This window comes from Micromonospora endolithica (genome assembly GCF_003626595.1).
Lineage (GTDB): Bacteria > Actinomycetota > Actinomycetes > Mycobacteriales > Micromonosporaceae > Micromonospora > Micromonospora endolithica.
On the sequence record NZ_RBAK01000021.1, the window covers coordinates 1 to 81,381 of the forward strand.

The following is an 81,381-nucleotide window of genomic DNA, read 5'->3' on the forward strand; positions in this document are numbered from 1 at the left end:
CCGCCGGGCCGCGCCGCGCACCGCCGGGCCGCGCCGCGCACCGCCGGGCCGCGCCGCGCACCGCCGCGCCACGGCGCGCGGCGCCGCGCCGGTCAGCGTTCCCGGACCACCGCCACCGGGCAGTGCGCGTGGTGCAGCAGTTGCTGGCTGACCGAGCCGAGCACCATGCCCCGCAGCCCGCCCCGGCCCCGGGTGCCGACCACCACCAGGGCGGCGTTGCGGCTCGCCTCGACCAGCAGCGACGACGCGCTGCCGGCGGCCACCTCGACGGTCACCGGCACGTCGGGGAAGCTGGCCCGCCAGCGGCCCAGGGACTCCTCCACGTCGGCCCGCTCCGCCGCGGCGGCGCTGTCCACGTCGACGTCCGGCGGACCCCACCGTCCGGACGGTGGCTGCCAGGCGCGGACCACGTGCAGCGGCACCCCCCGGGCGGCGGCCTGTTCGTAGGCGAAACCCAGGGCGAGCAGCGAGCACTCCGAGCCGTCGACGCCGACCGCGACGTGTCCGGTACGCGCCTGGTCGGTGGTCCCGTCCCGGACCACCACCACCGGGCAGTGGGCGTGCGCGGTGACCGTGACGGCCGTCGACCCGGCCAGCAGCTCGCCGAACCCGCCGTGGCCGCGGGTGCCGAGCACCAGCAGGCCGGCGTCGGCCGACCGTTCCTGGAGCACCAGGGCCGGCGGCCCGTCGTACACCTCGCCGGTGACCGTCCGGTCCGGGTGCGCGGCGGCGGCGTCCGCGGCCGCCTTGTGCACCAGCGTCTCGACCTGCTGGCGGGCCTGCTCGTCCGGCCAGACCCCGGGCGCCACGCCCGGACCGATCCAACCGGCCACCGTCAGCCACTCGAAGACGTACGCCAGCCGCACCGGCCGGCCGCTGCGGCCCGCCTCGTCGAGCGCCCAGTCCAGCGCCCGCGCGGCGTCCGGCGAGCCGTCGTAGCCGACCAGGATCTCCTCGCCGCCCATCAGATCTCCCGTACCTCGGGGTCGCTCTCCCGGACCCAGCGCCACTCCGCCACCCGCGGGTCGTCCTCGCCGTACCGGCGGGTGTAGTCCCGGCACGCCTGGCGGGCGTCGACCATCTCCTGGCGCAGGTGCGCGGCCCGGCCGGCCAGGCCCGGCACCCGGTCGATCACGTCGATGACCAGGTGGAAGCGGTCCAGGTCGTTGAGCATCACCATGTCGAAGGGCGTGGTGGTGGTGCCCTCCTCCTTGTAGCCCCGCACGTGCAGGTTGTCGTGGTTGGTCCGCCGGTAGGTGAGCCGGTGGATCAGCCACGGGTAACCGTGGTAGGCGAAGATGATCGGCCGGTCCCGGGTGAAGATGGTGTCGAACTCGGAGTCGCTCAGCCCGTGCGGGTGCTCCGCGGACTGCTGGAGCCGCATCAGGTCCACCACGTTGACCACCCGGACCTTCAGGTCGGGCAGGTGCTGGTGCAGCAGGCCCGCCGCGGCCAGGGTCTCCAGCGTCGGCACGTCACCCGCGCAGGCGAGCACCACGTCCGGGTCGCTGCCGGCGTCGGTGCTGGCCCAGTCCCAGATGCCCAGGCCGCGCCGGCAGTGCTGGATCGCCTCGTCCATGGTCAGCCAGTTCGGCGCGGGCTGCTTCCCGGACACCACCACGTTGATGTACTGCCGGCTGCGCAGGCAGTGGTCCATGGTGGAGAGCAGGGTGTTCGCGTCCGGCGGCAGGTAGACCCGGACCACCTCGGCCTTCTTGTTCACCACGTGGTCGATGAACCCCGGGTCCTGGTGCGAGAACCCGTTGTGGTCCTGCCGCCACACGTGGCTGGACAGCAGGTAGTTCAGCGAGGCGATCGGCTGCCGCCAGGCGATGCCCCGGATCACCTTCAGCCACTTCGCGTGCTGGTTGAGCATCGAGTCGACGATGTGGATGAACGCCTCGTAGCTGGTGAACACGCCGTGCCGGCCGGTCAGCAGGTAGCCCTCCAGCCAGCCCTGGCAGAGGTGCTCGGAGAGGACCTCCAGCACCCGCCCGTCCGGCGACAGGTGATCGTCGCCGGGCTCGGTACGGGCCATCCAGGCCCGGTCGGTGACCTCGAACGCCGCGCCGAGCCGGTTCGAGGCGACCTCGTCCGGACCGAAGAGCCGGAACGTCTCCGGGTTGGCGGCGATCACGTCCCGGATCCACTTGCCCAGCTCCCCGGTCGCGCTGGACACCGAGGCGCCCGGCCGGGGCACGTCGACGGCGTAGTCGCGGAAGTCCGGCAGCGCCAGGTCCCGCAGGACCAGGCCGCCGTTGGTGACCGGGTTGGCGCTCATCCGCAGGTCCCCCCGGGGCGGCAGGTCGACCAGCTCGGTGACCGGGGCGCCGGTGGCGTCGAACAGCTCCTCCGGCCGGTAGCTGCGCAGCCACCGCTCCAGCTCGGCCAGGTGCTCCGGATTCTTGCGTACCTCGGAGAGCGGGACCTGGTGCGCGCGGTAGGTCCCCTCGACCTGCTTGCCGTCGACGTCGTGCGGACCGGTCCAGCCCTTCGGCGTACGCAGGATGATCATCGGCCAGCGGGGGCGCTCGGCCGGCCCACCGGAGCGGGCCCGCCGCTGGATCGCGCCGATCTCGTCGAGTACCCGGTCCAGGGTGGCCGCGAGGGCCTGGTGCACGCGGACCGGGTCGTCGCCCTCCACCACGTACGGCTGGTAGCCGAAGCCGCGCATCATGGCGTGCAGGTCGTCGGCGGGAATCCGTTCCAGCACCGTCGGGTTGGCGATCTTGTAGCCGTTGAGGTGCAGGATCGGCAGCACCGCGCCGTCGCGGGCCGGGTTCAGGAAGACGTTGGACAGCCAACTGCCGGCCAGCGGGCCGGTCTCCGCCTCCCCGTCGCCGATGACGCAGGCGACCAGCAGGTCGGGGTTGTCGAACGCGGCACCGTAGGCGTGGCTCAGGGCGTACCCCAGCTCGCCGCCCTCGTGGATCGAACCCGGCACCTCCGCCGCCACGTGGCTGGGGATGCCGCCGGGGAAGGAGAACTGGCGGAACAGCTTGGCCATGCCCGCCTCGTCCCGGCCGAGACCGTGGTAGCGCTCGCTCCAGGTCCCCTCCAGCCAGGTGTTCGCCACGATCGCCGGGCCGCCGTGGCCCGGGCCGGTGACGAAGATGGCCGACTGGTCCCGGGCGACGATGACCCGGTTCAGGTGGGCGTAGAGCAGGTTCAGGCCGGGGCTGGTGCCCCAGTGGCCGAGCAGGCGCGGCTTCACGTGCTCCGGCCGGAGCGGCTCCCGCAGCAGCGGGTTGTCCAGCAGGTAGATCTGCCCGACGGTGAGATAGTTCGCCGCCCGCCAGTACGCGTCCAGCCGGCGCAGCTCGTCGTCGGTCAGGGGGCTGTGCAGGTCGAGAGCGGTATCCATGCTGTCGAGCCTCTCGCGGGTAGGGGAGTCGCGCACCCGCTGGCCGCGGATCCGCCCTCCGAGCTTCGCCGAATCGGCGGCGGTGGATCAGGGCCGTTGGTCCCGCACCGACCGGGCCGTTCCGCGTACCACGACGACCGGGGAGGGCGCGTGGTACAGCAGGGTCTGGCTGACCGCACCCAGCATCCCCCGCGCCGGTTCGTCGCCCCGCGCGGCGATCAGCACGAGCTGGGCCGAGGCGGACTGCTCGACCAGGACGGTCCCGGGAGCGCCCTGGATGGTGTGGCACTCGGTGGACACGCTGGGAAAACGGGTCCGGTACTCGGCCACGATGTCCTCCAGCAGGTCCGGGTCGTCGGCGCCGCCCGGCGCGCCAGGGCCGTGCCGACCGTCCGGACCGCCCGGTTCGACGACCCGGACGGCGAGCAGGCGGGCCCCGCGGCGGCGGGCGCAGTCGAACGCCCAGCCGAGGGCCTGCCGGGAGCTGTCGGTGCCGTCGACGCCGACCAGTACCGGCCCCTGCGGCGGCGGGTCGCGGCGGACGACGAGCACCGGGCTGCCGGCACGCGCGGCCAGTTGCACGGCGGGGGCGTCGGCCGGTACGCAGGTCGCGCAGTTGGCCATCCCACCGTCGCCGACGGCGACCAGGAACGCCGCCTCGGAACGCCGGATCAGGACGACGACCGGCGCTCCCTCGACGATCTCCCCGCTGACCGGCAGCGCCGGCTCCACCTCGTTGGCGACCGCCGCCGCCCGGGAGATCAACCCCTCGGCGTCGGTGCGGGATCCCGCCACCGACGGGCCGCCGAACGCGGCCGTCCAGTCGAACGCGTGCAGCAGCCGCAGTGGGCGCTCGTGTCCGGCCGCCTCCTGCGCGGCCAGGCGGACCACCGGCAGGTCGCGCTCCGAGCCGATCCCGACCAGCACCGCCGCGTCGTCGGCTGCGGCCATCGCACATCACCTCCGCGGCCGGCCCTCACCCGAGGCTAGTCGCGGCGGTGCCGTGCCGGGGCGGGATCGTCGGGTTCACCCGCCCCGGGGGGCCGGTCAGCGGAACTGGAGGCGGTTGACCGCGTCGAACATCCGCGCGCCGAAGAGGCGTCGACCGTGCACCATCGCCCACGCCGCCGCGGTGACCAGGTAGCGGGTCCGCGGCCGGCGGGCGGTGACCGCGCGTTCGATCACCCGCGCCACGGTGTCCGGGGTGGCGGCGAGCATCCGGTTGCCGTACGACTTGGCCATCGCCGTGTCGACCGCGGTGACCATCGGCCGGTACGGGCTGGACGGGTCGGCAACCGTCCCCAGCGACTCGGCGGCCACCGCACCGAAGCCGGTGCGGATCAGGCCGGGCTCGATGATCGTCACGTCGATGCCGAAGGGCCGGACCTCCTGGCGCAGGGCGTCGGAGATGGCCTCCACCGCGTACTTGCTGGCGTGGTAGTAGCCGCCGCCGGGGAAGACGAGCCGTCCACCCATCGAACTGACGTTGACGATCCGGCCCTTCCCGGCCCGGCGCATCCCCGGCAGCACCAGCTGGGTGAGCCGGCTGAGCCCGAACACGTTCGCCTCGAACTGCGCCCGGACCCGCTGCACCGAGGTCTCCTCGATCGGGCCGTACTCGCCGTACCCGGCATTGTTGATCAGCACGTCGACCTGGCCGTGCGCGGCCTCGATGGCGGCCACGGCGGCAGTCATCGACCTTTCGTCGGTCACGTCGAGGGGGAGCAGCCGGGCGCCGGCCTCGGCCAGGTCGGCTATCGCCTCCACCTTGCGGGCGGTCGCGTAGACGGTCAGGTCGGTCCGCCGGGCCAGCCGCCGCGCGGTGGCCCGGCCGATGCCGGAGGAGGTGCCGGTGATCAGGACGGTGGTCATTCGGGGGCTCCAGGCTTCTCCAGCCCGGCGACGACCAGCGCGACGCCGTCGCGCAGCCGCTGACCGGGCAGGTCGGGGTCGGTGAGGTCGGCCTCCAGGCCGCGGGTGAGGGCCACCAGCACGTCGGCCACCGCGCGGGCCCGGGAGCCCGCGACGTCGGCGAGGGCGCCGGCCACCACGTCGGTCAGCTCCCGGGTGTACGCCTCGACGAGGTCCCCGGTCAGCTTGGTGCTGGTGTCGAGAAGTTCGGCGGCGTGCCGGCTGTCCCGGTGCAGCTTGAGCGTCAGCTCCAACTTCGCCGCCAGGACGGCGGTGACGCGTACGGCCGGCGGAGTGGCCGGATCCGCGGCGGCGGCCCGCGCCGCCGCCAGCGACTCGGCGAAGAGTCGCTCCGCGAGGCGCCGGTACGCGTCGTCCTTGTTGCGTACGTACTGGTAGACGGCGGGACGGGACATTCCGGCGGTCGCGGCGATGTCGTCCATCGTGGTCCGGCGCACCCCGTGCCGGGTGAAGCACTCGTACGCCGCGGCGAGGATGGCGTCCAGGCGATCGTTCGACATGCTGACAAGTCTTGCACAGATTGTCAGCCTGTCAAACCACGCACCCCGCGCCCCGCCGTCTGGGGGACGACCCGCTGCGTCATCGGGTGGGTGGTGTGGGGCTGTTTGTCGGGTTCGGGGGGTGTGGTCGGGGGCACCCCGGTGGCGGAATGCCGGCCGGGCGCGGGTGGTTACACCATGCGGACGATCGAGTAGCACCCCCGACCTGCTGTTCTCCGCAGGGTCGCAAGGGGGTCCGGGCCCCTCCGGGAATGGGGGTGGCCGGCCGGTCGTTGGATCCCCCCGACGCCACGCACCGGGCATCCCCCTGCTCGTGACACGCGTGTGCCGAATCTTCCTCTGAACGCCCACGCCCTTTCCCCCTGTGGTGTGGGTTGTCGACCCCCGAATGGAGCTTCTGTGATGAACACGATCATGCGTAAGAGCGTTCTGGGTATCGCTGGTCTGGCCTTCGCCGGTGGCATGTTCGCCGGCCCCGCCACCGCCCACGCCGCCCCGTCGGTGCAGTCCACGCCCGTGGCCGTGGCGGTGCAGGCCGACAAGCCCGACACGGGCAAGTTGATCCCGCACGGTGTGCAGGGCGCGCAGTCGCGGATCGACCTGTCCGACGAGCAGACGGCCAATGTCAAGGCGATCATCGCCGCGACGAAGAAGGCCGGCATGGACGAACGCGCCGCGGTCGTGTCGATCGCGACGGCGTTGCAGGAGTCGAAGCTGGAGAACCTGGGTCACCTGGGTGACCGCAACGACCACGACTCGCAGGGCCTGTTCCAGCAGCGCCCGTCCTCCGGCTGGGGCACGGTGGAGCAGATCACCGACCCCGAGTACTCCACCCTGGCGTTCCTCAAGGGCCTCAAGCAGGTCGACGGCTGGCAGGACATGCCGCTGACCGAGGCCGCGCAGACCGTGCAGGTGTCGGCCTACCCGGATCACTACGCCCAGTGGGAGCAGCAGGCCGCCGACCTCGTCGCCCAGCACTGGAACAACTGACACTTTCCTCGTAAGGGGGAACGAAAGGCCGCTGGCCGGCACCCGAACCCGGGTCGCCGGCCAGCGGCGTCTGTGCGTGCAGATCTTGGACAGTTACCGTCCCGCCGGAACAGAAACTGTCCAAGATTCACATCGACGCCCCCACCCGGGGCGGCGATCGTGCGGTTTCGGCCGCCGCCGGAAGGCGCGGATCGGACAAGACGACGACACCAAGTGCAAGATCCCGGGGGACCGGGCGGCGCGGGACGGCGCGGCCGCGCGGGCCGCCCGCGCCGCTTCCGGGCCGCCCGCGCCGCTTCCGGGCCGCCCACACCGCTTCCGGGCCGCCCACACCGCTTCCGCGCCGCGGGCGAGGGAGTGGCTGCGCGGGCGCGGTGCGGCGGTGTTCGTTCGTCAACGATGGTTGACAGAACCGGCTGCGTCAACGTAAGTTGACATCATGAGTCAGGCGACGGAACTCGCGGCGGCAGCCGGCAGCACCGACCCCCGGGTCGGGCTCCGGGCCGTTCGCGCCCTCCGCCGGCTGCTCGAGCGGCTGGAGGTGGTCCAGGTGGACAACGCCCGACGGCAGGGCTGGTCCTGGCAGGAGATCGCCGACGCGCTCGAGGTCAGTCGGCAGGCGGTGCACAAGAAGCACGCCGGGCGGCCGGCGGTCGGACAATCCTGGGAGGCGTGATGTTCGAACGGTTCACCGACCGGGCCCGGACCGTGGTCCGGGTGGCACGGGACGAGGCACGGAGCGAGGGTCAGCGACCGGTGGGCACCGAGCACCTGCTGCTCGCCGTCCTGGCCGACGGCGACAGTCTCGCGGTGCGGGTGTTGCGCGAGGCGGGGGTGACCGCCGACGACCTGCGGACCCGGATCCGGCGGCACGCCGAGCGCGCGGGCACCGGCCTCGGCGACGCCGACGCCGCCGCGCTGCGCGAGATCGGCATCGACCTGGCGGCCATCGTCGCAAGGATCGAGGAGAGCTTCGGCCCGGACGCGCTCCGCGAGGCCGTGCCGGCGCCGCGCCGACGCTGGGGTCGCCGCCGATACGCGGGCGGCCCGTTCGCTCCGCGTTCGAAGAAGGTGCTGGAGTTGTCCCTGCGCGAGGCGATCCGGCTGCGTCACTCGCACATCGGCACCGAGCACATCCTGCTCGGGCTGCTCCGCGAGGGGAACGGCCTGGCCGCGCTGGTCCTGCACGAGGCCGGCGTCGACCTCGACGACCTGCGCCGCCGCGTCGAGGTGGCACTGCGCACGGCCGCCTGACGCCGTGACGGCCCGCGGGCGCCCGCGGCGGTGGCCGGACCGGCGTGGCCGGACCGGCGTGGCCGGACCGGCGTGGCCGGACCGGACGGGTGGCTGCCGGAGCAGGCAGCGAGCGGGCGGTGGCCGGACCGGCGGTGGTCGGACCGGACAGGGCGGCTGCCGGGGCGGCCGGCGACCGGGCGGTGGCGCGGACCGGACAGGGCGGCTGCCGGGCAGGCGGCGACCGGGCGGCGGCCGGACCGGACAGGGTGGTGGCCGGGCGGGCGGCGCGCGGCGAGCGGGCCAAACCGGCGGTGGATCGCTGAAACCTGTCTGTGGCACTGTCGACGCCACCGCTCGCCGGGCTCGCTGAACCCGCCGCCGTGCTGCACACTTGCGCCGTGGATTCTGGACAGGACGACCGGCCCGCGGCGGCCGACGGTGGACTGCGGTCGGCGGTGGTGGTCAACCCGGTGAAGGTCGCCGACCTGGACGAGCTGCGCCGGACGGTGGACGACGCGCTCGCCGCCGCCGGGTGGCCCGAGCCGATGTGGTTCGAGACCACCGTCGAGGACCCGGGTCGTGGTCAGGCCGAGAAGGCCGTGCGGGCCGGGGTGGACGTGGTCTTCGCCTGCGGTGGTGACGGCACCGTCATGTCCTGTGTCAGCGCGTTGGTGGGTACCGAGGTGGCCCTGGCCATCCTGCCGCAGGGCACCGGCAACCTCCTCGCCGCCAACCTCGGTCTCTCCAACGACCTCGCCGCCGGGCTGGAGGTCGCCGTCGAGCGCGGGCGGCGGCTGCTCGACGTCGGCCAGGTCGAGGAGCACCACTTCGCGGTGATGGCCGGGATGGGTTTCGACGCCCAGATGCTCGATTCCACCTCGGAGACCACCAAGAAGCGGATCGGCTGGCCGGCGTACGTGGTGGGAGCCGCCCGTCACCTGCGGGACCGGCCGATGCGGGTCTCCATCCGGATCGACGACCAGCAGCCCATGCGGCGGCGCGCCCGGTCGGTGCTGGTCGCCAACGTGGGCCGGCTCCAGGGCGGCGTCACGCTGCTCACCGAGGCCGAGCCGGACGACGGGTTCCTGGACGTCGCGGTGCTCACCCCGCGCACCCTGCGGCACTGGCTGGCGCTGGGCTGGGCGGTGGCGCGCCGGCAGGGCCGCATCCCGCGGATGGAGGTGCACCGGGCCCGTCGGGTGGAGATCACCAGCAACCGCCCGCAGCCCCGCGAGCTTGACGGTGACCTGATCGAGCCGGGCCGGGTCCTCAAGGCGGAGATCCGTCGGCGGGCGCTGTGGCTGTGCGTACCGCAGCCGGAGGAGGCACCGGACCTCGCCGAGGACGCCCGGGCGGCGGCCGAGCGGGGCGAGGAGTTGATCGAGGAGTCCCGCCGTGAGTAGCACCCGGATCGTGCCGGAGACCCGGCTGATGGCCAACGAGGAGCTGTCCGCCGACGACGCCTGGCACACACTGCGCCGGCAGGGCGGCTGGCACCTGCTGCGGGACGCGTTCATCCGGTTCCGCTACGGCGACGGGTTCAGCCACTCCCGCGCCTTCGCGTTGCAACTGTGCCTCGCCGTCGTGCCGTTCATGATCGCGCTGACCGGCCTGATCTCGGAGCTGGGCGTGGAGGAGGGCGGGCAGGTCGTCGCCGACACCGTGCTGGCGCTCTCCCCGGGCGCCAGCGACCAGGTGGTGGGGGAACTGCTCGGCGAGGGCGAGCGCACCGAGGAGGCCGGTGAGCTGGCGTTGACCCTCGGTCTGCTGACCGGCCTGTTCGCGCTGACCACCACGATGGCGCAGATCGAGCGGGGCGCCAACCGGATCTACGGCGTCGAGCGGGACCGCCCGGCGCTGGGCAAGTACCTGCGCGCCGCGATCCTCGCCGTCACCGCCGGCCTGCCGGCGTTGCTCGGATTCCTGATCCTGGTGGCCGGCGGGGCGATCGGCGACTCGGTGCAGCGGCACTACGCCTGGGGTGAGGTGGCCGACGGCATCTGGGACGTGGTCCGCTGGCCGTTGAGCCTCGGGCTGACCGTGCTCGCCGTGGCGGTGCTCTTCCGGCACGCGCCCCGACGCAACCAGCCGGGCCTGTCCTGGCTCTTCTTCGGCGCCGGCATCGCCACCGCGCTGTGGTGGCTGGCCAGCCTGCTGCTCGCCGCGTACGTGGTGTTGAGCGACGGCTTCAACCAGACGTACGGCGCGTTGACCGGGATGATGGCGCTGCTGCTGTGGGCGAACCTCACCGGGATGGCGCTCTTCGGCGGGCTGGCCTTCGCCGCCCAACTGGAGGCGCTGCGGATCGGGGTGGACGAGCCGGCCCAGCCGGACCTGTGGGAGCCGGACACCGGCCGGGTGGAACTGCACGAGACCGGGGAGATGACCTCGCTCTAGGCCCGCCCGGAACCGCCCCCGGTGTACGCGGCGCGGCAATCGGGTAAAGCGGCACGCCAGAGGAGAGGGAGGCTGTCGTGGGCGCGGTCAAGGATGTGGTGCGGCGACCCCTGGGTCACTTCACCGAGCGGACGCTCGCCGGTCTGGCGATCGTGCTCGGTGCCGGGGTCGGTTTCGGGTTGCTGCTCGTGCTGGTCCGGGTGCGGTGGACCCCGCTCTACGACGTCGACCACGGGGTGGCGCAGTGGTTGAACGACCAGGTGTCCCCGCACGGCCCGCTGGTGACGGTGCTCAACGCGCTGACCGACCTCGGCGGCCGGGCGGTCATCATCTGGCTGGTGTCGGTGGCCGTCATCGGCCTGCTGATCCGCAAGCAGGGCCGGCTGGCGGTGTTCCTCATCGTCACCGGGCTCGGCGCGCTGATCCTCGACCCGTCGCTGAAGACCCTGGTCGACCGGCTGCGCCCCGAGGTGGAGGTGCCGATCGGCAGCTACGCCGGGCAGAGCTTCCCCAGCGGGCACGCGCTCGGGTCGTTCGTCGCGTACGGGGCGCTGCTGCTGGTCTTCCTCCCGGCCCTGCGGCCCCGCTGGCGCAAGCCGGCGATCGCCCTGGTCGGTGTGATCGTCTTCCTGATCGGGCTGACCCGCGTCGCGCTGGGCGTGCACTTCGTCTCCGACGTGCTGGGCGCCTGGCTGCTCGGCGCCGCGTGGCTCGGCGTCACCGCGTACGCCTTCCGGCTGTGGCGGTTGGAGCGCGGCCGGCCGGTGCCGGCGCTGACCGAGGGGCTGGAGCCGGAGGCCGCCCACGACGTGGCGCCGGCACCCGACGAGGAGCACCTGGTGCCGCACCCGCGGGCCGCCGTGTTCGAGCTGCTCGCCGGTTGGGTGGTGGTCTTCGGTGCGCTGTACGGCTTCGGCATGTTCGTCAGCTACCACGCCGGCGGCACGTTCTTCGAAACGCTGGACACCGACGTGCCGCGCTGGTTCGCCGACCGCCGCACCCCGGGTTGGGACGACGTCAGCTACTGGTGGAGCAAGGTCGGCGACACGCACGCCATCCTGCTGATCTCGCTGGTCTTCTGTCCGCTGGTGCTGGCGGTGTGGCGGCGGTGGCGGCCGGTGCTGTTCGTGGCGCTGACCATGTTCGGCGAGCTGAGCCTCTTCCTCGCCTCGGCCGCCGCGGTGGACCGGCCCCGCCCGCCGGTGGGCAACCTGGACGGGCCGATGCCGACCTCGTCCTTCCCGTCCGGGCACATCGCCGCGACGCTGTGCGTGTGGACGGCGATCGCGGTGATCGTCTTCCCGCGTACCGACCGCTGGTGGCGGTGGGTCTTCGTGGCGCTCGCGGTGGTCATGCCGACCGGCGTGGCGATCTCCCGGATGTACCGGGGCATGCACCACCCGACCGACTTCATGGGCGCGATCATCCTCACCGCGCTCTGGGTGGGGGTGCTCTACTGGGTGCTGCGTCCCAACGAGGACGTGGCCGAGGGCAACCGGCCGAGCATCGAGTCCGAGGACGTGGACACCCTCGACGACGAACTGGTCAAGGCCGGCCGGACGGACTGACCCGGCGATGCTGCGGGTGATGACCTGGAACATCCGCACCGGCGGTCGGGACGCGGACGGCGCCGACCGTTCCGAGCGGATCGTCCGGGTCGTCGCCGCGCAGCGGCCGGACCTGCTGGCGGTGCAGGAGTTGCGGGGCTTCGACCGGGGCGACCGGCTGGCGGAGTTCGCGGGCCGGGTGGGGATGCGTCCCCACCTGGCCCGTTCCTGGTTCGGGCAGCCGGTCGCGGTGCTGGTCCGCGCGCCGTTGCGGGTCCTGGCCGCCGGTCGGGTGCGCCGGCCGTTCCACCACGCCGCCGTCCGGGTACGGGTGGCCACGTCGGCGGGTCCGCTGACCGTCCTCGGCACGCACCTGAACCCGTACTCCGGGGGGTTGCGGCGGACCGAGGCCGACTGGCTGGCGGCGGCGGTGCGGCGCGGCCGGGACCGGCTGACCCTGGTCGGCGGCGACCTGAACACCCTGGAGCCGGCGGTCGACCACACCGACCGGCTGGCCGCCGTGCCGATGCTCTACCGCCGCCGGCACCTGCGCCGCGACGGCCGTACGGTGGACACCCGGGCGGTGGCCCGGCTGCTCGACGCCGGCCTGGTCGACCTCTGGACGGCCCGCGGCGAAACGGCGGCGCGCGAACACCCGGCGGCCCGCGGCGGCGATTCGTCGGTCGCGTCCGCCGGCGGCGGCCCGCCCGCCGAGGGGCTGACCGTGCCGACCCGGCACGGCGGCGCGGAGTTCGCCGGCATGCGACTGGACTACCTGCTCGGCACGCCCGACCTGGCCGTCCGGCTGCGTGACTGCCGGGTGGTGCGGGGTGGGGACGCCGACCACGCCTCCGACCACTATCCGGTCGTCGCCGACCTGGACCTGGACCCGGCCTGACCCCGGACGCTTGTGGCTGACGGCTACCGTGTGCGCGTGATCGACTCGCCGGGCCCGGTACGCCGGGAGACACCTCCCGCGCCACCGGCGGTGGTCGCGGTCGTGCGGGCCGTCGCCCTGGTGGTGGTGCTGCCGGTCCGCGTGCTGTGGGAACTGCTGGTGGCCGGCGCGCGGTGGACGCGGCGCCGGCTGATCGATCCGGTCGGGCGCTTCCTGGCCCGCTGGCTTCTGCGTCCGCTGGCGTGGCTGCTGCGGTGGCTGGTCGGAATCCCCCTGGTGTGGCTCGGCCGCGCGCTCGGCTGGTCGGCCCGGACACTGGTGTGGATCCCGCTGGCGTGGTTGGCGTACCACCTGCTCCGGCGGCCGGTGGGCTGGCTGGCCGGGGTGCTCGCGCCGGTCGGCCGCCTGCTCGTGGCCGGCCTGGGTGCGCTGGCCCGGTGGCTGGGTGGTGCCGCCCTCGCCGTCGGGCGGGTGCTGTGGGCCGGGGCCCGCTGGGCGTGGTGGGCGGCCGGGCGGGTGCTGTGGTGGGCGTACGTGGTCACGTTGCGGCCGGTCGTCCGCGGCGCGTGCTGGGTGTGGCGGCACGGCGTGGCGCCGGTGGGCCGGGCGCTCGCCGCCGCCTGGCGGGCCACCGTCTCCCCGGTGACCCGCTGGGTCGGTCGTACGGTCGTGGACCCGGTCCGCGCCACCGTCGGTGAGGTGCTGGCCGCCCTCGGCGTACGTCGCCCCTGACCGAGAGCCGGCTGCTATAGGACCAGGTTGAGCAGGACGGTCAGCACGATCGAGGCGACGATCGAGAAGAGGATCATCAGGAGGCAGCCGAGGCCGCCACCGGCGGCGCGGATCTCCGTGTTGCCGATACGCATGCGATCACCTGTTCGTCAGAGTGGGAGCGAGGAGTCGTCGGATCGCGTCGGCCACCGGGCCGGGCGCCGTGGTGAGGACGTTGTGCGCGGCACGGGGCACGACCAGGGACCGGGCGTCGGGCACCAGCCGGGCCACCTGCGTGCGCCAGCCGGTCGGCACGATGGTGTCCCGCGCGCCGGTGACCACCAGCGCGGGCGCGGCGACGCGTACCAGGTCCGCCTCGATCGTGTTGCGCACCGAGTGGGTCAGCGTCGCGTACACCCGCCAGGGTCGCGCGTCCCACACGTCACGCAGCAGGATCGGTGCCTGCGCCGGCGCCTCGACCACCGTGTCGACCAGCCAGCGGCCGAACTGGGCCCGCCGGGTCCGGGCCGCCGGGTCGCTGGTCGGCCCGGCCAGGACCACCGCGCGGACCGCGTCCGGGTACCGGGCGGCCACCGCCGCCACCACCTCCGCGCCGAAGGAGTGGCCCACCAGGCAGGCCGGCGGCAGCCGGTACGCGGACAGCCAGGCCGCCAGGTGCGCGGCGTGCCGCCCGACGTCGTACGCGGTGTCCGGCCGCTCGGTCAGCCCGAAGCCGGGCAGGTCGGGCACGTACACCGGGTGGGTGTCGGCGAGCGCCACGGCCAGCGGGGTGAGGTACCGGTGGGAGACGGCGAGCCCGTGCACCAGCACGACGGGCGGTGCGCCGGCACCCGGGTCGGCGGTGCGCCGGGTGTGCGTGCGCAGTCCGGCGACCAGCCGCCACTCGCTGGTCAGGCCGGCGGCGGGCCGGGGCGCGGCCAGCGCGAGCCGCAGCTCTGCCAGCCCGAACCGGCCGGCCGCCGTCGGCCGTGGCCGCCGCAGCGGGGACGGTCTCACAGTTGCCGCAGCCGGGGCAGCAGTTGCTCCTGCGCCCAGTCCAGGAACATCGGCTGGCTCTCGCCGCCGACCTGCACGACCGCGACATGGGTGAAGCCCGCGTCGACGAACTTCCTGAACGCCTCGACGTGCCGCTCGACGTCCGGACCGCAGGAGATGCCCTGCGCGACGTCCTCCTCGCGGACGAACTGGGTCGCGGCGGCGAAGGCGTCCGGGCCGGGCAGGTCGGCGTTGACCTTCCAGCCCATGCCGAACCAGCGGAACTGGTCGTGCACGATCTTGCGGCACTCCGCCTCGTCCGGGCCGTAGCAGATGGCCACCTGCCCGTACCGGGGACGTCCGGCGCCGCCCGCCTCCTCGTACATCTCGATCAGGTGGGGCAGCGGGTCGGTGGCGACGATGCCGTCGGCGTACTCGGCGGCGAGGGTGGCCGACTGCCGGCCGGACGCGGCGATCGCCATCGGCACCGGCCGCTCCGGGCGGTCCCAGACGTACGCGTCGGGCACGTCGTAGTGGTTGCCGGAGAAGGTCAACGTCTCGCCGTTGAGCAGCGGGCGGATGATCTGGAGCGCCTCCTCGAACATCTCGTGCCGCTGCTCGACGTGCGGCCAGCCGCCGACCACGTGCTCGTTGAGGTTCTCCCCGGCGCCCAGGCCGAGGGTGAACCGGCCGTCGGACAGTACGCCGATGGTGCTCGCCTTCTGCGCCACCACGGCCGGGTGGTACCGCCGGATCGGGCAGGTCACGAAGGACATCAGCTCGGCCCGGCTGGTCGCGTGGGCGACCGCGCCGAGCACCGACCAGGCGTACGGGGAGTGGCCCTGGGAGTCCAGCCACGGGTAGTAGTGGTCGGACATCACGAGCTGGTCGAAGCCGGCCGCCTCGGCGCGCACCGCGTAGTCGACCAGCTCCTTCGGGCCGGCCTGCTCGCACATCAGGGTGTAGCCGACTTTGACCATGGTGTCTCCCTTTCCGGGCCGCGCGGATCATCCCCGGATACCCCGGGGCACCGGCGTCAACCCTGGCGTCCGGATTCGGCGCGGCGCCGCCGGCCGCAGCGGCGGTGTGGTTCCTTAACCGGTTCATTGCGCCGGCGGACCCCGCGGCCTACGCTGATCGTGCGTCGCCGGGAGCCAGGCGGCGGCTGTCGGGCTGCAGCCGCCTTTTGGATGTGACGTCCCCACCCCGCCCGGGCAGCGGGGGACCCTCGGTGAGGAAGACCATGAAGACACGACTGACCGCCGTCGCGGCGGCGCTCCTCGCGCTGCTCGTCGGTGTGCTCGCGTTCGGGCAGCCCGCCCGGGCGGCGACCGGATTCTCGGTGGCCGACGGCAAGCTCTACGACGCCAACGGCAACGAGTTCATCATGCGTGGGGTCAACCACGCCCATACCTGGTACACCCAGCAGACCAGTTCCTTCGCCAACATCAAGGCACTCGGCGCGAACACCGTGCGGGTGGTGCTCTCCAGCGGCGACCGCTGGACCCGCAACAGCAACGCCGACGTCGCCAACGTCATCTCGCTGTGCAAGGCCAACCGGCTGATCTGCGTCCTTGAGGTGCACGACACCACCGGGTACGGCGAGCAGAGCGGCGCGATCACCCTGGACCGGGCGACCGACTACTGGGTGAGCCTCGCCGACGTCCTGGCCGGCCAGGAGAAGTACGTCATCGTCAACATCGGCAACGAGCCGTACGGCAACCAGGGCTACGGCACCTGGGCGACCGACACGTCCAACGCGATCAAGCGCCTGCGCGCCGCCGGCCTGGACCACACGATCATGGTGGACGCGCCGAACTGGGGTCAGGACTGGTCGTTCACGATGCGCGACAACGCGTCCACCGTGTTCGCCGCCGACCCGGACCGCAACACGGTCTTCTCCATCCACATGTACGGCGTCTTCGACACCGCCGCCGAGATCAGCGACTACCTGGGCCGGTTCCGCAGCGCCGGACTGCCCATCGTGGTCGGTGAGTTCGGCTTCGACCACTCCGACGGCAACCCGGACGAGGACACGATCCTGTCCTACAGCCAGGCCAACGGCATCGGCTGGCTGGGCTGGTCGTGGAGCGGCAACGGCGGCGGCGTGGAATACCTGGACCTGGCCGTCAACTTCGATCCGGCCCGGCTGAGCACCTGGGGCCAGCGTCTCTTCAACGGCGCCAACGGCATCCGGCAGACCGCGCGGGAGGCGACGGTCTTCGGCGGCACCACCCCGCCGACCACGCCTCCGCCGACGACCCCGCCGCCCACCACGCCGCCGCCCACCACCCCGCCGCCGACCACGCCGCCGCCCACCACGCCTCCGCCGACCGCCGGCTGCACCGCCACCTACCGGGTGGTCAACTCCTGGTCCGGCGGCTTCCAGGGTGAGGTGACGGTGACCGCCGGCTCGTCGGCGATCACCGGCTGGACGACCCGCTGGACGTTCGCCAACGGCCAGACGGTCAGCCAGTCCTGGAACGCCACGGTGACCGGCTCCGGCGGCGCCTACACCGCCCGCAACGTCGACTACAACGGCCGCCTCGGCGCCGGAACCAGCACCAGCTTCGGCTTCATCGGCAGCTGGAACGGCACCAACTCCGCGCCCACGGTGAGCTGCACCGCGAGCTGACGCCCGTCGTACCACCGGTGGCCGGGTCCGCGCGGACCCGGCCACCGCTGCGTCGGTACGCCCGCCCGCCGGCCCGCGGTGGCCGTGGCCGGTCCACGAGCGCCGGGGAACACCACCCTCCCCGGCCCCTTTGCTCTGCCTCAACCCACGCGGCGGTACGGAGCGAAAAGCTGTGCGCCGAGTGAAGCAGAGCAAAGGGGCCGCGACACCCCCCTCGCCCCGGGCCGGACCCGCCCCGACGGCCCCCGACCGGTGGCGTCCCACCGGCCGGCGCACCGATTCTCAGTCGACCGCGTCGACCTCCAGCAGCAGGGTCTGCTCCGGGTGCAGGGCCGGCATCTGCAACCCCACGCTGGCCAGTACCGCGCCGCCCAGCGTGGTCCGGGAGCCCCAACCCGGCTCGGTCACCTGCTGGACCGCGGGCTCCGGCACGCCCGCCGCCGGGCGGACCGCGTACCGGCGGCGCGGGTCCAGGCCGGGCAGCCGGACCGGCCCGGGGACCTGGGCCACCGAGGTGGCCAGCCGGGCCACCGCGTACACCGCCCGGGATCCGTCGTGGGCGACCACGCCGTGCGCCCAGACGGCCGGGTCCGGGTGGTCGACCCGGACCACCCGGCCGGAGTGCAGCAGCGGACGCAACCGCTTGTGCAGCGCGACCCAGGCGGCCAGTTCGCGGCGCTCGGCGGCGCCGATCGCGCCGATGTCCCACTCGATGCCGTGGTGGCCGAAGAGCGCGGTCGACGCCCGGAAGCCCAGGTCGTGCACCCGGTGGGTGGTGTGCGAGCGTTCCGGTCCGATGTGCGTGCCGACCAGCTCGGGCGGCAGCAGCAGCCCGGTCCAGCGCTGGATCGCCAGCCGCTCCAGGGCGTCGTTGCAGTCGCTGGCCCAGACCCGGTCGGTACGCCGCAGGATCTCCAGGTCCACCCGGCCACCGCCGGAGGCGCAGCTCTCGATCTCCACGCCCGGGTGGCGGACGCGCAGTTCGTCGAGCAGCCGGTAGACCGCCAGGGTCTGCTCGTGCACCCCGGGCCGGCCGTGGTGGCCCGCCTCGGTCAGGTCCCGGTTGTGGTCCCACTTGAGGTAGCCGATGCCCGGGTACTCGGTGAGCAGCGCGTCGAGCCGACCGAGCAGGTACGCGTAGGCGTCCGGGTGGGCGACGTCGAGGACCTGCTGGTGCCGCCACTGCGGCGGCAGCCGGCCGGGTACCGACAGCACCCAGTCGGGGTGGGCGCGGAACACGTCGGAGTCCGGGTTGACCATCTCCGGCTCGACCCAGAGCCCGAACTGGAGCCCGTGCCCGGTGACGTGGTCGATCAGCGGGTGCAGGCCGTCGGGCCAGACGTCGGTGTCGACGAACCAGTCACCCAGGCCGGCCCGGTCGTGCCGGCGGCCGGAGAACCAGCCGTCGTCGAGCACGAACCGCTCCACCCCGACCTCGGCCGCGTGGTCGGCCAGCGCCGCCAACCGGGCCGGGTCGTGGTCGAAGTAGACCGCCTCCCAGACGTTCAGGGTGACCGGCCGGGGCGTCGAAGGGTGGTGCGGCCGGGCCCGCAGGTGGGTGTGCAGCACGTGGCTGAGCCCGTCCAGGCCGGTGTCGGAGAACCCGGCGTAGAGCAGGGGAGTGGCGTACTCCCCGCCCGGCGCGAGCGCCACCTCGCCGGGAGCGAGCAACTCGCCGCCGCCCAGGGTGGAGTCTCCGGTCGGCCGCCGCTCGGCGAACGTCACGTGGTCGCCGCTCCACGCGGTGTGCACCGCCCACACCTCGCCGTGGCCGAAACCGAAGCCGGCGGTCCCGGCCACCAGCAGCAGGGTGGCGTCGTGCCCGGTCCGGCCGTGCCGGCCCTCCCGTACCCAGGTGCCCGTCGCGAAGGGGTGCCGCTGCGGGGACCGTTCCCGGCACCACCGGCCGGTCAGGTCGAGCAGCTCGGTGGCGACCGCCGGCACCGGCAGGACCGGGGTCAGCTCCCGCAGCGCGTACGGGCCGTCGCCGTCGTTGCGCAGCCGGTGGCGCAGCAGCAGCAGACCGGCCGGGTCCAGCTCGATCTCGACGGCCAGCGACAGCCGCGCGTCCGGGTCGCGGGCAAGGACGGTGACCCGGGCCGATCTTCCCGCGGTGTCCTCGACGACCAGGTCGTCGAGCCTGAAGGCGGTGGACCAGGCGGTGCCGTCGCGGTGCCCGGACAGCGCCGGCCGGCCACTCCACCCGGCCCCGGCCTCGGGCAGCAGCGACAGCACGGTCGGCGCGTCGAAGCTGCTCGGCGCCACCGGCGGTACGGTGGCGTCGACCAGGGCGGGAAGGTCGTCGGCGGGCACCGGGCCGAGGTCGGCGCCCCAGTGCACGACGCGGGGGAGTCCCGCGCCGCGCGCGTCGAGCACCAGGCTGGTCCGCGCGCGGCGCAGGTGGACGATCGTCATCCCTTGGACGCTCCCAGGGTCAGGCCCCGGACGAACTGCTTCTGCAACAGGAAGAAGACCACCAGGGTGGGGATCGCGACCAGCACGGAACCGGCCGAGACCAGGTTGTTGTCGGTGAAGAACTCGCCGCGCAGGTTGTTCAGCGAACTGGTGACCGGGAACTTGTCGCCGCTGCGCATCAACACGGTGGCCCAGAAGAACTCGTTGTAGATCCAGGTCACCTCCAGCGTCGCCAGCGCCGCCAGGGCGGGCCGGCACAGTGGCATGGTCACCTGCCAGTACTGCCGCCAGATGCTCGCCCCGTCGACCATCGCCGCCTCGTACAGTTCGCGGGGCAGCGCCTTCATGTAGTTGCTGAGCACGAACACGCAGAAGCCGCACTGGAAGGCGACGTTGACCAGGATCAGTCCCCAGTAGCTGTCGTAGAGCAGTTCCGAGTCGCTCATGAACGCCGGCAGCGGCACCTGGGTGAACAGCCGGAACAGCGGGATCAGCAGGGCCTGCTGGGGCAGCAGGTTCGCCGCGGTGAACAGGCCGAGCAGGACGATGTTGGTCTTCCAGCTGAACCGGGCGATGACGAAGGCCACCATCGAGGCGAGGAAGAGGGTCAGCAGCACCGCCGGCACGGTGATGTACGCCGAGTTGAGGAAGTGCTTGCCGAACTCGGCGGTCTGCCAGGCGGTGACGTAGTTGTCGAAGGTCCAGCCACCGAGCGAGACGTAGCCGTTGGCGGCGGTGTACTCGTACGACCGCAGCGAGGTGAGCACCGCCCACAGGATCGGGAAGAGCCAGCCGACCGCCACCGCCGCCAGGAACAGGTGCAGCACCATCCGGGCCGGCCGCAGCGGGCGTCTCGCCGGGGTCGGCGTCTGCACGGCCGTGCTCATCGCTTGTCCTCCCTCATCACGGTGGCCAGGTAGACGGTGATGAACAGCAGCGAGACGGCCAGCATGATGGTGGCCAGCGCGGAGCCGAAGCCGATCCGGCTGGCCTCACCGACCACGTTGGAGGTGACCAGTGCGGAGAGCAGCTCCAGGCCGTTGCGGCCCTTGTTGATGACCCACACCAGGTCGAACGCGCGCAGTGACTCGATCACCGTCACCACCAGCACGATGATGTTGATCGGTCGCATCACCGGGAACACCACCCTGAAGAAGGTGCTGGTCTCCGACGCGCCGTCGACCGCCGCGGCCTCACGCAGTGACGGGTCGACGCCCTTCAGCCCGGCCAGGTAGAGCAGCATGATGTAGCCGACGTGCCGCCAGCCGGCCGCGAACAGCACGGCCCAGATGTTCACGTCCGGGTCGCCGTACCAGTCGACGCTGGTGCCGAGCACCGCGTTGAGCAGACCCTGGTCGCGGGAGTAGATCAGCTGCCAGATGAAGCCGATCAGGGCCAGCGAGAGCACCACCGGCAGGTAGAGCGCGGTCTGGTAGAAGCGGGAGCCGCGGATCTCCTTGTCCAGCAGGACGGCCAGGAACATGCCGATCGGTGTGGCCACCACGAAGAGCGCCGCCAGCCAGAGCAGGTTGTTCTGCACGGCCGGGACGAACGGTGGGTAGATGTTCACCACGTCGGCGTAGTTGCGGGCGCCGACCCACTCGATCTCGCTGACCGGACCGATGCCGTCCCAGTCGGTGCCGGAGAGCAGCACGGTGGCGGTGGCCGGCAACCAGACCAGGCCGACGACGAGCAGCAGCGGTACGAGCACCATCAGCGCGATGACCACGCGGTCGGTACGGGACAGGAGCCGTAGCCTCCGACCGCGACCACCGGTGGAGGTGGTCGCGGCCGGCGGCGGCACGGCGCGATCCGCTTGGATCAGGGGTAGGTCGGACACGGTGGTCCTCTCCCTCTCGCCGTCGTCAGTCGGTGAAGATCGACTTCTTCTGGTTCTCGATGCTGTTGGTGAGCCCGTCGATGTCGGCCGGTTCCTTGATGAACTGCTGGAGCGCCGGGATGATCACCGTGGAGGCGAAGTCGGGGCGGGTGTCCCGGTCGAGGAACTGGGCGATCTCGGTGGCCGAGCCGACCAGTTCGGCGGCCTTCTTCTGCAGCGCGGTGTAGCCGCTGGTGTCGGCCTCGGTGTTGGCCACCAGCGTGCTCGGGTCGTTCTTGATCACGATGTCCGCGGCGGCCTTGTTGCCGACGTACTCCAGCAGTTTCTTGGCGTTGTCCTCCTCCTTCGGCCGGCGGGCCAGCATGTAGCCGTCGATCGGCGCGTCCAGGGCCTTGGCCCCGATCGCCGGGTCGATCTCGGGGAAGGTGAAGAAGTCCAGGTCGTCCTGCTCGTCGTTGTTGAACTGCTGGCCGACGAAGAGGCCGAGCAGGTACATGCCGCTCTTCTTCTGCTGCAGCGACTGGGCCGCCTCCTGCCAGGTGCGCCCGAGGGCGTCCGGCTGGTGCAGCGGCAGCAGGCCACGCCAGGTGTCGAAGACCTTCTTCACCTTGTCCGAGGTCCAGGACTCCTTGCCGGCCATCAGGTCGATGTGGAACTGGTAGCCGTTGATGCGCAGGTTGAGGATGTCGAAGGTGCCCATCGCCGGCCAGCCGTCCTTGTCGGCGAAGGCGATCGGGGTCAGGCCGTCCTTCTTCATCTGCGCGGAGAGCGCGGTGAGCTGGTCGAGTGTGGTCGGCACCTGGTAGCCGTTCTGCTGCCAGACCGACTTGCGGTAGAAGACCGCCCACGGGTAGTACGTCGACGGCACGAAGTACTGCTTGCCGTCGTCACCGGTGGAGGCCTTCTTGAAGGCGTCCGACTGGCCGGAGATCTTGCCCCAGACGTCGCTGAGGTCCCCGGCGAGGCCCCGGGCGGCGAAGAAGCGCATCCGGTAGCCGGCGAACCACATGAACACGTCGTCCGGCTTGCCCTGCAGGTAGTTGTTGATGTTCTCCTGGAACGTGTTGTGGTCGACCGTGTTGACCCCGACCTCGATCCCCGACGACGTCTTGAACCCGTCGACGACCTTGGCGATCACGTCCTTGGGCTTCGGGTCGGACTGGTTCGACCCCAGCGACACGGTGTTGCTTCCGGACCCGCCGGAGTCGGAGTCGCCGCAGCCGGCGAGCAGGCCGGTGCCGAGCAGGGCGCCGCCGGCGGCCCCGGTGAGCACCGAGCGGCGGCGCAGGCCGGCGACGGACGGGGGTACGAGCCGAGCCAGGTACTCGGCTTGGGTGCGGGGACGGGACATGGTGCCTCCTGCGGATGAAGAGGTGCGCTGCGCCCGAGGGCCGTCAGGGGAGTGGCGGTGCCGGCCGTCCGTGATCACACATTCGGATCCATCGGGAATCCACATTGGCAAACACGAACTGCCAGTGGCGCCTGAAACTACTCGTCCTCGGGGCGCTGTCAAGAGGGTGGTGATGACCCGATAACCCCGTCGTGACAAGGATGTAATGAGGTAAACGTTGGAAAGCGGGTGGATGTTGGAAACTGTTGACTTGACTTCCCGATCGGGGCACGCTCTCCAGCCATGCGGCGATGGCAGGGCGACCGGATCTGGTTCGGCGCCGACTACAACCCGGAGCAGTGGCCCGAGGCGACCTGGGCCGAGGACGTCGAGCTGATGCGCCGCGCCGGGGTCAACCTGGTGTCGGTCGGCATCTTCTCGTGGGCCCTGCTGGAGCCGGCGCCCGGCGAGTACGAGTTCGGCTGGCTGGACCGCGCGATCGACGTACTGCACGGCGGCGGCATCGCGGTCGACCTGGCCACCGCCACCGCCAGCCCGCCACCGTGGCTCGCCCACCGGCACCCCGAGACGCTGCCCCGGCGGGCCGACGGCGCCATCCTCTGGCCCGGCGGCCGGCAGGCGTACTGCCCCAGTTCGCCGGTCTTCCGGCAGCGGTCGCTCGCCCTGGTCGAGGCCGTGGCCGGCCGGTACGCCGCGCACCCGGCGGTGGTCATGTGGCACGTGTCCAACGAACTGGGCTGCCACAACGTGCACTGCTACTGCGACGTGAGCGCGGCGGCGTTCCGCGACTGGCTGCGCGCGCGGTACCGCGACCTGGACGGCCTCAACGACGCCTGGGGCACCGCGTTCTGGAGCCAGCGGTACGGCGACTGGGCCGAGGTCAACCCGCCCCGGCTCGCCCCCACCTTCGCCAACCCCACCCAGCAGCTGGACTTCCTGCGGTTCTCCTCCGACGAGCAGCGGGCCCAACTGCGCGCCGAGCGGGCGGTGCTGGACCGTCTGGTCCGGCAGCCGGTCACCACGAACTTCATGATCGGCACCGGCATCAAGTACCTGGACTACCACTCCTGGGCGTCCGACGTGGACGTGGTCGCCAACGACCACTACCTGACCGCCGCCGACCCGGACTCGCACCTCGGGCTGGCGCTCGCCGCCGACCACACCCGGGGGGTCGCCGGTGGTGACCCGTGGCTGCTGATGGAGCACTCCACCAGCGCGGTCAACTGGCAGCCGCGCAACGTGGCGAAGACCCCCGGCCAGCTGCGCCGCAACAGTCTCGCCCACGTCGCCCGCGGTGCCGACGGGGTGCTGTTCTTCCAGTGGCGTGCCTCGCGCGCCGGCGCGGAGAAGTTCCACTCCGCGCTGCTGCCGCACGCCGGCGTCGACACCAAGGTCTTCGGCGAGGTCTGCCGGCTCGGCGCCGACCTGTCCGCCATCGCCGAGGTGACCGGCAGCCGGGTCGACGCCGAGGTGGCGATCCTGTTCGACTACGAGGCGTGGTGGGGCGTCGAGCTGGACTCGCACCCGAGCGTCGACGTCACCTACGCCGACCGGCTGAACGCCCTGCACGGCGCGCTGTTCCGGGCCGGCGTCACCGCCGACGTGGTGCACCCCTCGACCGACCTGGGCCGCTACCGGCTGGTCCTGGTCCCGACCCTCTACCTGGTCCGCGACGCGCACGCCGAGGCGCTGCGCGGGTACGTGGCGGCCGGCGGCACCGCGCTGGTCACGTACTTCAGCGGGATCGTCGACGAGCACGACCACATCCGGCTCGGCGGTTACCCGGGGGCGTTCCGGGAGCTGCTCGGCGTGCGTACCGAGGAGTTCTTCCCGCTGCGGGCCGGCGAGCGGGTCCACCTCGACGACGGCGGCACGGCCGACGTGTGGACCGAGTGGCTGCACGCCGAGGGCGCCGAGGTGCTCGCCGCGTACGCCGACGGGCCGTTGCCGGGCGTGCCGGCGCTGACCCGGCACCCGGTGGGTCGGGGCGCCGCCTGGTACGTCGGCACCCGGCTGGACCGCGCCGGCACCGACGCGCTGGTGGCGCGGCTGGTGGCCGAGTCCGGCGTCCGCCCGGCCGCCGACGTGCCGGCCGGTGTGGAGGTGGTCCGGCGCCGGGACGGCGACCGCAGCTGGCTCTTCGTGGTCAACCACACCGATGACCAGGTACGGGTGGACGTCACGGGTACCGAACTGCTCACCGGGGCGGCGTGCGCGGGTGGGCTGGCGGTGCCCCCCGGCGAGGTGGCCGTGGTCCGCGAGGACGTCGCCCGCCCGGCAGCGGACTGAGCCGCTACCCTTCCCCACGTCCGCGAAGGAGGTTCGATGCTCGCCCAGCAGCGGCAGACCGCCATCCTCGACCTGATCCGGCAGCGCGGCGGCGTCCGCGTCAGCCACCTGGTGAGCCGGTTCGGGGTCTCGGACATGACCATCCGGCGTGACCTTGAGGTGCTCGCCGAACGGGGCCTGGTCGACAAGGTGCACGGTGGTGCGACCCTGGCCGGGCCCGGGTCGGCCGAGGAGCCCGGCTTCGCGGCCAAGTCCATCCGCCAGCGGGCCGAGAAACGGGCCATCGCCGAGCGGGCGGCCGCCCTGGTCGAGCCCGGCATGGCCATCGCGCTGTCCGCCGGCACCACCACCGCCGCCCTGGCCACCCTGCTCGCCGACGTACGGGGACTGACCGTGGTGACCAACTCGATCCCGGTCGCCGACGCGCTCTACCAGAACCCGCGCGCCGACCAGACCGTCGTGCTCACCGGCGGCATCCGGACCCCGTCGGACGCGTTGACCGGCCCGGTGGCCGAGGCGGCGATCGCCACGCTCAACGTGGACCTGCTCTTCCTCGGCGTGCACGGAATGAGCCCGCGGACCGGTTACACCACCCCGAACCTGCTGGAGGCCGGGGTCAACCGCTGCCTCATCCACGCCGCGCGGCGGCTGGTGGTGCTGGCCGACCACACCAAGTGGGAGACCATCGGCATCGCCACCATCGCCCCGCTGGAGGAGGCCGACCTGCTGGTCACCGACGCCGGCCTGCCCGCCGAGGCGCGCAGCCAGCTCGGCGACCAGGTCGGTGAGCTGATCGTGGTCGACGCCGGCTGACGCCCGCCCGCCGGAGGTCACCCTGCGCGGTGCCGCTGGCGGGACTAGCGTGCCCCAGGTGACGCAGCCGCAGGTCCAGTCGCCGTCGACGCCGCAACCCAACGGTCGGCCGGCGCGTACGCCGTCCATGGTGGCGCTGGTGCTGCTGGCCGGGGTCGGCCCGTTCGCCACCGACGCCTACATCGCCGCCCTGCCCGAGCTGCGCCGTTCCCTGGACACCAACGCCACCGTGGCGCAGCTGTCGCTGACCGCGTTCATCGTCGGGGTGGCCGCCGGCCAACTCCTGCTCGGTCCGGTCAGCGACGTTCGGGGACGGCGGGGCATCGTCGTCGCCGGCACGCTGAGCTTCACGCTGCTGTCGGTGGTCTGCGCGCTCGCCCCGACCGGCGGGATCCTGGTGGCGGCCCGGCTCGGCCAGGGGATCGCCGCCGGCGCCGGGGTGGCGCTGTGCCGGGCCATGGTGACCGACGCCTGGCAGGGCACCCAGGCCGCCGCCCGGTTCGGCACCATCGCCTCGGTGACCTTCCTCGGTCCGGTCGTGGCACCCGCGGTCGGCGGTGTGATCCTCGAACACGGCAGCTGGCGTACCGTCTTCGGCGCGCTAGCCGGGCTGGGGCTGACGATGGTGGTGGCCGCGGTCGTCGGACTCCCGGAGACGCTGCCCGCGCACCGCCGCCAGGCGGGCGGCCCGCGCGACGCCGTGGCGCGGATGGGCGAACTGCTGCGCGACCGGACGTTCCGGTCCCACCTCGCCGTGCTGTGCCTGGCGATCGCCGGCTTCTTCACCTACATCGGCGGGTCGTCGTTCGTGTTCCAGACCGCCTTCCGGGTGGACGAGTTCCGCTACACCCTCATCTTCGCCACCAACGCCGCCGGCATGGCCGGGGCCGGACTGCTGTTCCGGGTGCTGGTCGGGCGGCTCGGGGCCGCCCGGCTGCGGGCCGCCGGAGTGGCCGTGTCCACCGTGGCCACCCTCGCCCTGCTGGTCGTCGCCCTGGTCGACCGCCGTGCCGAGGCGCCGCTGGTCGTGCCGTGGGCGCTGCTCGGCGTCGTGGTCACCGGGATGGGCCTGACCCTGCCGGCGACCACCGCGCTGGCGCAGGAGGCGGGGCGGCGCTTCGCCGGCACGGCCGCCGCGCTCCAGGGCGGCCTGGGCTTTCTCGCCGGCGCGGTGGTCACCCCGCTGACCGGAGTCCTCGGGTACACCACCCTGCTGCCCATGGTGGCGGCCATGGCGGTGTTCTTCGTGGCGGCGTCCGGCGGGCTGGTGCTGTCCGCCCGGCGTGGCGGCGGCGTCTCACAGGCACTTCACAGGGCATCTGGATAGGGTCCGCGAAGCGACCCGTTCCAGAGCGGAGCGGGGAACGGTTCCCGGGAGTTTCGATGGTCTTCAAGAAGATGCTGAGCGCGTTCGGCGTGGGCGGTCCGAGCGTGGACACCGTCCTGACGAACCCGAACACCCGACCCGGCCTGACCCTCGACGGGCAGGTCAACCTGGTCGGCGGCGACGCGCCGGCGAACATCGAGCAGGTCGTGATCGGACTGGTCACCCGGGTCGAGATCGAGGGCGGTGACCACGAGTACTCCGGCGTCATGGAGTTCCACCGGATGCCGGTCAGCGGCCCGCTCCAGCTCGCCCCGAAGCAGCAGTTGTCCATCCCGTTCCAGCTGCCGGTGCCGTGGGAGACCCCGATCACCGACGTGTACGGCCAGCGCCTGCACGGCATGACGATGGGGCTGCGCACCGAGCTGGCCATCGCCCGCGCGGTGGACAAGAGCGACCTGGACCAGGTCAACGTGCACCCGCTGCCGGTGCACGAGCGGATCCTGGAGGCGTTCCAGCGGCTCGGTTTCCGCTTCAAGCACGCCGACCTGGAGCGCGGTCACATCCGTGGGACCCAGCAGACGCTGCCGTTCTACCAGGAGATCGAGTTCTTCGCCGCGCCGCAGTACGCGTCGGTCATCAACGAGTGCGAGCTGACCTTCGTGACCGGCCGGCAGGGCGTGGACGTGATTTTGGAGTGCGACAAGCGCGGCGGGTTCCTCAGCGCCGGGCACGACGTGATCGGTCGCTACCAGGTGTCGCACGCCGACGTCGACCGGGTCGACTGGGCACAGGTGGTGGACGGCTGGCTCAAGGAGACCACCTCCCGCTACGGCGGCCTGCGGTCGCAGGGCTTCGGCAACCCGTACGCCCAGGGTCACGGCCACCGGCGCGGACCCGGCATGGGCGGCATGGTCGCCGGCGCGGCGCTCGGCGTCGCCGGCGGGATGGTGGCCGGCGAGATGATCGAGGACGCCTTCGAGGGCGGCGACGACTTCGGTGGCGGCGAGGAATAACCGGCGCGGCACGCACGACGCTGCCCTCCGGGACGGATCCCGGAGGGCAGCGGTGTGTTCACACGGTGCGCGCCCGTCAGTGCCGGGCCTTGCGCTCCTCGTCACTGCGGAAGTTGCTGCCGGCCTTGGCCAGACCCCGGCTACCCAGGTAACCGATGGTCAGCAGCGTGATCATGAACCAGGCGTTGTCGGCCCGGAAGATGTCCACACCGACGGAGTTCTGGCCGACCACCTGCGACGCGGCCAGGACACCGATGACCGCCGCGATGTAGACCCAGAACTCGGTGGAACGCAGCGACGGCTTGGTCTCGGTGCCAGGTGCCCGTACCGCGTCCCGGTGGCCGTCCTGCACCATCGGTACCGGCCGGGTGGGCGTCTCCATGGCCGCGCGGTCCATGGCGCCGCGATCCTGCATGGCGTTCCGGTTCTGCATGTCGGCCGTCGGACGGTTCATCGGCCGGGTGGAAGCAGCCTGCGTGCTCATCTGGTCCTCCTAGGATTTGATGAGTCCCCCGCCCCGCTACCGCGTGTCGGCCACGGCACGGTTCGCGTTCCTGCCGGGGGCACCCTGCGACTACCCGGCCGGCCGGGGGCAGTAACCCCACCCCCGGCCGGGATCCGTCGGGCCCGTCCGTCGCTCAGCGCAGGCCGTTGCGCACGGCCACCCGCACCAGCAGATCCGGGTCGTCGGTGATGATCCCGTCGACCCCCAGGTCGATGACGCGCTGCATGACCGCCGCGTCGTTGACGGTGTACGGGATAACCTTCAACCCGTACCGGCCCTGAAGGGCGCGCACGTCCGGTCCGTGGAAGTACGCCGGGTTCTGCCGCAGGTACCAGTCGGCGGACGCCACGGTGCCCTGTGCCGGGTCGTGCACCTGCCAGTTCGCCGAGACGGTCCCGGCGCCGGCGGCCCGGGTCAGCCGGCCCAGGTCCCGGTACCGCCACCAGTCCAGGCCGGCGGTCCACGGGCTGCGTACCGTCGGGTTGTCGTAGACGGCCCGCAACGAGCACTCGTCGGCCAGGCTCGCGCACTCGGCCGGGCCGTACTGCCACACCAGCGCGACGGTCCCGATCCGCCGGTTCAGGTCGCGGGCGTAGGTGATGGTCCGCCAGTCGAACGACTGGATGGTGGCCCGCCGCTCGAACCCGCCCCGCTCGATCGCGCGCACCAGCTTGCGGGTGAAGCTCCGGTACGGCGCGGTGTCGTCCACCACCGGGCTGATCTTCGTCTCGATGTTCAGCCGGACGTCGTCCCGGCCGCTGGCCCGGACCAGCGCGAACACCTCGTCCAGGGTGGGGATGCGGGCACCCGGGGCGGGCACCTGGTCGGGTGCGTCCGCCGGCACGACCGAGCCGCAGTCGATGGTCTTCAGCTGGGCCAGGGTGAGGTCGTGCACCCGCTTGCCGACGTACGGGAACTCCCGGTCGCCCGGCCACGCCGGCGCGGTGTCCACGCAGTGCGAGCCGTTGACGGTGCGGTCGTGCAGCACCACCAGGTGCCCGTCGGCGCTCACCCCGGTGTCCAGCTCCAGGGTGGAGACGGCCGGGTTCTCCAGCGCGTGCGCGAACGCGGGGAGGGTGTTCTCCGGGCGGGTGGCCCGGCCGCCCCGGTGCGCCTGCACGTCGAACGGCGACGCGTACGCCCGGGGCAGCGCCATCCGGCGCTGCGCGAGCAGGCCGCGCAGCCGGTCCGGATAGTCGGTGATCAGACCGTCCACACCGTCGTCGAGCAGCTTGGCCATGGTCGGTACGTCGTTGACCGTCCAGGGCACGACCTTGATCCCGTGGCGGTGCGCGTGGGCCACCATCTCCGGGGTGACGTACGGGCGGTAGCCCGGGTCGGTGACGGTGCCGTTCTGCGGGAAGCCGTGCACCGGGGAGAAGGTGGTGGCGCCGAAGCTGCGGATCGCCCGGATCGGGTCGCCGCCGAAGTCGTCGATGTCCAGGCCGCCCAGCCACGGTGACGCACCCGGCTGCCCGGTCTGCAGGAAGTCGTAGTTGGTCAGCGCGACCAGCGGCAGGCGCGGCTCGACCTGGCGCATCCGCTTCAGCGCGCCCCAGTCGAAGCTCTGGATCGTCACCTGCCTCAGCAGCCCGGCGGCACGGATCTCGGCGGCGGTGACCTGCACGAACTGCTCACGCGGGGCGGTCTCGGTCGGCGCGCCGGCCTCCACCTTGGTCTCCACGTTGAGCGTCACGTCGTCCGCCCGGTAGCGCTTCACCAGGGCGAACACCTCGCGCAGCAGCGGCATCCGGGCACCGGGCACGGCGAGTTGACCGGGCCGGTCGGTGAGGGTCCGGGTGCCGCAGTCCAGGGTGCGGACCTGGGCCAGGGTCAAGGTGTTGACGTACTTCCCGACGTACGGGAACTCCGGGTCGCCCGGGGTGGCTGGTGCGGTGTCCAGGCACTTGGCGCCGCTGACCCGGCGGTCGTGGGTGACCACCGCCTGTCCGTCCTCGGTGATCTGCACGTCCAGTTCCAGCGTCCGTACCCCGAGTTGGAGCGCGTTGCCGAACGACGCGAGGGTGCTCTCCACCCGCAACCCGAGGCCGCCGCGGTGGGCCTGTAGGTCGAATGTCCGGTCCGGTCGCGGCTTCGCCTGGGTGGGCGCCGCGATCCCGGCCGTCACGGTCGCCACCACCAGGGCGGCGACGGCGGTACGGCGTACGATGTGCACGCTTTCGTCCCTCCGGGGGCGGGCGGTTCCCGCCGACCCGCCGGACAGCATGAGCGGCGGTCACGGCGCGCGGGCGACCCGTGGGAGACCTCCCGGTGAACGCGCCGGTGCGGGTTTGCCCGGCCGGGGGTCGGGCACGCTCAGGTCACCGACGAGTTCTGCGAGGTGGTTCCACGTGCGTGAGGACGACATGCGAGCCGACGCCGCCCGGCGGGCCGAGGACCGGATCGCCGGCGGGATCTACGGCGAGGGTGCCCTGGACGAGGTGACCGTGCCCCAGACCGACGTGCAGCGGGTGCTCCAGGACGCCGATCCGGACGACCCGGCGCACGTCCCGATCGATCCGGAGGTGCTGCGTGACGGCGGCCCGACGCGTGGTCAGGGCGCGGTCACCACGACCGGTGGCACCGCCGGTCCGGCCAGCGTGCGCCGGCTGGCCCGCCAGCCGGAACGGAACCGGGACACGGTCGCCCCGACCACCACCGGCGACGCCACCACCGGCGGCCTCAGCACCCCGACCGGCGGCAGCACCAGCGACCAGTCCACCCACGCCCCCGACCCCGTCCGCAGCCCCGACCCACCTCAGTGATCATGGGATTGACGGGTGCCAGGAAGATCGAAGCACCCGCTAATCCCATGATCGACCAGGCGGGGTCAGGTGGGGCGGAGGATGCCCAGGCGTTTGGTGGCTCGGGTGAGGGCTACGTAGAGGTCGCTTTTTCCGCGCTTGGACTCACTGACGATCTGGTCCGGGTCGGCCAGCAGGACGGCGTCGAACTCCAGGCCCTTGGCCTGGGCGACGGTCAGCACCACCACCGTGCTCTCCAGTTCCGGGTGCTCGCCGACGGCGGCCTCGGGCAGGGCGGCGGCGAGCGCGGCGCCCAGCTCGTCGACCCGGCCGGCGGGCACGATCACGCCGAGCCGGCCGTCGCCCAGGTCGGCCGCCTCCCGCGCGGCGGCGTCCACCAGCTCCGCGGCGAGCCGGTCCGACGGCACCGCCCGGTCCCACGGTGGCGTGCCGCCGACCCGCACCGAGCGCGGCGGGCGCAGCGCCGGGTCGATCTGGGCGAGCACGTCCGCGGCGACCGCCATGATCTCGGCCGGGGTGCGGTAGCTGACGGTCAGCTCCTCCAGCCGCCACCGCTGCGCCACGTACGGCTCCAGCGCGTCGGCCCAGGACGGGGTGCCGGCCAGCGCGCCGGTCTGCGCCACGTCGCCGACGATCGTCATCGACCGGCTGGGGCAGCGGCGCATCAGCAGCCGCCACGCGAGCGGCGACAGTTCCTGCGCCTCGTCCACGATCACGTGGCCGAACGCCCAGCTCCGGTCGGCCGCGGCACGTTGCGCGGTGGTCAGCCGCTCGGCCTCCTCCTGCCGTTCCAGCAGCCGGTCGGCGTCGATGAGGTCGGTGACGCCGAGGATCTCGCCGCCCTCGGCCTCGTCCTCCACGTCGATCGAGCGGGAGCCCCGGGCGATCTCCAGCACGCCCTCGGCGTACTCCCGCTGGAACGCCCGGATCCGCTCCCGCCGGGCCTGCGCGGCGCGGTCGTCCTCGCCCAGCAGCTCCGCCGCCTCGTCCAGCAGCGGCACGTCGGCCGGCGTCCAGCCGCTCTCCGCGCGAAGCAGCAGGGCCCGCTCGGCGTCGGTCAGCGCGGGCGCGGCGGCGGCGATCCGGTCCGGGTCGGCGAACAGGTCGGCCAGCAGCCGCTGCGGGGTGAGCACCGGCCAGAGCTGGTCGAGTACGGCGCGTACCTCGGGCTCGTCACGCAGCTCCCGGCGGATCTCGGCGACGTCGGCCTCGTCGAGCAGGTTCTCCCCGCCGAGCGGGTCGGCGCCGATCCGTTCGGCCACCTGGTCGGCGAGGGCGTGCACGATCTCGATGTCGAACACGGCGCGGGCCAGGTTGTGCGGCCGTCCGGAGCGGCGGGCGCGGTCCCGGGCGGCCCGCGCGGTCTCCGGGTCGAGCCGCAGGATCTCCCGCTGCGGGAGTTCGATCTCCAGGGGCTCGTCGGGCACCCACTGCCGGTCCCGGACGGCGGCGGCCAGCACGTCGACCATGACCGGCTGACCCTTCAGCGCCGCCGTGCCGGCCGGCTCGGTCCGCCGTGCGTCGACCCCGGGGAACAGGTCGGCCGGGGTACGCAGCAGCACGCCGGTCTCGGCGAGCGTGGGCAGCACCTGGGAGATGTAGCGCAGGAACGTCGCGTTCGGGCCGACCAGCAGCACGCCCCGGGTGGAGAGCTGCTGCCGGTGGGTGTAGAGCAGGTACGCCGCCCGGTGCAGCGCGACCGCGGTCTTGCCGGTGCCCGGCCCGCCCTGCACCACCAGCACGCCGGGTAGGTCGGCGCGGATGATCCGGTCCTGCTCGGCCTGGATGGTCTCCACGATGTCGCGCATCCGGCCGGTCCGGCCGGCGTCCAGCGCGGCGAGCAGCGACGCCTCGCCGGTCAGTTCCTCGTGCGCGGTGGGTGAGGCGGTGGCGATGTCGAGCACCTCGTCGTTGAACCCGGTGACCTTGCGCTGCCGGGTGCGCAGGTGCCGCCGGCGGCGTACGCCCTGGGGGTTCGCGGCGGTGGCGAGGTAGAAGGCGCGGGCTGCCGGCGCCCGCCAGTCCATCAGCAGCGGGTCGTAGTCGCCGGCGGTGTCGAAGATGCCGATCCGGCCGATGTAGTGGCGACCGCCGTCGTCGGTGTCCAGCCGGCCGAAGCAGAGGCCACTCTCCACCGCGGAGTACTGCTCGACCTGGTCGGCGTACATCCGGACGGCGCTGTCCCGTTGGGACCGCGCCTGGAGGGTGCCGCCGGTCGCCCGCAGTTCCCCGGTCAGCCGCCGGGCGGCCTGCTCGCGCAGACCGTCCAGCCGGTCGTAGAGCATCGAGACGTACTCCTGCTCGCGGCCGATCTCGTCGTCGGTCGGCGCGGCACCGGGACCGTCGGAGTGCCTTGACAAGCCGTCTCCCAATTGGTTAGTCTCTTTCAAAGAACGGCCATCGAGCCGTTCTTTTTTGTTGCCTGAACTGAGAAAGATACCGCCCGCTGTCGTGCCGGACCAGGCCGGCCGGGCGAGTCCGCGGCCACGGCGCGCCGGTCCGGGCACGACAGCGGGGGCCCGCGCCGACGCGCGGACCCCCGACCGGTGTGGTCGTCGTTCAGCCCCGGGCGACCTCGTACAGCCGCTCCGGGGTCACCGCGCCGGCGATCAGCCGCCCGTCGTCGGTCAGCAGCGCGGTCACCAGCTTGCTGGTGAACAGCCGGCCGCTGCCCCAGTCACCCTTGACCTCCGGAAGGCCGCCGAGCAGCGCCGCCACGTCCGGTCCGTCTCCGGCCGCGGCAGGCTTGTCCGCCGTCGGGACCGCGCCGTCGGTCCGCGCGACCACCACGGTGGTCCAGCCCTCGCCGACGGTACGCACGTCGGGGCGCTTCCCGTCGGCCGGCTCCGCCCGCTCGCCGGTGGGCCTCGGGGTGTCCTTCTGCTCGGTCACCTTCACCCCGGGTGGCGGGTTGAAGCTGAACTGGTCGGCGTCCGGCCGGGCGTAGGACACCTGGGTGAACGCCATCTCGAACGCCGGCGAGTCGCTGCCGTCGGCGAACACCTCGAACCGCAGCGGCACGTGCTCCTTGGCGTCGATCGCGATGCGTACCTGGTTGACCAGCGAGGCGGCGTCGCGCGGCGCGACCACCAGCTCGTACGCGTCCCGCCCGGCCACCGTGGCGGCCCGGCCGACGCTCACCTCGGTGGTCGGGTCGATCGCCCGCAGCGCCTGGTCGGCGGCCTCCTGCGGGGTCGCCGGCAGCTCCGGGGCGGTGCGCTGCCCGGCCTCGGCGGGCAACGTGCGGTGGGTGGCGGTGTTGCTGCGGCTGTTCCAGGTCCACACGTCCCGGCCGTTGCGGACGATGTCCTGCTGGCCGAGGGTGTCCAGCAGGGCGACCCGCTGCTTGTCCGGGCCCGAGTGCCACACCCGCAGGGTGTGCGTACCGGTCAGCAGGGTGGTCAGCTCGTTGCCGCCGACCAGCCCGACGACCGGGGGCAGACCCAGGTCGGCGCGCTGTACGACGGTGCCGGACAGCCCGTCGAGGCGGGACGTCTGCAGGTCGACCAGGAGCTGGGCGGCGGTCCGGGGCGGCAGGGTCGGCTCGGCCTGGGCGGCGAACGTGCCGATCGCGGCACCTCCGCCGACCACGGTCACGGCGGCGGTCAGCGGGACCAGCCAGCGCAGGACGGGACGGGACTTCAGGACGGACATGTGAGCACCTCCGGGGACCATCCTGCCGGTTCGACACTGTGAACGTGCTGAGGAAAGCCCCTAGGGGCGGGAGCCTACGGGTGGCACCCGGCCGGCGGGCCGGCTTCCTCAGCCGGGCCGGATCAGCAGCAGGACGACGGTGGCCAGGTAGATGAGCGGGATGGCGGCCCCTTCGAAACCGATTCCCCGCCGTTCCCGGATGATCAGCCCGGCCGCGAGCGTGGCGGTCATCAGCGTGGTCATCCCGGTGAACAGCAGTCCCGACAGGTTCGCCTCGGAATAGATCGACCCGGGTCGGTAGGTGGCGTCGGCGAGGAAGATCATCAGCGCGTCGAAGGCGTTGCCACCGAGGATGTTGCCGATGCCGAGCGTCAACGCCCCGATCCGGATCGCCGCGATGAGGGTGATCAGTTCCGGCAGGGAGGTGAGCGCGGTGGTGAGCGTGAAGCCCACGAAACCACTGGGCAGACCCGAGGCCGCCACCACGCCGAGCCCGCCCTGACCGATGAGGAAGCCGGTGGCGGCCACCACGGCGGCCAGCGCGGCCAGCCGGAACCACAACCGGCGGACGCTCACGCCGGAGTTCGTGTTCGCCGGCACGTCCTGACGGGTGTCGCTGGTGTTGCGGGCGAACCACATCGGTTCCCGGCGCAGCCGGCGCAGCAGCACCAGACCGTACAGGTAGATGACGGGGATCAGCAGGCTCGCGGGATGCACCCAGAGGATGGCGAGTTTCGGCGTCGCGTACGCCACCACGGGCAGGCAGAGCAGCGCCACCAGCACGAGCGCCTGCAGCACGTTCTCCAGCGACGCCGCCGCGTGTTCGATGTTCGACCGGCGGTAGAGCAGGTCGGCGATGGCCAGCCACACCGTCTGCACCGCGATGCCACCGATCGGGTTGGCGAGGGCGAACTCGGCGTCCTGCCGTACCGAGCCGATGATCGTGGTGGCGATGCCGGGCAGCGAGGTCACCGCGCCGAGCAGCAGGGCGCCGGCCACCGCCTCGCCCATCCCGGTCCGGTCGGCCAGTTCGTCCGCGGTGCGGGCCAGCGCCGAGCCGGCGAACAGGATGGCCACCAGCGCGGTGAGCAGCGCGATCACGCTGGGTACGAGTGGCCAGGTGCCGGCGATCATGCGGCGTCCTCCAGGGGCGGTCCGGAAGCAGGGGCACGTTCCCCCTCACCCGTACCCACCGGGTCCGACCCGACTCCTCCGGCCGGGGACGCCGCGCCCGACCTGATGGCGAATTGGTCCCCGGGTGGCACCCTTGAGCGGTGCGGTTGCTGGTGGTGGAGGACGAGTCCCGGTTGGCGTCGGCGTTGCGGCGCGGCCTGGCTGCGGAGGGTTTCGCGGTGGACGTCGCGGACAGCGGTCCGGCCGGGCTGGACGCCGCCCGGCACGGCGGCTACGACGCGATGATCCTGGACGTGATGTTGCCCGGCCTGTCCGGCTACGAGGTGGTGCGCCGGCTGCGCGCCGAGGAGCACTGGCTGCCGGTGCTGATGCTGTCGGCCAAGGACGGCGAGTACGACCAGGCCGACGGGTTGGACTGCGGCGCGGACGACTACCTCACCAAGCCCTTCTCGTACGTGGTGCTGCTGGCCCGGCTGCGGGCGCTGTTACGCCGTGGGGCGCCGGAGCGGCCCACCGTGCTGGTGGCCGGCGACCTGACACTCGACCCCGCCCGGCGGCGGGTGACCCGGGCCGACGCCGAGGTGGCCCTGACCGCGCGCGAGTACGCGCTGCTGGACTACCTGATCCGCCGGGCCGGCCAGGTCGTGTCGAAGACCGAGTTGCTCGACCACGTCTGGGACGCCGGGATGGAGACCGCCCCGAACGCCGTCGAGGTCTACGTCGGCTACCTCCGCCGCAAGATCGGCCGGGAGCGGTTGGAGACCGTCCGCGGCGCCGGCTACCGCCTGGCGACATGAGCGGCGGCCCGTTGGCGGCGCGGCTGCGGGCGGGCCTGGGCCTGCGCGGGCGGCTCATGGTGATCGGCGTCCTCGGCGTCTCGGCGGGGTTGGTCGCCGGCGGGTTGGTGCTGCTCGGCGTGCTCGGTTGGGCCCTGGATCGCACCGTCGACACCGATGCCTTCCGGACCGCCGACGCGGTCGCCCTGCTGGCCGCCGAGGACGCCCTGCCCGACCCGCTGCCGGTGGCCGGCGGGCAGGTCCGGGTGCAGGTGGTGGACGCGCGGGGCCGGGTGCGGGCCGCCTCGATCGACGCCGACCGGCTGGTGCCGATGGTGCGCCCGGAGCGGATCGACCGGGACGCCCGGACCCGGCTGACCGTGCCGGGGGAGCGGGTCGGCCTGACCGGGCCGGTGCGGGTGGTGGCCGTGCCGGCGGGGACCGCCGCCGACCCGCTGACCGTGCTGGTCGCCCGGTCGCTGGGTGACGTGCGGCAGAGCGCGCACGTGGTCCGGACGGTGCTGCTGGTCAGTTTCCCGCTGCTGGTGCTGGTGCTCGCGCTGGTGGCCTGGCGGGTGGTGGGCGCGACGCTGCGGCCGGTGGAGGCGCTGCGCCGGGGTGCCGAGGAGATCACCGGGTCGGACCGGGGCGGGCGGCTGCCGGTGCCGGCGTCGCGGGACGAGATCCACCGGCTGGCGGTGACCCTGAACGGCATGCTGGACCGGCTGCGCTCGGGGCGGGACCGGCAGCGGGCGTTCGTCGCCGACGCCGCGCACGAGCTGCGCAGCCCGCTGGCGAACATGCGGACCGAGCTGGAGGTCGCCCAGCGACTGGCCGATCGCACCGACTGGACGGCGGTGTCGGCCGACCTGCTCACCGACGTGGAGCGGCTCAGCCGGCTCGTCGACGACCTGCTGCTGCTGGCCCGTACCGACGAGGCGCCTCCCGCCCGGGCCGCCGGGCCGGTCGAGCTGGGCGGACTGCTGGCCGCGGTGGCCGCCCGGTACCCGGCGGTCGAGGTGGTCGACCCGGCGACGCCGCTGTGGACCGTCGGGGACGCCGACGAGCTGCGCCGGATCCTCACCAACCTGGTCGACAACGCGGTCCGGCACGCCCGCTCCCGGGTGGTGCTGGGCGCCGGGCCGGACGGGGCGTACCACCGGGTGACGGTGACCGACGACGGGCCGGGCATCCCGGCCGCGGACCGGGAGCGGGTGTTCCGTCGGTTCGCCCGGCTGGACCCGGGCCGGGATCGGGACGCCGGCGGGGCGGGCCTGGGCCTGGCGATCGTGCGCGAGCTGACCCGCCGGGCCGGCGGCCGGGTCCACCTCGGCGACGCCGAACCGGGCCCCGGGCTGCGGGTGGACGTGCTGCTGCCGGTCCTGCCGCGGCCGGACGACGGCGACCGCTGACCGGTCAGCGGCGCCGGGTGCAGACCTCCTTGCTGCGGGCGATCGACTCGGCCGACCAGACCACCGCGACGGTGAAGCAGTAGTCGGTGTTCCGGTCGAGGTTGTAGACGACGAACTCGGCGGTGCCGGCGGGCAGGTTGGCGAACGCGCTCGTGGTCTGCCCGGCCCGGCCGCCGGAGATAACCACCGGGCCCTCACCGCCGGCCGGATAGGTCCACCGCAGCACCACGCTGTCCCGGTTGTCGCGCAGGGTCAGCCCGCCGGGCGGGGTGCCGGGCGAGGCGGGCCCACCGGTGGTCGGCGCGGCGGACGCGGTGGTCGCCGCCGGCGCGGCGCCGGTCGGTGCCGGCGGGCCGCTGGCGGCGGGCACCGCCGGGTCCTCGTCGGAGTCGAAGCGGGACACTCCGGCGACCACCGCCGCCGCGCCGAGCAGCACCACCGCCACCCCGCCGGCGACCAGCGGCAGCATCCGGTTGCGCGGCGACGGGGGCGCGCGGTGCACCGGCACCGGCAGCAGTCGCGAGGGGGTGTACGGCGTGTCGGTCGGGGTCGGGGCGGCGTGGTGGCGGATCCGGTGCACGCCGTCGGCCTCCTCGGTGCCGGCCAGCGGCACCACCGACGGGGGGACCGGGTCCTGTTCGGGTGGCCACCAGTCCCGCTCGGCGGCATCGGCGTCCGTCACCCCGGAACGGGCCGGACCGGTGCCGGCCGCCCCGATGTAGGTCGGGCCGGGGTAGCTCGGGTCGTCGTACGCCGGGTCGGGGTGGGCGGGTCCGGTGGTGGACGGGTCGTCGACCGGCTGGCGCGGCGACGGCACGGTGTGCGGGTGCTCGGTGTGCGGCGGCGGTGGCTCGGCGGGCCGGTAGCCGGCCTGGGAGGGGTGATAGGCGTACGGCTCGCCGGGTCCGTCGCCGAGCGGTGGGGTGCGCGCGGTGGGCACGATCGGGGTGTCCCGGTCGACCGGGGTGGCGTCGGCGCAGACGTGGTCGGGGTTGGCGGCGGCTCGGGCCAAACCGGCCACCTGCGCGGCCAGGGGGTCGGCGGCCGGCAGGTGCTGCCGGCACAGTTCCCGGGCCAGAGCCAGGTTGTCGTGCGCGTCGGCGAACTGCCCGCAGTCGCGCTGCATCGCGCCGAGCCGGGCGAGCATCTTGATGCCGCTGGGGTGCCCGTCGCCGTACACCTCGCGGTGCAGCTCCCACGCGTCGGTGAGCCGGTCCCGGGCGACCTCGCACTGGCCGCGCGCGTACTCCACGGTGGCCAGGTCGGCGTGCGCGGCGAGCACCCGCAGCGACTCCGGCCCGTCCAGCGCGGTCAGTTCGATGATCACCTCCTGGTAGAGGCGGGCGGCGCGGGACCAGCTACCGACCCGGTGCAGCACCGCGGCGAGGGTGGCGGCGGCGGCGATGGTGCGCTGGTCGGAGCGGCCGTGCAGCCGGGTGGTGGCCGCGTACGCGAAGGCGGCCCAGCCCCGCGCGGAGTGCGGTTCGCCGAGCGCGACCAGGACCCGCGCCTGGAGGCTGGCGGCCTCGGCCAGCTCCGGTGTGGCGTTGGCCGGGCGCGGGTCGGCCTCGGTCAGCGCGTCGGCCAGGAGCCGCTGGGCGCCGGCGAGGTCGCCGGAGGACACCAGGTGGTGCGCTTGGTCAGTCAGGTCACCGAAGCCGGAGGGCACGCCCCATCGTGCTCATCCGACGACGGTAAGTACAAGACCCGCGCCGGTCAGGTTTCCCGTAGATGGTCGACAAGTGCCTCGCTGATCCGGCGCAACTGGTCGACCTGGGCCGGGCTCAGCGGGTCGAACAGGTGCCGTCGTACGCCCTCGACGTGGCCGGGCGCGGCGGCCGCGAGGGTGGCGTGGCCGGCGTCGGTGAGCCGCGCGACCTGCCCGCGCCGGTCGGTGGGGCAGTCCTCCCGGCGGACCCAGCCGGCGGACTCCAGCCGGCTCACCGCGTGCGAGAGGCGGCTGCGCGACGAGCCGCTGGCCTCGGCGAGGTCGCTCATCCGCAGTTGCCGCCCGGGTGCCTCGGAGAGGCGGACCAGGATCTCGTAGTAGGCGTGCGGGATGCCGGCGTCACGCTGCAACTCGCGGTCCAGCGTCTCCATCAGCGCCCGGGAGGCGGTCAGGAACGCCCGCCAGGTGCGCTGCTCGTCCGGGTCCAGCCAACGGGTCATGACGGCGATCATACGCCATTTAGTTGAACGCTCAACAAAATCGCGCTACCGTCGGGGCATGGGCATCCACCGTCTCAACCACGCCGTTCTCTACGTCAGCGACCTGGCGCGCAGCGTCGCCTTCTACCGCGACGTGCTCGGCTTCCGGCCGGTCGCGATGACCCCGGACGGTTTCCGGGGCGCCACCTTCCTCCAGGCGCCGGACTCCACCAACGACCACGACCTCGGCCTGTTCGAGATCGGCGCCGGCGCGGGGCGTTCCACCGCCGGCCGCGCCACCGTCGGGCTCTACCACCTGGCCTGGGAGGTGGACACGCTCGACGAACTGGCCGCCACCGCGCAACGCCTCACCGCCGCCGGCGCGCTGGTCGGCACCTCCGACCACGGCACCACCAAGAGCCTCTACGGGCAGGACCCAGACGGCCTGGAGTTCGAGATCGTCTGGCTGGTGCCGGCCGACCGGCTCGACGACGCCGCCCTCGCCGCCCGCAAGCGCATCGGCCGGCTCGACCTGGCCGCCGAGCGGCAGCGCTACGGCGGCCAGACCCGGGGCGGCATCGGCATCTCCGTACCGGCCTGACATCCCGGTCGCCCTCCGCCGGCCCGGGTGGCCCCCGGGTGCGGTAGACAGACAGCATGCCGACCGACGCCGTCCTGCGTGAACTGCTCGTCCGACACCTGGAGACCTGGTTGCCGGGTGTCGCGCACCGCGCCCGGCGGGCCACCGTCGCCCTGGCCTACGCGGGCGACGACGCCGGGACCGCCGAGGCCGCCCTGGCCGCCGTCGCCGAACACGCCGACCGGCTGCGCGGTCGACAGCTGACCGTGGTGGTCCTCGCCGACGGTGGCACCGAGCTGGCGGCCCGCCTGGGTGCCGCCGAGGCGGCCCTGCCCGGCGAGGTCGCGGTGCACCTGGTGCCCGGTGGACCGGACCGGTTGCCGGTCGCGCTCAAGGCGGCCGGCGCGGCGGGCGCGCCGCTGCTGTCGTACGTGGACGGGCCGGTGGACGCCGCGGTGCTGCGCGCGGTGGCCGGCGGGCGTCCGGCCGAGGTGCTCCTCGCCTCCGCCGGCCCGGCCCCCTCGACCCGGCCGGCGCTCACCGATGCGGGCTTCCCGCTGGTCGCCGAGGTCGACCTGGTTCCCGCCGACGGGCCGGCGCGGCGGCTCACCCTCGGCACCGGCTTCGACCGGAGCCTGGAGGCGTTCAAGGAGACGCTCTGGGCGGTCGACGAGTACGCCGGGGTGCGCTACCGCGACCCCGCCGACCCGGCCGGCCGGGTGGTGGACATCGCCGCCGACCCGGAACCCGGTCCGCTACGCCGGGAACTGCTCGCCGAACTGGCCCGCTCCGGCCCCCGTACGGTCACCGAGCTGCGCCGGTACGCGCTCACCGGCACCGTCTACCGGGCGTCCGACGCGGTCCGCGCGGTGACCGGGCTGCTCGCCTCGGGCGCGGTGACCCGCGACCCGGAGCACGGCCGGCTCGGTGGTGACGTGGTCATCACCGCCGCAGCGCCTCGGTCAACTGCCTGACCACGATCGACGCCCCGGTGGCGAGCACGCCGATGCTGAAGACCATCTGGGCGCAGACCGCCACCCGGGCCACCTGGCCCTGGGCGTGCACGTCGCCGTAGCCGATGGTGGTCAGCGTGGCCAGGGCGAAGTAGAGCGCGTCGATCCGGGTGGTCAGGTTGACGAACTCCCCCGGTGCGCTGCGGGCGATCACGTAGTCGGCCAGGGCGAAGGACAGCAGCCCGGCGACCAGGGCGACGGCCAGCCGGATGAGCGCCCGTACCTCGGGCTCTCCGGTCGGGGCCTCGGCGGCGAGCTGCCGGCGTACCTGGCCGGTGACCAGGGCGGCGACCACGGCCACCAGCAGCAGGGTGCTGGCGCTGCGCAGGACCAGACGCAGGCCGTTCGGATCCGGCTCGACGGGGACCACGAAGTACGCCACGACCAGCAGCAGCGCGGCCGACAGCCCGTTTCGACGCGCCTGCCGACGGGACCGGTCTCGGGTCATGCGGCGATTCTCCGCCGCCGGCGCGGTGCGATGCGGCCGATCGGGAAAGCCGGCCGACCGCACGACGCCGGTGCGCGTTCCTCCCGGGGGGTCGGCTCTTCCGCGATCGGCCGTGAGGTGCAGTTATAGCGAACACCGAGGTATGAGGACGGCATTAATAGCACATTGGGATCTACCACCGAATTCGAATCGCTGCGAGGCTGCCTTCAGCCCGCGACGGCATCCACTATGGCCTTTCATGTCGCGGGAAATCGTCCGAACAGGAAAGGGTTCCGTGATGCATTCGACGAATCGACGAATCGTGCTGGCCGCCACGGCCGGTGTCGCCGGCGCCGTGCTGGCCGCCGGGCTTCTCGCCGTACCGGCTCAGGCCGCTCCCGCCGGGGCGCTGTCCGTCGTGCTGACCGACGGCGAGCCCGAGATCGAGGAGGCGGAGGTCACCAGCCTGGTTCCCGACGGGGCCAAGGCCGGTGACGTCCTGCGGGTCCGGGACGCCGCCACCGGCAACATGGGCTACTACCAGGTGGTGAACACCCGCGACTTCAGCGCGATCCTGATGGAGACGGTCAAGGGTGCCGCCGCCGGGGCCGCCAGCGCCGCCGGGGCCGTACGGGTGCTCGGCGACGACTCGGGTGCCGCGCTGCTGAAGATTCCCGCCTCGGTCATCGGCGCGGGGTTCGGTGGTCTGGGCGGAGCCGTGACCGGCCTCGTGGACGTCATCTTCAGCCCGGGTCAGGAGCTGATCCTCCTGCAGGACAGCACCACGCTCATCCGCGACGGCGCCACCTTCTTCGACGTCCCGGGACAGTCCGTCCCCGGCGTGGGTGTCGTGCCGATCGACCAGAACCTCCTGCCGTGACCCGCCCGGCACCGGACCATCCTGCCGCCGGCCGACCCAAGAGGACCTTCACATGAACCTGCGCCGTCGCACGTGCTGGGCCGCCACCGCCGTCGCGGTTCTCGGCATCGTGGGCCTCGCGGCGGTGCCCGCACACGCCGACGACATCGAGGTCGTCGACGCCGAGGTCACCGTGCCCGCGACCGGCACCAACTGCGAAGCCGCCTTCGTCGTCAAGAACTACGGCGGAGCGCCCGGCACGGTCGGGCTCATCTCCGCCGGGCACTGCGACACCCCGGGGCACCAGCTGATCTCCTCCAACGCCGACGCCGACTTCGAGGTCGTCGGCACGGGTTACAACGTGATCGGCACGACCAGCCTCCCCAACGGCGCGGAGTTGTACAGCGCGAACTTCTTCCGTGCCAACTGGGCCAACAAGAGCACCTGGGTGTCCTACGACCGGTCCAACACGGTGAACCCGCAGGTCATCGGCGGAGCGTTCGTCGGCATGCCGGTCTGCCGCTTCGGTGGGGTCACCCCGCATGCCTGCGGCACGGTGCAGAGCACCAACGTGGCGCCCCGCGGGGCCGGCTTCGCCGCGGACACGTTCGGATTCCTGCGTCTGAACATCCCGTGTGTCGGCGGCGACAGCGGAGCGGCGGTGCTCTCCGCCGACGGCACCCAGGCCATCGGCATCGTCTCCGGACGCCGCCTCTCCGACGGCGCCTGCATCGTCTCGCAACTCAACCGGGTGGGCCCCAAGGTCGGCGGTCTGGAGCTCTACCAGCCACCGGCCCCCGGCTCGCTCTACCAGGTGATCACCCAGATCAACGGCACGTGGTACAACCTCGGCGTTCCAGTCAGGAGGGATCCGTCGGCCGACCCGAACACCACCCCGGGTCAGTGTGACCGTTTCCTCAGGGCCGGTGGTGTCACGAGCAAGCCGCAGGTGCGGATGGGCTGCGTACCCGTCTAGGGCTTTTCCCGGTCACACCCGCGACGCCCGGACCGGGGAGCGGAACCGGCCGATCGGCCGGCCGTTCCCCGGTTCGTCGCCGGACACGAATGAGCCGGATGCCGGTGGATCCACCGACATCCGGCTCATTCGTGGGACGTCACGCCCGGTTCTTGTCCTGCTTCCAGGACAGCGGACCCGGCAGGTCGACGCGGTGCGCCTTGGCCCGCGAGTTCCAGGACCAGCGACCGATCTTGATGCTCCAGGAGGAGAAGCCGTTCTCGGTGAAGTTGAGGATGAGCGGTCCGTACTTCTTGCGCTTGCGGAACATCAGACCCATCGCGGGCTCCCTTCAATTCCCTTCCCTGCCCTGTCGAACCCGAACATGCCCGGAACGGCGATTCGCGAAACCCCGCCGTACTCCAGGCTGGACGGAGCAGTAGCCGGGCGGTGCGGCGGGTGGGGGTGGACAGGTCAGCGGGGTTCCCACGCGTCCGGCAGGGCGGTCAACTTCCGGACGTGGGCGGGCAGCCGGCCGCTGACGATCTCGGCGAGGCTGACCTCGTCGACCACCCGCCGCACCGCCGCCCGCACGGCCACCCAGAGTCCGGGCAGGTTCTCCGCCGCCCCCTCGTAACTGGTCTCCTCCGGGCGCAGGCCGCGCACTCCGGCGAGCGGACCCTCCACCGCGCGCAGCACCGCGCCGACGGTCACCTCCCGCGGCGGCCGGGCCAGGGTGTAGCCGCCCTCCGCGCCGCGCTGCGCCCGGACGATGCCGGCGCGGCGCAGGTCGGCCAGGACCGCCTCCAGGAACTTGCGGGGCATGTCCTGCTCGGCGGCGATGGCCTGGGTGGACAGCAAGCGGGGGTAGGCGGTGGCGAGGCTCAGCGCCGCCCGTACCGCGTAGTCGCCGCGCGCGGAGATCTGCACCCCGTCATCATGCCTGGCGAGAGGCGCCGTCGACGTCGGCAGGTGGGCGCGGACGCACCACCCGCCCGTTCGGCGGCTGCGGCGGACCGGGCGGCGCGGTGGGTCGGCCGCCCGGCGCGGTCGGCCCGTCGGCCGGCTGGCCGGACCCGGGGGAGGGTTGCGCGGCGGGCGGGCGACCGGAGCCGGGCAGCGGCTGTTCCCGGGCGGCCCGGAAGGCGCCGGGGCTGGCGCCGACCTCCCGGGTGAAGAACCGGCCGAAGTTGGTCGGCTCGGTGAAGCCCAGCGACCGGCCGATCCGGGCGATCGGCTCGTCGCTCGCCGCCAGCAGCCGGCTGGCCTGCAACGCCACCCGCTCGTCGACCACCTGCTTGGCGCTGCGGCCGGTCACCGCCAGGCAGGCCCGGGTCAGGGTCCGTACCGAGCAGCCGAGCCGCGCGGCGTAGTCCTCCACCCGGCGGGTGTGCGGGTAGCCGCGCTCCACCTCTCGGCGGAACCGGTCGAAGGTGGCGGCCTCGGCGCGCGGCGCGGCCGGCGGTGCCCCGCCCGGCAGCAGGGTCAGCCGCAGCAGCAGCACCGCGAGCTGGTGGCGGAGCAGTCCCTGGGCGGCCGGCACGTCCCGGTGCCGCTGGCAGTCGACGGCCAGCTGGGTCACCTCGCTGATCACCGCGTCCGCGTCCTCGCCGGCGAGCTGCCGCCAGGGCGCGACCGCGTCCAGGTCCACGTCCAGCCCGTGCAGCGCCGCCGGCGCCCAGCGCACCACCGTGGCGTCCAGCGGGGGGACCGGGCAGCGCAGCACCTGCCCGGCGCGTACCCGCAGCAGCGTGCCGGGCCGGCAGCGCAGCGGGCGGAAGTCCAGTTCCACCGTGCCGTGTCCGCCGGTGACCAGCGCGAGCAGGTCGCGGTCCAACAGCAGGGGGCGGTGCCACCCGGGGCCGGGCGCGAGGTCGCGCAGGCTCAGGGTGTCGATCGCGACGTCGCCGGCGGGGCCGCCGAGGTACGGCATGGAGGTGGACTGACCGGGAGGGACCATCACCTGCGACGGTAGCCCGAGGCGACGGCCGTCGCATCCCGACCGCCACCGGTGGGACCGGGCGGTGGGGGTTGTCTCCGCTTCGGCGCGCGGGCTACGTTACCGAGCGGTAGCTCCGCTTCGGGGGCCGCGCGACACGATGGGATGGGCATGACGGATCTGTTCTCGGTCGACGGCAAGACGGTCCTGGTCACCGGCGGTTCCCGGGGGATCGGCCTGATGATCGCCCAGGGCTTCGTACGGGCCGGCGCGCGCGTGATCATCTCGTCCCGCAAGGCGGACGTCTGCGAGGCGGTCGCCAAGGAACTCTCCACCGAGGGCCGGTGCGAGGCGATCCCGGCCGACCTCGGCCACGACGAGGGCGCGCAGACCCTCGCCGCCGCCGTCCGGGAACGGGTCGACCGGCTCGACGTCCTGGTCAACAACGCCGGGGCGACCTGGGGCGCGCCGCTGGAGGCGTACCCGGAGGCCGCGTTCGACAAGCTCTGGGCGGTCAACGTCAAGGCCGTCTTCCGGCTCACCACCGCGCTGCTGCCGGCCCTGCGCGCCGGCGCCAGCGCCGACGACCCGGCCCGCGTGATCAACATCGGGTCGGTGGACGGCCTGCGGGTGCCGGTCATGGAGGTGTACGCCTACTCGGCCACCAAGGCGGCCGTGCACATGCTCACCCGCAGCCTCGCCCACCAGCTCGCCGGGGAGCAGATCACGGTCAACGCGATCGCGCCGGGGCCGTTCGAGAGCAAGATGATGGCGTTCGCGCTGGACGACCCCGGGTCGCGTTCCGCCATCGAGGCGCAGGTGCCGCTGGGTCGGATCGGCCGGCCGGAGGACATGGCCGGCACGGCGATCTACCTGTCGTCGCGCGCCGGGGCGTACCTGACCGGCGCGGTCATCCCGGTGGACGGCGGCATCACCACCCACGGCTGAGCACCGGCGGCGGGCGGGAGGCTGTCCGCGTACGTCATGGGTGTCCGGAGCCGCGCGGACTCGGCAGATCCGCGCGGCCCCGGGGTGGCCGGTTGCTCGGTCGTCTCAGCGACCGGCGAGCAGCCGGGTCACCGCCGTGTCGACGTCGAGGTGCTCGGCCTCGCGGCCCCGCGGCACCACGACGTAGGTCCGCCGCAGGAAGCGCACCAGCACGCTCCGCGGCACCTCGAAGAGGGCGTTGCCGTCCGGTGACGACAGCGCCAGCGCGACGAAGTCGCCGCGCGGCGTGGCCCAGGGCCAGACCCGCACGTCGCCGATGCCGGCCGGCTCGTCGAGACCGGTCACCAGCAGTTCACGGGCGAACGACCAGCTGACCGCCTCGCCCCCGGCCGATTCGGCATGGAACAGGACATGAACCGCATACGGATCAGCAGGGTCGTAGCGCAGACTGGCACGCACCGGCAAGGCCGTGGCGTCAGGTGCGACGAGCCTTAGCGACGTCTCGACCTCTACGGTCGTCGGTCGGATGACACTCATGAACGATCTCCCCCCGGCACCGCTGCGGAACGCGCGTGTCCCGCTTTTCCCATACTCAGGTGCTACTCCTGGCTACGCTCCGCCATACGCTGACTTCACCCAGTGGTGGGAAGGGGGTCGGAAAGGCCGCGAGAATGTGAGAATTCATCTAGGATTTCCGGTTCTGCCCAGAGCGCTGGTCCCGCCCGGCATCGGGTGGCTCAGTCGTCGACTTACTCCGGTAACGTCCAGTCGACCGTTGCAGTGACGGGCGCGAGCCACACTGGGGGTGGAAATGGTGGCGAAACGATCCTTAGTGGAAACGAGGAACGCGCCGGGATCGCCGAACGTCGCGGTCCGGGCAACCGAAAAGCGGGGGTACGGGGTGCCGAAGGAGCAGCGGGACCAGGCCGGTCGGCCGGTCCGGGACCGGGAGGGCGGCGTGGCCGTGGCGGACCGGCGCAGCCGGCCACACTGGCGGCAGCGGGTGTCGCTCACCCTCGACCTGATCCGCGCCAACCCCACCGGCCGGGTCGCCCTCAAGATCTTCATCGCCGTTGCCGGCGCGATCGTGGTGACCGTCGGCATCGCGCTGATCCCACTGCCCGGCCCCGGCTGGCTGCTGGTGATCGCCGGCCTCGGCATCTGGGCGGTCGAGTTCCACTGGGCCCGCCGCCTGCTCACCTTCACCCGCCGGCACGTGCACGGCTGGACACAGTGGGTGACCCGACAGTCGCTCGGAGTGCGCTTCATCCTCGGCGCGGTCGGCCTGGTGTTCGTGTCGGCGGTGGTGTGGCTGTCGGTGAAGTACAGCCTCGGCATCGACCTGGTGGCGCAGGTGCTGAAGTACCTCGCGACGAACTGAGCCCCGGGTTTTTGGTCCGGTCGAGCGATCAGGTAGAGTCATCGGCGCTGAGGGCGATTAGCTCAGCGGGAGAGCGCTTCGTTCACACCGAAGAGGTCACTGGTTCGATCCCAGTATCGCCCACGCAGAGAAACAGCAGGTAAAAGGCCGGTCGGGAACCCATCCGACCGGCCTTTTCGCTACCCGTCCCCGGAGATCATGAGTCACCCGTGAGTCGCGGCCGAGGGCGTGACTTCGGCAGGGTCGGCACCCCTAGGTCCGCCAGCTTGGTCTTGATGCCGATGTCGAAGCCCTCTTCGATGCCGGCCTCGCGGGCTTTCTCCAAGGCCGCCAGGGACGGATTGGTGGGGGCGTCCACCTTGGATCGTAGGTTCACGGTGTCGGCCTGGCGGCCACCGAGGTACATGTGTCCCGCGCCTCGACACGGCGTCGACGCGACCCCACGCGACGTCGACACGGTAGGGCTGGCAACCCGGTCATGCGTGGCGACGACGACTGTGGCCACGTCGTCCACCGCGGTGGCCAGTCTCGCCACGGCGTCCAGCCGGTCGCAGATCTGCTTGGCCGCGTCGGTCAGGTCCTTGCGCCGTTGCGAGTCACCGGACCGCACGATCCACCCGCACCCGCCGATCCCCGCCAGGCTGACCAGCCCCGCATACACGCCGGTGGCGAAGTCCACGCCTGGCACGAAGTGGTCGACGAGGCAGACGAACGCGAGTCCGGTGCCCGCGAAGGTGGCCAGGGTGAGGTAGCCGTACTCGGTGCGGCGTCGCGGTTGCTGCTTGAGGAATCCCCACGTTGTTTCCATCGCCGGAGACTGCCAGGTCACACCGGGCGTGAGGCAACGGTCACCAGCCGGAGTTCGCAGATGGCGCACCGACAGCGATCTTCAGTTAACAAGCCTGTGACATTCGGGGTATCGACGTCACCCGAACAGGTGATCAGCTGTCCTGAAAGACGATCCGGTACCTGTGTGCCGGGTATAGATCCGGCACCCCACCCGGGTGGCCGACCACCAGCAGCGGCACACCGTCCGGCGCCCCGTACATCTCCCGCTCCGCCGGTGTCGGGTTCCGCGCCGACACCCAGGTGCCCGCCTCCACGTACACCGGCTCCGGCTCCAACGGTGCGCGGACCGCGACACCGCGACCCCGGACGACCTCCACCAGGCCCTCGTCGCGTAACAGCTTCACGGCCGCGCGGGCGGTCATCTGCGCCACGTCGTACGTCTGCGATAGGTCCCGTTCGGACGGTAGCCGAGCACCCGGTCTGAGCTGCCCCGATGTGATCCGGTCGCGGAGGATCTCGGCCAGCTCCAAATAGCCGACCGGCGCCTGTCCGGGATAGATCACCGCCGCACGATAGACAGCCCAGCCGGAGAGAGGTTGCGGACTAGTTGGGTAGTCCGATCGGCCGCCCCGATGGACGCTACGGCGTACCGTGCGAGGTGGCGGCCCGCCGGAGTAGAGGCCGGCAGGGCCGCCACCCAGCCCTCTACCTGGGAGTGACCATGGAACCCACCATCGGCGACCACCTCGTCCGCCTCCGCACCGACTCCACGCTCACACAGGAGCAGCTGGCCGACCGCGCTGGCGTCAGCGTCGAAACCGTCAAGAAGCTGGAGCAGAACGCGCGGACGTCCGCCCGGATCCCCACCCTCCGGAAACTGGCCACCGCGCTCGGCGTTCCCACCTCGGCGTTGATGGGCTCAGCCGCGCAAGCCCAGGCGATGCGAGAACCCGACGCCGAACCGCTCGGCCTGGTCGGGATCCGCCGCGTCCTCACCCCGGCGCGCACCATCGACGGCCGGCCTGTCGCCCCCGCCCCCCCAGTTACGGACACCACCCTGGCCAGGGTGCGTCGTCTCGTCGCCGACACGAACCGCGTCTACCACGCCAACGACTACACGGCGGCGATCAACACCATGCCGGCCGTCCTCACCGCCACCGACGCCCTCATCGACGCGGCCGGGGCCGGCGACGACGGGCCCGCCGCCCTCAGCACCGCCTCGTACGCCTACCAGCTCGCCGGCCGGCTCCTCATCCAGCTTCGGCAGCTCGACCTGGCCCACATCGCCCTCGACCGGGCCGCCGACCACGCCCGTACCGCCGGCGACCAGACCGCCGCAGCGACCACCACCGCGCACCTGTGCTGGCTGTTGCTGCGCACGGGCCGGATCACCGATGTGGAGGTCCTCGCCGCGCGCACCGCTGACACGGTGGAGCCCCGGCTGTCCACCGCCACTGCTCGGGACCTGGCCGCGTGGGGTGTGCTGCTCATCAAGGGCGCGGCAGCAGCAGCCCGCAACGCCCGCGAAGACGATGCCCGGTCGATGCTGACCCTCGCCGCGGCCGGGGCGGAGCAGCTCGGCGACCGGCTCGGCCGCTCCGGCGACCCGGCCGACCGGTGGTTCGGCGCGGTGGCCGGTAATGACTTCTCCGCCGGCGGCGTCGCCTTGATGCGGGTGGAGACGGCGGTGATCGCCGGCGAGCCGGGTCGGGCGCTGGAGCTGGCCCGCGCGGTGGCCGCCAACCCGCAGGTGACACCGTCGTCGAGGCAGCGGCATCGACTGGACGTGGCGTGGGCGTACGAGCAGACCGGCCGGACCGCCGACGCGACCCGGGTGCTGATGCAGCTGCGAGACACGGCGCCGGCGTGGCTGCGGCAGCAGCGGTACGCCCGGGAGATCGTGCAGACGATCAAGGACGGTCGCCGGCGGGCGCTGACCGCCGAGCTGGCTCAGCTGTCGGCGCTGCTGGGCGACCAGGCGTAGCAGCTGGTACGCCCCGTACTCCCTGCTGGTCGGCCTGCCGAACGGGGTACGTGGGGTACCTGGCTATTCCACTCCGCCCGGGCCACCCTCGGATCAGGACGCGGTAACCCGCTGACCACAAGCGGTGATCCGCTCCCTTGATCCGAGGGAGGCGACCTCGTGCAGACCATCATCGCGTTGCTGGCTTGGCTCACCGGCCGGGCAGCCCCGACGCCGTCCGGCATCGGGCCGGTCGTGCAGCGGCAGGAGCACGAGGCCGCCCGCGCCCGGCTCCTCGACCTGGCCCGCCGCCGGCAGGCCGAGTACCGGTACGAACGGCGCGGCCGATGACCGGCCGGAACGCAGCGCCCGGCGCCGTGTTCCGGTGGGAGGACCCGCCGCCGCCGTCGTACGGCGGCCCCGGCTCGCCCATCGCCGCGCACCTGCGCCGCGTCGCCGCCGAACTCCGCGCCCGACCCGGGCAGTGGGCGGCGATCGTCGAAGGACCCACCGGGCCGCCGCTGACGGCGCGGATCAAACGGGGAACCGACCACGCCTGGCAGCCGGCCGGCGCCTTCGAGGCCGTGTACCGCACGGTGGCCGGCGAGACGGTCACCTACGCCCGCTACGTCGGGCCGCCGTCGTGACCCCCCGGCCCGCCCGCGCAGCCCGCGCCCTGGCCGTCCTCAACGACCGGGTCGACGGCGACGCCCACCAGCCGTCCCGGCCCGGCTGGGACTGCATGGGCTGCGGGCAGGACTGGCCGTGCGCGCCGGCGAAGGTCCGGCTGGGTGAGGCGTACGGCTCGGACCGGGTCGGCCTGCGCGTGTATATGGCTGGCCTGTACGAGCAGGCCCTGGACGAGCTGCTGATGTGGCCGGCGGCCGACGTGTTCACCCGGTTCGTGTTGTGGGCCCGCCCCACCGCCAGCCGGTAGCCCCTCGCACCTGACGACCGGCCGTACCCGACGGCCGGCTGACCGAATGGAGATACACCGTGGACCAGCTTGACTTCGTCGGCCCGCAGCGATGCGACAACTCCGGCCCGAACTGCGTGCAGGTCGCGATCGACGCCGACGGCAACCGCGTCGTCCGCAACTCGCAGCGGCCCGAAACGCAGGTCGTTTTCGACCAGCAGGAATGGGAGACGTTCGTCAGTTCCGTACGCGCCGGCCAGACGTTCTGACCCGGCCATGACGAAGAGCCCGGCCCCCGCACCGGAGGGGCCGGGCTCTTCCGTCCGCGCCTCCCGCTGCATGGGCTGCTCCACCGGCATCCAGCCACTGCCCCACCAGTGCGGCGGCAGCAAGATCCCGTCGGACGAGCTGGGTTGGCGGTGCGACTGCAACCTGCCGACCTGCCGGCGACGCCAGGCCGGCGACTGGTCAGACCTCCGCCGACGACCGGCCAAGGCGTCGAGAAGCCGACAGTCGCGGATTGACGGTTGACGGTACGGTGCCCGCCATGACCACCGCCTATCCGCCGCAACCCCCCGAGCACACGCCGCCGCACAGCCCGATGCCATACCCGGGGCCGCCGCCGCAGCCGATGTACGTGGTGGCTCAGCAGCCCACGTCGGGGATGGCAGTCGCATCACTCATCTTCGGCATCCTCGGTCTGATCGCGGGTTGCTGCACGTTCGGTATCTTCTCGCTGATCGCGGTGGGGTGCGGCCACCTGGCGCTGCGGGACATCAGGGCGAGGAACCTGCGTGGTGACGGGATGGCGAAAGCTGGGCTGGTCATGGGCTACCTGCTCGTCGTCCCGATGATCCTGATCTCCGTGCAGGCGGTGTTCGGGGCGGGCATCTCCGCTTTCCAGTAGGCCCGGCAACGACGAAAGCGCCCCACCCGCCGCCGTGAGGCAGCAGGTGGGGCGCATCCGTTCGCAGTAGCAGGCCGAGCCTACAGGTCGCCTGCGACAAGGCTCGGCGAGTCCGGCTCACCGCCGGCCGCCGACACCACCGACGTGAGCACCGACAGGACGGCCGCGCCGGCCGCGACGCCGCCGGCGAGCGGGAAGTCGGCGGTGAGGACGTTGAACCCGTCGAGGGCCCACAGGCCGAGCAGGGCCTGCGCGGCGCTCTTCGCGGCGCGTTCGGCGGCACCCTTCCAGAACTTGCTCGTGAACATCGAGCCTCCTCAGACTCTCGGGGGCCAGGACCACTGGCCCGGATCGTCGCCGGGGGCGACGTTGAACTCGGCGAACCCGCCCTTCTCCCCGGGCGTGAACACCCACAGGTGGACGTGCTGGTCGCTGTCGAGCGCCGGCACCTCCCCGGCGGCGACACCGCGCGGGTCGAGGGTGTCGACGTCGGCGGTGACGATCGCAGCGCGCATGGCCAGCAGCCCCTGCTTGCCTCGATAGCGGACGATCCGACCGGTGGTGGGCTTCTGCACGTCAGCCCTCCGGAGTGAAGGTGAGGGTGAACGCCTGGCCGACGTCGAACCGGTCGGCGACCTCCCCCTTCAGGCCCATCGTCAGGGACAGGCCCGGCGTCCAGCGCGCCCACTCCTTGTTGCGGCCGTCGTGGTAGTCCGGGGCGAACGTGACGGTGACCTGCCGGTCGTCGCCCTCGCCCGTCTCCTGCTTGCTCTGGCACACGATCTTCGCGGTGATCACAGCGTTCCTCCTGAGGGTTGGTTGGTGTTACGGGTGGCGGCCGTTGACGGTGCCGCCCGGGTCGCGGACCATCGCCCGCAGCTGCTCCAGGTCGACGCCCGGGGTGAGGATCGCCGCCCGCCATGACCGCAGCGTCGCCACCGCGGCGTCTATCTCCCCGGTCAACTCCCGCATCTGCCGGCGGGTCTGCGCCAACTCGTCCCGGGCGGCCTTCGCTTCCCGCTCCGCCTCCGCAGTCCGCTCCTGCAACTCGTTGACCTGCTGCAACGCCGAATCGGTGAGCAGGGACACGGCGTCGGCGCGGGTCTTCGGCCGGTTCAGGATCCCCGCGATCAGCGTCGTCACCACCCCCGCCAGGCCACCCCCGCCGACCGCCGCCGCGAGCAGCGCCCACACGTTCCCGCTCACCCCGCATCACCTACCTGCCGCAGCACCCGCATGCCCTGCCACACCTGCCAGCCCCGCCACGCCGACGCCGCCGACCAGCCGGCGAAGAACGCCACCGCGAACCCGGCCGCGCCGCTGCCGGTGGACAGCAACGCCACCCCGTACAGCAGCGGCGCCGCGGTCTGCCCGTGCATCGCGGCCAGTTCCAGCACCAACGCCCGGTAGGTGTCGGGCATGGCGATGGACACCAGGCCGATAACCCCGGATCCGAGTAGCAGCAGGTACCACGTCCACAGCACCCACGGCTGGACGAGTTGCTCCAGGGTGGTGGGGGGTTTCGCGCCGGCGACGAACGCGGCGCCGACGGCGGAGGAGAGAACGAGGAACATCACCTCGTGGGGGCGGTGCCGGCCGGTGACGATGATCGTCGGCACGTGGTCAGCCCGCCAGCCGCGCGGCCAGCTCGTCGGCGACCTGCCGGGCCATGTCGGTGGGAATGGCGGCGGCGATCCGCTCCGGAGACAGGCCGGCCAGCACCCCGGCCACGATCGCGTCCTCGTCGACCGGGTCGCGACCGGTCGCCGCGGCCAGCTCGGCGCGGGCGTAGCCGACCTCCCTGGCCGCCATGCGGCCGCCCTTGAGCCAGTCCGCGACCGTGAAGTTTCCGAGCGTGCCCGACGGCACCTCCCGGGTCAGCAGCTCGTCGACGATCTCTCGGGCAGTGGGCATGTCGTCCTCCAGGAGTCCCCACGGTCGGGTGGTCTGCTCCGCCTCACGCGTCTGGTCGATGCTGAGGTGGAAGTGCTTGTCGTGCGGGTTGTCGCCGCTGTACGGCTCCGACACCCAGCCGCGAAGCCGGTGGTAGAGGCGACGCTCGTAGATGACGTACCGGGCCGACGGGTGCCGGCGGATGGCGGCGAACACGGTCGGGAAGTCGGGGCCGTCTTCGTCGACGTCGATGGCGTTGACGGAGCCGCGCCCGTTCGGGTTGTGGTCGCTGGCGGTGGCCTGGTGGGCGGCGTCGCCGATCCACCCGTCGGAGGTGTGGTCGCGGCCCGGCCAGCGGGCGTTGATCTCGGCGCGGAGGGTGGCCAGCGACGGCGCCAGGTAGTAGCTCACGCTGCCCCCAGCGCCGCGTCGATGGACTGCCACGCCTCGTCCTCGGTGGCGGCCACCGGCACGTAGTCGATGCCGATGAACACCGCGTCGGTCAGCGGCCACAACGGGTCGGCGACCGGCACGTCGATGCGGTAGCGCACCACCACGCCCAGGTAGTAGTACTCGCCGAACACCCCGTCGACCAGTCGCATCAGGTGGATGCCGATGTCGCCGGAGTCCGGGTGGGCGTTGAACCGCCACCGGTCGTCAGGCAGGGGTTCCCACATGATCAATCCCCTCTCAGGCGAGCCTGCGCCACTCGATCGACACCCACGTCTGGTTTGGGCCGGACGACAGGGTGCCGAGGACGTTGCCGCTGTCCTGGAAAACGGCCATCTCGATGTAGTCGCCCGCGGCGAGGAACACCAGCGAGTGGGCGGCGGCGACCGCACACGCCCCCGCCCCGGCGTTGGACCCGAGCGCGTCGCCGCCGTCGACGATGCTCCCGCCGTTCTTCAACCACCGGGTGCCACGCCGGCCGGTGGCGTTACCGGCGAACGTCGCGCCGCCGGACAGCCGATACCAGCCGGCGATCGGCGCGGTGTACCGGCTGTTGTTCGTCGCGGTCGAGTGACCGGAGTGGCTGTCCAGATCCTCGGTGTTGAGGCTGACCACGGTGAACGCGTTGTTCGGGATGGCCTGCCCGGCGGACGAGCGGAGCACCGCCGCCGGCCGGGACTCCACCGTGGCGAACAGCCCATCCACGTCGTCGGCGAGGGTCTGGAAGTGCTCCCAGATGCGGGTGTGCCCCGTCGACGACGGGTAGGTGATGCCTCGGCTGGTATCCGGCATCGTGGCTATCCTCTCTGCCAGGTGATCGTCAGGGTGAACGCCGGCGACCACGAACCGCGGCCGGCGAAACGCACGTACGGTGACCCATCGCTGTCGTAGACGGCCAGGCCGCCGGCGGTGCCGTCGACCATCGCCTGCGCCCACGACGCCGGGACGGTGAACGTGGTGGAGCCACCGACTGCCAGGCTCGGCCCGGAGGTGCTGGACGTCAGCGTCGGCGCGCCACCGGGGCGGGTGGCCTGGGTGACCAGCCGCAGGGTGGTGGACTGCGCCGCGTACGCGCCGGCCGTCAACCGTTTCACCCGGATCGTGGCGCGGGTGACGGTCGCCCCCGCCAGGGAGCGGGGTTTCGTGCCGTAGAACGCCGCTCCGGTGTGGTTGCCCCAGCCGCCGTACTCGCCCTGGTAGACGTCGGTGTTGTCGTCCCGCCACCCGTACGTCGGCCGGTACGAGCGGGTCTCCACCGGCGACACCACCAGCGTGCCGGTGGTCACCGCCGGTTTCGGCGGCGGCGGTGGCTCCACCACCGGGTCCAGCGCCGCCGGGGCGGCGGCGTACACCCGGGCGTAGGCGTACCACTGGGCGCCGACCCGCTCGACCAGCAGCACATCCCCGGAGGCGACCGGCAGGTCCCGGGCGACCTCGATGGTGGTGACGATCCCGTTGACCGTCGCGGTGACCGTCGATCCGGACTTGGCGGTGGTGGCGGTGGCCAGCACGGTGCTCACGTCAGGCTCCGAACGGTCAGCGTCTGCGGCCCGCCGCCGGCGGTGTACGGCAGCGACAGCGTCTCCACCACGCACAGGCCCGTGTACTCGTCGGCGGTGACCGCCACCGTGTCGCCGGCCTGCAGGCCGGGGTGAGGCACCGTGCGGACGGTGAACTGGCGGGCCGTGGTCCGCCGGCGGCGGGCCAGCACCGTTTCGGCGGCGGCGGTGCACTGCGCCACCGTCGTCAGCAGCGGGCTGGCGTAGAAGAACGGCACAGGCAGCGGGTTGAACTCCCCGCCGATGGCCTTCGGCCCGAACCGGTCGTACGCCACGCCCTGGATCTGCCCGCCGTCGGCGGCGACCCCGCGGGCCACCACCACGTTGAACGCCCCGTCGCGGGTCGACTTCCCGGCGGTCGTCACGACCGTCCCGCCGGCGCCGTCGGTCAACGTCAGCACCGGGGTGGTGCTCGGGGTGGCGGGGCTGACGAACAGGTAACCGTCCTCGGTGACCGCGGCGTCAGCCGGCCACGCGTCGAGCAGCTCCATCACCGCGCCGAGGCGGTCCTCGTCGTAGTTCACGCCGGCCGGCACCGACCGGTCGGCCAGGGCCGGGTCGACGACGACCGTCAGCGCCGGCTCAACCAGGCCGCGCAGCGTCGACACCAGCGACCCCGACGGCTGGAACGGCGACACCAGGCGGGCCTCGTCGACGAGGGCGAGCATGCCGACCGCCTCCACCGTGACCGCGTCGCCGTCGGCGGTCGACTCCTGCACCACGAACCAGCCCCGCTGGATCCACTCGGTGGTACCGCCACCCAGGTCCACGCCGAGCTGGACCCGAAGCCGCTGCCCCGACGCCGCCAGCGGGTGGTCGTCGGTGACCGGCGACCACGAGGTGCCACGGTCGTGGCGCGGCACGGTCAGGGCGATGCGCTCCGGCACCCGCAGCGACCGGTCAACGTCCTCGCTGGCTGAGGCGACCGGCACGTCCTCGGCCAGCAGCTGCTCACCCAGCCACGACTCGACGGCGACCCGCAGCCGGTACGAGCCGGTCAGCACCGACGCCGCTTCCGCTGACAGGGTGATCACGCGAACTCCCCCTGCGCCACGGCCAGCAACGTCGGGTAGTCGTCGGCGAGGTCCTGGAGCGTCGGCAGTTCCCGGACGATGGCCTCGTCGGCGTAGGTCAGGTGCCCCGACGGTGGGGTGCCCGTCAGCGACATCGGCACCAGCATCGCCTGCGTCGCGCCGGTCGGCGCGACCCCGGCGACCTCCAGGTACGTCCACGTGTTCGCGGTCAACGCGACGGTCGGCCCGACCGTGGACGACAGGATCGACGAGCCGGCGTCCCGCCAGATCAGGCTGATGGTGACGCTGCGGCTGACGGCGCACCGCACCCACGCCGCGCCGCCGTAGTAGCGGCCGGCAGCCACCGGCACGTTCTCCGACCTGGCCTGTACGGTCGCGGTGGCCCCGTCGGGGGTGAGCAGCAGCGACGCGACGCCCTGGTGGGCCTGCGCCGTGGAGCGGGTCACGGCCCCACCCAGCGCCGACCAGTTCGTCGCGTTCGTCTCAAAGTACGGGTTGGCGTTGAGGATCGGGCCGGGCACGTCGTACACGTCGGCGATGTCCTGCAACGTGGTGCCGCGGGCCTCCAGGGCGGACGCCCACGGCTGCGTTTCGGCGACCGACCACACGATGATGCGCCGCTGGTCGGAGCCGTCCTGCGACCAGCGGCGTTCCGTCGCAGACAGGACCGCCACGTGCGAGTCGACGCCGTCGTAGCCGCCGGGCTGACGGATCTGCACCACGCCACCCGTCGCAGACTCCGCCAGGTCCGCGACGGCCCGCACGGCGGCAGTCGTGTCGCAGAACAGCTCGACAGCGCCGGTGGGCTGCCCCAGGTCGCCGGACACCACGACGGTCCGGCCGCCCACCCGGAACACGGTGGAGTCCCGGTCGCGGATCCGGTCCGGCCACGCCAGGATGACCACCTCGGCGGCGGCGCCGCTGATCGCGTCGCTGAGCGCGACCCGCCCACCGGGCAGCGAGTAGGTCACGGCGGTGGTGGCGTACTCGCTGCTGCCGTTGACGATAGCCACGTACGACACCGGCACCCCGAACGGCAACTCCGCGTCGGTGCGCAGGAACGACACGTCGCCGACGGCGGCGACCGAGCCGGCCCGGACCAGAGTGCGGACGCCGTCGGCGACGCGATACACCGAGATGGCGTCGCCGACAGTCAGGCCGGTCACGGTCACCAGCACCCGCGGCGGCCAGGTGTCCTGTGCGTCTGCGGCGATCGCCGGCATCAGCGGACCCCGACTTTCTGCCGCCAGCGTTCCCGACGCCGGTCCTCGGCGATGGCCTGCTGGGTGTAGGCGTAGAACGGCCGGCCGTCAAGGTTGACGTTCAACGTCTGGGCGACGGTGGCCTCCACCCGGGTGGGCCCTCCGGTGCGGGACGTGCCGCCGCCGTCAGACGGCGCCCACGACCGGTAGCCGGCGTGCTCCAGGTGGGTGCCCGAGCCGGGGATGTGCTGGCCCTGCGACGTCCACCGGGCGGTGACAGTGACCGTCTTGCCCTTGAGGCTGTTGACCTTCTTCTGGAAGGCTCCCACCGCGGCGGTCGCCGCACCGGTGTCGGCGCTGATCCTCACCGGCACGTTCTTCGGGATCTTCAGCAGGCTGTTGGCCAGCTCGACGGCCTTCTGCCGGGAGTACCCGGCCTTCTCCGCCATGGCGATGAGCGACGACCGGTTCCGGGCGTACGCGGCGCTCGCCGCCTGGGCGCTGATCTTCGACCGGTCACCGGCCGCCGCCTCGGAGTTGAACGCGGTCGCCAGGTTCAGCAGGGCCGTCTTGTTGGCGTCGGCCCGCTGCCGGTTGGACAGCTTCGCGTTGGCGTTGTCCCGGATCGCCGCGGTGGCCGTGCGGGTTGCCTCCCGGGAGGCGATCTGCGCCTGCATCAGCCCGATGTTCGAGTCGACCAGATCGTCGGAGCGTTGCTTGACCTGGGAGATGCCGTTCGCTGCCGCTGTCGAGTCGGTCGCCAGTGCACGGAAGCCCTGCGAGGCGGCGAACGTGGTGCCCGTGGTCTTGGTCTGGGAGGCGGCCAGCTCGTCGAGCATCCGCTTCCCGCCGGGGATCTTGTTGACGAACCACTCGAAAGCCTCAACCAGCGTGTTCAGTGCCTTCCCAGCCCAGGTGATGGCGGCGGCGATGATGGTGAAGGCGCCTTTCATCGCCAGGGCGAGGACCGGACCGTCGTCGGCGAGGCTGCGGAACACCCCGCCGATGGCCAGGCCGACCATCCGCACCCCGTCGCCGATGGCGGACACGATCGGGCCGGCCTTCGCGACCGCGTCGGCGATCCCCGACAGGGCCAGCTTCGCGCCCTGCCCGAGGGACTTCGTCAGCGGCGCCACCCACGACGAGCTGGCGTTGAAGATCCGGCGCAGGTCCGGCTCGATGTTGCGGAACGCGGCCCTGGCCTCCCCGATCGCGGCCAGCGCGGCGGGCACGAACCGCTGCGCCGCGTCCTGCAAGCCGGCGCCGACCTCATCGGTGAGGCCGTCGAACGCCGCCCGGACCCGGGTGTCCTTCGCGGCGATGACCAGCCCACCGGCCACCCCCGCCAGGCCGGCGCCGCCGACGAGCGCCCCGCCGAGGACCGCGCCGATCGCCGGCGCGGCGACCACCGCACCCGCCACCAGAGCCGCCGCGAGCGCCGCCTGCACGTGCGGGCCCGCCGACTGCACCGCCTTGGTCAGGCTGCCGGCGATGCCGCCGCCGGCCTCCACGAGCTTGCCCACCCCGCCGATCAGGCCACGGGCGAACTTCTTCCCCGCCCCGTCGCCGCTGTCGGCCCACCGCTTCGCCGCGCTGCCGATCTTCGACAGGCCACGCGAGTAGTCCTCAGCGACCCGGGACAACGCGGACCGGTTCTTCTCGGCGGCCTGCTCGACCCGCTTCAGGTTCCGCTCGGTCGAGGTGACACCCGGGCCGGTCTTGTCGGTGGCGACGATGTCAATCTCGACGTCGCGGTCAGCCACGGCGGATCACCTCCAACGCCTCGTCAACAGCCCGCAGCGCAGCCTCACGCCACTGGTCGACCTCGGTCGCCGGGTCGGAAAAGAACCCGGGCGTGACCTTCTGCAAGTGCCAGTCCTTCGCGCCGCGGCGGCCCCACGACGGGTGCCGGGCCGTGCCCTGGTCGATCCGCCGCAGGTCCGCCTTCGGCTGGTCGTCCGGGAAGCCCTTGCGGCGGCCGACGAGCCGCACCCCCGCCGCCCTGCCCTGCAACTTCACCCGGGCGGTCACCGACAGCTTCGACACCCACACTCCGAATCCGCCGCTGGTCGGCAGCACCTTCCTCGCCCGCGCCCGGATCGCCTTACGCACCCCGGGCACCGGCTTACGCAGTTCCTTCGCCAGCGCGTTCGTGACGACCCGCCGCTGCTCGAAGCGCCGCAGATCCCGGATCAGCTCGTCCAGCGAACCCACCAGGTCACCCCCTCCGCGCCTCCCGGCGCCGCTCCGCGGCCTGCTCTTCCACGATGTCGACCAGCGTGGCCACGTCGCGGGGATGCCAGTTCTCCAGGCCGTCCGGCCCCGTCAGCGCCCTCCCGGTCGCGTAGGCGAGCCGGATCAGGCTCAGGCGGACGGAGCCGTCCGGCCAGGGTCCTCGGCATCAGCCGGGACGTCCGCCTCCTCCTCGGGCCGGTCCGTGGCCTCCACACACAAGGCGTCGAACTCGGGCCACTCCAGGTCGACCAGGCCGCGGCGAGTCAGCGCCGACCACGCCAGCCACCGGTACGCCATGTGCTGCCGGGAGCCGATGTCGGCGAACGCCGTACCGAAGTCCTGGACCTCCCACTTCGCGATGTCCCTCTGATCGGCGACCACGTCGTACGTGGTGCCATCCTCCATCTCCGCCCTTAGGTCGAACAGCAGCTGCGCCATCAGCTCGACAGCCCGAACACCGGCTGGCCCACCACCGGCAGCTCTAGCTCCTGGGTGAGCCACTCGCCCTGCTCACCGCCGAACTCCGGCATCAGCGCCAGGACGGTGAACGTCGCGGTCGCCTGACCGGTGCCGGCCTTCGGCTGCAACACCACGTCCAGCTCACCGCCGTTGGCGTCGCGCAGGGCGTCGGCGAGCCCGCCGCTGACGTTGATCTGCAGGCCGCTGATCTCGAACGTCCACACCGGGCTGTCGACGTCCTGGACGACGCCGTCCGGCACGAGGGTCCGCATCGTCTGCACCGGCTGGTCCGGCACCAGACGTGCCTTGTTGAGCTGGTTGGCGTAGTCGACGGCGTCGATGGTGACGACCGCGTTCTTGTACACGTGGGCCCCAACAGCTGCGGGCATCACTCACTCCTCATGGTGATCTGAAGGGCGTACCGCTCGGCGTCCCCGTCGGGGATGGTCACCGGCTCGATACGGTCGACGAACCCGACATCGGCCCCTTCCAGGGCATCGACCAGGTCCTGGTAGTGGCTGTCCACCCACTCGGCGGACTTGACACCGTCGGTCGGCAGTGCCACCAGCACCCGCCACGACGCCGCCCACGACATGCCGGGGCCGCGTTCCAGGGTGCCGAGCAGCGGCCAGGCGTCGCCCTCACGCAGCCGGGTCGTGGCCGGCCGGAACGCGTGGCCAGTCACGTCCGGGGCGGTGGACAGGGCGGCGGCAATGGCCTGCCGGTCACCGGCGAGACTCACGGCGGTCCTCCGAAAGCAGGAGTGCGGGTCAGGGAAATCTCCTCCAGGTCAGCGGCGAGCGCCAGCCGCACACCAGGGGTCGTCGGGTCCGGTCGGTGCTCGACCATCTCCACCCCGGGGGACATGCCGTAGACGCCGTCCGCAGCGACCGCCAGGACCCGGTCGCCCAGCTCGCCCCGGTCGATGCGCAGCAGCACGTCCAGTCCGGTCGGGGTGTCGGCCAGCGGCAGCACCCAGCCGACCCGCAGCGCGCGAACGTGGTCCAGCAGCACCGGCACCGGGCCCGCCCACCGGAGGCTGCCGGGCTGATACCGCCAGCGGCGGCCACCCGACCGGGCCGCAGGCCCGTACGGCACCGCCAGGCCGGCGATGGTCCGCGCGGCCTGGTCGACGGCCAGCACGTCAGCCGATGCCCGCGTACTGGTCGTGCGGGGCCAGCAGATCCCGCACGCGGTTCGGGACGAAGAACCCCAGTCGCACCTCACCGGGCACGCCCTCGTCAGGTGAGTCGGTGTCGAACGGGCTGTAATCTCCGCCGAGCTGCGGCCGGTAGTTCACCATCACCAGTTCCTTCGCGGCCAGCTTGATCGCCGCTGCGGTGCTCGCCCGCCCGGCCTGGTAGATGACAGTGACGCCGCCCTGCCCCCCGGCCCAGCGGCCGCCCAGCCGGTACAGCAGCCCTCCAGCGGTCGACCACCCGTCGGTCAGGACGATGCCCGCCTCCGTCACCGACGTCACCGACAGCACCGGCGGCCGGCGCAGTACCAACGGCCCCGTCCGCCCGTCGTGGACCTCGGTGACCGTGCGGGGCGCCACGGGCCCGACGACCTGCTCGACCACCTCGGTGACCGCCTCGATGTACAGCTGCAACTCGTCGTCCTGCGACGTGTCATCGGCGGCGATGTTCAGCTGCTTCTTCGCCTCGGCCAGGGCGACGATGTCTGTGTCGGCCACGACCTACCTCCAGCAAGTGGGTGGCCCGCCGCGGGCCTGGGGCGTCCCGCGGCGGACCGGTCGGTCAGCGGCTGCCCTTCGTGCTGCCGCCGGAGCTACCGCGCCGCTCGGCGGTGTCCGCCTTCTGCGCGCCCGGCTCCGGGGCGGACGCGCTGGTGAACAGCGCGTCCACGGTCTTCTCCGCCACCGACTCCGCCGAGCTCGCCACCTTCTCGTGCTCCTTCTGGAGCTTCGCGATCTCCGGATCCTGCTCGACCTGCTCGGCGCCGGTGTCGGCGACCGCGCCACGGGCAGCAACGTCGGCGGCGGACACGGCCTGCTCCCGGAACTGGCGCTTCGTGGCCTCGACGGCGAACTCCTTCTCGCCGATGATCTCCGGGTTGTGCTGGTCCGGGACGCCGTCGGCGCGCAGCGACAGCATCGCCACCCGGTCATGGTCACCCTGGTGCGGTACCGCCGTGTTTCCGGCGCCCGTCGTGTTCTCGCTGGCCTGAGCCATCGTGTCGTTTCCCTTCGCTCTGGTCCGATCCGACCCGCGGGTCAGGCGGTCGCGGTGGTCTGGAAGACGCGCACGGCCGACGTGTTCTGCATGGTGCCGTCGGCGCGCGCGAACCCGAAGAACCCGACCTGGAGGAACTCGGCGTACCGCTCGTTGAGTCGCACGGTCTGGATGTCGCGGACCTTGCGGATGACGTACGCCTCGCGGATGTTGCCGAACAGGATCGACTTCGAGGAGGTCGCCAGGGTCGGCATGTCGTTGTTGAGGCGCACCGGGTAGTCCAGCAGCGTCGCCGGGATGCCGGCCTGCATGGAGGGCTGCCACATCGGGTCGCCCTGGGTGTTCTTGAGCTTCCGGAACGCCTTGCGGGCGGTCTGGTGCATCATCCAGGACAGTCCCTGGCCGCCGCCGTACGCCGGGTCGAGGGACTCGACCAGGTCCACGGCGTTGTCGTAGCTGATGCCGCCGGTCGTGGCGAAGCTACCGGTGCCGGTGACCCCGACGGTGGCGCTGGTGACGATGCCATCGGGCTGGGCGGTGCCGGTGCCGGTGGTGAAGTGCTGGTTCCAGATCCGGCCGATGCGCTCGCCCAGCTTGCGGGCCAGCCAGGTGTCGAAATCCGGCCGGTCCTGCATCAGCTGGTAGGAGGCCCGGACCAGCTTGGACGTGTACATGTAGGCGCCGATGTCGGCGGTGCCGATGGTGACGTCCTGCTCGGTCATCGCCGTGTTCTCGCCGAGGATCGCACCGACGTTCGCGGTGTCGTCGTTGGTCGGCCACGGCAGCGTTGCGCCGGTGTCGGTGGTGATGACCTCCGCCACCTCCAGCATCGGCCCGTACCACCGCATCGTCTCGATGACGGTGTCGCGGAACTCCGGCGGCACGAGGTAGCCGCCGGCCGCGCCGGTGCCGACCCCGGCGGCGTTCTTGATCTGCTCGAAGCGGGTCCGCATGAGTGCCTGGTCGGAGGGGTCCAGGGCGGACAGTCCGTCGCGCAGGTACGCCCGGAACGCCGCCGCGTACGCTGCGTCGGTGTCGCTCGGCTGCTCGCCCGATGGCGGGACGACACCGCGGCGGTCAACGGCGTTGTTGGCCTTCTCCCGGGCCTCGTGCCGCTCCTGCAGCTCGATGTCGGCGTCGAGGGCGTCGTACTTCTCCTCCAGACGCGCGTACGTCTGGTTGTCCTCGGCGGTGCGCTCGTCCTTGGCGATGAGCGCTTTCATCTGGTCCCAGATGTTCGCCCGCTGCTCGCGGAGCTGCTGGGTGGTAGGCATGCGTGGGTCCCTTCCGTGAGCATGCGGACGCCCCGCTCGGCAAGGTGCCGGCGGGTACGAAGGTGGTTCGGGCTATCGCCCGGTGCGGGCGAGCTGCCGGTCGCGGTGCCGCACCAGCGGGTCGCCGGGCCGGGGGATCCGGTCGCCGACCGGGGCCGGCGCGGGCGGGACCGCATCGCTGGCGGGCGTGGCCGGCGCGGGCGCCAGGGCCCGGCCGGGGTGCTTGAAGACGGACAGGTCGAACGCGTTGACCACGATCTCGTCGTCGGGCACCGAGCCCTCGACCTCGTCGGCGAGGCCTGCGGCGACCGCCTCGTCGGCGTCGTACCAAGTCTCGGCGAGCATCAGGGCCCGCCAGCCGTCCAAGTCCCCGCCGGCCTTGTCGGCGTACATGCTGGCGATGTTGTTCGACAGCTTGTCCAGCAGGTCAGCGAGGTCCCGCATGTCGGCGGCCGGGCCGATCCCGATGCCCCACGCGTCGTGGATCATCATCTGGGTGTTGCGGCCCATCACCGTGCGGTCGCAGCCCACCGCGATGAACGAGGCGGCGGAAGCGGCCAGGCCGTCGACCACGGCGGTGACGGTGGCCGGGTGCCGGCGCAGCGCGTTGAGGATCGCCACGCCCTCCCACACCTCCCCGCCGGGGGAGTTGATGTGCAGGCGGATCTCGTTGACGTCGCCCAGCTCGGCCAGCGCCGCGTTGAACTCCTTCGCGGAGATGCCCCAGAAGCCGCCCCACGAGTCGATGACGTCGTCGATGTGCAGCTTCCCTACGCCGTCCTCGGCAGTACCGATGACCTCGGCGCGGACCGGCCGCTTGACCGCCTCGGTGGGGGCGATGGAGCCCCGGAACCGGTACTGGTGCTTAGGCATCGGCCGTGGCCTCCTCGTTCGTCTGGACCGGATCGGGCTGGCCCAGCTCGCCCATGTTCAGCGGCCGGTACCGCACGTCACCGCCGTCGACCGGCGGCATGTCCTCCAGCCGGCGGATGTCGTTGGTGCTGTACGCGCCCAGGTTCCACATCTGCGTGTAGAACGCGGCGCGCTGCGCCGAGTCCCCGCGCAGCAGACCCTCCAGCGAGTAACGGGCGTACACCGACTGCGGGGTCAACAGCTTCGTCACCCGCTGCTCGACCCGGGTCAGCCACGGCCGCAGCGTGAACTTCACGAACCCGAGCACCTGCTGCTCGATGCCGGTGCCCCAGCTGGTGCTCTTCTCGGTCTGCATCAGCATGTGCGGCGGGATACCGAACATGCGAGCGACCTCGTCGATCTGGAACTTCCGCGACTCGATGAACTGCGCATCCTCAGGTGGGATGGACATCTGCTGGAACTTGATGCCCGAGTCGAGCACCGCCACCTCGTGGGCCTTGTCCAGGCCGCCGACCTTCGCCCGCCACCGGGCCTTGAGCGCGTCGGCCTGCGCCGGCTCCAACCGCTGCTCAGTCTGCAGAATGCCCGAAGCGAGGGAGCCGTTGCCGAACAGCCGCGCCCCGTACTCCTCGGCGGCCAGGGCCAGACCGATGCCCTGCCGGGCCGCCCGGATCGGGCTGACCCCACACACACCGTCGTAGCCGAAGCCCGGGATGTGCAGGATCTTGTCGTCGGTGTACTCGGCGTCGATGTCGCCGTCGATCAGGTACACCTTCGTGCCGGTCTCCGACTCCCGGCCGGCACGCACCCGGCCGGGGTGGATCAGCCACAACTCCACGATCTGGCCGAGCCGGTTCCGCAGGATCCGCAGGTAGGCGTTGCCCCACAGCAGCAGATGCGCGAACACCTGCTCCCACAGCTCGAACGGCGTCATGTCCGGGTGCGGGGCCACCAGCAGCCGCGCCGCCTGCGAACCCGAAGACACCTTGACTCGGACGTCGTCGTCGTAGCGGTAGGCGTGCAACGGCAGGCTGGCCGACGTGCCGGCGATCAGGTTGACCGCCCGCCACACCGCCGGCATGCCCAGCGAACCCTGCTCGGTCACCGCCACACCAGCGTGGACCTTCGGGCCGCCCAGCCAGTCCAGCAGCGTCGTCGACGTCAGCGGCACCGCCGGGGACTCGATGGACGCCCGGACCACGGCCCGCGCCGAGTTGAACAGCGTCACCGCGGGCCCCTCTCACTCACGCGATCCGGCGGACCGGCGGCCCGTCGGGAAGCTCCTGCTGCACCCGGTACGCCCGCCGCGCGGCGCCGATGGCCGCGCCGAGCGCCGCCGCCGTACGGCCCCGGGTGCCCGCCGGACGGGCGGCGCGGACGTTCGCCCACGCCACCAGCAGCAGGCCACCGCCGAGCAGCGCCAGCGGCGCCCACACCAGCCACAGGAACGCCACGATCAGCCCGTACCCGAGCGCCTCCACCACGTTGTTCATCGCCGGCCCCCTCACCAGATGTTCGGCGCAGCCTCGGCAACAATGAGGTGCGCGCGCGTCTCATACGCCCAGTGCGCCAGCGTCACCGCCACCAGCGGGGCGATGTTCGCCGAGTGCTTCCGGCCCCACGCGGTGCCGCCGTCGCCGATCGATCGGATCTTCGCCCCACCGAGCGCGGCGTCGAGGTGCGGCTGGCCACGATGCCGGCCCTGCTTCTGCTTCGCGGTGTCGACGAACTTGCCCCAGGCGTCGGCCATGTCCTGCGGCCCCGAGACGACGAGGTCGCCGTGCTTGGGCTCCTGCGGGTCGGCGGACGGCTTGATGCCCCTCTTCATCAGGTCGGACACCAGCGACCCCGCCGGGCCCTTACCGTCGATCGCGATGACCAGTGGGTTGTGCTTGGTCTTCAGCGCGACCACCCGGTCCACGATCCAGTCGGTCCCCTGCCGGTTCTCGATCAGCTCCCAATGAGCCAGCCCGTCCGCACGGACTCCCGCGATGGCGATAGCGCCGTCCCGTTCCGGGCTGACGTCTATCGCGATGGCGATGTCACCCACGCGCTTCGACTCCCGATCGGCGAGGGCCTCCCACAGCTCGCCGGAGATGACCGCACCGTTCTGCGCCCGGATCTCACGCGGCCAGATCCCGAGCCGTTCCCGCGGGTAGCCCGCCCGGTCGGACCGCAGCTCCCGCTCGATCGTCTCCAGGCTGATGCGGATGCCGTACGCCGGGTTGACCTCGGCGGCGGTCGCCGGGTCGTCGATGTCGACCTGGATGTCGTCTAGGTCGCCGGCGTGACCCCAGTCGCGGTAGCCGAGCGACGGGTCCTGCTCCCACGGCCCATCGTCCGCGTCACGGGGGGCGGTCGGGTCGCCGCGGCGCCTCAGGTCGTACATGATCTCGCCGGTGTCACCCTTCAGCGGCGGTGACGAGGTGTAGATGATCTGCGGGTTCGGCCGGGCGCTCAGGGTGTAGAGCAGGGCGGAGTGTTCGTCCCGGTCGTAGTCGAACGTCTCGTCGATGATGTTGACGTCGCCACTCATGCCCCGGCCGCCGCCAGCCGACCGGGCGATGAACAGGATCCGGGCACCCGTGTCGAGACGCTCGAAGCCCCGGTTGTCGTTGGCGTTGGAGACCTTGACGAGGACCTCTTCCTCGCGGGGCTCGCCGGTCTCCTCATCGACGACAACGGCCGGCACCCACCAAAGGTCGTCGTTGTTGGGCTTCACCTTCCGGCCGAGGGCCCGGATCAGAGCTTTGACCCGCCGGAACATCTCGACGGCGGTCTTGTAGAGGTGGGCGCTCCAGAGGATCAGCTGCTCACCCAGCAGGAGAAAACCGGTCAGCGCGCGGGCCTCCAGCATGCCGCCCTTGCCGTTCTGCCGGCTCACCCACTCGCAGTACTCGTAGCAGGCCCACTGGCCGTCTTCCCGGCAGGACGTCATGAGCGTGACGCCGTCGACCTGCCACCCGTCCAGGGGCCGGCGGGCCCGGCGCATCAGCTCGGCTGCTTCCTCGCCGTACGAGTAGGCGTACTCCGGGTGCGTCTCAACCCGCGGCCGTTCCGCCCCTCTTAGCGGCAATCCGAGCGGCGAAGCTGACGACGCGGGGGGAGCCAGCAGGGTCATCGCCAGCATCCTCCTTCGCTGCCGGTGGCCGGGCACTCGGCTGCTGCGGCGCTGCGGCCCCACCCTGGGACGTCCGCAACTCGGCGACCAGGGCCTTGAGCGCGACCTGCTGCTGGCGGGCCTCGGCCAACGCGTTGTTCAGCACGACTTTGACGATCGACCCGTCCTCGTTGGCCGTGTGTAGCCGCATCCACGCGTCCTCGTCGCCGCGGAGGATCCGGTCGAGCACGTCCAGGCGGTCCGCCGCCCGACACGCCTCCTCCAGCAGCACCCGCTCCGCCGGCCTCAACGTCGCGCCGCCCTCGATGACCTCCCGCCACAGCCGCCGTCCCCGCACCCCCATCTCGGAGGCGGTCGGCGCGTCCTCCGTTACGGCGTCACGCGTTACGGGCTCCGTTACGGCCAGCGCCGCGTCACGGCCGCGTTGCTGCTGCTCGGCACGCTTGCGCGCCCGGTAACGGCGCTGCCGCTCAGCGGCGGTGCGGTCGGCCATCGCGCCCTCCAAGATCAGTGCCCGGGGGGAAAAACGGGAGACGTAGCGCGGGGTCTTCCTCCTCGGGTCCTGAAGTTCTGACCCGCCCTCCCGCACCAGGTCACCAGTCTTCGGACGTCGCGAGCCTCGGGGTGGGCTTGCGGGGGGTCTTTGACCAGCGCATTCGTGCGCCTGCTCGGCCGTTGCATCCGTAGTGGGCGAGGCCGACGTTGCGTCGGTCGAGGGGTGCGCCGCCTTGGTACAGCGCCACCTTGTGGTCAACGCTGCGGGACATGGGCGTGCGGGGTGGCAGGGTCTGGTCGACGTACCTGCCGCAGCGGATGCAGTGGGTTTCTTCGGCGTAGACCTGGGCGCAGAGGCGGAGCCAGGGTCTGCCCTTGCGTCCTGCCCAGCGGGCCGCCACGTCGCCTCCTGCTGGGTGTGCGAGCAGGCCGCCGCTACGGCCGGATGATCTCGCCGACCTTGGACGCTGCCAGAGCGGCCTTGATGGTGGCGACGAGGCCCAGGCTCGGGTCGTGGTCGAGCACCACGACGTCGACCGACATGCCGCGGAACGCGTTGCCGCGGGCTGAGGAGAACGCGATCCAGCCGGGCCCGTCGTGGGCGGTGATGCGTTCCTGCCCGTTGGCCCGGCGGACTGTCTCGGACGGCAGGGCGTGGCGGGCCATGCTGGTGAAGGCGTGCCGGGCTTCGTGTTGGGTGTGGCAGAGGACGAGGACGCGGCGGCCGTTGCGCATGTCGTCGAGTGCGCCGGTGATGGTGTAGCGGTTCATCGGGCTCCTCGGTGGTGGGGTGTGCGGGCAGGCCGGCCACCACGTCGACCTGCCCGCTGACCCCGCCCGTGCGCCCCCGCAGACGCACAACAGCCCGGGAGCGAATCGCTCGACCGGGCTGCGGGTTTCTGGGAAGGCTTCGCCCACCCGCGACTGATCAAATCACGCGGCGGTGGCGTGGGCAAGCTGGCGGCGTCGCCCGCGTGTCGAGCGGCGCTTCGCGGCCTCGATGGCGGCCGCCTGGTCGAGGGGTGAGTAGACCGCCCGGCCAACCCGGTGGACGGTGAGGCCGTCGCGCCGTCGCCAGTTGATGACCATGCGGTCGGTGACGTCGGGGCCGAGGCGTGCGGCGATCTCGGCGGCGGTGCCCCAGTCGCGGCCGGTCGCCGAGTCGCGGATCACGCTCGCCCACCGTCGTGCCGCGACCACTGCGGCAGGTCACAGCCGACCAGGTCGATGCGGTCGATTGCACCCTGGAGGATGGCCGAGTCGGTCGCGTTGAGTCCGGTCTGGGCCCGGCAGAGGCGTTCGCGGGCGCCCTTGAGGTCGAGGTACAGCTGGTCCTGGTCGTCGTGGCCGACCTGGGTCGCCTTCACCTCGGCGTAGGTGCGGGCGTGGGCCCACGGGTGGACGCACTCGTTCGGGTAGTCGGGGCAGGCTCGGTCGGGAACGCTCACGGTCGGTCCTCTCGGGTCGGGTTGGCCGGTGCGGCCCCCGCGACCGCGCCGATGGCGTCGGCCCGTCGCCAGATGTGCGGGACGCCTTCAACGGCGCCGGGCATGCCGCACGGGCAGCCGCCGCCGGTGCAGAGGCGGCCGGTGGCGCACACGACGGTCCACGCGTCGACGGGGCCGGCGGTCTGGACAACGAGCTGCCGCTCGCCGCAGTGCGGGCACGGTACGCCGGGCAGTGGTGCCCGGTCGGGTCCGACGCCGACGGCTTCGCGGATCCACCTGTCTTCGTCGGCCAGGTGTCGGGCGATGAGCGCGGCGGTGCCGGGTTGGAGGCGGGGCAGCGCGTCGTAGAGCCGCCACCACGGGTCGGGGCCGGCCGGTGCGGTGGGGAGCTGGTCGGCGAGCCAGCGGAGTTTCGCGGTGGAGCGGTGGAGCATCTCGGCCCACCGGTTGCGGCGTGCGGGTCGGGGGTCGGTGGCGACCACGACCATGCCGGGGGTGGGGTCGCCGTGGCCGCCGAGGGCGTGCCGGCGGCCCCACGCCGGGGAGTGGAGCATGGATGGGGCTTCCAACGCTTCTGCGGCGATCTGGGCGGCCTCGTCGTCGGCGTGGCGGTGGAGGTGGCCGCGTGCCGCCTGGAGAGACCAGGCGGCGGCGGTGGCGTGGAGGTGGTGCGGCGTCACTGGTTCAGCTCCTGCTCGAAGTAGCGGTCGATCATCACGGACCAGTAGCAGCTGGCCTTCTTCGGCGACATGGTCTTGGCGAGTTCCTCGGCGGTCATGCCGCGCCGGTACTGGCATTCGCTGATCTCGTGGCCGAAGTCGCCGCCGCGTTCGTCTCCGCAGTTGGAGCAGTGTGGGTTGCGTCGGCCGAAGCCCTTCGGAAGGTCATTCATCGCGTCCTCCTCACGTGGGCGCCGGGTTGTCTACTGGGGTGGTGGGGAAGCACAGGAACGGCGCTTATGGTGTGGACATATCGGTCGTTCGTGCGGGCTGGGCCGGCCCGGAATGCGACTCGTGTTCGCGTTCCGGGCCGTGGTTGTCATGCGGTCAGGTCGTCGGCGCGCTCGCGGGCCAGGGCGGAGAAGACGCTCGGCGGGAGCGGAAACGTCGGCCCCCGGTCGAGGAAGTCGGCGAAGTCGCGCAGGAGCGCGGCCCCGTAGGTGCGGAGCATCCGGTCGTCGGGTTGTGGGTGCACGTGTTCGATGGCCCATTCACGGGCAGCGAGGAGGGCGGCGATGTCGGTCAGGTCGGGCATGGCGGTCTCCTTCGGTCAGGCGGTGGCACGGGCGGCGGCGCGGCGGGCCTTGGCGATCTCGACCCACTTCCGGATGTCGATCGGCTGAGCACCTGCGGCGATGGCCTCGGTGCGCTTGGTGTCGGTGACGTCGTAGTGCCAGTGCGGGCACGGCTGGCCCTGGGGTGCGCAGGGGCGCTTGCAGGTCTGGTACCAGGACCGCTGGAGCCCGATGTGTTGGGCGAAGGTGTGGAGTTCGGGCTCGGTGTCGGCGGTGAGGTGGGACCAGCGGCTCCGGATCCGGGCGACGGTGGCGGGGATGCGGGCGTTGTCGACGTAGACGGCCACCGGTCAGCTCTCCCGTGCGGTGCGGTTGGCGTGTTCGGCGAGCATCGCCTCCCAGGTCTGCCAGGTGGTGGGGCTGATGCCTTCGCCGCCGTTGCGGCGCATGAGTCGGGCGAGGGCGGCGGCGAGCCGGTCGGTGAGGTCGTCGTGCGGGCGGCCGGTAGCGCGGTCGACGGGCACCACGACGGCCTCGGCGGTGGGGCCGTGGAGGCGTTCCAGGGTTTCGCTGCTGGCGTTGAGGTGGCAGGTGCCGGCGCCGCGCCAGCGTCCGTCGCCGTCGGGGAACCACACCCAGCCGTTGCGGTCGAGGCGGGCGGTGTGGAGTGGGTCGGGCTGGTCCTGCGCGCGGGGGTCCGCGGAACCGACGGGTGGCCGGTCGGCGTCGGTGCTGTCGCCGTCCTGCTCTTCGTCCTGGTCGATGTCGATGAGCAGGACGGTCCGGGTGGGTCCGAACGTCTTCTCGATGTCGTCGCGGGTCATTGGCGTCATGTGGCGGCTTGTCCAGTGACCGCCGTCGCCGGGCCGCCAGACGCTGTCGTCGCGGTCGATGATGGCGCTCTCAGCGCGCTCTAGAGCGTCTGCGAGTGCCGCACCCTCACTCGGGTACCCGTCGACCTCTTCCGGCCCGTCTGTGTTGATCTCGGCGGGCCTGTCGGTGGTGTCGTGGTCGACCCATGCCCGGTCACGCCAGGCGGCGATCCGGTCGGCCTGCTCGTCGAGGTCCTTCAGGCGGCAGATCAGGGTGCCGTTGCGGCGGATCTGCTCGGCTTGGGCGGCGATGCTCCACTCGGCACGGATGAGCTGCTCTCGGGTTCGGTCGTGGAGGGTGCGCTCCTCGGCCAGCTCGGTGGCGACGGTCTCGGTTTCAGCGACCGCTTCGCGTACGGCGCGGGTCTGGCTGCGGAGGTCGTTGGTCAGGACGGTGGTGCGGTTGTGGAGCTGGGTGTGGTGGGCCTGGGTGTCGCGCAGCTCCTCGGCGAGGTCATCGCGTTCGCGTTCGGCGGCGATGACGAGGCCGTGGGCGCGGTTGGCTTCGGCGCGGAACTGGTCGCGCTGAGCGGTCAGGGCGGTGATGTAGCTGGCCAACGTCTGGTTGTCGTCCTCTTTGCCGAGGGCGGTGAGGAGCTGTGTGCGGAGGGCTTGGAGCGCGCGGCGGGCGCTGTCGCGCACCTCCTTGAGGTCGTCGCGGGCGTCGTCGCGTTCCTGCTCGGCGGTGGCGGCTCGGGCGTCGAGCTGGTCGCGCTCGTGCCGGTCGAGGTAGGCGGCGAAGGTACGGGGCTCGGTCATGGGTGCCTCCGTGGCGGTCAGGGTGGCGTCGATGGCGTGGAGGGTGCGGTCAGCGGCGTGCACGGCGGGTCTCCTCGATGTCTTCGCGGATTTGGCGGCAGCGGGTGCGCCAGGCTTGCGGGCTGGGTGGCCACGCGCCGCCCCAGGGGTCGTCTGGGTCGGCGGCCGGCGGCGGCGCGGGTACGTGGGCTCGGGCGCGGGCGATGGCGGCCTGTGCGGACTGCTGGGCACGGCGCTCGCCCGGGGTGCGGTGCCGGTACGGGGTGGCGGTCACGACGCGCTCCGGAGGTGATGGGCGCAGGCGGCCCCGGCGATCTCGTCAACGGCGAGGGTCACCTGGCCTTCGGCGTGGCAGGCGAGGCAGAAGCCGAATCCCTTGGAGGTGGGCTGCCGGTCGAGATTGGTCACCAGGCGGAGGTTCGGGCCGGGGCCGGGGGGCGCTTCGTGCGCGCGGTCGTGAGTTGCGGTCTCAGGCTGAGGTGGTTCCTGTACCGCCGAAGAGAGTGAGCTTTCAATCCCGGTCCCAGGAGCCGAAGGCGACTGGGGTCGCAGGGGGTTTGGGGGCAGCGTGCCCCCAAGGGGAGGTTCCGAGGATGGTTCTCGGGGGGTTCCCGGGAGGTTCACGGGTGGTTTGGGCGGCGCTGCGTCCGTACGTACGGCGTCAGAATCCGTACGTACGGATCGTGTGTCAGTACGTACGGATTCTCCGTCCGTACGTACCGACTCTCCGTCCGTACGCGGCTCCTTCTGCTTGCGCCGGTACGCCCGCACCCGGTCCGCCTCGGCCGCCTTCTTCGCCTCGGCCGCAGCCTCCATCTGAGCCCGCTCTTCCGGGTCCCGCTTCAGGTTCATGCCGAGGTTCCATCGGGGGGTGCCCCACTGGGTGGTGCCGTCCGGGATCAGCAGGCCGGCGGCCTCCAGGCGCTCCTGGGCGCGCTGGATGGTGCGGGCGTCGAAGCCGGTGCGCCAGATGACGTCGGTGATCGCGGCGTGGGTGTCGCGGCCGAACTCGTCGGCGCGCTCCGCTCTCGCCACGAGGACGGCGCGGGCGGTGGTGTCCGGCAGGCCCTTCGGCGTACGCAGCATGGGCGCGTCGTCGAGGGCCCACTGAACGGCCTGGTAGCTCACCCGGTGCTCCTGACTGTCGTACGGTCTGTGCGGGGGGTGGCCGGGCCGGGCGGCGGGGAAGTGCCGCCCGGCCCGGCCCGGTCAGTCGTCGGAGGTGGCCGGCTCTGCGAGGGGGAACGCCCAGATCGAGGCCTCCGGCTTGCCGTCCTCGGCGGGCACGACGACCTCCCACGGGCCACGGAACAGCCCGTACGCGGCCCAGTCGCAGCCGCGGGTGTTGGTCGGGGCCGGTTTCTTCAGCGCGCCGAGGGAACGACCGATGCACTCCTGCCCGGCCATGCCGGGGGGTGCTCCAGCGGCCTTGAAGTCGGCCGGGCTGGCGATGTCGCCGCAGTGCGGGCATCGGAAGGCCCAGAGCAGCGGGTCCGAGCCGAAACGCTCGCGGGCCTCGGCCATGAATTCGTCCTGGGTGAGCTTCCGGTAGGCGGTTGTGAGGCTCATGCGGCTCGGGTCTCCTCGGTCGTGGTGGTCGGGACAGCAGCAGCGGCACGCGCCGCCCGGCGCTTCGCCATCCGACGGCGGTGACACAGCGCCTCGTACTCATTGCGGGGCAGGAACTGGCGGGCCCAGGACCCGAGCTGCGGCACCCGGCAGTGCCGGCACCCGGGCGGCGTCGGCCGCCGCCGGTCCGGCAAGTCGTCCACCGGGTAGCCGCAGCGGTCGCAGACCGGGCAGACGCCGCCGCGCTCGTTGTAGGCGACGCCGGCGCGGATGACCCCGGTCGGCCGGTCGTCGGGCTCACCGGCGGCGCAGGTGGTGCCGACGCGGACCGGGCACACCGCGCACAGGGCGAGGGCGAGCCGGTTTCCGCCGTTGCCGGTGTCCCACATCTCCGGGTCGCGGGTGGTGCACAGGCCGTTCACCGGTGACCTCCGGCGGGCGCCTTGGCTGCGGCGCACGCCGCGCAGTCCCGCCGCTCCATCCGGACGTGCCCCGTCATCCGCCCCGTGGTCTCCATCCGGCAGACGTGCGGGTACGGGGCGTCGACGGGTACCGGTCGGCCGAGCAGGACGCTCGCGCCGATCCACTGGCCGATCACAGCTCGTCCCCGATGCGGCGGAGGTGCTCGGCCTGCGCGGCGGTCACCTCGGGGGGCACGTCCTGGTCGTGGGCCTGGTTGGTCTTGGCCCGGCCGCACACGCACGGCTTCAGGCCGTTGTGGTCGGCGGGCAGCAGCGCGGATGGCGTGTACGGGTGGGTGGCGGTTCGGCGGCCGCCGCGGCGGCGGCGGGTCACACCGCACCACCGGTGAGCCGGTCGAGCGCGTCGGCCAGTTCACGGCGGAGCAGCTCCAGGCGGTGGACTTCGTCGCGCCAGGCGGGGACGTCGTCGGCGACCGCCGCGGCGAGCAGGGCGGCCTTGGCGGTCTGGCCGCTGTCGCGGGCCTCGGCGTACGCCACGTACCGCTCGCCCATCGCGTCCAGGTCGGCCGGCGCGGGCCGGGGCCCGGCCGGGGCCGGCGGGATGCCGGCCCCGGGAAACAGCTGGATCACCTCAGCCACGCGACACCGCCAGGACCGGGCACCGGCACGTCACGTAGCCGTGTTCGGCCAGCGACGCCGCCTCGTGAGCGGGCAGCGGACCGTACGCCGTGTCCACCAGCGGCTCCGGTTCGCCGGCGGGATCGTCGGGCGCGTCGGGCAGGACCACCTGCTCCGGCGCCGGGCCGGCCGCGTACCGGTCCACCCAGGCCAGCCCGTACCGGTCCAGCTGACGCTGCGCCCGGGTGACCGCCACGTACGCCAGCATCACCTCGTCAGCAGCCAGCCGAACCGAACCGTCCTCCCGCGGCTTCGGCTCCTGGAAGTCGTCCGCGATCAGCACGGTCGACCACTCCCGGCCCTTCGCCTTGTGCGCCGTGGACACGACCACGTCGGCGTACCGCTCGTCGACCAGGGCGTCGCACACCCGCATCACCTCGCGGGGCCCGTACCGGTCGATCAGCCGGACGAACACCTTCAGGTCCGAGCCGCCGGCGTCCATCTCGACGTACTCCTGTACCTCCCGCCAGGTGTGGAAGGCGAACAGGTCCGGGTGGTCGGTGGGCGCGCCGGCCTGGAGCCGCTCGGCGGCCTCGGCCATCCGCCGGATGTCGTTGCCGCCGCCGACCAGCGCCGGCTGCCGGCCCTGCCCGAGGGCGTCGATGACGCGGATGATCGCCCCGGCGTTGGACCGGCACAGCACCGCGTCGGGCTCGTCGACGGGCCCCACCCGCGACGGGATCCGGCTGTAGCCGGTCAGCCGCAGGTCGGTGTTGTCGAGCAGGCCCAGCCACTTGTTGGCCTCGTCGGCGACTGCCTGGCCGAACCGGAACGACTGCGACAGCTGGAAGCGGCGGCCGTCGAACGACGCCATCGCGTCGGTCGCGCCCCGCCAGCCGTAGATGGCCTGGGCGCGGTCCCCGACGAGGATCCGTTGCGCCGGCTGCCGGGACACGAGGCCGGCGACGGCTGGGTTGGAGTCCTGGGCTTCGTCGAGCAGTACGTAGTCGGCGTGGATGACCGGGTCGGACAGGATCCACAGCTTGAGGTACATGTCGTGGGTGAACCGGAGCTGCCCGTCGAGGTGGGTCAGGTCGGCGTCCCACGCCTTCTGGGCAACCGGGGTCAGGTACTTCGCCAGCTCGGCCTGGCCGGGCTTGTCGAGGCCGTTGACCAGCGGCACGTGCATCCGCTGCACCGTGCGGTCGTCGCTGTAGCAGAACCGCTGGATGGTCTCGGTGACCAGCCGGGCGAGCTGCTGCGGGGCGAGCATCGTCTCGCCGACCTTCACCGGCTCGTTGATGCCGAGGATGATCGCGGCCTGCCGGGCGGGCACCCGGGGGCCGTTGAGGCGGTGGGCGTACTGCCGGCCGACGGCGCCGTAGGCGAAGGAGTGCGCGGTCTTGCACGTCACCGAGGTGGGGAAGTCCTTCGCGGCGTCGGTGGCGATGCTGCGGTTGTAGGCCAGGTACGCGCCGCGGCGGCGGCCGGCGTCCCGGGCGAGCATCTTCAGGGTGCTGGTCTTGCCGGTGCCGGCTCCTGCCTCGATCGTGAGGTCGTGGCCCTCGCGGGCCGCGGCGATGATCTCGGCCTGCTCCGGGGTCGGGGTGTGGCTCATGCGGCGGCCTGACCTTCCTGGTCGGCGGGCGGGGTGTTCTGCGCGACGACGGCTTCCAGCCGGGTGATGACCTTGTCGGCCTCGGGGAGGCTGAGCTGCCGTTGCGTGGTGACCGGGCGGCCGGTGACCTCGGACAGGAACCGGAGCCGGTCGTCCCGGTCGGTCAGGTCCGCCTCCCGGCACAGGGCGTGGATCTTCTTGTGCATCGGCTCGGTGGCCGGGTTCGACGGGATGAGCTGCTCCTTGCGGATCCGCCACTGGCCGCGCACGTGCTCCAGCTCGGCGGGGCTGATCCGGCCGTCGCGGGCGGCCTCGCCGGCGGCGTTCCAGATCCGGCGCAGCCCGGTCTCGTCGGCGGCGAGGGCGAGGTCGTCGAGCAGGCCGGTGGCAGCAGCGGAGAGGGCGGCCGGCGGTCCGGACACAGGCCGGGACGAGTCGCCAGAGCCGTCCTCGACCGGCGGGGCCGGCTCGGCGTCCGGTTCCGCCGGCTGCAACTCGACCAGGTCCCGGGTGTACGCCTCAGCCGGCGCGCACCGCAGCGTGTCGAAGACGATGCCCTCGACCGTCCAGTTCCGGGCCAGCTCGATCGGCGGGTCGTAGCCGGGTCGGACACCGACGTGCACCGACCGGACCCCGACCACCGTGCCGGGCTTGGTCCGGTCGAGACGCACCCAGCAGGACACGTCGAAGCCGAGCGTCTTGTGGCCCTCGACCCGGTAGTCGCGCTGCCGCTCGATCGGCTTCCCGGCGTCGTCCAGTGCGGCGACCTCCTTGCCGCGGGCGGTCAGCAGGACGATGCCGGGGAAGGTCATCAGCGCGGTCATCAGCTTGCGGTGGCGGGCGCCGGCCTCGTTCCACAGGTCCATGGAGATGGTCGGCTCTTCGTCGGCGGCCAGCTCCTGCCGCTTGTACTTGCGGGCCTTGGCGTTGTACCGCTGGCGGGCCTTGTCCGACGCCCAGTCCTTGAGCAGGTCCCACTCGGCGGTCATCGAGTCGATGACCAGCACCACCGGCGGCTCCCCGGAGGCGGCCGCGCGGGCGGCCTCGGCCTTCACCGCGTCGACGGCGGCTTGGATCTGCGCCCAGGTGCCGTCGTGCTCGACGACGAGGTAGTTGGCCCCGGGGATGGCGCCGTACTCGTCGGCGGCTCCTTCACCGAGGTCGATCCAGTACATCTGGCCGATGCGGGGCGAGGTGCTGAACTGGGCGCAGGCCCAGCTCTTGCCGGACTTCTCGCCGCCCTCGATGAGGATGAGTGGCCAGGGGGCGCGGCCGGTCGGCTTGCGGGTACGCAGGGCGGTCATCGGGTGCGCTCCCGGAGGTCGAGCTGCCCGGCGCGGGCGAGGATGACGATGGCGTGAGCGTTGGTCCTCGCGGCGATCCGGTCCCGCATCCGGGACAGCCGCATGCACATCGCGCTCTCGCCGACGTTTAGCTTCCGGGCGATCTGGAAGACGGTGTAGCCCTCGGCGAGGAGGCGGACGGCGATCAGGTCGGCGGGGGCGATCGTGGGAACGTCGGTGGTGGTCGGGGTGGTCACAGGTCCTCCCCGGCGTCGCGGAGCTGCGCGAGGGCCTGCTGCCGGTCGACCGTCGGCCAGGCGGCGGTGTCGTTGACCGGCCACACCCGGCGGGCGTTGAGCAGGCCGGTGTCCTCGTCCGGGCCGACCGGGAAGAACTTCTCGTCCTCCCGGGTGATGGTCTGGAAAGCGGGGATGCTCAGCCCGTGGTCCGGGTCGACGGTCTTGACGTGGCCGTGGGCGTGCCGGCCGGTCGGCTCGTCGGCGAGCAGCTGATCGGTGGCGGAGCGCAGTTCGGTGCCCCACGTCTCGTCAGCGCCGGTGTGCTCCGGCTCCGGCTCCTGGGCGGGCCGGGCGCTGGCGTGCGCCCAGGAGCCGGCGGCGGTGAGCAGGTTGGTCAGGGCGGCCCGCCAGGTCCGGCGGGTACGCCACGCCATGACGGGGCTCGGGTCGGTGGCGCTCACCGGGTGGCCTCGGTGACCGTGATGCGGCGGCCGAACGCGTCGACCTCGTGCAGCACCCGACAAGCGGGGGCCTTCGCCTTCGGAGTGCCACCGCCGGTGATGGGGCGCAGCGTCGCCGCGTCAACCTCCACGGCCAGCCAGCGGGTCGCGTCGTAGCGGTACTGGGTGGCCATGTGCGGGGTGGGCGAGGTGGGCGAGAAGTGCAGGCCGCCGCCGCACTCGTCGCGGTCGTCCCAGTCGTCGCAGGTGACCGTGTCGCCGACCGTGTAGACGGTGGGCTTGCCGTAGTTGCCGCCGGCGGTGAGGTCGTCACCGAGGGCCTTGTACAGGATCACCGTCCCGTCGGTGACGGTGAGTCCGTGGTGGTCGCACCAGGCGGCGGCGGTGGTGAGGTCGAGTTGGGTGACGTCGATGATGACGCCGCCGGTGACGGTGGCTTGGCCGGAGTGCAGGTGCACGGCGACGTGGGAGCCTGCGGTTACGGTGGAGTGGCCGTGGGCGTGGACACCGCTGGTGCCGTACGCCTGGACGGTGGCCGAGCCGGACGCCTGGACGGTGGCCGAGCCGGACGCCTGGACGGTGGCCGAGCCGTACGCCTGGACGGTGGCCGAGCCGGACGCCTGGACGGTGGCCGAGCCGGACGCCTGGACGGTGGCCGAGCCGGACGCCTGGACGGTGGCCGAGCCGGACGCCTGGACGGTGGCCGAGCCGGACGCCTGGACGGTGGCCGAGCCGGACGCCTG

General features: G+C 72.6%; 98 protein-coding genes, 1 tRNA gene and 1 pseudogene. 31 read left to right on the top strand and 69 right to left on the bottom strand.

The genetic code is table 11. The annotated features are described in order from the left end of the window. Positions 1 to 92 precede the first annotated feature (92 nt). From D7223_RS30740 to D7223_RS30760, 5 genes are all read right to left on the bottom strand, one after another. Positions 93 to 965, bottom strand: a complete 873-nt coding sequence (locus D7223_RS30740) for a universal stress protein (RefSeq protein WP_120732929.1) — start codon at positions 963 to 965, stop codon at positions 93 to 95. Continuing rightward, a complete protein-coding gene (locus D7223_RS30745) occupies positions 965 to 3,364 on the bottom strand; it encodes a phosphoketolase family protein (RefSeq protein ID WP_120732931.1) in 2,400 nt (799 codons plus the stop codon). Before D7223_RS30745 ends, D7223_RS30740 begins: the two co-directional genes overlap by 1 nt. An 87-nt stretch (positions 3,365 to 3,451) precedes the next feature. After that, positions 3,452 to 4,315: a universal stress protein gene (locus D7223_RS30750; protein ID WP_120732933.1), complete on the bottom strand. Its 864-nt coding sequence runs from the start codon at positions 4,313 to 4,315 to the stop codon at positions 3,452 to 3,454. A 96-nt stretch (positions 4,316 to 4,411) separates the two neighbouring features. Further along, positions 4,412 to 5,236 (bottom strand): oxidoreductase, encoded by an 825-nt coding sequence (locus tag D7223_RS30755; protein ID WP_120733089.1) that lies wholly within the window; start codon positions 5,234 to 5,236, stop codon positions 4,412 to 4,414. Beyond that, complete coding sequence (locus tag D7223_RS30760) at positions 5,233 to 5,796, bottom strand: TetR/AcrR family transcriptional regulator (protein ID WP_158610948.1); 564 nt, start codon at positions 5,794 to 5,796, stop codon at positions 5,233 to 5,235. Before D7223_RS30760 ends, D7223_RS30755 begins: the two co-directional genes overlap by 4 nt. A gap of 402 nt (positions 5,797 to 6,198) precedes the next feature. On the opposite strand from D7223_RS30760, the gene D7223_RS30765 reads away from it, so the two are divergent. The 9 genes from D7223_RS30765 (at position 6,199) to D7223_RS30810 (ending at position 13,596) form a co-directional block, all read left to right on the top strand. After that, a complete protein-coding gene (locus D7223_RS30765; RefSeq protein WP_120732936.1) occupies positions 6,199 to 6,786 on the top strand; it encodes a hypothetical protein in 588 nt (195 codons plus the stop codon). 439 nt (positions 6,787 to 7,225) lie between these two features. Then, on the top strand, positions 7,226 to 7,462 hold the full coding sequence (locus D7223_RS30775) for an HTH domain-containing protein (protein WP_088995221.1): 237 nt from the start codon (positions 7,226 to 7,228) through the stop codon (positions 7,460 to 7,462). Beyond that, positions 7,462 to 8,040, top strand: a complete 579-nt coding sequence (locus tag D7223_RS30780) for a Clp protease N-terminal domain-containing protein (RefSeq protein ID WP_120732940.1) — start codon at positions 7,462 to 7,464, stop codon at positions 8,038 to 8,040. The genes D7223_RS30775 and D7223_RS30780 overlap by 1 nt, the downstream gene beginning before the upstream one ends. An 89-nt stretch (positions 8,041 to 8,129) precedes the next feature. Beyond that, a complete protein-coding gene (locus D7223_RS30785; RefSeq protein ID WP_147252578.1) occupies positions 8,130 to 8,345 on the top strand; it encodes a hypothetical protein in 216 nt (71 codons plus the stop codon). A gap of 75 nt (positions 8,346 to 8,420) precedes the next feature. Next, entirely contained in the window at positions 8,421 to 9,425 is a 1,005-nt protein-coding gene (locus D7223_RS30790) for a diacylglycerol/lipid kinase family protein (RefSeq protein WP_120733091.1), read from the top strand. Next, the gene (locus D7223_RS30795) at positions 9,418 to 10,419 is read left to right on the top strand and encodes a YihY/virulence factor BrkB family protein (protein ID WP_120732944.1); all 1,002 of its coding nucleotides are present in this window, start codon (positions 9,418 to 9,420) and stop codon (positions 10,417 to 10,419) included. The genes D7223_RS30790 and D7223_RS30795 overlap by 8 nt, the downstream gene beginning before the upstream one ends. A gap of 77 nt (positions 10,420 to 10,496) precedes the next feature. Then, positions 10,497 to 11,987 carry a phosphatase PAP2 family protein gene (locus D7223_RS30800; protein WP_120732946.1) on the top strand — a complete coding sequence of 497 codons (1,491 nt, stop codon included), beginning with the start codon at positions 10,497 to 10,499 and terminating at the stop codon, positions 11,985 to 11,987. 19 nt (positions 11,988 to 12,006) lie between these two features. Next, on the top strand, positions 12,007 to 12,864 hold the full coding sequence (locus D7223_RS30805; RefSeq protein WP_420330358.1) for an endonuclease/exonuclease/phosphatase family protein: 858 nt from the start codon (positions 12,007 to 12,009) through the stop codon (positions 12,862 to 12,864). Between the two features lie 36 nt (positions 12,865 to 12,900). Next, positions 12,901 to 13,596 (top strand): hypothetical protein, encoded by a 696-nt coding sequence (locus D7223_RS30810; RefSeq protein ID WP_147252577.1) that lies wholly within the window; start codon positions 12,901 to 12,903, stop codon positions 13,594 to 13,596. Between the two features lie 138 nt (positions 13,597 to 13,734). Here D7223_RS30810 and D7223_RS30815 read toward each other — a convergent pair whose 3' ends face one another. Beyond that, the gene (locus tag D7223_RS30815; RefSeq protein ID WP_238162299.1) at positions 13,735 to 14,592 is read right to left on the bottom strand and encodes an alpha/beta fold hydrolase; all 858 of its coding nucleotides are present in this window, start codon (positions 14,590 to 14,592) and stop codon (positions 13,735 to 13,737) included. Next, on the bottom strand, positions 14,589 to 15,551 hold the full coding sequence (locus D7223_RS30820) for a TIGR03557 family F420-dependent LLM class oxidoreductase (RefSeq protein ID WP_120732951.1): 963 nt from the start codon (positions 15,549 to 15,551) through the stop codon (positions 14,589 to 14,591). The genes D7223_RS30815 and D7223_RS30820 overlap by 4 nt, the downstream gene beginning before the upstream one ends. 263 nt (positions 15,552 to 15,814) lie before the next feature. Between D7223_RS30820 and D7223_RS30825 the strand changes: the two genes are divergently transcribed. Next, complete coding sequence (locus D7223_RS30825; RefSeq protein WP_120732953.1) at positions 15,815 to 17,206, top strand: cellulase family glycosylhydrolase; 1,392 nt, start codon at positions 15,815 to 15,817, stop codon at positions 17,204 to 17,206. A 282-nt stretch (positions 17,207 to 17,488) separates the two neighbouring features. On the opposite strand, the gene D7223_RS30830 is transcribed toward D7223_RS30825, so the two are convergent. Genes D7223_RS30830 through D7223_RS30845 form a run of 4 tightly spaced genes read right to left on the bottom strand, consistent with a single transcriptional unit; the run spans position 17,489 to position 22,812 of the window. Further along, positions 17,489 to 19,621 carry an alpha-galactosidase gene (locus D7223_RS30830; RefSeq protein WP_120732955.1) on the bottom strand — a complete coding sequence of 711 codons (2,133 nt, stop codon included), beginning with the start codon at positions 19,619 to 19,621 and terminating at the stop codon, positions 17,489 to 17,491. Then, positions 19,618 to 20,508, bottom strand: a complete 891-nt coding sequence (locus D7223_RS30835) for a carbohydrate ABC transporter permease (RefSeq protein WP_120732957.1) — start codon at positions 20,506 to 20,508, stop codon at positions 19,618 to 19,620. The genes D7223_RS30830 and D7223_RS30835 overlap by 4 nt, the downstream gene beginning before the upstream one ends. Next, complete coding sequence (locus tag D7223_RS30840) at positions 20,505 to 21,461, bottom strand: carbohydrate ABC transporter permease (protein WP_120732959.1); 957 nt, start codon at positions 21,459 to 21,461, stop codon at positions 20,505 to 20,507. The genes D7223_RS30835 and D7223_RS30840 overlap by 4 nt, the downstream gene beginning before the upstream one ends. Positions 21,462 to 21,486: 25 nt before the next feature. Further along, on the bottom strand, positions 21,487 to 22,812 hold the full coding sequence (locus D7223_RS30845; protein WP_120732961.1) for an ABC transporter substrate-binding protein: 1,326 nt from the start codon (positions 22,810 to 22,812) through the stop codon (positions 21,487 to 21,489). A 282-nt stretch (positions 22,813 to 23,094) separates the two neighbouring features. Between D7223_RS30845 and D7223_RS30850 the strand changes: the two genes are divergently transcribed. From D7223_RS30850 to D7223_RS30865, 4 genes are read left to right on the top strand one after another with little or no spacing between them, the layout of a single operon-like run. Beyond that, entirely contained in the window at positions 23,095 to 25,101 is a 2,007-nt protein-coding gene (locus tag D7223_RS30850; protein ID WP_120732963.1) for a beta-galactosidase, read from the top strand. 36 nt (positions 25,102 to 25,137) lie between these two features. Continuing rightward, positions 25,138 to 25,914, top strand: coding sequence for a DeoR/GlpR family DNA-binding transcription regulator (locus tag D7223_RS30855; protein WP_120732964.1), 777 nt, complete (start codon positions 25,138 to 25,140; stop codon positions 25,912 to 25,914). Between the two features lie 58 nt (positions 25,915 to 25,972). After that, positions 25,973 to 27,241: a multidrug effflux MFS transporter gene (locus tag D7223_RS30860; protein ID WP_147252576.1), complete on the top strand. Its 1,269-nt coding sequence runs from the start codon at positions 25,973 to 25,975 to the stop codon at positions 27,239 to 27,241. 56 nt (positions 27,242 to 27,297) lie between these two features. Continuing rightward, complete coding sequence (locus D7223_RS30865; protein WP_120732967.1) at positions 27,298 to 28,254, top strand: sporulation protein; 957 nt, start codon at positions 27,298 to 27,300, stop codon at positions 28,252 to 28,254. A gap of 76 nt (positions 28,255 to 28,330) precedes the next feature. Here D7223_RS30865 and D7223_RS30870 read toward each other — a convergent pair whose 3' ends face one another. After that, on the bottom strand, positions 28,331 to 28,738 hold the full coding sequence (locus D7223_RS30870) for a hypothetical protein (RefSeq protein ID WP_120732969.1): 408 nt from the start codon (positions 28,736 to 28,738) through the stop codon (positions 28,331 to 28,333). Positions 28,739 to 28,892: 154 nt separating this feature from the next. Next, positions 28,893 to 30,935 (bottom strand): glycerophosphodiester phosphodiesterase family protein, encoded by a 2,043-nt coding sequence (locus D7223_RS33800; RefSeq protein ID WP_238162300.1) that lies wholly within the window; start codon positions 30,933 to 30,935, stop codon positions 28,893 to 28,895. A gap of 175 nt (positions 30,936 to 31,110) precedes the next feature. On the opposite strand from D7223_RS33800, the gene D7223_RS30885 reads away from it, so the two are divergent. Then, positions 31,111 to 31,524 (top strand): hypothetical protein, encoded by a 414-nt coding sequence (locus tag D7223_RS30885; protein ID WP_120732974.1) that lies wholly within the window; start codon positions 31,111 to 31,113, stop codon positions 31,522 to 31,524. 65 nt (positions 31,525 to 31,589) lie between these two features. Here the strand turns inward: D7223_RS30885 and D7223_RS30890 are convergent, their stop codons facing one another. The 3 genes from D7223_RS30890 to D7223_RS30900 all read right to left on the bottom strand — a co-directional run bounded on the left by D7223_RS30890 (position 31,590) and on the right by D7223_RS30900 (position 36,312). After that, positions 31,590 to 33,809 (bottom strand): HelD family protein, encoded by a 2,220-nt coding sequence (locus D7223_RS30890; RefSeq protein WP_120733095.1) that lies wholly within the window; start codon positions 33,807 to 33,809, stop codon positions 31,590 to 31,592. Positions 33,810 to 34,083: 274 nt separating this feature from the next. Further along, on the bottom strand, positions 34,084 to 35,178 hold the full coding sequence (locus tag D7223_RS30895) for a LolA family protein (RefSeq protein WP_120732976.1): 1,095 nt from the start codon (positions 35,176 to 35,178) through the stop codon (positions 34,084 to 34,086). A gap of 108 nt (positions 35,179 to 35,286) precedes the next feature. Continuing rightward, positions 35,287 to 36,312 carry a sodium:calcium antiporter gene (locus D7223_RS30900; protein WP_120732978.1) on the bottom strand — a complete coding sequence of 342 codons (1,026 nt, stop codon included), beginning with the start codon at positions 36,310 to 36,312 and terminating at the stop codon, positions 35,287 to 35,289. 140 nt (positions 36,313 to 36,452) lie between these two features. Between D7223_RS30900 and D7223_RS30905 the strand changes: the two genes are divergently transcribed. Further along, positions 36,453 to 37,109 carry a response regulator transcription factor gene (locus D7223_RS30905; protein WP_120732980.1) on the top strand — a complete coding sequence of 219 codons (657 nt, stop codon included), beginning with the start codon at positions 36,453 to 36,455 and terminating at the stop codon, positions 37,107 to 37,109. A 56-nt stretch (positions 37,110 to 37,165) separates the two neighbouring features. After that, positions 37,166 to 38,500: a sensor histidine kinase gene (locus D7223_RS30910; protein ID WP_120733097.1), complete on the top strand. Its 1,335-nt coding sequence runs from the start codon at positions 37,166 to 37,168 to the stop codon at positions 38,498 to 38,500. 4 nt (positions 38,501 to 38,504) lie between these two features. Here D7223_RS30910 and D7223_RS30915 read toward each other — a convergent pair whose 3' ends face one another. Beyond that, complete coding sequence (locus D7223_RS30915) at positions 38,505 to 40,169, bottom strand: tetratricopeptide repeat protein (RefSeq protein WP_120732982.1); 1,665 nt, start codon at positions 40,167 to 40,169, stop codon at positions 38,505 to 38,507. 47 nt (positions 40,170 to 40,216) lie between these two features. After that, positions 40,217 to 40,681, bottom strand: a complete 465-nt coding sequence (locus tag D7223_RS30920; RefSeq protein ID WP_186832246.1) for a MarR family winged helix-turn-helix transcriptional regulator — start codon at positions 40,679 to 40,681, stop codon at positions 40,217 to 40,219. A gap of 46 nt (positions 40,682 to 40,727) precedes the next feature. On the opposite strand from D7223_RS30920, the gene D7223_RS30925 reads away from it, so the two are divergent. Next, positions 40,728 to 41,249, top strand: coding sequence for a VOC family protein (locus D7223_RS30925; protein ID WP_120732983.1), 522 nt, complete (start codon positions 40,728 to 40,730; stop codon positions 41,247 to 41,249). A 56-nt stretch (positions 41,250 to 41,305) separates the two neighbouring features. Beyond that, positions 41,306 to 42,202 carry a hypothetical protein gene (locus tag D7223_RS30930; RefSeq protein ID WP_120732985.1) on the top strand — a complete coding sequence of 299 codons (897 nt, stop codon included), beginning with the start codon at positions 41,306 to 41,308 and terminating at the stop codon, positions 42,200 to 42,202. Here the strand turns inward: D7223_RS30930 and D7223_RS30935 are convergent. Further along, the gene (locus D7223_RS30935; protein WP_120732987.1) at positions 42,171 to 42,689 is read right to left on the bottom strand and encodes a potassium channel family protein; all 519 of its coding nucleotides are present in this window, start codon (positions 42,687 to 42,689) and stop codon (positions 42,171 to 42,173) included. The two genes, D7223_RS30930 and D7223_RS30935, sit on opposite strands and share 32 nt — an antisense overlap. A 277-nt stretch (positions 42,690 to 42,966) precedes the next feature. On the opposite strand from D7223_RS30935, the gene D7223_RS30940 reads away from it, so the two are divergent. Both D7223_RS30940 and D7223_RS30945 read left to right on the top strand, forming a co-directional pair. Further along, positions 42,967 to 43,548 (top strand): hypothetical protein, encoded by a 582-nt coding sequence (locus tag D7223_RS30940; protein WP_147252575.1) that lies wholly within the window; start codon positions 42,967 to 42,969, stop codon positions 43,546 to 43,548. Between the two features lie 52 nt (positions 43,549 to 43,600). Beyond that, the gene (locus tag D7223_RS30945; protein ID WP_120732991.1) at positions 43,601 to 44,503 is read left to right on the top strand and encodes a chymotrypsin family serine protease; all 903 of its coding nucleotides are present in this window, start codon (positions 43,601 to 43,603) and stop codon (positions 44,501 to 44,503) included. 139 nt (positions 44,504 to 44,642) lie between these two features. Here D7223_RS30945 and D7223_RS30950 read toward each other — a convergent pair whose 3' ends face one another. The 3 genes from D7223_RS30950 to D7223_RS30960 all read right to left on the bottom strand — a co-directional run bounded on the left by D7223_RS30950 (position 44,643) and on the right by D7223_RS30960 (position 46,442). After that, positions 44,643 to 44,822: a DUF4236 domain-containing protein gene (locus D7223_RS30950; protein WP_120732993.1), complete on the bottom strand. Its 180-nt coding sequence runs from the start codon at positions 44,820 to 44,822 to the stop codon at positions 44,643 to 44,645. 134 nt (positions 44,823 to 44,956) lie between these two features. After that, positions 44,957 to 45,412, bottom strand: a complete 456-nt coding sequence (locus D7223_RS30955) for an RrF2 family transcriptional regulator (RefSeq protein ID WP_120732994.1) — start codon at positions 45,410 to 45,412, stop codon at positions 44,957 to 44,959. Between the two features lie 7 nt (positions 45,413 to 45,419). After that, positions 45,420 to 46,442: a helix-turn-helix domain-containing protein gene (locus D7223_RS30960; protein ID WP_420330359.1), complete on the bottom strand. Its 1,023-nt coding sequence runs from the start codon at positions 46,440 to 46,442 to the stop codon at positions 45,420 to 45,422. 150 nt (positions 46,443 to 46,592) lie between these two features. Between D7223_RS30960 and D7223_RS30965 the strand changes: the two genes are divergently transcribed. Beyond that, entirely contained in the window at positions 46,593 to 47,369 is a 777-nt protein-coding gene (locus D7223_RS30965; protein ID WP_120733101.1) for a glucose 1-dehydrogenase, read from the top strand. Between the two features lie 105 nt (positions 47,370 to 47,474). Here the strand turns inward: D7223_RS30965 and D7223_RS30970 are convergent, their stop codons facing one another. Further along, entirely contained in the window at positions 47,475 to 47,906 is a 432-nt protein-coding gene (locus tag D7223_RS30970) for an SsgA family sporulation/cell division regulator (protein ID WP_053653619.1), read from the bottom strand. A 274-nt stretch (positions 47,907 to 48,180) separates the two neighbouring features. Between D7223_RS30970 and D7223_RS30975 the strand changes: the two genes are divergently transcribed. Continuing rightward, positions 48,181 to 48,750 carry a TIGR02611 family protein gene (locus D7223_RS30975; RefSeq protein ID WP_120732998.1) on the top strand — a complete coding sequence of 190 codons (570 nt, stop codon included), beginning with the start codon at positions 48,181 to 48,183 and terminating at the stop codon, positions 48,748 to 48,750. A gap of 51 nt (positions 48,751 to 48,801) precedes the next feature. Beyond that, a tRNA-Val gene (locus D7223_RS30980) sits at positions 48,802 to 48,873 on the top strand. A 73-nt stretch (positions 48,874 to 48,946) separates the two neighbouring features. On the opposite strand, the gene D7223_RS30985 is transcribed toward D7223_RS30980, so the two are convergent. Both D7223_RS30985 and D7223_RS33255 read right to left on the bottom strand, forming a co-directional pair. Next, positions 48,947 to 49,627, bottom strand: coding sequence for a hypothetical protein (locus D7223_RS30985; RefSeq protein WP_158610949.1), 681 nt, complete (start codon positions 49,625 to 49,627; stop codon positions 48,947 to 48,949). 64 nt (positions 49,628 to 49,691) lie between these two features. Further along, a complete protein-coding gene (locus D7223_RS33255) occupies positions 49,692 to 50,102 on the bottom strand; it encodes a GntR family transcriptional regulator (RefSeq protein ID WP_238162301.1) in 411 nt (136 codons plus the stop codon). Positions 50,103 to 50,260: 158 nt separating this feature from the next. Between D7223_RS33255 and D7223_RS30995 the strand changes: the two genes are divergently transcribed. The 6 genes from D7223_RS30995 to D7223_RS31015 all read left to right on the top strand — a co-directional run bounded on the left by D7223_RS30995 (position 50,261) and on the right by D7223_RS31015 (position 53,325). Continuing rightward, positions 50,261 to 51,523, top strand: coding sequence for a helix-turn-helix domain-containing protein (locus D7223_RS30995; protein ID WP_120733002.1), 1,263 nt, complete (start codon positions 50,261 to 50,263; stop codon positions 51,521 to 51,523). Positions 51,524 to 51,682: 159 nt separating this feature from the next. Further along, positions 51,683 to 51,853: a hypothetical protein gene (locus D7223_RS32905; RefSeq protein WP_158610950.1), complete on the top strand. Its 171-nt coding sequence runs from the start codon at positions 51,683 to 51,685 to the stop codon at positions 51,851 to 51,853. Beyond that, the gene (locus tag D7223_RS31000; RefSeq protein ID WP_120733004.1) at positions 51,850 to 52,149 is read left to right on the top strand and encodes a hypothetical protein; all 300 of its coding nucleotides are present in this window, start codon (positions 51,850 to 51,852) and stop codon (positions 52,147 to 52,149) included. Before D7223_RS32905 ends, D7223_RS31000 begins: the two co-directional genes overlap by 4 nt. Then, the gene (locus tag D7223_RS31005) at positions 52,146 to 52,439 is read left to right on the top strand and encodes a hypothetical protein (protein WP_120733006.1); all 294 of its coding nucleotides are present in this window, start codon (positions 52,146 to 52,148) and stop codon (positions 52,437 to 52,439) included. Before D7223_RS31000 ends, D7223_RS31005 begins: the two co-directional genes overlap by 4 nt. A gap of 59 nt (positions 52,440 to 52,498) precedes the next feature. Further along, positions 52,499 to 52,687, top strand: a complete 189-nt coding sequence (locus D7223_RS31010; RefSeq protein WP_120733008.1) for a DUF397 domain-containing protein — start codon at positions 52,499 to 52,501, stop codon at positions 52,685 to 52,687. Between the two features lie 278 nt (positions 52,688 to 52,965). Continuing rightward, positions 52,966 to 53,325, top strand: coding sequence for a DUF4190 domain-containing protein (locus tag D7223_RS31015; protein ID WP_238162302.1), 360 nt, complete (start codon positions 52,966 to 52,968; stop codon positions 53,323 to 53,325). Between the two features lie 80 nt (positions 53,326 to 53,405). On the opposite strand, the gene D7223_RS31020 is transcribed toward D7223_RS31015, so the two are convergent. From D7223_RS31020 to D7223_RS32615, 44 genes are all read right to left on the bottom strand, one after another. Further along, a complete protein-coding gene (locus tag D7223_RS31020; RefSeq protein ID WP_120733010.1) occupies positions 53,406 to 53,633 on the bottom strand; it encodes a holin in 228 nt (75 codons plus the stop codon). A 9-nt stretch (positions 53,634 to 53,642) separates the two neighbouring features. Continuing rightward, positions 53,643 to 53,900 carry a hypothetical protein gene (locus D7223_RS31025; protein WP_120733012.1) on the bottom strand — a complete coding sequence of 86 codons (258 nt, stop codon included), beginning with the start codon at positions 53,898 to 53,900 and terminating at the stop codon, positions 53,643 to 53,645. A 1-nt stretch (position 53,901) separates the two neighbouring features. Further along, positions 53,902 to 54,123, bottom strand: coding sequence for a hypothetical protein (locus D7223_RS31030; RefSeq protein WP_120733014.1), 222 nt, complete (start codon positions 54,121 to 54,123; stop codon positions 53,902 to 53,904). Positions 54,124 to 54,150: 27 nt separating this feature from the next. Next, positions 54,151 to 54,531 (bottom strand): hypothetical protein, encoded by a 381-nt coding sequence (locus tag D7223_RS31035; protein WP_120733015.1) that lies wholly within the window; start codon positions 54,529 to 54,531, stop codon positions 54,151 to 54,153. Continuing rightward, positions 54,528 to 54,944: a hypothetical protein gene (locus D7223_RS31040; RefSeq protein WP_120733017.1), complete on the bottom strand. Its 417-nt coding sequence runs from the start codon at positions 54,942 to 54,944 to the stop codon at positions 54,528 to 54,530. The genes D7223_RS31035 and D7223_RS31040 overlap by 4 nt, the downstream gene beginning before the upstream one ends. A gap of 4 nt (positions 54,945 to 54,948) precedes the next feature. Then, the gene (locus tag D7223_RS31045) at positions 54,949 to 55,629 is read right to left on the bottom strand and encodes a hypothetical protein (RefSeq protein WP_120733019.1); all 681 of its coding nucleotides are present in this window, start codon (positions 55,627 to 55,629) and stop codon (positions 54,949 to 54,951) included. Further along, positions 55,626 to 55,895 (bottom strand): hypothetical protein, encoded by a 270-nt coding sequence (locus D7223_RS31050; RefSeq protein WP_120733020.1) that lies wholly within the window; start codon positions 55,893 to 55,895, stop codon positions 55,626 to 55,628. Before D7223_RS31050 ends, D7223_RS31045 begins: the two co-directional genes overlap by 4 nt. Positions 55,896 to 55,908: 13 nt before the next feature. Continuing rightward, positions 55,909 to 56,460 (bottom strand): hypothetical protein, encoded by a 552-nt coding sequence (locus D7223_RS31055; protein ID WP_120733022.1) that lies wholly within the window; start codon positions 56,458 to 56,460, stop codon positions 55,909 to 55,911. A gap of 5 nt (positions 56,461 to 56,465) precedes the next feature. Further along, complete coding sequence (locus tag D7223_RS31060) at positions 56,466 to 57,188, bottom strand: hypothetical protein (RefSeq protein ID WP_120733024.1); 723 nt, start codon at positions 57,186 to 57,188, stop codon at positions 56,466 to 56,468. After that, positions 57,185 to 58,261, bottom strand: coding sequence for a DUF5047 domain-containing protein (locus tag D7223_RS31065; RefSeq protein WP_158610951.1), 1,077 nt, complete (start codon positions 58,259 to 58,261; stop codon positions 57,185 to 57,187). The genes D7223_RS31060 and D7223_RS31065 overlap by 4 nt, the downstream gene beginning before the upstream one ends. After that, positions 58,258 to 59,484: a carbohydrate binding domain-containing protein gene (locus D7223_RS31070; RefSeq protein ID WP_120733028.1), complete on the bottom strand. Its 1,227-nt coding sequence runs from the start codon at positions 59,482 to 59,484 to the stop codon at positions 58,258 to 58,260. The genes D7223_RS31065 and D7223_RS31070 overlap by 4 nt, the downstream gene beginning before the upstream one ends. After that, a complete protein-coding gene (locus D7223_RS31075; RefSeq protein ID WP_120733030.1) occupies positions 59,484 to 61,226 on the bottom strand; it encodes a hypothetical protein in 1,743 nt (580 codons plus the stop codon). The genes D7223_RS31070 and D7223_RS31075 overlap by 1 nt, the downstream gene beginning before the upstream one ends. Next, positions 61,219 to 61,677, bottom strand: coding sequence for a hypothetical protein (locus tag D7223_RS31080; RefSeq protein ID WP_120733032.1), 459 nt, complete (start codon positions 61,675 to 61,677; stop codon positions 61,219 to 61,221). Before D7223_RS31080 ends, D7223_RS31075 begins: the two co-directional genes overlap by 8 nt. 150 nt (positions 61,678 to 61,827) lie before the next feature. Further along, positions 61,828 to 62,136 (bottom strand): hypothetical protein, encoded by a 309-nt coding sequence (locus D7223_RS31085; RefSeq protein WP_120733034.1) that lies wholly within the window; start codon positions 62,134 to 62,136, stop codon positions 61,828 to 61,830. Beyond that, positions 62,136 to 62,546, bottom strand: coding sequence for a phage tail protein (locus D7223_RS31090; protein ID WP_147252573.1), 411 nt, complete (start codon positions 62,544 to 62,546; stop codon positions 62,136 to 62,138). Before D7223_RS31090 ends, D7223_RS31085 begins: the two co-directional genes overlap by 1 nt. Further along, the gene (locus D7223_RS31095) at positions 62,546 to 62,899 is read right to left on the bottom strand and encodes a hypothetical protein (protein ID WP_120733038.1); all 354 of its coding nucleotides are present in this window, start codon (positions 62,897 to 62,899) and stop codon (positions 62,546 to 62,548) included. The genes D7223_RS31090 and D7223_RS31095 overlap by 1 nt, the downstream gene beginning before the upstream one ends. After that, entirely contained in the window at positions 62,896 to 63,300 is a 405-nt protein-coding gene (locus D7223_RS31100) for an HK97 family phage prohead protease (protein ID WP_120733040.1), read from the bottom strand. The genes D7223_RS31095 and D7223_RS31100 overlap by 4 nt, the downstream gene beginning before the upstream one ends. 1 nt (position 63,301) lies before the next feature. Next, the gene (locus D7223_RS31105; protein ID WP_120733041.1) at positions 63,302 to 63,853 is read right to left on the bottom strand and encodes a head-tail connector protein; all 552 of its coding nucleotides are present in this window, start codon (positions 63,851 to 63,853) and stop codon (positions 63,302 to 63,304) included. 64 nt (positions 63,854 to 63,917) lie between these two features. Beyond that, a complete protein-coding gene (locus tag D7223_RS31110; RefSeq protein ID WP_120733043.1) occupies positions 63,918 to 64,352 on the bottom strand; it encodes a hypothetical protein in 435 nt (144 codons plus the stop codon). A gap of 41 nt (positions 64,353 to 64,393) precedes the next feature. After that, entirely contained in the window at positions 64,394 to 65,626 is a 1,233-nt protein-coding gene (locus D7223_RS31115; RefSeq protein ID WP_120733045.1) for a phage major capsid protein, read from the bottom strand. Between the two features lie 72 nt (positions 65,627 to 65,698). Further along, positions 65,699 to 66,499, bottom strand: coding sequence for a head maturation protease, ClpP-related (locus tag D7223_RS31120; protein WP_120733047.1), 801 nt, complete (start codon positions 66,497 to 66,499; stop codon positions 65,699 to 65,701). Continuing rightward, positions 66,492 to 67,727 (bottom strand): phage portal protein, encoded by a 1,236-nt coding sequence (locus D7223_RS31125; RefSeq protein ID WP_120733049.1) that lies wholly within the window; start codon positions 67,725 to 67,727, stop codon positions 66,492 to 66,494. The genes D7223_RS31120 and D7223_RS31125 overlap by 8 nt, the downstream gene beginning before the upstream one ends. Positions 67,728 to 67,743: 16 nt before the next feature. Further along, a complete protein-coding gene (locus D7223_RS31130; protein ID WP_120733051.1) occupies positions 67,744 to 67,992 on the bottom strand; it encodes a hypothetical protein in 249 nt (82 codons plus the stop codon). Between the two features lie 11 nt (positions 67,993 to 68,003). Then, positions 68,004 to 69,620, bottom strand: coding sequence for a hypothetical protein (locus D7223_RS31135; protein ID WP_147252572.1), 1,617 nt, complete (start codon positions 69,618 to 69,620; stop codon positions 68,004 to 68,006). Further along, positions 69,541 to 70,113 (bottom strand): hypothetical protein, encoded by a 573-nt coding sequence (locus D7223_RS33130; RefSeq protein ID WP_186832245.1) that lies wholly within the window; start codon positions 70,111 to 70,113, stop codon positions 69,541 to 69,543. Before D7223_RS33130 ends, D7223_RS31135 begins: the two co-directional genes overlap by 80 nt. A gap of 437 nt (positions 70,114 to 70,550) precedes the next feature. Further along, on the bottom strand, positions 70,551 to 70,886 hold the full coding sequence (locus D7223_RS31145) for a hypothetical protein (RefSeq protein ID WP_120733055.1): 336 nt from the start codon (positions 70,884 to 70,886) through the stop codon (positions 70,551 to 70,553). A gap of 162 nt (positions 70,887 to 71,048) precedes the next feature. Then, positions 71,049 to 71,288, bottom strand: coding sequence for a hypothetical protein (locus tag D7223_RS31150; protein WP_120733057.1), 240 nt, complete (start codon positions 71,286 to 71,288; stop codon positions 71,049 to 71,051). After that, positions 71,285 to 71,563: a hypothetical protein gene (locus tag D7223_RS31155; protein WP_120733059.1), complete on the bottom strand. Its 279-nt coding sequence runs from the start codon at positions 71,561 to 71,563 to the stop codon at positions 71,285 to 71,287. The genes D7223_RS31150 and D7223_RS31155 overlap by 4 nt, the downstream gene beginning before the upstream one ends. Next, positions 71,560 to 72,243, bottom strand: coding sequence for a hypothetical protein (locus tag D7223_RS33805; RefSeq protein ID WP_238162303.1), 684 nt, complete (start codon positions 72,241 to 72,243; stop codon positions 71,560 to 71,562). The genes D7223_RS31155 and D7223_RS33805 overlap by 4 nt, the downstream gene beginning before the upstream one ends. Continuing rightward, positions 72,240 to 72,455: a hypothetical protein gene (locus D7223_RS31165; RefSeq protein ID WP_120733061.1), complete on the bottom strand. Its 216-nt coding sequence runs from the start codon at positions 72,453 to 72,455 to the stop codon at positions 72,240 to 72,242. The genes D7223_RS33805 and D7223_RS31165 overlap by 4 nt, the downstream gene beginning before the upstream one ends. A 146-nt stretch (positions 72,456 to 72,601) precedes the next feature. Beyond that, the gene (locus D7223_RS31170; protein ID WP_120733063.1) at positions 72,602 to 72,817 is read right to left on the bottom strand and encodes a hypothetical protein; all 216 of its coding nucleotides are present in this window, start codon (positions 72,815 to 72,817) and stop codon (positions 72,602 to 72,604) included. 15 nt (positions 72,818 to 72,832) lie between these two features. Continuing rightward, entirely contained in the window at positions 72,833 to 73,144 is a 312-nt protein-coding gene (locus tag D7223_RS31175; protein WP_120733065.1) for a DUF4031 domain-containing protein, read from the bottom strand. Positions 73,145 to 73,147: 3 nt separating this feature from the next. Then, positions 73,148 to 74,491 carry a coiled-coil domain-containing protein gene (locus tag D7223_RS31180; RefSeq protein WP_120733067.1) on the bottom strand — a complete coding sequence of 448 codons (1,344 nt, stop codon included), beginning with the start codon at positions 74,489 to 74,491 and terminating at the stop codon, positions 73,148 to 73,150. Between the two features lie 207 nt (positions 74,492 to 74,698). Then, a complete protein-coding gene (locus tag D7223_RS31185) occupies positions 74,699 to 75,556 on the bottom strand; it encodes a hypothetical protein (RefSeq protein WP_120733069.1) in 858 nt (285 codons plus the stop codon). An 81-nt stretch (positions 75,557 to 75,637) separates the two neighbouring features. After that, the gene (locus D7223_RS31190) at positions 75,638 to 75,997 is read right to left on the bottom strand and encodes a VVA0879 family protein (RefSeq protein ID WP_120733071.1); all 360 of its coding nucleotides are present in this window, start codon (positions 75,995 to 75,997) and stop codon (positions 75,638 to 75,640) included. Continuing rightward, positions 75,994 to 76,419 (bottom strand): hypothetical protein, encoded by a 426-nt coding sequence (locus D7223_RS31195; protein ID WP_120733073.1) that lies wholly within the window; start codon positions 76,417 to 76,419, stop codon positions 75,994 to 75,996. Before D7223_RS31195 ends, D7223_RS31190 begins: the two co-directional genes overlap by 4 nt. Next, positions 76,416 to 76,595: a hypothetical protein gene (locus D7223_RS31200; RefSeq protein WP_120733075.1), complete on the bottom strand. Its 180-nt coding sequence runs from the start codon at positions 76,593 to 76,595 to the stop codon at positions 76,416 to 76,418. The genes D7223_RS31195 and D7223_RS31200 overlap by 4 nt, the downstream gene beginning before the upstream one ends. Continuing rightward, on the bottom strand, positions 76,592 to 76,792 hold the full coding sequence (locus D7223_RS31205; protein ID WP_120733077.1) for a hypothetical protein: 201 nt from the start codon (positions 76,790 to 76,792) through the stop codon (positions 76,592 to 76,594). The genes D7223_RS31200 and D7223_RS31205 overlap by 4 nt, the downstream gene beginning before the upstream one ends. After that, positions 76,789 to 77,058 carry a hypothetical protein gene (locus tag D7223_RS31210; protein WP_238162304.1) on the bottom strand — a complete coding sequence of 90 codons (270 nt, stop codon included), beginning with the start codon at positions 77,056 to 77,058 and terminating at the stop codon, positions 76,789 to 76,791. The genes D7223_RS31205 and D7223_RS31210 overlap by 4 nt, the downstream gene beginning before the upstream one ends. Then, on the bottom strand, positions 77,051 to 78,655 hold the full coding sequence (locus tag D7223_RS31215; protein WP_120733079.1) for a UvrD-helicase domain-containing protein: 1,605 nt from the start codon (positions 78,653 to 78,655) through the stop codon (positions 77,051 to 77,053). The genes D7223_RS31210 and D7223_RS31215 overlap by 8 nt, the downstream gene beginning before the upstream one ends. After that, on the bottom strand, positions 78,652 to 79,959 hold the full coding sequence (locus tag D7223_RS31220; RefSeq protein WP_120733081.1) for a hypothetical protein: 1,308 nt from the start codon (positions 79,957 to 79,959) through the stop codon (positions 78,652 to 78,654). The genes D7223_RS31215 and D7223_RS31220 overlap by 4 nt, the downstream gene beginning before the upstream one ends. Further along, positions 79,956 to 80,195 (bottom strand): helix-turn-helix domain-containing protein, encoded by a 240-nt coding sequence (locus tag D7223_RS31225; RefSeq protein WP_120733083.1) that lies wholly within the window; start codon positions 80,193 to 80,195, stop codon positions 79,956 to 79,958. The genes D7223_RS31220 and D7223_RS31225 overlap by 4 nt, the downstream gene beginning before the upstream one ends. Next, entirely contained in the window at positions 80,192 to 80,638 is a 447-nt protein-coding gene (locus tag D7223_RS31230; protein ID WP_120733085.1) for a hypothetical protein, read from the bottom strand. Before D7223_RS31230 ends, D7223_RS31225 begins: the two co-directional genes overlap by 4 nt. Continuing rightward, on the bottom strand, positions 80,635 to 81,096 hold the full coding sequence (locus D7223_RS32615) for a DUF7666 domain-containing protein (RefSeq protein ID WP_147252571.1): 462 nt from the start codon (positions 81,094 to 81,096) through the stop codon (positions 80,635 to 80,637). Before D7223_RS32615 ends, D7223_RS31230 begins: the two co-directional genes overlap by 4 nt. A 25-nt stretch (positions 81,097 to 81,121) precedes the next feature. Between D7223_RS32615 and D7223_RS32910 the strand changes: the two are divergent. Next, positions 81,122 to 81,381, top strand: a pseudogene (locus D7223_RS32910) (hypothetical protein); the annotation flags it as partial.

Coding starts and splice junctions, on each gene's coding strand:
- D7223_RS30740 (WP_120732929.1), bottom strand. CDS start 965: ATGGGCGGCGAGGAGATCCTGGTCGGCTACGACGGCTCGCCGGACGCC.
- D7223_RS30745 (WP_120732931.1), bottom strand. CDS start 3,364: ATGGATACCGCTCTCGACCTGCACAGCCCCCTGACCGACGACGAGCTG.
- D7223_RS30750 (WP_120732933.1), bottom strand. CDS start 4,315: ATGGCCGCAGCCGACGACGCGGCGGTGCTGGTCGGGATCGGCTCGGAG.
- D7223_RS30755 (WP_120733089.1), bottom strand. CDS start 5,236: ATGACCACCGTCCTGATCACCGGCACCTCCTCCGGCATCGGCCGGGCC.
- D7223_RS30760 (WP_158610948.1), bottom strand. CDS start 5,796: ATGTCGAACGATCGCCTGGACGCCATCCTCGCCGCGGCGTACGAGTGC.
- D7223_RS30765 (WP_120732936.1), top strand. CDS start 6,199: ATGAACACGATCATGCGTAAGAGCGTTCTGGGTATCGCTGGTCTGGCC.
- D7223_RS30775 (WP_088995221.1), top strand. CDS start 7,226: ATGAGTCAGGCGACGGAACTCGCGGCGGCAGCCGGCAGCACCGACCCC.
- D7223_RS30780 (WP_120732940.1), top strand. CDS start 7,462: ATGTTCGAACGGTTCACCGACCGGGCCCGGACCGTGGTCCGGGTGGCA.
- D7223_RS30805 (WP_420330358.1), top strand. CDS start 12,007: ATGACCTGGAACATCCGCACCGGCGGTCGGGACGCGGACGGCGCCGAC.
- D7223_RS30820 (WP_120732951.1), bottom strand. CDS start 15,551: ATGGTCAAAGTCGGCTACACCCTGATGTGCGAGCAGGCCGGCCCGAAG.
- D7223_RS30825 (WP_120732953.1), top strand. CDS start 15,815: ATGAAGACACGACTGACCGCCGTCGCGGCGGCGCTCCTCGCGCTGCTC.
- D7223_RS30830 (WP_120732955.1), bottom strand. CDS start 19,621: ATGACGATCGTCCACCTGCGCCGCGCGCGGACCAGCCTGGTGCTCGAC.
- D7223_RS30835 (WP_120732957.1), bottom strand. CDS start 20,508: ATGAGCACGGCCGTGCAGACGCCGACCCCGGCGAGACGCCCGCTGCGG.
- D7223_RS30845 (WP_120732961.1), bottom strand. CDS start 22,812: ATGTCCCGTCCCCGCACCCAAGCCGAGTACCTGGCTCGGCTCGTACCC.
- D7223_RS30850 (WP_120732963.1), top strand. CDS start 23,095: ATGCGGCGATGGCAGGGCGACCGGATCTGGTTCGGCGCCGACTACAAC.
- D7223_RS30855 (WP_120732964.1), top strand. CDS start 25,138: ATGCTCGCCCAGCAGCGGCAGACCGCCATCCTCGACCTGATCCGGCAG.
- D7223_RS30865 (WP_120732967.1), top strand. CDS start 27,298: ATGGTCTTCAAGAAGATGCTGAGCGCGTTCGGCGTGGGCGGTCCGAGC.
- D7223_RS30870 (WP_120732969.1), bottom strand. CDS start 28,738: ATGAGCACGCAGGCTGCTTCCACCCGGCCGATGAACCGTCCGACGGCC.
- D7223_RS30890 (WP_120733095.1), bottom strand. CDS start 33,809: ATGCTCTACGACCGGCTGGACGGTCTGCGCGAGCAGGCCGCCCGGCGG.
- D7223_RS30895 (WP_120732976.1), bottom strand. CDS start 35,178: ATGTCCGTCCTGAAGTCCCGTCCCGTCCTGCGCTGGCTGGTCCCGCTG.
- D7223_RS30900 (WP_120732978.1), bottom strand. CDS start 36,312: ATGATCGCCGGCACCTGGCCACTCGTACCCAGCGTGATCGCGCTGCTC.
- D7223_RS30910 (WP_120733097.1), top strand. CDS start 37,166: ATGGTGATCGGCGTCCTCGGCGTCTCGGCGGGGTTGGTCGCCGGCGGG.
- D7223_RS30920 (WP_186832246.1), bottom strand. CDS start 40,681: ATGATCGCCGTCATGACCCGTTGGCTGGACCCGGACGAGCAGCGCACC.
- D7223_RS30925 (WP_120732983.1), top strand. CDS start 40,728: ATGGGCATCCACCGTCTCAACCACGCCGTTCTCTACGTCAGCGACCTG.
- D7223_RS30930 (WP_120732985.1), top strand. CDS start 41,306: ATGCCGACCGACGCCGTCCTGCGTGAACTGCTCGTCCGACACCTGGAG.
- D7223_RS30935 (WP_120732987.1), bottom strand. CDS start 42,689: ATGACCCGAGACCGGTCCCGTCGGCAGGCGCGTCGAAACGGGCTGTCG.
- D7223_RS30940 (WP_147252575.1), top strand. CDS start 42,967: ATGCATTCGACGAATCGACGAATCGTGCTGGCCGCCACGGCCGGTGTC.
- D7223_RS30945 (WP_120732991.1), top strand. CDS start 43,601: ATGAACCTGCGCCGTCGCACGTGCTGGGCCGCCACCGCCGTCGCGGTT.
- D7223_RS30950 (WP_120732993.1), bottom strand. CDS start 44,822: ATGGGTCTGATGTTCCGCAAGCGCAAGAAGTACGGACCGCTCATCCTC.
- D7223_RS30960 (WP_420330359.1), bottom strand. CDS start 46,442: ATGGTCCCTCCCGGTCAGTCCACCTCCATGCCGTACCTCGGCGGCCCC.
- D7223_RS30965 (WP_120733101.1), top strand. CDS start 46,593: ATGACGGATCTGTTCTCGGTCGACGGCAAGACGGTCCTGGTCACCGGC.
- D7223_RS30970 (WP_053653619.1), bottom strand. CDS start 47,906: ATGAGTGTCATCCGACCGACGACCGTAGAGGTCGAGACGTCGCTAAGG.
- D7223_RS30975 (WP_120732998.1), top strand. CDS start 48,181: ATGGTGGCGAAACGATCCTTAGTGGAAACGAGGAACGCGCCGGGATCG.
- D7223_RS30995 (WP_120733002.1), top strand. CDS start 50,261: ATGGAACCCACCATCGGCGACCACCTCGTCCGCCTCCGCACCGACTCC.
- D7223_RS31000 (WP_120733004.1), top strand. CDS start 51,850: ATGACCGGCCGGAACGCAGCGCCCGGCGCCGTGTTCCGGTGGGAGGAC.
- D7223_RS31015 (WP_238162302.1), top strand. CDS start 52,966: ATGACCACCGCCTATCCGCCGCAACCCCCCGAGCACACGCCGCCGCAC.
- D7223_RS31020 (WP_120733010.1), bottom strand. CDS start 53,633: ATGTTCACGAGCAAGTTCTGGAAGGGTGCCGCCGAACGCGCCGCGAAG.
- D7223_RS31050 (WP_120733020.1), bottom strand. CDS start 55,895: ATGTGGGAACCCCTGCCTGACGACCGGTGGCGGTTCAACGCCCACCCG.
- D7223_RS31055 (WP_120733022.1), bottom strand. CDS start 56,460: ATGCCGGATACCAGCCGAGGCATCACCTACCCGTCGTCGACGGGGCAC.
- D7223_RS31070 (WP_120733028.1), bottom strand. CDS start 59,484: ATGCCGGCGATCGCCGCAGACGCACAGGACACCTGGCCGCCGCGGGTG.
- D7223_RS31085 (WP_120733034.1), bottom strand. CDS start 62,136: ATGGCGCAGCTGCTGTTCGACCTAAGGGCGGAGATGGAGGATGGCACC.
- D7223_RS31090 (WP_147252573.1), bottom strand. CDS start 62,546: ATGCCCGCAGCTGTTGGGGCCCACGTGTACAAGAACGCGGTCGTCACC.
- D7223_RS31110 (WP_120733043.1), bottom strand. CDS start 64,352: ATGGCTCAGGCCAGCGAGAACACGACGGGCGCCGGAAACACGGCGGTA.
- D7223_RS31115 (WP_120733045.1), bottom strand. CDS start 65,626: ATGCCTACCACCCAGCAGCTCCGCGAGCAGCGGGCGAACATCTGGGAC.
- D7223_RS31120 (WP_120733047.1), bottom strand. CDS start 66,499: ATGCCTAAGCACCAGTACCGGTTCCGGGGCTCCATCGCCCCCACCGAG.
- D7223_RS31130 (WP_120733051.1), bottom strand. CDS start 67,992: ATGAACAACGTGGTGGAGGCGCTCGGGTACGGGCTGATCGTGGCGTTC.
- D7223_RS31135 (WP_147252572.1), bottom strand. CDS start 69,620: ATGACCCTGCTGGCTCCCCCCGCGTCGTCAGCTTCGCCGCTCGGATTG.
- D7223_RS33130 (WP_186832245.1), bottom strand. CDS start 70,113: ATGGCCGACCGCACCGCCGCTGAGCGGCAGCGCCGTTACCGGGCGCGC.
- D7223_RS31145 (WP_120733055.1), bottom strand. CDS start 70,886: ATGAACCGCTACACCATCACCGGCGCACTCGACGACATGCGCAACGGC.
- D7223_RS31165 (WP_120733061.1), bottom strand. CDS start 72,455: ATGAATGACCTTCCGAAGGGCTTCGGCCGACGCAACCCACACTGCTCC.
- D7223_RS31170 (WP_120733063.1), bottom strand. CDS start 72,817: ATGCCCGACCTGACCGACATCGCCGCCCTCCTCGCTGCCCGTGAATGG.
- D7223_RS31190 (WP_120733071.1), bottom strand. CDS start 75,997: ATGAGCCTCACAACCGCCTACCGGAAGCTCACCCAGGACGAATTCATG.
- D7223_RS31215 (WP_120733079.1), bottom strand. CDS start 78,655: ATGAGCCACACCCCGACCCCGGAGCAGGCCGAGATCATCGCCGCGGCC.
- D7223_RS31220 (WP_120733081.1), bottom strand. CDS start 79,959: ATGACCGCCCTGCGTACCCGCAAGCCGACCGGCCGCGCCCCCTGGCCA.